The organism is Paenibacillus sinensis, assembly GCF_019904155.1.
GTDB lineage: Bacteria > Bacillota > Bacilli > Paenibacillales > Paenibacillaceae > Paenibacillus_AQ > Paenibacillus_AQ sinensis.
On sequence record NZ_JAHCMB010000061.1, the window covers coordinates 1 to 115,343 of the forward strand.

Annotated in this window: 101 protein-coding genes, 1 tRNA gene, 1 pseudogene and 2 riboswitches (1 of these 105 running past the window's edge); of the genes and pseudogenes, 27 read left to right on the top strand and 76 right to left on the bottom strand. The window is 55.5% G+C overall.

The window, feature by feature from the left end; translation table 11 throughout:
* The 3 genes from KIH86_RS07735 to KIH86_RS07745 all read right to left on the bottom strand — a co-directional run.
* Positions 1-927, bottom strand: a 927-nt coding sequence (locus KIH86_RS07735) for a peptidase U32 family protein (RefSeq protein WP_223110371.1), incomplete at its 3' end; no start/stop codon positions are given.
* Between the two features lie 187 nt (positions 928-1,114).
* A tRNA-Arg gene (locus tag KIH86_RS07740) sits at positions 1,115-1,188 on the bottom strand.
* A gap of 346 nt (positions 1,189-1,534) precedes the next feature.
* Positions 1,535-1,891 (bottom strand): hypothetical protein, encoded by a 357-nt coding sequence (locus KIH86_RS07745; RefSeq protein WP_223082999.1) that lies wholly within the window; start codon positions 1,889-1,891, stop codon positions 1,535-1,537.
* A gap of 146 nt (positions 1,892-2,037) precedes the next feature.
* Here KIH86_RS07745 and asnB point away from each other — a divergent pair, with 146 nt between their 5' ends.
* Positions 2,038-3,882 carry an asparagine synthase (glutamine-hydrolyzing) gene (asnB, locus tag KIH86_RS07750; protein WP_223083000.1) on the top strand — a complete coding sequence of 615 codons (1,845 nt, stop codon included), beginning with the start codon at positions 2,038-2,040 and terminating at the stop codon, positions 3,880-3,882.
* A gap of 54 nt (positions 3,883-3,936) precedes the next feature.
* Positions 3,937-4,500 carry a CPBP family intramembrane glutamic endopeptidase gene (locus KIH86_RS07755; RefSeq protein WP_223110372.1) on the top strand — a complete coding sequence of 188 codons (564 nt, stop codon included), beginning with the start codon at positions 3,937-3,939 and terminating at the stop codon, positions 4,498-4,500.
* A gap of 167 nt (positions 4,501-4,667) precedes the next feature.
* On the opposite strand, the gene KIH86_RS07760 is transcribed toward KIH86_RS07755, so the two are convergent.
* The 5 genes from KIH86_RS07760 to KIH86_RS07780 form a co-directional block, all read right to left on the bottom strand.
* Complete coding sequence (locus tag KIH86_RS07760) at positions 4,668-5,504, bottom strand: aldo/keto reductase (RefSeq protein ID WP_223083002.1); 837 nt, start codon at positions 5,502-5,504, stop codon at positions 4,668-4,670.
* A gap of 150 nt (positions 5,505-5,654) precedes the next feature.
* Complete coding sequence (locus KIH86_RS07765; protein WP_223083003.1) at positions 5,655-6,116, bottom strand: cupin domain-containing protein; 462 nt, start codon at positions 6,114-6,116, stop codon at positions 5,655-5,657.
* 49 nt (positions 6,117-6,165) lie between these two features.
* Positions 6,166-6,822 carry an XTP/dITP diphosphatase gene (locus KIH86_RS07770; protein ID WP_223083004.1) on the bottom strand — a complete coding sequence of 219 codons (657 nt, stop codon included), beginning with the start codon at positions 6,820-6,822 and terminating at the stop codon, positions 6,166-6,168.
* Between the two features lies 1 nt (position 6,823).
* Positions 6,824-7,582: a ribonuclease PH gene (gene rph / locus KIH86_RS07775; RefSeq protein ID WP_223083005.1), complete on the bottom strand. Its 759-nt coding sequence runs from the start codon at positions 7,580-7,582 to the stop codon at positions 6,824-6,826.
* A 340-nt stretch (positions 7,583-7,922) separates the two neighbouring features.
* On the bottom strand, positions 7,923-9,107 hold the full coding sequence (locus tag KIH86_RS07780; protein ID WP_223083006.1) for a GerMN domain-containing protein: 1,185 nt from the start codon (positions 9,105-9,107) through the stop codon (positions 7,923-7,925).
* Positions 9,108-9,362: 255 nt separating this feature from the next.
* Here KIH86_RS07780 and KIH86_RS07785 point away from each other — a divergent pair, with 255 nt between their 5' ends.
* Positions 9,363-9,962: a phosphatidylglycerophosphatase A family protein gene (locus KIH86_RS07785; protein WP_223083007.1), complete on the top strand. Its 600-nt coding sequence runs from the start codon at positions 9,363-9,365 to the stop codon at positions 9,960-9,962.
* Positions 9,963-9,967: 5 nt separating this feature from the next.
* Here the strand turns inward: KIH86_RS07785 and KIH86_RS07790 are convergent, their stop codons facing one another.
* The 5 genes from KIH86_RS07790 to KIH86_RS07810 all read right to left on the bottom strand — a co-directional run bounded on the left by KIH86_RS07790 (position 9,968) and on the right by KIH86_RS07810 (position 20,983).
* A complete protein-coding gene (locus KIH86_RS07790; RefSeq protein WP_223083008.1) occupies positions 9,968-10,165 on the bottom strand; it encodes a hypothetical protein in 198 nt (65 codons plus the stop codon).
* Positions 10,166-10,296: 131 nt separating this feature from the next.
* Positions 10,297-18,444 carry an Ig-like domain-containing protein gene (locus tag KIH86_RS07795; protein ID WP_223083009.1) on the bottom strand — a complete coding sequence of 2,716 codons (8,148 nt, stop codon included), beginning with the start codon at positions 18,442-18,444 and terminating at the stop codon, positions 10,297-10,299.
* Between the two features lie 385 nt (positions 18,445-18,829).
* Positions 18,830-19,204 carry an iron chaperone gene (locus tag KIH86_RS07800; RefSeq protein WP_223083010.1) on the bottom strand — a complete coding sequence of 125 codons (375 nt, stop codon included), beginning with the start codon at positions 19,202-19,204 and terminating at the stop codon, positions 18,830-18,832.
* Between the two features lie 18 nt (positions 19,205-19,222).
* Positions 19,223-20,248 carry an MBL fold metallo-hydrolase gene (locus KIH86_RS07805; RefSeq protein ID WP_223083011.1) on the bottom strand — a complete coding sequence of 342 codons (1,026 nt, stop codon included), beginning with the start codon at positions 20,246-20,248 and terminating at the stop codon, positions 19,223-19,225.
* Positions 20,249-20,983, bottom strand: a complete 735-nt coding sequence (locus tag KIH86_RS07810) for a class I SAM-dependent methyltransferase (protein ID WP_223083012.1) — start codon at positions 20,981-20,983, stop codon at positions 20,249-20,251. It abuts the gene before it with no gap.
* Between the two features lie 465 nt (positions 20,984-21,448).
* Here KIH86_RS07810 and KIH86_RS07815 point away from each other — a divergent pair, with 465 nt between their 5' ends.
* A complete protein-coding gene (locus KIH86_RS07815; protein WP_223083013.1) occupies positions 21,449-22,177 on the top strand; it encodes a hypothetical protein in 729 nt (242 codons plus the stop codon).
* A gap of 12 nt (positions 22,178-22,189) precedes the next feature.
* Here the strand turns inward: KIH86_RS07815 and KIH86_RS07820 are convergent, their stop codons facing one another.
* The 3 genes from KIH86_RS07820 to KIH86_RS07830 are packed head-to-tail and all read right to left on the bottom strand — an operon-like array spanning position 22,190 to position 24,669.
* Positions 22,190-23,908, bottom strand: coding sequence for a glycoside hydrolase family 13 protein (locus KIH86_RS07820; RefSeq protein WP_223083014.1), 1,719 nt, complete (start codon positions 23,906-23,908; stop codon positions 22,190-22,192).
* Positions 23,909-23,963: 55 nt separating this feature from the next.
* Positions 23,964-24,191 (bottom strand): hypothetical protein, encoded by a 228-nt coding sequence (locus KIH86_RS07825; protein ID WP_223083015.1) that lies wholly within the window; start codon positions 24,189-24,191, stop codon positions 23,964-23,966.
* Positions 24,192-24,228: 37 nt separating this feature from the next.
* Positions 24,229-24,669, bottom strand: a complete 441-nt coding sequence (locus KIH86_RS07830) for a MerR family transcriptional regulator (RefSeq protein ID WP_223083016.1) — start codon at positions 24,667-24,669, stop codon at positions 24,229-24,231.
* A gap of 213 nt (positions 24,670-24,882) precedes the next feature.
* Between KIH86_RS07830 and KIH86_RS07835 the strand changes: the two genes are divergently transcribed.
* A complete protein-coding gene (locus KIH86_RS07835; RefSeq protein WP_223083017.1) occupies positions 24,883-25,737 on the top strand; it encodes an SDR family NAD(P)-dependent oxidoreductase in 855 nt (284 codons plus the stop codon).
* A gap of 150 nt (positions 25,738-25,887) precedes the next feature.
* On the opposite strand, the gene KIH86_RS07840 is transcribed toward KIH86_RS07835, so the two are convergent.
* From KIH86_RS07840 to nifB, 10 genes are all read right to left on the bottom strand, one after another.
* Positions 25,888-27,033: a homocitrate synthase/isopropylmalate synthase family protein gene (locus KIH86_RS07840; protein WP_223083018.1), complete on the bottom strand. Its 1,146-nt coding sequence runs from the start codon at positions 27,031-27,033 to the stop codon at positions 25,888-25,890.
* On the bottom strand, positions 27,030-27,785 hold the full coding sequence (locus KIH86_RS07845) for a HesA/MoeB/ThiF family protein (RefSeq protein ID WP_223083019.1): 756 nt from the start codon (positions 27,783-27,785) through the stop codon (positions 27,030-27,032). The genes KIH86_RS07840 and KIH86_RS07845 overlap by 4 nt, the downstream gene beginning before the upstream one ends.
* An 80-nt stretch (positions 27,786-27,865) precedes the next feature.
* Complete coding sequence (locus tag KIH86_RS07850) at positions 27,866-28,426, bottom strand: DUF269 domain-containing protein (protein WP_223083020.1); 561 nt, start codon at positions 28,424-28,426, stop codon at positions 27,866-27,868.
* Positions 28,410-28,808 carry a nitrogen fixation protein NifX gene (gene nifX, locus KIH86_RS07855; protein ID WP_223083021.1) on the bottom strand — a complete coding sequence of 133 codons (399 nt, stop codon included), beginning with the start codon at positions 28,806-28,808 and terminating at the stop codon, positions 28,410-28,412. The genes KIH86_RS07850 and nifX overlap by 17 nt, the downstream gene beginning before the upstream one ends.
* Positions 28,783-30,111: a nitrogenase iron-molybdenum cofactor biosynthesis protein NifN gene (gene nifN / locus KIH86_RS07860; RefSeq protein WP_223083022.1), complete on the bottom strand. Its 1,329-nt coding sequence runs from the start codon at positions 30,109-30,111 to the stop codon at positions 28,783-28,785. Before nifN ends, nifX begins: the two co-directional genes overlap by 26 nt.
* The gene (gene nifE / locus KIH86_RS07865; RefSeq protein WP_235775311.1) at positions 30,101-31,501 is read right to left on the bottom strand and encodes a nitrogenase iron-molybdenum cofactor biosynthesis protein NifE; all 1,401 of its coding nucleotides are present in this window, start codon (positions 31,499-31,501) and stop codon (positions 30,101-30,103) included. Before nifE ends, nifN begins: the two co-directional genes overlap by 11 nt.
* 195 nt (positions 31,502-31,696) lie before the next feature.
* On the bottom strand, positions 31,697-33,256 hold the full coding sequence (gene nifK / locus KIH86_RS07870; protein WP_223083024.1) for a nitrogenase molybdenum-iron protein subunit beta: 1,560 nt from the start codon (positions 33,254-33,256) through the stop codon (positions 31,697-31,699).
* Complete coding sequence (gene nifD / locus KIH86_RS07875; RefSeq protein ID WP_223083025.1) at positions 33,253-34,710, bottom strand: nitrogenase molybdenum-iron protein alpha chain; 1,458 nt, start codon at positions 34,708-34,710, stop codon at positions 33,253-33,255. The genes nifK and nifD overlap by 4 nt, the downstream gene beginning before the upstream one ends.
* Before the next feature lie 170 nt (positions 34,711-34,880).
* Entirely contained in the window at positions 34,881-35,759 is an 879-nt protein-coding gene (gene nifH, locus KIH86_RS07880; protein WP_038698124.1) for a nitrogenase iron protein, read from the bottom strand.
* Positions 35,760-35,765: 6 nt separating this feature from the next.
* Positions 35,766-37,142, bottom strand: coding sequence for a nitrogenase cofactor biosynthesis protein NifB (gene nifB, locus KIH86_RS07885; RefSeq protein WP_038698126.1), 1,377 nt, complete (start codon positions 37,140-37,142; stop codon positions 35,766-35,768).
* 783 nt (positions 37,143-37,925) lie between these two features.
* On the opposite strand from nifB, the gene KIH86_RS07890 reads away from it, so the two are divergent.
* Positions 37,926-38,768, top strand: a complete 843-nt coding sequence (locus KIH86_RS07890; RefSeq protein ID WP_223083026.1) for a TerC family protein — start codon at positions 37,926-37,928, stop codon at positions 38,766-38,768.
* 349 nt (positions 38,769-39,117) lie between these two features.
* Here KIH86_RS07890 and rlmN read toward each other — a convergent pair whose 3' ends face one another.
* From rlmN to KIH86_RS07955, 13 genes are all read right to left on the bottom strand, one after another.
* Positions 39,118-40,203 (bottom strand): 23S rRNA (adenine(2503)-C(2))-methyltransferase RlmN, encoded by a 1,086-nt coding sequence (gene rlmN, locus KIH86_RS07895; protein ID WP_223083027.1) that lies wholly within the window; start codon positions 40,201-40,203, stop codon positions 39,118-39,120.
* Positions 40,204-40,431: 228 nt separating this feature from the next.
* Positions 40,432-42,813 carry an S-layer homology domain-containing protein gene (locus KIH86_RS07900; protein ID WP_223083028.1) on the bottom strand — a complete coding sequence of 794 codons (2,382 nt, stop codon included), beginning with the start codon at positions 42,811-42,813 and terminating at the stop codon, positions 40,432-40,434.
* 147 nt (positions 42,814-42,960) lie between these two features.
* Positions 42,961-43,440: a YhcH/YjgK/YiaL family protein gene (locus KIH86_RS07905; RefSeq protein ID WP_223083029.1), complete on the bottom strand. Its 480-nt coding sequence runs from the start codon at positions 43,438-43,440 to the stop codon at positions 42,961-42,963.
* 28 nt (positions 43,441-43,468) lie between these two features.
* The gene (locus KIH86_RS07910; RefSeq protein WP_223083030.1) at positions 43,469-44,323 is read right to left on the bottom strand and encodes a MurR/RpiR family transcriptional regulator; all 855 of its coding nucleotides are present in this window, start codon (positions 44,321-44,323) and stop codon (positions 43,469-43,471) included.
* Positions 44,324-44,350: 27 nt separating this feature from the next.
* Positions 44,351-45,229: an ROK family protein gene (locus tag KIH86_RS07915; protein ID WP_223083031.1), complete on the bottom strand. Its 879-nt coding sequence runs from the start codon at positions 45,227-45,229 to the stop codon at positions 44,351-44,353.
* Between the two features lie 16 nt (positions 45,230-45,245).
* The gene (locus KIH86_RS07920) at positions 45,246-45,935 is read right to left on the bottom strand and encodes an N-acetylmannosamine-6-phosphate 2-epimerase (protein ID WP_223083286.1); all 690 of its coding nucleotides are present in this window, start codon (positions 45,933-45,935) and stop codon (positions 45,246-45,248) included.
* Between the two features lie 26 nt (positions 45,936-45,961).
* Complete coding sequence (locus KIH86_RS07925) at positions 45,962-46,804, bottom strand: carbohydrate ABC transporter permease (protein ID WP_223083032.1); 843 nt, start codon at positions 46,802-46,804, stop codon at positions 45,962-45,964.
* A gap of 12 nt (positions 46,805-46,816) precedes the next feature.
* Positions 46,817-47,731, bottom strand: coding sequence for a carbohydrate ABC transporter permease (locus tag KIH86_RS07930; RefSeq protein WP_235775312.1), 915 nt, complete (start codon positions 47,729-47,731; stop codon positions 46,817-46,819).
* Between the two features lie 37 nt (positions 47,732-47,768).
* Entirely contained in the window at positions 47,769-49,181 is a 1,413-nt protein-coding gene (locus KIH86_RS07935; RefSeq protein WP_223083033.1) for an ABC transporter substrate-binding protein, read from the bottom strand.
* Between the two features lie 64 nt (positions 49,182-49,245).
* A complete protein-coding gene (locus KIH86_RS07940; RefSeq protein WP_235775313.1) occupies positions 49,246-50,160 on the bottom strand; it encodes a dihydrodipicolinate synthase family protein in 915 nt (304 codons plus the stop codon).
* A 264-nt stretch (positions 50,161-50,424) separates the two neighbouring features.
* On the bottom strand, positions 50,425-51,180 hold the full coding sequence (locus KIH86_RS07945; RefSeq protein WP_223083034.1) for an ABC transporter permease: 756 nt from the start codon (positions 51,178-51,180) through the stop codon (positions 50,425-50,427).
* The gene (locus KIH86_RS07950; protein WP_223083035.1) at positions 51,174-51,950 is read right to left on the bottom strand and encodes an ABC transporter ATP-binding protein; all 777 of its coding nucleotides are present in this window, start codon (positions 51,948-51,950) and stop codon (positions 51,174-51,176) included. The genes KIH86_RS07945 and KIH86_RS07950 overlap by 7 nt, the downstream gene beginning before the upstream one ends.
* Positions 51,931-52,959 carry an ABC transporter substrate-binding protein gene (locus tag KIH86_RS07955; RefSeq protein WP_223083036.1) on the bottom strand — a complete coding sequence of 343 codons (1,029 nt, stop codon included), beginning with the start codon at positions 52,957-52,959 and terminating at the stop codon, positions 51,931-51,933. The genes KIH86_RS07950 and KIH86_RS07955 overlap by 20 nt, the downstream gene beginning before the upstream one ends.
* A gap of 363 nt (positions 52,960-53,322) precedes the next feature.
* Between KIH86_RS07955 and KIH86_RS07960 the strand changes: the two genes are divergently transcribed.
* Complete coding sequence (locus tag KIH86_RS07960; RefSeq protein ID WP_223083037.1) at positions 53,323-53,508, top strand: hypothetical protein; 186 nt, start codon at positions 53,323-53,325, stop codon at positions 53,506-53,508.
* A gap of 205 nt (positions 53,509-53,713) precedes the next feature.
* On the opposite strand, the pseudogene KIH86_RS07965 reads toward KIH86_RS07960, so the two are convergent.
* From KIH86_RS07965 to KIH86_RS07980, 4 genes and pseudogenes are all read right to left on the bottom strand, one after another.
* Positions 53,714-53,806: pseudogene (locus KIH86_RS07965) on the bottom strand (LuxR C-terminal-related transcriptional regulator); the annotation flags it as partial.
* Positions 53,807-53,870: 64 nt separating this feature from the next.
* Complete coding sequence (locus KIH86_RS07970) at positions 53,871-54,185, bottom strand: retropepsin-like aspartic protease (protein ID WP_316503173.1); 315 nt, start codon at positions 54,183-54,185, stop codon at positions 53,871-53,873.
* Between the two features lie 68 nt (positions 54,186-54,253).
* A complete protein-coding gene (locus KIH86_RS07975) occupies positions 54,254-54,502 on the bottom strand; it encodes a hypothetical protein (RefSeq protein WP_223083039.1) in 249 nt (82 codons plus the stop codon).
* 190 nt (positions 54,503-54,692) lie between these two features.
* Positions 54,693-54,917: a helix-turn-helix domain-containing protein gene (locus KIH86_RS07980; protein ID WP_038698140.1), complete on the bottom strand. Its 225-nt coding sequence runs from the start codon at positions 54,915-54,917 to the stop codon at positions 54,693-54,695.
* A 482-nt stretch (positions 54,918-55,399) separates the two neighbouring features.
* Positions 55,400-55,568, top strand: a riboswitch (cyclic di-AMP (ydaO/yuaA leader).
* Positions 55,569-55,727: 159 nt separating this feature from the next.
* Here KIH86_RS07980 and KIH86_RS07985 point away from each other — a divergent pair.
* From KIH86_RS07985 to KIH86_RS08005, 5 genes are all read left to right on the top strand, one after another.
* Complete coding sequence (locus KIH86_RS07985; protein ID WP_223083040.1) at positions 55,728-56,240, top strand: hypothetical protein; 513 nt, start codon at positions 55,728-55,730, stop codon at positions 56,238-56,240.
* Between the two features lie 29 nt (positions 56,241-56,269).
* Positions 56,270-56,725, top strand: coding sequence for an RNA polymerase sigma factor (locus KIH86_RS07990; RefSeq protein ID WP_223083041.1), 456 nt, complete (start codon positions 56,270-56,272; stop codon positions 56,723-56,725).
* A gap of 509 nt (positions 56,726-57,234) precedes the next feature.
* The gene (efeO, locus tag KIH86_RS07995) at positions 57,235-58,122 is read left to right on the top strand and encodes an iron uptake system protein EfeO (protein WP_223083042.1); all 888 of its coding nucleotides are present in this window, start codon (positions 57,235-57,237) and stop codon (positions 58,120-58,122) included.
* A 5-nt stretch (positions 58,123-58,127) separates the two neighbouring features.
* Positions 58,128-59,450 (top strand): iron uptake transporter deferrochelatase/peroxidase subunit, encoded by a 1,323-nt coding sequence (gene efeB / locus KIH86_RS08000; protein WP_223083043.1) that lies wholly within the window; start codon positions 58,128-58,130, stop codon positions 59,448-59,450.
* 53 nt (positions 59,451-59,503) lie between these two features.
* The gene (locus tag KIH86_RS08005; RefSeq protein WP_235775314.1) at positions 59,504-61,330 is read left to right on the top strand and encodes an FTR1 family iron permease; all 1,827 of its coding nucleotides are present in this window, start codon (positions 59,504-59,506) and stop codon (positions 61,328-61,330) included.
* Between the two features lie 196 nt (positions 61,331-61,526).
* Here the strand turns inward: KIH86_RS08005 and KIH86_RS08010 are convergent, their stop codons facing one another.
* From KIH86_RS08010 to KIH86_RS08020, 3 genes are all read right to left on the bottom strand, one after another.
* Positions 61,527-62,237, bottom strand: coding sequence for a gamma-glutamyl-gamma-aminobutyrate hydrolase family protein (locus tag KIH86_RS08010; RefSeq protein WP_223083044.1), 711 nt, complete (start codon positions 62,235-62,237; stop codon positions 61,527-61,529).
* Positions 62,238-62,317: 80 nt separating this feature from the next.
* Entirely contained in the window at positions 62,318-63,178 is an 861-nt protein-coding gene (locus tag KIH86_RS08015; protein ID WP_223083045.1) for a pentapeptide repeat-containing protein, read from the bottom strand.
* A gap of 80 nt (positions 63,179-63,258) precedes the next feature.
* A complete protein-coding gene (locus KIH86_RS08020) occupies positions 63,259-66,150 on the bottom strand; it encodes a tetratricopeptide repeat protein (RefSeq protein WP_223083046.1) in 2,892 nt (963 codons plus the stop codon).
* Between the two features lie 263 nt (positions 66,151-66,413).
* Between KIH86_RS08020 and KIH86_RS08025 the strand changes: the two genes are divergently transcribed.
* From KIH86_RS08025 to nagA, 3 genes are read left to right on the top strand one after another with little or no spacing between them, the layout of a single operon-like run.
* Positions 66,414-67,295 (top strand): MurR/RpiR family transcriptional regulator, encoded by an 882-nt coding sequence (locus tag KIH86_RS08025; protein ID WP_223083047.1) that lies wholly within the window; start codon positions 66,414-66,416, stop codon positions 67,293-67,295.
* Positions 67,292-68,020: a glucosamine-6-phosphate deaminase gene (gene nagB, locus KIH86_RS08030; protein ID WP_223083048.1), complete on the top strand. Its 729-nt coding sequence runs from the start codon at positions 67,292-67,294 to the stop codon at positions 68,018-68,020. Before KIH86_RS08025 ends, nagB begins: the two co-directional genes overlap by 4 nt.
* Positions 68,008-69,192, top strand: a complete 1,185-nt coding sequence (gene nagA, locus KIH86_RS08035) for an N-acetylglucosamine-6-phosphate deacetylase (protein ID WP_223083049.1) — start codon at positions 68,008-68,010, stop codon at positions 69,190-69,192. The genes nagB and nagA overlap by 13 nt, the downstream gene beginning before the upstream one ends.
* A 92-nt stretch (positions 69,193-69,284) precedes the next feature.
* Here nagA and KIH86_RS08040 read toward each other — a convergent pair whose 3' ends face one another.
* From KIH86_RS08040 to KIH86_RS08080, 9 genes are all read right to left on the bottom strand, one after another.
* Positions 69,285-70,292, bottom strand: coding sequence for a YhcN/YlaJ family sporulation lipoprotein (locus tag KIH86_RS08040; RefSeq protein WP_223083050.1), 1,008 nt, complete (start codon positions 70,290-70,292; stop codon positions 69,285-69,287).
* 100 nt (positions 70,293-70,392) lie between these two features.
* Complete coding sequence (locus KIH86_RS08045) at positions 70,393-71,115, bottom strand: glycosyltransferase (RefSeq protein ID WP_223083051.1); 723 nt, start codon at positions 71,113-71,115, stop codon at positions 70,393-70,395.
* Positions 71,112-72,050 carry an NAD-dependent epimerase/dehydratase family protein gene (locus KIH86_RS08050; RefSeq protein WP_235775315.1) on the bottom strand — a complete coding sequence of 313 codons (939 nt, stop codon included), beginning with the start codon at positions 72,048-72,050 and terminating at the stop codon, positions 71,112-71,114. Before KIH86_RS08050 ends, KIH86_RS08045 begins: the two co-directional genes overlap by 4 nt.
* Positions 72,047-72,886 (bottom strand): dTDP-4-dehydrorhamnose reductase family protein, encoded by an 840-nt coding sequence (locus KIH86_RS08055; protein ID WP_223083052.1) that lies wholly within the window; start codon positions 72,884-72,886, stop codon positions 72,047-72,049. The genes KIH86_RS08050 and KIH86_RS08055 overlap by 4 nt, the downstream gene beginning before the upstream one ends.
* Positions 72,883-73,869 carry a polysaccharide biosynthesis protein gene (locus tag KIH86_RS08060; RefSeq protein WP_223083053.1) on the bottom strand — a complete coding sequence of 329 codons (987 nt, stop codon included), beginning with the start codon at positions 73,867-73,869 and terminating at the stop codon, positions 72,883-72,885. Before KIH86_RS08060 ends, KIH86_RS08055 begins: the two co-directional genes overlap by 4 nt.
* Complete coding sequence (wecB, locus tag KIH86_RS08065; protein WP_223083054.1) at positions 73,859-74,953, bottom strand: non-hydrolyzing UDP-N-acetylglucosamine 2-epimerase; 1,095 nt, start codon at positions 74,951-74,953, stop codon at positions 73,859-73,861. The genes KIH86_RS08060 and wecB overlap by 11 nt, the downstream gene beginning before the upstream one ends.
* A gap of 40 nt (positions 74,954-74,993) precedes the next feature.
* Positions 74,994-76,433: a glycosyltransferase family 4 protein gene (locus KIH86_RS08070; RefSeq protein WP_223083055.1), complete on the bottom strand. Its 1,440-nt coding sequence runs from the start codon at positions 76,431-76,433 to the stop codon at positions 74,994-74,996.
* An 81-nt stretch (positions 76,434-76,514) separates the two neighbouring features.
* Entirely contained in the window at positions 76,515-77,648 is a 1,134-nt protein-coding gene (locus tag KIH86_RS08075) for a CgeB family protein (protein WP_223083056.1), read from the bottom strand.
* A 14-nt stretch (positions 77,649-77,662) separates the two neighbouring features.
* Positions 77,663-78,760, bottom strand: coding sequence for a CgeB family protein (locus KIH86_RS08080; RefSeq protein ID WP_223083291.1), 1,098 nt, complete (start codon positions 78,758-78,760; stop codon positions 77,663-77,665).
* 309 nt (positions 78,761-79,069) lie between these two features.
* Between KIH86_RS08080 and KIH86_RS08085 the strand changes: the two genes are divergently transcribed.
* Genes KIH86_RS08085 through KIH86_RS08105 form a run of 5 tightly spaced genes read left to right on the top strand, consistent with a single transcriptional unit; the run spans position 79,070 to position 83,610 of the window.
* Entirely contained in the window at positions 79,070-80,059 is a 990-nt protein-coding gene (locus KIH86_RS08085) for a hypothetical protein (RefSeq protein ID WP_223083057.1), read from the top strand.
* A gap of 26 nt (positions 80,060-80,085) precedes the next feature.
* The gene (locus tag KIH86_RS08090) at positions 80,086-81,075 is read left to right on the top strand and encodes a hypothetical protein (protein ID WP_223083058.1); all 990 of its coding nucleotides are present in this window, start codon (positions 80,086-80,088) and stop codon (positions 81,073-81,075) included.
* Positions 81,072-82,112, top strand: a complete 1,041-nt coding sequence (locus tag KIH86_RS08095) for a sugar phosphate nucleotidyltransferase (RefSeq protein WP_223083059.1) — start codon at positions 81,072-81,074, stop codon at positions 82,110-82,112. The genes KIH86_RS08090 and KIH86_RS08095 overlap by 4 nt, the downstream gene beginning before the upstream one ends.
* Positions 82,109-82,672, top strand: coding sequence for a dTDP-4-dehydrorhamnose 3,5-epimerase (gene rfbC / locus KIH86_RS08100; protein WP_223083060.1), 564 nt, complete (start codon positions 82,109-82,111; stop codon positions 82,670-82,672). Before KIH86_RS08095 ends, rfbC begins: the two co-directional genes overlap by 4 nt.
* Positions 82,669-83,610: an NAD-dependent epimerase/dehydratase family protein gene (locus KIH86_RS08105; protein WP_223083061.1), complete on the top strand. Its 942-nt coding sequence runs from the start codon at positions 82,669-82,671 to the stop codon at positions 83,608-83,610. The genes rfbC and KIH86_RS08105 overlap by 4 nt, the downstream gene beginning before the upstream one ends.
* A 143-nt stretch (positions 83,611-83,753) precedes the next feature.
* On the opposite strand, the gene rfbG is transcribed toward KIH86_RS08105, so the two are convergent.
* The 3 genes from rfbG to KIH86_RS08120 are packed head-to-tail and all read right to left on the bottom strand — an operon-like array spanning position 83,754 to position 86,657.
* Complete coding sequence (gene rfbG / locus KIH86_RS08110) at positions 83,754-84,842, bottom strand: CDP-glucose 4,6-dehydratase (RefSeq protein ID WP_223083062.1); 1,089 nt, start codon at positions 84,840-84,842, stop codon at positions 83,754-83,756.
* A complete protein-coding gene (gene rfbF, locus KIH86_RS08115; protein WP_223083063.1) occupies positions 84,830-85,600 on the bottom strand; it encodes a glucose-1-phosphate cytidylyltransferase in 771 nt (256 codons plus the stop codon). Before rfbF ends, rfbG begins: the two co-directional genes overlap by 13 nt.
* A 31-nt stretch (positions 85,601-85,631) precedes the next feature.
* Entirely contained in the window at positions 85,632-86,657 is a 1,026-nt protein-coding gene (locus tag KIH86_RS08120; protein ID WP_223110374.1) for a glycosyltransferase family 2 protein, read from the bottom strand.
* Between the two features lie 33 nt (positions 86,658-86,690).
* On the opposite strand from KIH86_RS08120, the gene KIH86_RS08125 reads away from it, so the two are divergent.
* The 4 genes from KIH86_RS08125 to KIH86_RS08140 all read left to right on the top strand — a co-directional run bounded on the left by KIH86_RS08125 (position 86,691) and on the right by KIH86_RS08140 (position 92,309).
* Entirely contained in the window at positions 86,691-87,650 is a 960-nt protein-coding gene (locus KIH86_RS08125) for a glycosyltransferase (RefSeq protein WP_223083065.1), read from the top strand.
* Between the two features lie 14 nt (positions 87,651-87,664).
* Positions 87,665-89,470: a glycosyltransferase gene (locus KIH86_RS08130; protein WP_223083066.1), complete on the top strand. Its 1,806-nt coding sequence runs from the start codon at positions 87,665-87,667 to the stop codon at positions 89,468-89,470.
* A gap of 98 nt (positions 89,471-89,568) precedes the next feature.
* Entirely contained in the window at positions 89,569-90,348 is a 780-nt protein-coding gene (locus KIH86_RS08135; RefSeq protein ID WP_223083067.1) for an AAA family ATPase, read from the top strand.
* Positions 90,349-90,593: 245 nt separating this feature from the next.
* Positions 90,594-92,309 (top strand): ABC transporter ATP-binding protein, encoded by a 1,716-nt coding sequence (locus KIH86_RS08140; protein WP_223083068.1) that lies wholly within the window; start codon positions 90,594-90,596, stop codon positions 92,307-92,309.
* Between the two features lie 162 nt (positions 92,310-92,471).
* Here the strand turns inward: KIH86_RS08140 and wsfD are convergent, their stop codons facing one another.
* Genes wsfD through KIH86_RS08155 form a run of 3 tightly spaced genes read right to left on the bottom strand, consistent with a single transcriptional unit; the run spans position 92,472 to position 96,945 of the window.
* Entirely contained in the window at positions 92,472-93,893 is a 1,422-nt protein-coding gene (wsfD, locus tag KIH86_RS08145) for a glycan biosynthesis hexose transferase WsfD (protein WP_223083069.1), read from the bottom strand.
* 20 nt (positions 93,894-93,913) lie between these two features.
* The gene (locus KIH86_RS08150) at positions 93,914-95,878 is read right to left on the bottom strand and encodes an LTA synthase family protein (protein ID WP_223083070.1); all 1,965 of its coding nucleotides are present in this window, start codon (positions 95,876-95,878) and stop codon (positions 93,914-93,916) included.
* 50 nt (positions 95,879-95,928) lie between these two features.
* Positions 95,929-96,945: a LacI family DNA-binding transcriptional regulator gene (locus KIH86_RS08155; RefSeq protein ID WP_223083071.1), complete on the bottom strand. Its 1,017-nt coding sequence runs from the start codon at positions 96,943-96,945 to the stop codon at positions 95,929-95,931.
* A 217-nt stretch (positions 96,946-97,162) separates the two neighbouring features.
* Here KIH86_RS08155 and KIH86_RS08160 point away from each other — a divergent pair, with 217 nt between their 5' ends.
* Positions 97,163-98,215, top strand: coding sequence for a 2,3-butanediol dehydrogenase (locus KIH86_RS08160; RefSeq protein ID WP_223083072.1), 1,053 nt, complete (start codon positions 97,163-97,165; stop codon positions 98,213-98,215).
* Positions 98,216-98,418: 203 nt separating this feature from the next.
* Here KIH86_RS08160 and KIH86_RS08165 read toward each other — a convergent pair whose 3' ends face one another.
* The 4 genes from KIH86_RS08165 to fabF all read right to left on the bottom strand — a co-directional run bounded on the left by KIH86_RS08165 (position 98,419) and on the right by fabF (position 102,763).
* A complete protein-coding gene (locus KIH86_RS08165; protein WP_223083073.1) occupies positions 98,419-99,582 on the bottom strand; it encodes a hypothetical protein in 1,164 nt (387 codons plus the stop codon).
* Positions 99,582-100,148 carry an RNA polymerase sigma factor gene (locus tag KIH86_RS08170; RefSeq protein ID WP_262416396.1) on the bottom strand — a complete coding sequence of 189 codons (567 nt, stop codon included), beginning with the start codon at positions 100,146-100,148 and terminating at the stop codon, positions 99,582-99,584. The genes KIH86_RS08165 and KIH86_RS08170 overlap by 1 nt, the downstream gene beginning before the upstream one ends.
* Positions 100,149-100,526: 378 nt before the next feature.
* A complete protein-coding gene (locus KIH86_RS08175; protein WP_223083074.1) occupies positions 100,527-101,435 on the bottom strand; it encodes a helix-turn-helix domain-containing protein in 909 nt (302 codons plus the stop codon).
* Positions 101,436-101,455: 20 nt separating this feature from the next.
* Entirely contained in the window at positions 101,456-102,763 is a 1,308-nt protein-coding gene (fabF, locus tag KIH86_RS08180; RefSeq protein ID WP_223083075.1) for a beta-ketoacyl-ACP synthase II, read from the bottom strand.
* Between the two features lie 174 nt (positions 102,764-102,937).
* On the opposite strand from fabF, the gene KIH86_RS08185 reads away from it, so the two are divergent.
* Complete coding sequence (locus KIH86_RS08185) at positions 102,938-103,774, top strand: helix-turn-helix transcriptional regulator (RefSeq protein ID WP_223083076.1); 837 nt, start codon at positions 102,938-102,940, stop codon at positions 103,772-103,774.
* Here KIH86_RS08185 and KIH86_RS08190 read toward each other — a convergent pair.
* Positions 103,771-105,114 carry a 5'-deoxyadenosine deaminase gene (locus KIH86_RS08190; RefSeq protein ID WP_223083077.1) on the bottom strand — a complete coding sequence of 448 codons (1,344 nt, stop codon included), beginning with the start codon at positions 105,112-105,114 and terminating at the stop codon, positions 103,771-103,773. The two genes, KIH86_RS08185 and KIH86_RS08190, sit on opposite strands and share 4 nt — an antisense overlap.
* A 54-nt stretch (positions 105,115-105,168) precedes the next feature.
* Positions 105,169-105,267: riboswitch (purine riboswitch) on the bottom strand.
* 146 nt (positions 105,268-105,413) lie between these two features.
* Between KIH86_RS08190 and KIH86_RS08195 the strand changes: the two genes are divergently transcribed.
* Positions 105,414-106,289: an NAD(P)-dependent oxidoreductase gene (locus KIH86_RS08195; protein WP_223083078.1), complete on the top strand. Its 876-nt coding sequence runs from the start codon at positions 105,414-105,416 to the stop codon at positions 106,287-106,289.
* Between the two features lie 851 nt (positions 106,290-107,140).
* Here the strand turns inward: KIH86_RS08195 and KIH86_RS08200 are convergent.
* The 10 genes from KIH86_RS08200 to KIH86_RS08245 all read right to left on the bottom strand — a co-directional run.
* The gene (locus tag KIH86_RS08200; RefSeq protein WP_223083079.1) at positions 107,141-107,662 is read right to left on the bottom strand and encodes a GNAT family N-acetyltransferase; all 522 of its coding nucleotides are present in this window, start codon (positions 107,660-107,662) and stop codon (positions 107,141-107,143) included.
* A 139-nt stretch (positions 107,663-107,801) separates the two neighbouring features.
* Positions 107,802-108,224, bottom strand: a complete 423-nt coding sequence (locus KIH86_RS29475) for a hypothetical protein (RefSeq protein WP_235775317.1) — start codon at positions 108,222-108,224, stop codon at positions 107,802-107,804.
* Positions 108,225-108,229: 5 nt separating this feature from the next.
* A complete protein-coding gene (locus KIH86_RS08210; RefSeq protein WP_223083080.1) occupies positions 108,230-108,532 on the bottom strand; it encodes a hypothetical protein in 303 nt (100 codons plus the stop codon).
* The gene (locus KIH86_RS08215; protein WP_223083081.1) at positions 108,529-108,882 is read right to left on the bottom strand and encodes a restriction endonuclease subunit S; all 354 of its coding nucleotides are present in this window, start codon (positions 108,880-108,882) and stop codon (positions 108,529-108,531) included. The genes KIH86_RS08210 and KIH86_RS08215 overlap by 4 nt, the downstream gene beginning before the upstream one ends.
* A 13-nt stretch (positions 108,883-108,895) precedes the next feature.
* Positions 108,896-109,183, bottom strand: a complete 288-nt coding sequence (locus KIH86_RS08220; protein WP_223083082.1) for a protein kinase family protein — start codon at positions 109,181-109,183, stop codon at positions 108,896-108,898.
* A 244-nt stretch (positions 109,184-109,427) separates the two neighbouring features.
* Positions 109,428-110,696, bottom strand: coding sequence for a DUF438 domain-containing protein (locus KIH86_RS08225; RefSeq protein ID WP_223083083.1), 1,269 nt, complete (start codon positions 110,694-110,696; stop codon positions 109,428-109,430).
* Between the two features lie 25 nt (positions 110,697-110,721).
* Positions 110,722-110,949 (bottom strand): DUF1858 domain-containing protein, encoded by a 228-nt coding sequence (locus KIH86_RS08230; protein ID WP_223083084.1) that lies wholly within the window; start codon positions 110,947-110,949, stop codon positions 110,722-110,724.
* Positions 110,950-111,197: 248 nt separating this feature from the next.
* The gene (locus KIH86_RS08235; protein WP_223083085.1) at positions 111,198-112,472 is read right to left on the bottom strand and encodes an MFS transporter; all 1,275 of its coding nucleotides are present in this window, start codon (positions 112,470-112,472) and stop codon (positions 111,198-111,200) included.
* Between the two features lie 277 nt (positions 112,473-112,749).
* A complete protein-coding gene (locus KIH86_RS08240) occupies positions 112,750-113,784 on the bottom strand; it encodes a LacI family DNA-binding transcriptional regulator (protein WP_223083086.1) in 1,035 nt (344 codons plus the stop codon).
* A 171-nt stretch (positions 113,785-113,955) separates the two neighbouring features.
* Positions 113,956-115,343: the 3' portion of an alpha-amylase family glycosyl hydrolase gene (locus KIH86_RS08245; RefSeq protein ID WP_223083087.1), read on the bottom strand. It continues 754 nt past the right edge of the window; 1,388 of the gene's 2,142 nt are visible here — the last part of the coding sequence; its start codon lies off the right edge, out of view; its stop codon occupies positions 113,956-113,958.

The window sequence follows — 115,343 nt, forward strand, 5'->3', positions numbered from 1 at the left end:
CCTGCTGATGGTTCCAATTTCATAACCAAAGTTATTCGGTTTTACGATGTTTGTAATATTTCTCTTATCTTCGCGAAATAAATATCCTTTAGTAAAGGTTCTATTGAATGTTTTTTTCAGATTTTCTTTATCTTCTTCGGTTATTTTATGATCTAAGGCCAGGCGATAGTTGGATACAACATTAGCCACATACGTAGGATCTTTCATTCGACCTTCTATTTTTAAAGAATCGATTTCTTTTAAATCATCGATATAATCGATTGTGTTTAAGTCCTTCGTCGATAGAATATAGTTTTTCGCTAAAGATGTATCTGTTGTCTGATCCATTAGTTCATACTCCTTACGGCATGAACCCACACATCTTCCGCGATTTCCGCTTCGATAGCCGATTAATCCTGACATGAGACAGTTTCCCGAATAAGAGACACATAAAGCACCGTGAACGAAAATTTCCAAAGGGATTTCCGCTATTCGTTTGATCTCTTTTACTTTTTCAATCTCAACCTCGCGGGACAGAACAACTCTTTTAGCACCAAGTTCTTTAAATAATAAAGTTCCGTCTACATCGTCTATTCCCATTTGCGTTGAGCAATGTGCTTCCAGATCAAGAAAGTTTTCAACGATATAATCGAAAGCAGCCAGGTCCTGGACGATAATGCCATCCACACCGATTTCATTTAATTCGCGTATCTGCTCTTTCATCTCTTGAACTTCGTTTTCGAAAACGATGGTATTCATGGTAACATAGATTTTAACGTTCCTCAGGTGCGCATACGTAACAGCCTCTTGTAACGATTCGAAATCAAAATTAGATGAGTATGCACGTGCCCCAAATTTTTGCATGCCTAAGTATATGGCATCACAACCATTCGAAATTGCAGCTTTTAAAGCTTTCATATTTCCTGCCGGAGCTAATAATTCAGTCATTTTTTCCTCCTGATGACCCATAAATGATTAAAAACTTGCCCCTACTTATGATACGGCTCACCGTATCACAATTTAAGCATTTGGGCCTACTGATATGTAGCCTTACCGAAGCCTATGCTCCAACGAACCTTTCAGGGGGTTCTCATCTCTCGGACCCAAAAAAGCCTTCCCGAAGGAAGGCTTAAGACGTCCCAAGAGGGATTCGAACCCCCGACCGTGCGCTTAGAAGGCGCATGCTCTATCCAGCTGAGCTATTGGGACACAATAAATGAGTCAAACCAAAATCATGATAAGTAGACCAAAATCCATTGTCCCAATCGGGGTGCAGCCCTCCGGGCTGACTGCGATGTAGTCCTGCCGAAGCTTATGCTCCGACGAACCCCCGACCATGCAGAAGGCACACGTCCTAACCAGCTGAGCTACTGGGACATATCAGTTATGTATTCAACAACGTTAACTATTATATAACGGGTGGGCTTGGCAGATCAAGGTTGACGGTTACATTTCTTGAAAAAGATACCGGTGGCACAGATAAACAGCCAAAATCAAAGGAGCGCCGCCTGGGCCGGTAAGCCCTTGGATGCACGCTCCCCTGATCGATGCCATGTTAATCGTGATCGCGAAAGCGGATTGCGAGCTGCTTTTTCAAATCGCCGAAGATCAACAGCTCCCGCTGAAACTTGTTCTTCTCTTCCTCGGGGCTCATGATCGGGCTGCCCGTAAAAGCGGTGGCGGTCACGTCGACGAACGCGTCATGCAGACTATTGTCATACCAATCCGTTGCCGTATCGGCATCGTTGGTTATAATACGGATAATCTCAAAACCCTCTTCCCGCTTGTCTTCCACGATATAGACCAATAGTGCGGGGTCGTCCACGGCTCCCGGCAGCACCCCCACCTCGGCGCACGGCGCTCCGTCGTAGTCCAGCATCCGGCGTATTTTCGCGTCCTTGATGTAATACATCGGTCTTCCCTCCTTCTCTGGCCGTTTCCCTATCTATTGTTGGGATAAGGACATACATTTTATGCCTTACTTCGGCATATATCTGTACCAATTGGCAAAAAGACAGGGACACCCATCAGGCGCCCCGCAAGAGAGGATGAACCGTCATGTGCGGAATAACCGGATTTATAGAATGGCGCGGCGATTTGACACAGCATTCCCAGCTGCTGATACAAATGACCGAAACCCTGGCGAATCGGGGCCCAGACGCGTCGGGCACCTGGATTTCGGGACCGGTGGCGTTCGGACACCGCAGACTCAGCGTCATTGACCCCGAGAATGGCGCCCAACCGATGATCGCCCGCCATGAGGACCAGACTTATGCAATTGTGTACAATGGAGAATTATATAACGCCGACGAGCTGAAAAATGAACTCAAGCAGCGGGGGCATCATTTTCTCACCCACTGCGACACGGAGGTGCTCCTGCACGCCTACATCGAATGGGGCCCGGACTGCGCGGAGAAGCTGAACGGCATCTTCGCGTTTGCCGTCTGGGACGGCTTGCGGGAGCAGGTGTTTCTGGCCCGTGACCGTCTCGGCGTGAAGCCGCTGTTCTACAGCAAGGTGGACGATACGCTGGTGTTCGGTTCAGAGCCCAAAGCGCTGCTGCAGCATCCCAAAGTGCGCCCCACCGTCGGTCCGGAGGGTCTCGCTGAGGTATTCATCATCGGACCGGCGCGGACTCCGGGTCATGGCGTCTACAGGGATATGGCCGAACTCCGGCCGGGCCACGCGATGATCTACAGCCGCGAAGGACTGCGAAGCTATGCCTACTGGACGCTGGAAAGTGTTCCTCATCAGGACACCCCCGACGAGACGGCTGCCAAAGTGCGCGAGCTGCTGCAGGATACGCTGGAACGGCAGCTCGTGTCCGATGTGCCGGTCTGTTCGCTGCTCTCCGGCGGACTGGATTCAAGCGCGTTGTCCGCGCTGGCCGTCGACTATTACAAGCGTACCGGACAGGGGCAGATGGACACCTACTCCGTCGATTACGTAGACAACGACAAATACTTCAAGAGCCATTCCTTCCAGCCGGGAGCGGATGCTCCCTGGGTGAAACGGATGGCAGAGGAGCTGCAGACCCGGCATCACAACATTCAGTTCGATACCGATGAATTGGTCGAGGCGCTGGATAACGCCCTCTTCACCCGGGACCTGCCTGGAATGACAGATGTCGATTCCTCGCTGTACCTGTTCTGCCGGGAGATCAAAAAAGGCGCCACCGTCGCCATCTCCGGCGAAGCGGCGGATGAAATTTTCGGCGGCTACCCCTGGTTTCACCGGGAAGAAATGCTGTCTTCCGGCACCTTCCCGTGGGCGGTGGCTCCCAAAATGCGGGCCGGACTGCTGTCCCCCGAAATCCGCGAATGGATTCGCCCGCTTGAATATTTGAACGATCGCTACAGCGACGCCGTCGCCGAGACGCCGAAGCTGGACGGGGAGAGCGGCAAGCAGGCGCAGATGCGGGTCATGTCCTATCTGAACATTACGCGCTTCATGCCGACACTGCTGGACCGCAAAGACCGAATGAGCATGGGTGTGGGCCTGGAGGTTCGCGTGCCGTACTGCGACCACCGGCTGGTTCAATATGTCTATAATATTCCCTGGGAAATCAAAACGGTCGGAGGCCGGGAAAAGGGGATTCTGCGCAAAGCGCTTGAAGGCATCCTGCCGGATGATGTGCTGTATCGTAAAAAGAGTCCCTATCCCAAAACCCATAACCCGAGCTTCCTCCAGTCTGTCCGCCAGAAGGCGCTGGACGTTCTGGACGATCCAACCTCACCTGTCCTGCCGCTGATCGACGCCGCCAAAATCCGGGAAATCGCCGCTTCCCCCGAATCCTCCAGCAACTTGCCCTGGTTCGGACAGCTCATGTCCGGCCCGCAGCTGTTCGCCTACATCGCCCAGGTCAATCTGTGGCTGCGCACCTATAACATCTCGATCGGTTAGCCCGATGATGGGATCCATACCGGAATGAACCTGCTTCTGATAAATAATCCGGGCGTGATATTTGCATGGCTGTGGATCGCGGTGCTTCTGCCGCTGGCTTACGGCGCCATCTCGGTTCTGGTCCACCGGATAGTGACAGGCAGCTTCCCCGCATTGGATCGGTTCGGGCTGACCTCAGAACTGCCCGCTGGCTTCAATCTATGGCAGACATCGCTGGCCTGGGTACTGACCTTCGGCATCGGTGAAGAGAGCGGCTGGCGCGGCTTCCTCCTGCCGGAGCTAAGCAGGGGGCGATCTTTATTCGGTTCGGCCCTTATCGTCGCCGCAGTCTGGATGCTCTGGCATCTGCCTGCATTCGGGTTCAACGACAACTACCTGCATATGGGCTTCGGCGTTATCGGCTGGGCAATCAGCCTGACCTATGGCTCGGTGGTGCTCGCCTGGATCTGTGAAGGCAGCCGCTGGAGCATCATCCCCGTCATTTTGTGGCACGGCATCTTCGACACGCTGACGGCAAGCGATCAGGCGGCTGAAGTTATGGCCATGGTATGCAGCATGCTGGTCATCATCCAGGGCGTTCTCCTTATGCGAAGCATGGGCCGCCGCCCGAATGCGTGAATAGCAGGGACCGCCTGAAAGCTGGAAGAGGAAGAGGCTCCCATCCCCCACCCGGATATCGGGATATGGCCCGGAATACACAAAGAAGCCCATTCAACCGCGACCAGAACCGTCCCTGTTTATAAGACAGGGACCGGTTCCCGTAAGCGGTTGGGGGCTTCTTTTTCTCAGAAACTGAAGTTGTCCGGGTCGGGACCATAGCGCTGGTTCTTGTTCAGCCCTTCGATGGCCTCTACATCCTCGTCGCTTAGTGTGAAGTCGAAAATACCGGCATTCTCGACGATGCGTTTCTCGTGAATGGACTTTGGAATCGTGATCACGCCCTGCTGGATATCCCAGCGGAGAACGATCTGCGCGGGCGTCCGATTGTATTTCGTCGCAAGCTCCTGCAGCAGTGGGAGGTCCAGATTGCCCTGCATGAGCGGGCTCCAGGCTTCCAGCTGAATGCTCTGATCCCGGCAGTATTTCACCAGCTCGCGCTGCGTCAGCAGCGGGTGGAATTCCACCTGATTCACAGCGGGCTTGACTCCGGTTTCTTCGATGATGCTGTTCAGATGATGGGGCTGGAAATTGCTGACCCCAATCGATTGCACATAGCCCTCTTGCTGCAGATGAATGAGAGCTTTCCAGGTGTCGACGAATTTGCCTTTGACCGGCCAGTGAATCAGCAGCAGATCCAGGACATCAAGTCCGAGCTTCTTCAGGCTAGTGCCGCAGGCTTGGAGCGTCTGTTCATAGCCCTGATCGGCGTTCCAGACCTTGGTCGTGATGAACAGCTCCTCGCGGGAAACCCCGCCCTCCTTGATGCCTTGTCCGACGCCCTCTTCGTTCTTGTAAGCAGCGGCGGTATCGATACTGCGGTAGCCGGTTTCAATCGCCGTTCTGACCGCATGAATAACCTCATCCCCCGCTTTGGTCTGCCAGACGCCGAGTCCGAGCCAGGGCATCGTTCTGCCGTCACTCAGGGTGGGTCCCCCGGTAAACGGTGCGTTCAACTGAGTCATCGCTCTTTCCCTCCACATTCATATCGGAATTGACTGTACACACATGTATTACCGTCTGCGCCGCCATTTTAAGCACTAATTCCCCAAACCGTAAATCAAAATTCACGGATGCCGGTTCACTCAGCCTGGCAGACACCGGCTTGTCTCCGCTTATTTCTCCGATTTGTCGATCAGCCGGAAATCGTCGTAGTGAAAGCCGGGAGCGACCACGCAGGAGACGAGCACCGGCTCGTCGCCAAGCGGACGCGCCGCCTGCCAAACGCCGGCAGGGACAAGCGCCTGCGGCTGCTGCCCTGCCGCGATATCCAGGCCGAGCACAATCTCCTGCACATCCCCGGGCTGCTCGCCGCTTCCGCCCAGACTCAGGACAAGGGGGCTGCCGGCATGCCACAGCCAGTGCTCGTCCGACAGGACGGTATGCCACTCTGATATTTCTCCGGGGTGGAGAAGGAAATAGATAGTGGACGCCGCAGGGCGCGGGCCCGAATAATCTCCGCTCAGAAGTTCCTTCGGAATTTGTACGGAGGACTTCCAGATTTCCTTGAACCATCCGCCTTCGACATGGCGCTCCAGTCCAAGCAGTTCAACAAAGGGTGAAAGCTCTTTTGTCACGATTATTCCTCTCCTTAGTTCGTTTTAGCTTGATTAATTGCCAGCTCGTTTAATTGCCTCTTGACCGGGATGAGCCTTCCGTCGCCTCGGCCAGCCGCTCCGTCAGAAGACGGAGCGCTTGTCCACGGTGGCTGATCGCCTGCTTCTCGGACACGGCCAGCTCAGCCATTGTCTTGCCGTAATCGGGAAGATAGAACAGCGGATCATAACCGAATCCCCCGCCTCCCGCCGGCTCTGAAGTGATCCAGCCCTCCACGGCGCCCTCGGCTGTATATTCCGTATCGCTGGACGGATCATACAGTGACAGGGCGCAGACGAACCGGGCCGTACTGAGCAGCGGCTGGTCGGTATCCTCTCCCTGCCTCAGTTCTTCCAGCTCGGCCAGCAGCTTCAAATTATTGTCTTCATCGGTGGCGCCGGGACCGCCGTACCGGGCGGAATAGACACCCGGACGGCCGTCAAGCGCATCCACGCAGAGACCGGAATCGTCGGCAAGGACGGGCAGTCCGAGCGCTTTCGACACCTGCACTGATTTCTTCCGCGCGTTCTCAGCGAAGGTCACGCCATCCTCTACCACATCCGGAAGATCGGGATAATCGAACATGCTCTTCACCTGGAACCCCAGCGGAGCAAAAGCATGCTGAAACTCCTTGACCTTACCGGCATTCTTGGTAGCGACAATCAGAATTCCGTTCTCCGCCTGCATGTTATACCTCCTGCCCGGCCGGACCCAGCGGAATTTTGAGCGCGATCGGTCCAAGCGCCTCCTTCTGGGCGGCAATGAGCTCCAGAACGCCCTTCTCGCCGAGTCCCAGCAAATAATCGAGTTCCCTGCGCGAGAACGGGCGCTCTTCACCGGTCCCCTGCAGCTCGACGAACTCTCCGCTGCCCGTCATTACGACATTCATATCGACTGTGGCCTTGGAGTCCTCTTCATAATTCAGATCGAGCAGCGGCTTGTCATCCACAATGCCGACGCTGATGGCGGCCAGGTAATCGGTGATGGGAAAAACGCTCAGCTTGTGCTGTACCGCGATTTTGTTCACGGCAAAAGCGAGCGCCACGAAGGAGCCGGTAATCGAAGCCGTCCGCGTCCCCCCGTCGGCTTGAATCACATCGCAGTCCAGCGTGATGTTCCGTTCGCCCAGCGCATGCAAATTGACGACAGAGCGGAGCGCCCGCCCGATCAGCCGCTGGATTTCCATCGTCCGTCCCGTCAGCTTGCCGCGCGCGGCTTCACGCTGATTGCGCGATTGGGTGGCCCGCGGCAGCATGGAATACTCCGCTGTCACCCAGCCCTTTCCCTGCCCCTTCAGAAAAGGGGGAACCTTCTCTTCCACCGTCGCAGTGCAGATAACCTTCGTATCCCCCATCTCAATCAGGACGGAGCCTTCCGCATATTTATTAACCTGGGTCGTTATTTTGAGCGGCCGGAGCTGGTCGTCGTTTCGCCCGTTTGATCTCATTTAGTCTGCCTCCTACATGCGTATCGCGTTAGCTTCAAATTTGCATCCTTAATTTTACCAAAGTGAAGGCACAAAAGCACTCTCCCGGAGCAAAAGCGCCGGGCGGTCTTGCAATCCAAGACGCCATGCACCCACACGCCTCAGGATAATCACCTGCCGGCATCCTCACAGACGCCGGGCGTTTGCTGCGAAAAGAACCTATGGTTATGCGCGCAGCATAGGAACAAGAAGCCCCGGACGGGATACACCCGCCGGGGCCGCGCGCTTCGCGCTTCAAGGAGGACGCAGACCTGTGCGCAAGCTGCACATGACAGCCAGCCGCAGGTTAGCGGCCATTTCTTTACAGAGGAAGCTCATTGATAACCTGCGGCGCCGATACCGGCTTGCCGTAGTCGACATTGTCGGTGCCGGTGACCGTCTGTTTGCCGTTCATCCGCACCTGAACCATGGCATTATCCGAGTTGAGCGACGCGGTAAGCACGACGGATTCCAGCAGCTCGGCCGGAACCTGGCTGCCGTCGTCGAACATGTCGTCCTTCAGCGAGACGGTAACGACGCCGCTCTGATCTTCGGTTATCGAATCGAGCACCGTATCCGAAGTCATGACGGTCTCCAGCCCATCCTGGGATTCGGGACCCGCGATCAACTCATTCATTGCCGCCTTCAAGCGGTCCTGTCCGGGTGTCACGAACTTCGTTACCGGAACATAATACTGCACGCCGCTTGGGGAAGCGGCCGAGAAGAAGACCGTCACGGCGCTGGAGTTCATGACGGATGGCCCCTGGGCCGGAAGATTGATTCCGATGCTGCGGGTCAGCGGACGGTCGAGCGGCGTCCCTTTCAGCGGCATTTCACTGAGCTTTTTTCCGTCCATCGAGAGCTGTACGCTTTGAACTCCCTTTTGTCCGGTCAGCGTCCAGGTTACGGCCTCCAGCAGCTTGCGCTCATCCGCCGGTGCGTAGGAGCCGAAGCTGCCGCCGAAATCGACAGTAGCCACGCCGTTCTCCACCTTCACGCTGTTAATCTTCGTACCCTGTGGAAGCACTCCGCTGAAGCCTTCCGGCAGGCTCGAGGCGGAATCCCCGCCCTGCACGAGCGCTTCAAGCGACTGCTTCAGCGCGTCATCCTTATTCGCTTGAGCAAGATCCAGCGCCATCGGAGCCAGGAGACCGCTGTCGTTCTGCAGATAGACCGTTGTGCGCTCCGCCCCGGTCTTGGTGCTGGCCGCGCCTGCGCTTCCGGCTCCGGCGGCAGCCGAATTCGCCGCGTCTTCGCCGGCAGCCGCCTGATCGCTGCCGGAGCTACCGGTGTCGGCTGCAGCGATGTCGCTGTCCGACACCGGCGCCATGACGCCGGCATCCAGCGTCTTGTCGGTTGACTGCAGCATCTGGGCCTCCACGTCGCCGGGAGGCGGATCGATGGCCGCCGAGCTGTCCCCTCCGAACCAGCCGCAGCCGGACAGAGCCAGCGGCAGTGCCAGCAGACAAGCGGCCGAGACAGAAGCTAGTTTGTGCTTATTGTTCATTTGATTATGCCCCTTTCCAGGTTATCGATACGGTTTGTACTGCTATGTATACGAGCCCTCGGAGCAAAAAATAACAACAGCTTATCCAGCTTCTTTCCCTTTATGCTAAAGTCCTTTGACAGCAGAGCTCCGCATAAGACTGCCTTTCTGGACAAATACTTCCGGTACACGTACAATTTGACTACGGCGAAGACCGGCGGGCCTTGCGCCGTACCAGATAATCCAACCAACGATAACTGAACGGGGTGACCGAACATGGCCGACGCCAAAATTCCCTACAGCCTCAACAGCAAAGCCGTCGCTCAAGCGACGCAAGCCTGGCTGCATACGCGCGGGGTCAAAGTCGAGCAGATTGCCGAGCTTGTCTTACTGCTTCAGAAGAAATATTATCCAAATATTACCATGGAAGAATGCATTCACAATGTAGAAATGGTACTCAGCAAGCGGGAGGTGCAGAACGCCGTATTGACCGGTATTCAGCTCGATCTGCTGGCGGAGGAAGGGAAGCTGTTCTCCCCGCTTCAGGACATGATTGAAAATGACGAGGGCCTGTACGGGGTCGACGAGATTCTGGCCTTTTCCATCGTCAATGTATACGGAAGCATCGGCTTCACCAATTATGGCTATGTCGACAAGCTGAAGCCGGGCATTCTGGAGAGGCTGAACGACAGAAGCACCGGCGAGGTTCACACCTTCCTCGACGATATCGTCGGAGCCGTGGCCGCGGCTGCCAGCAGCCGGATCGCACACCGGAAACAGGCGGAGCGGGAGAATGACCTTGGGCTCCCTCACGCTCCCGAAGATACCGAGGATGCGGCCAAACATCTGGACGCTAACAGGGGACAGACGGACTAAAGTCATCATTTCCTACCAATACAACCCCAAAAAAACCGCTCCTGAACCAAATAATAAAAGAGAGTTAAGCGGCCTTGGTCCTGAATTCGAGGGGACTGAGGCCGTTTTGCTTTGCCTGTAACCGTTCGTATTGGCAATATAGGTTTTTTGCTTTCTTGAACAATCGTAAATTTCTCCAACGCCTTAAACTTTTTTTGCTTCATGAAAAATACTCCCCATACAGTGACAGGTTTTTATTATTTCGCCTGTCTACTATATGGGGAGCATATTACTAACCCTCGGCCAGCCTTCTTTGCTTAGCTGGAATATATCCTGCTCAGCCGCTTGAAGCGGCTTACAGGTTCAGCAGTTTATAAATGACAGCCGCAGCCTGCGCGCGGGTCGTCGCCGATTCAGGTCGGAAGGAGCCATCCTCGAAGCCGGTAATCAGACCGGCTTGCTGCACGCCTGCGACGCTTGATACGGCGTAGCCTGCGATGCCTGCCTGGTCGGTGAAGACTGCCGCCTGTGCTTCAGTTTTCACACCGAGCGTGATTCCGGCGGCTTGCACCGCCCGGGAGAGCATGACCGCCATATCTTCCCGCGTAATCGTTTCATTGGCTCCGAACGTGCCATCAGCTTTGCCCTTGACGATGCCGAGCGTCGTACCCGCTGCTACGGCGTCCTCGTACCAGGCGTCAGCCGGGATGTCGCGGAATGTCGTCGCCGTCTGCGCATCCTTTGCGCTCAGCCCGAGAGCGGTGACGAGCATCTGCAGGAATTCCGCGCGGGTCACGGAGCGGCCCGGCTCAAAGGAGCCGGCAGAGGTGCCCTGGATAATCTGTCTGGCCGCCAGTGACTGAATCATATCTTTGGCCCACAATGCGGTATCCAGGTCTCCGAGCTTGACATCCGCGTACGCCACGGCGTAGCGGCCGAAATGCTGCGGGCTGAACTGCATGCGGCCCGAAGCTGCGGCATAGACGCCGTTCTTGACCACTTCCTTCTGTCCGTTCTCGCCGATGTAGTAGATCACGAGCAGGCTGGCGAGTTCGCCGGCCTTCGGCGTGTAGTCGAACGCCACCTTCACCGAGCCCTTGCCTGGGAAGGCCGGAACCTTAGCGCCGTCTACCATGAGATCAAGATCGTACACCGGATGCTCGCCGATCAGCAGCTTGGCGTCTCCGGTCAAACCTTCGGACGTCACCGGAGTGACCGTGATGCTCAATGTCTGGGCATTTTGGCCGAAGATGGCGGCATCGTCCGTTGCGAGCGTGATGCCGACTCCGCCGCTACGGATAGTGATGGAACCAACTTGATCGGCTGCCTGAAGCAGCGGCTGCGCCGGCAGCGCCACCTCCAGCTTGCCTGCAGCCTGCTGGCCGACAATCTCAATCTGGAGTTGTCCATTCGCTGCGCCCTGCAGCGCAGCGCGAAGCTCGCTCTCCGTCAGGCTGACCGTTACATTGCCGTTGCTGTCCGGCTTGGCGGTGACAGTCGTCACCCCGCCGGTGGTGCTCACGACGCTGCCGGTGGAGCTTGCGGCGGAAGTCGTCGTACTTCCGGTGCTGCCGTTATTTCCATTATTTTCGTTGCTGCCGCTTCCGGCAGCAGTTACCGTCACGACCGTCTGGGCCGTGAAGCTGCCGTCTTCGGTCGTTGCGGTAATCGTCGCCGTGCCCGCCGATTTTGCGGTAACGACACCGACTGCGTCCACACTCGCAACCTCGCTGTTGCTGCTGCTCCAGACGACATTTTGATTCGTCGCATTCGCCGGTGCGACTGTTGCCGTAAGTGCGCCGCTGCCGCCCGTTGTCAGGCTCAGCTCAGTCGGGTTCACGCTTACGCCCGTTGTCGGCACAATCTCCGGTGCAGGGTCGGTCACCGTCACGATCGTCTCGGCTGTGAAGCCGCCGTCCTCTGTCGTCACGGTGATCGTCGCCGTGCCTGCAGCCTTCGCAGTAACGATGCCGCTGTTGTCCACGGCGGCAATCCCGCTGTCGCTGCTGCTCCAGACGACATTTTGATTCGTTGCATTCGCCGGAGCGATCGTTGCCGTCAGACGTCCGCTGCCGCCCGTCGCCAGGCTCAGCTCGATCCGGTTCACGCTTACACCAGTTACCGCCACTGTTTCCGGTTCGGTATCGGTTACCGTCACGATCGTCTCGGCTGTGAAGCCGCCGTCCTCCGTCGTCACGGTGATCGTCGCCGTGCCCGCCGCCTTCGCGGTGACGACGCCGTCTTCGTCCACAGTGACAATCTCATCGTCGCTGCTGCTCCAGGTTACCTTTTGGTTCGCTGCATCCAGCGGTTCGATGATCGCTGTCAGGCTGCTGCTGCCGCCTGTCGCCAGGCTCAGCTCCGTCCGGTCCAGGCTCACGCCCGTTACCGCCACGGCATCCGCCTTAACCGTTACCGGAACGGTGAATGTCTTGCCGTTTACCGTCGATGCGGTAATGTTGGCCTGTCCTGCGCCGACCGCCGTAACGACGCCCGACTCATCCACCTTGGCTATCGCTTCGTCGCTCGATGTCCAGGACACGCGAGGGTCCGCGACCACAGGCAGCACGAGCGGCTGCAGCTGCACGGTCGAGCCGATCGCCAGGGCAGCCGTGGCCGGATCGACGGAGATGCCGTCGGGGTCCGCAACGAAGGCTCCGTTTGCCTGGAATACGGTGACGCCTACCCAGTCCTTCGTGGTCGACACGCCGTAGATGTTCAATCGGATGTATCTGCCGTATGCCGACTCCGGCAGCTGCAGATCGAATATCGTCGAGGCGCTGCCTGCATAGCTGGCGCCGCTGTCATAAACCGTCTGCCAGTCGGACCCGTTGTCCGAGACGAGCAGGCTGTATTTCATCGTCTGCCAGAAGCTCATCTTGAAGCTGTCGATCCGCGCCGTCCGGCCGAGATCGATCTGCCAGTATTCCGGGGTTGCCGTCGTCTGGAGGTTGGCCCCCGTCGACCAGGCGGTGCCGGTCGCGTTCATCGTCGCCGCGTTGTCAATCGGACTCGACAGCGGATACTTGCTGATAAGTTTGCTGGCCGAGACGCTGCCGCCGTTGGCCACGTAGCCGCCGGACAAATCGGTGCTCACGGTGACTGCAGCCGATCCGACTGCGCCTCCGTTCACCGCCGTCGCCCGGATGTTGGCCGTACCCGCGGCAATTGCGGTCACGCGGCCGCTGTCATCCACCATGGCCACCGCCTCATTGTCCGAGGACCAGTTGATCACTTTGTCGTTCACATAGACCGGAAGCACTTCGGCCGTCAGGTTAGCCGATAAGCCCGCCGTCAGTTTCAGCGTGCTTGGGCTGACCTGGACACTCTCGGCTACTTGGCTGCTGTCATACGCCAGAGCCGTTACCGCTGCGCGGAGCGCCTGCTCCCGCTCATCGGCTTCGCTCTGCCGGGATGCGTTCCAATGCTCCGCCTGCGCCTGCGCCAGAACCGTCTGCGCCGCGCTCAGCGCCGTCTTGTAAACGCTCAGGCTGTCCGCCGTGTAAGCCGTGTCGGCTGCCGTCTTCGCTGCAATCGCATCATCGATGGCGGATTGCAGTCCGGACAGGTCGATAACGGCCTCGCCGGTTACATGAAGATTGAACGAGGTCGCTCCCGTGTAGCCGCCGTGGTCCGGGTAAGCATCCACGGTCAACGTGATGACCGCATCTCCCGCGGTCAGCGCCGTAAGGAGACCCGTGCCGGAATCGATCGAGGCGACGGCCGGATCGGAGGAGCTCCAGATCAGGCTCCGGACATCCGCCGTGGAAGGATTCAGAATCGCCTTCAGCTGCATGGACGATCCGGTATCCAGCTCCACAGCGGTCTGGTCGATCGCTTGGCCATGGTCATCGTTAATGCCGATGGCTTCGACCGGAATGATCGGATGGACGCTGACGCTGGCAGAAGCCGACAGCGACGGGTCGGAGACTGATGTTGCCGTAACGGTTACGATGCCGTCGCTCACCGCGGTCACGAGACCCGACGAGCTCACCGTTGCCACGGAAGCGTCGCTGGTCGTCCAGACGACCGACTGATCAACGGCGGTCACGTTCGGATTAACCGTTGCCTTCAGCTGCGCCGTATTTCCCGGCGTCCCCGGGATGTCGAGCAGGCTGACCGAGGAATGGTCCAGAGTCACGGACGACGCCACCGGCGCGGCGGCGTAGACGTTGAAGTTGTCGAACTGCGACGTCCAGCTCATGCTGCCGCCGGAGACGCGCGTCGCGTAGATCTCCAGATAGCCGAGCGATCCACTGAAGCTCGTGCCGGACGCGAACGGCAGGTCGCTGACCGTAACGGTCTGGGACGTCGCCTTGTTCGTCAGCGTGAAGGCTGACTTCTTCGCCGTCATATCCAGCGTAACTGTAACATGATACGTCGTATTCGCCGTGGCGAAGCCGCTGGAGGCAACAGCCGTGCCCGTAAGCGCCGTATTGGCCGTCAGCGTGGCGCTCGTGCTGTACAGCAGGGAGCTGGAGGCTCCCGTCGGAACGCCGAAGGTCAGATAATTGTTGTGGGCGCTGTCCTGAATGCGCAGCTGCCCTGTGCCGGACGACGGCGAGCCGACGTTCCAGTCAAAATCCAGCACAATCTTGTTGTTGGTCAGATTGAAGCTCTTATAAGCGGCTCTTGCGCCGCTGCCGCCCGCCGTCAGCTGCAGCAGCTGGCTGGACGCGCCGGCCGGAGAAGCCACGGCCGCTCCGATGGCGGACGCCGAGCCCGCCGTCACCGACCAGTTGTCGCCGATGTTCCGGTTATCAAAGCTCTCGCTCACTGCCGGCACATAGACGGTCGTGGAAGCGTTAAAGCCTCCGTCGCCGGTCGTTGCCGTAATGACCGCGGTTCCCGCCTTGCGCGCCGTCACGACGCCGAAGGCGTCGACGGAGGCGATGGACGGGTTGTTGCTGGACCATGCGATGTCCAGATTGGTCGCATCCTCCGGCAGCACGGTTGCCTTCAATTGAACGGTCGGAGCCGTCGAGGCCGGATTCGTCGAAGAGAAGAAATCGGATGCAAAGTAGTAAGCCTCCTGGTCCAGAGCGACGCCGGTCACTGCAACCGGCGTCGATTGCACGTTGACCGCCACGGTCCGTGTATAGCCGCCGTCCTGGGTCACTGCCGTCACGGTGGCGGTTCCTTCCTTATGGCCGGTGATCCGTCCCGCCGAATCGACCATGGCGACCGATTCGTCGGAGCTGCTCCAGAGAATGGTCTTGTTGTAGGCATCGTCCGGCGAAACAACGGCCGTAATCGGCCGTGTCGTGCCGATCATCAGATTCAGCGCCGATTTGTCCAGCATCAGCCCGGTTACCATGACCGGAACGACGTTGATGACGGCGGAAGCATGGATCGCCGGATCGTCAACGGAGGTCGCCGTGATCGTCGTAGTGCCCGTCGTCAGAGTTGTGACAAGTCCGTTTGCGTCAACCGAAGCCACGTCCGGAGCCGAGGACGACCAGGTGACGTCGGCGAAGCTGGCGTTCGCGGGAGCCACGGTCGCCGTCAGCTGCTCGGTCCGGCCCAGGCTGACCGTCGCGCTCGTCTTGTTCAGCGTTACGGAGGTGACCGGAATCTTCGTTGCGTTCAGCGTGAACGAGGCAAGCGCCGTACCGTCCACGGATTCCGCGGTGACCGTGGTCGTTCCGTCATGCTTGACGTTCAGCTTCACATTCTGCGTGACATTGGATTGCTGGTAGAACGTTCCGGGATTCGAGGACTGCCAGAATTCGCCCAGGAACGAAGCGACGGACGGATCGCTGGAGCGGAAAATAATTCGCTGATCCGTTGTCCCCGCCGGCAGCGTGCCCTTGAGCACGAGCTTATCCCATACGACGGCGTTCACGGTGCTTCCGGCCGCCGTGCCTCCCACCGTCAGGGTCAGGTTGCCGCTGCCGGCGGTTGACGCCGGTGCAACCGTCACTGTGGACGAAGCCGTCAGCCCGCCCGCCAGAGTCTTGGCCGTAATGACGGCGGTGCCCGTTTGATGTGCGATGACATAGCCGGAGGCATTGACCTCCGCAACCGCCGGATCGCTGGATGACCATACCAGCGTGCTGTCAAAGACCTTTTTGTCGGAGGATGCGTTGGAATCCGGCGCGATGGTCGGCAGCAGACGATCCGTCGTGCCGGCTGTCAGCGACAGAGAAGTCCGGTCCAGCGTAATTGATGTCGGCTCCGTCTTCGTGACCGAGTACGTGCCGAAGCCCTGCAGCGGCGACAGCATCGTCGCCGGCTTGTTCTTGGCGTGGCCTCTCCACAGATAGGCGTACATGCTGTCCATCATATCGCCCATTTTGCCGCCCGCCGTGCTGCCCATCTCCTTGATGGAGGTATCGCCGTTGTTGAACATCGTGCGGCGATCGACGGTGTTCGGCGCGCCTGTGCTGGCACCGGCGCCTTCGACGACGATCCAGTCGGTCTCCCAATAGAAGAAGCCGCGCATCCGGTCGTTCGGATTGGCCACGTCTCGCATCGCCTGCATGTAATCGAGCAGCCAGTTGTACTGCCCGTTCGGGTTCGAGGCTGCATAATAGCTGGTCTGCCCCATCGAGCCGCTCTCGTCGGCCCAGTCGGGGTTGTATTTGGTGAAGGAATACCCCGTCTCCACATCCAGATAATCCTTGTTCGGGAACTGTGCGATGTTGTTCGTAAGCATCGACAGGATCGCATCTGAAGTATGTCCGCTGTAGAGCGAGTAGGCCTGCCCGTCGAATTTGACGCCGTTCGTCTTGAATGTGCCGTACTGCGTGTTCGAGTTGGACGGCGTATAGCCGTTGTTCGAATGAATGAATGCGCTTACTCCCGGAGCCGCATCATGCACCGCGTCGTAGGCGGCGTTGATCAGCGCCTTGTAGCCGGCGGAGGAATAGCCTTTGCCGGTCGGCCAGGCGATGCCGCCGTCCTGCTCGTTCCCGATTTTGACGCCCATTGGAACGGTGCCCTGATCGGCCAGCCCTTTGATGAAATCGTAGACGTAGTTGTACATCGTCGTCGTCATTTCGTCCAGCGACTGGTCGACCAGCTTGCCGGACGAATCCTTGTACATCCAGTCGTAAGGCGTGAACGCCTTGCCCGCACTCATCCAGGTGTCGCTGAAATGAAAGCCGGGCATATAGCCGATATCCAGCGCCTGCGCCCGCTTGGCGAGAGTGTAAGCGTGGGTCTTGTCGAAGTATCCGGCCTGCATGGTCAGCGGGTAGGGATTGCCGTCCTCGTCCGTATAATAATCGACATACTGCATTTGCTTGACCGTGCTCTGATCGTAGACCGGGTTGCCCGCGTGCACGAACAGCATGCCCGTAATCGCGTTCACGCCGTGGTTGGCCAGAATGGTCAGGCAGTCCTGCTGGACGCCGTTCGCAAAATATTTGCCGCCATTGTCCTCAATGATCGGCAGAAAAGAGACGTCCGCCCCCTTCACGGTCGTGTTGTCGATCGCGAACAGGTCGAAGTTGTCCACGTATGCCTTGTCTGCGCCGTTGCCCTGCCACTCGTCGTGGCTGCCGTTCGCGCCGCTTGATGTATATGTAGCCACGCTCTTGTCGTACTCGGCGTCCTTGATCGTATTGGCGTAGACGGTCACCTGATGGTCATTCGGGCCCGTCTTGAAGCGAAGGGTCACCAGCGAGTAGCCTGCGGTGCCGGAAGGCGCCTGCCGCAGCACTTTGCCGTCCGCCGTCTTGACCCCGAGATTGACCCGGTCGCCGTATGAGGTGACATTGACGAGCTGCCCCGTATTGCCGAGGTAATTCTTCTGGTAGATCGTCTCCCAGGTGTCCTGCCGGTCAACCTTGGCCCGGACGGTGGCGATATAAGTCGTGTTCGGCTCGACGGCGACGGTCTGGCTGAGCTGGGAGTCTGCGCCCAGAACGGCAGAGACCGTTCCTGTGTCCGCGCCTGCGCCGGCCGTTGCGCTGCCTTGATCGATGGTCCAGCCGCCGAGATCGCCGGTCTCGAAGCTCCAGTTGACCAGCGGGTTGGCGTCGCTGCTGTCGAGCGTCAGCTCGATGTCGTCCACCGCCAGGTTGTTGCCCGTACCGGAGGCGATTGTAATTTTGACCTGTCCATTGTAGATCAGCACGTTGCGCATGGAGATCTGCTTCCACTCCGTGTTGCTGATATACGTGTCGATCATCGTCCGTGTATCCGGTCCCCCGGTCTCGGTGGCCGTGATATAGGCGCTGTTGCTGCTCGTGCCGCCCTTGACCCACGCAGAGAGCGTATAACTGCCCTGCTCGATGCCGGTGATCGTCCGGGTGAGCGTGCTGCTCGCCGCGGACAGCTTGGCAGAGTAGCTTCCGCCGTGGGCTTCCGCCGTCTGAACGGCGGCTGTGCCAGCGGCCGTCCAATCCGTCAGCGATCCGGCTTCAAAATCCAGATTCGCGCCCGGCGCATCCGCCGCGAAGACGGAGAGCGCCCCCAGCGGACCTGTGCTTCCCAGTGTTAACGTGAACAATAACGCAGCGACAAGCACACAAGCCCAGTTCCTAGTCCATTTCATTGTTGCTATCCCCCATTCGTTAATGTATGATAAGCGCCGCTCTCCTTCATCGATCCGATCGTGTATAGCGCTTTCATCGCTCAAGATAGCATGATCGGGCAAGCGGGAATACCTGACAAACCTATGATTTGCTCTAATTTTCTGAGCTGTCGGTTCACTCCTTTCCGCAAATCCGGTTCACTCCCGCGCCAAGGAAAGAAAGCGCTTTCGATATTCTTAATAATATTAATGCAACCGACGACGTTCCCGACACTGAGTTGTGCAACAAAAATGCATACATATTCCACGTTTCGTTGTTTTTCGACCCGTAAAAATTCACGTGTACGCAAAGAGACCGTCCAAGAGAGACTTCAAGGACGGTCTTTTTTATCATGTTCAACTCTATTCAGCTTCGCTCCGCCTTCTCCCGGTTCTCTCTAACCCGAAAAGCCGTGATTTTGCGGATCAGCTCATAAGGAATCGGCTGGTCAAGCGGGAACTGTACTGCGCCTTTTGAGCTCTTGTAAGCCGACAGCTCCTGTTCAAAGGCTTCGATACCGCTTGGCGCCGGATAAAACCCGATATGGCGGTTGAAGGCTGCGAAATGCACCAGATTACCGTGGAGAAAGAATGTGGGCATCCGATAGCTGATCTTCTCTTTGGCCTCGGGAGCCGCCTCCCGGATCGCCTGCCTCACCGATTGAAGCAAATTCTGAATTTCGGGCGGATAACCGGCGATATACTCATCAATCGACTTCGGGACACCATTAACGGGTTCCATAACATCTCCCTTTCTTCTTTAAGAGTCAATTCCTGCCGGCTTGTAAAACAACACCTGCCCGTCCTTCTCCAGCGACCGGATTCTTCCCCTCCGCTCCAGCTCGGCCAAATGGGCCAGCGCTTCGCCCAGCGCAAAGCGAAGCTGGTGAATGCCCGAAATGCGGCCGCGGAACAGGTCGCCGCACACGTCATAGCCGCTTCGCGGCGACTCCGCCAGCAGCGCCTCCGCATCATCCAGCCGCTCTTCATGATGCTGAAGAAGCGTATCGATCCGCGCCGTAAAGTACGTGAACGGCTCGCGATGGCCCGGATAGGCGATGCGGACCGGCAGCTCCCGCAGGGCGGTCAAGCCCTGCAGATAGGTGTGCAGCGGCTGCGGATCGCTGCCGGGCAGCAGCGCGACATTTGGCGAAATTTGCGGAAGCACGGCGTCTCCGCACAGAATCGCCTGTTCAGCCGCGTCGTAGAAAGACAGATGACCGGGCGCATGTCCGCCTGTCTCCACCAGCCGCCATATTCGGCCGCCCATGCTCCAGGATGCGCGGTCTTCCAGGGGGCTTACGGCAGGCTGCGGTGTAATCTGCATCCTGATGCCGGCCTGGTGTTCGCGCAGCTCGGCGGCCAGGGATTCCGGCAGCCCATGCCTTCTCATAAAATCCGGCAGCGCCGTCTCCATATCCGACTCCGGTCCCCACATGTGAAGCACTTCGGCGTAAGCCCGCCGCGACATCCATACCTTGCAGCCGCTTCGCTCCTGCATCCAGCCCGCCAGCCCGTAATGATCCGGGTGATGGTGGGTGAGAACAACCGCCCGGACCCGGCTCCAAGGCATGCCCAGCCATTCCAGCGTCCGGTTCCACGTCTCCTCCGCCTCCCGGCTCCTAGGCCCGGGGTCAACCACAGTCCATCCGCCATCAGGCTCGGCCAGCAGGTAACTGTTGACCACGCGCAGCGGCGGATACATGGGCACGGGCACCCGGATCAGCCCGTCCTCAAGAACAGCGGGAGGTCCTGCTTCCTCCAGCCTTCCCCGGTCCGCGCCCATCTACGGACGCTTCCCGACAAAGATCATGCGCGGCGAAGTCTCCGCCTCATACACGTCTTCCTCGTAGCTGCCGTGCACCGCTTCGAGAGCCAGTCCCGCTTCCGCGATCAATGCGCGGAACTTCTCCAGCGAATACAGCTTCACACGCTCATGATACTGACGCGGCGTTCCGTCCGACTTGGACGTCAGTATGATGTCTTTTTTCACATAGCCGTCCTCAATCCGCCGCTTCTCGTCAATCAAATTGTCTCCGTCCTCCCGGGTGGAGTGGGGAACAAGATGAGCCGTGACATAGGATGGATTCAGAAAATCGATGATGAACTTGCCGCCCGGCTTCAGCATCCGCCAAATTTCGCGCAGCACCTTCACATGCTCTTCATCCTCCTCGAAATACCCGAATGAAGTGAAGAGGTTGACCACGGCGTCAAAGCCGCCCTCAAGCGGCAGATTCCGCATATCGGACCGAATCCACGCAACCCGCCCGGCTCCCTCCTGGGCCCGTGCCTCCCGCAGCAGCGCCTCTGACAGATCGACGCCCGTCACCTCGTACCCCGCTTCCGCAAGTGCCAGCGAATGCCGCCCCATGCCGCAGCACAGGTCCAGCACCTCCGACTTCTCCGGCAGGTCCAGCCAGGCGATCATCTTCTCGACCTCCCGCCGGGCGCCGCCGAAATCCCGATGTCTGTATACAATTAAGTAATCCTCGCCGAAGCTCTCTTCATACCATTCACTCATATGCCGTCTCCTCCCGCAAATCCGCGCTCGTTCTATTATTTGATCTATGTATCTGCAAATTGTACCGCTTATTTTACCGTCTTTTAGCCGCAAACTCAAAGCAAACTGTCACTTTTCAAGTCCCTGGGCAAGAAACGTTCGGGAGAAGGGGAATACAAGATTCTTCATCTTTTTCCCAGAAAAAAGGTATGGGACTGTGACAGGGCGAATACGTTATCCCGTTCCCATTATGCGCCCTGGAGGCTTAACATGTTCGTGAATCGCAAAACGCTACTCTGCTCATGCATCGTCTTGGAACTAGGCCTGATGTCAACAGGCTGCGCCTCCACACCCGTCAGTTCGGTCCCATCTCCTTCAGCTTCCGCTATGCAGACCTCTTCACATTCTGCTATACCTTCAGCTTCTGCCGCGCTCCCACAGGAATCCCAGTCGCCGCCTGCCAGTATCGAATCGGGCTCCGTTCATATGGACTCATTTATCCTTGGCGGACTGACTTACCAAATTGGGTATTGGAACGACGGCGACTTTGATTATACCCGGTTCGCTATTCTGGGCCCTGATCATACAATCCAATTTGACAGCCGGAAAGCCGGAATTGTCATCGAAGGAGGAAACAAGGCAAGCGATGAACATTGGGCTGAAGCCGTGTATCAGCACGGAAGACCTGCATTCAAATTTTCGCTGGCGGATAACCGGCCCGGCCCGGCTTCGATTGTTGTGGAAGAGGTTTACGGCAAGATGCAGGTGACAGTTATGGACAATGCCGAAGTTCATTTTGAACGTCTGGACGGTGAAGAGGATTACAGCCTGGTCTCCTATCCCGAATACGGTGAGCTTCCGCTGGCCCCCTCGCTAGAAGCCGTCTATACGTGGGAGAACAATGAGTATACCGCAAATCGGGAGCTGACCCGGAGGTTCTGGGAGGATGAGCTGCAGCGCCAATCTGAAGCCTGGGCAGCCAAGAAAGATATTACCACATTAGACAGCCTGCTCTCCGCCAATCTGATGTTGGGACGAATAGACGACGCAAGGAAGCAGCTTTCCTCGGTTTCGCCGAGTATCTTTACCGGTTCCGATTTGGAAGTGTTTAAAGCGTATAAACCCCTCTTAAGCGGAGGAAGCACCATCCAAGGAACGGATTTCGCCCATTGGATGGACCATCTGCCCCCGATCCGGAAGTCGTTCAAACGCTAGTCCCTGCCAGCATTACTGCTGCCCCTGTTCCCGCTTCGCCGCCGCAACCGACGTCATGTACACTCTCGCCTCGTATGGGCGAAGGATGAGCTGGCGCAGATCCTCGCCCTTCCCCGGAGGATAGTTGGAGATCAGCAGCTCCATATCGTCCGGGGATATTTCCTGCGGCAGTTCAAAGACCGGATTTCGGTCAAAAAAGTTCAGGATGATCAGCAGCTGCTCATCCTCCAGTGTTCGTGTGAACGCATAAATTTCCGTATGCAGGGGAAGCAGCAGCTTGTATTCGCCGTAGACGATAACCTGATGCTTCTTGCGCAGTGCAATCAGCTTTTTGTAATAATGATAAATGGAATCCGTGTCCTTCACCGCGCTGGCTGCGTTCACTTCCGCGTAGTTTGAATTGACCCGTATCCAGGGGGTGCCGGTTGTGAAGCCCGCGTTCTCCCCGCCATCCCACTGCATCGGGGTACGCGCGTTGTCGCGGCTTTTTTTATGGATAGCTTTCATGATTTCCTCTTCGGGAACGCCGTTATTGCGCTGCTCTTCATAATAATTGAGCGTCTCGACATCGCGGTAATCCTCGATCGACTGAAAGGCGGCGTTCGTCATGCCGATCTCCTCGCCCTGATACATATACGGCGTGCCCTCCAGCATGTGCAGGAAGGTCGCCAGCATTTTGGCCGAAACGACCCGGTACCGGATATCGTCGCCAAAACGCGAAACCGCGCGGGGCTGATCATGATTGCATAAATAATTGGCATTCCAGCCCCGGTCATGCAGAACCGTCTGCCAGCCGCTCATAATTTCCTTCAGCTCCGGCAGGTTCCAGGACACGATATCCCACTTCCCGCTGCCTGCCGATGCCGCATCCAGATACATATGCTCGAACTGGAACGTCATGTTCAGCTCCCGGCGCCCGTCACCGACATACTCCAGCGCCTGCTCCGGCCCGAGTCCGGAAGTCTCGCCGACCGTCATGATGTCATAGAAATACAGGACCTGATCGTTGAGATTTTGCAGCAGGGTATGCACATGCTCCAGATTGGAGAACATGTCGTAGGCCCGCACCGTTTTGGTTCCGTTCGGATTTTGGGCGTCCGGCAGCCCTTCGGCTTTGACGATGTGAGCAATCGCGTCGAACCGGAAGCCGTCGACTCCTTTTTTCAGCCACCAGGCAACCATCTCGTGCAGCTTGTCGATAACGGCCGGGTTCTCCCAGTTCAGATCGGGCTGAAACCGGGAATACAGATGAAGGTAATACTCGTCCGTCCGCTCATCGTACTCCCAGACCGAGCCGCTGAAATACGATTCCCAGTTGTTCGGCGGGCCGCCGTTCCTGCCTTTTCTCCATATATAAAAATCACGCTTCGGATTGTCTTTCGACTGCCGTGACTCAATGAACCACGGATGCTGATGGGATGTATGGTTGAGCACCAGGTCCATCATCAGCTTCATTCCCCGGGAATGGATCTCGCGCAGCATGTGATCGAAGTCGTCCATCGTGCCGAACTCCTTGCTGATATCGCAGTAATCGCTAATATCGTAGCCGTTGTCGTGGCCGGGCGATTTATAGATCGGGCAGATCCAGATCACATCCACGCCAAGATCCTTTAAATAATCCAGCCTGGAGATAATGCCCCTTAAATCTCCCCGGCCGTCACCGTTCGAGTCCATGAAGCTGATGGGATAGATCTGGTAGACGACGCATTCCTTCCACCATTTCGGATTCATTACTCCGCCTCCTTCTGCGTTCCGTAACCCCTCTGGCAGTAACGTTCAATATATCTTAACCGTTCGGGCGAAGCGGCATAACAAACCGTAGTCCATTAATTGAAAAATCGATGCCATGCGGAAGAAGCCGGATCATGAACTGACAACCTGTTCGAAACCGGCGATAGTGGATAAGGTTGATTCCTACGGGATCATCAAGGCCGTCATGGACGATGAACGCAGCAGACGCGGCCCAAAGCTCTCTCACGAGTCTTTTGGCCGCGCCTGCTGCATGATATGGCATAAAATAGCGTTGTTCCTTCGGGCCTCAGCCCTTCTTCTCATTTCCTGACCGCATGCTCCGCATCCTTCTTAACCGGCATACGCTTCCGGTCGCCCTTCAAAGTGCATTCCTCCTCAGCCGCAGTCTTGTGGATCAATGCTTGATCGATAAAATCCACAATCTGTTGGAGCGAGGCCATTTGGTTCAGTATGTTCTCCCGATGTCTTTGCAGCGCATCGAATAATTCGGGGGTATCCGCCAGCTCCTCACGGGGCCGGTCCAAAAAAGGCCTCATTTCGTCCAGCGACATCCCCGTCTTCTTCAGGCATGTAATGAGATTCATGCGCTCGATATCGCCTTGATCGTATACGCGGTGCCGATTCTCTCTCCGCAGTGCATGGGGCAGCAGCCCAATCTTCTCATAATAGCGGATGGTATCCTCGCTAAGTCCTGTCATTTCGGCCGCCGTACGGATCGGATATGTCTCGTTCCCGCTCATCTCACCGCCTCCTTTGTTTGTTCGGAGCTATCTGCCAGTTGAAGTTATCATAACTCCTGGAGCCCGCTTCAAGTCAAGTCCGGAGGGTCATCTGAAGATTCCATATTCATGTTTGCATTCGGAACGAAAAATCAGTTGCTTGACTTGGAGTCGACTCCAGGTTATAGAATGGCCTCAATCCGAAAGACAGAACACACAAGGAGGTTCATTCAGATGAATACACAAGCTAAATACACCGCTCTGATCACAGGCGCGAACAGTGGAATCGGTCTGGTGCTAACCCGGATGCTGCTCGAACGGGGATGGGATGTGATCGCCCTGATCCGTTCCTCTTTTCAAAGAGATGATTCCAGAGTCAGGGAATTTCAGCAGCAGGGGAGGCTGCGCGTCTATCAGGGGGATTTGTCGGATTTCACCAGCCTGCGCCAAGCCCTTGATGTGATCAAAAGATCCGAGGTCCGGATCGACGTACTGTTCAACAATGCCGGAGGCAGCTTCCCGGAGCTGCTCTTCTCCAAGCAGGGACGCGAGCTTCATTTCGAGACTCAGGCTGTGGCGCCTTACGTGATTTATTCAGAACTCCGCGAGCTGCTGCTTGCCGGTGATCTGAAGACCGTAATCGGTACCTCCTCGGCGGCTATAAATTATGTGAAACGGTTGAACCCGGAGAAGCTGGAGCATCCCGACACGTTCAAAAAGCTGCTCGGTCCTTATGCGGATTCCAAGCTGGCTCACTCCCTCTGGATCAAGGAAGCCGCGCCGTCCGCCTTCGCGCAAGGGATCCGGCTGCAGAGCGTTGATCCCGGTCCCAACAATACCATGAGACCCGGCAATCGCTCCGGGCTGCCTATCTACGTGAAGCCGCTGATGAAGCTGTTCTTCCCAGGTCCCGAGCATGGAGCATCCCTGCTGTACGAAGCTGCCGTTTCGGGCAGCCAGTACCCGCCTGGCTCCTACCTCCATAAAGGCAAACCCGCCAAGCTGCCGTTCGAAAGCCTTAGCCCTGCTGTACTAAAGCTGGTCAAGTCGGTGTATGAACGGGAGTTCGCAGGTGTGGAAGCGAAGTGATTTCAAGACTAAAAGGCCGATCATCGGGGAGTTTGTTCTCTCCCTCTGATCGGCCTTCTTAATGGTTAGGCACCGTATATTCGATTTCAACAATTAGAGTAATGAGGATTAGGATGGAAAGCAATATCCTATGAGGCAGACTCCTTCGAATCAAACCACGTTATGCGTGTGAGTATGATCCTCACGCAGCCATTCCAGCAACAGGGGCTCCGGAACATTGTTCTTGCTTGATTCGGCATATTCCCGAACCCGTATCAGAAGACGGGACACGGTCTCCGGGTCCGCTTCCAGTCCCAGCTTGCTCAGCACATGCGCAATGCCGCCTGTTCCCGAGTGCTTGCCGAGCACAAATTGATGCTCACGCCCGACTTCTCCCGGGTTAAACGTCTGGTACGTCTCCCGATCCTTCATCAGACCGTCAACATGAATCCCCGATTCATGTGTGAACGCGAGTCTGCCGACAATCGGCTTCGCGTCCCCGACGCTGCGTCCGGACGCCGAAATGACGATATCGGCAGCCAGCTTGAGCAGTTCAGCCTTGATGGCGCTGTGCCCGCCATACAAATAACGCCACGCCAGAGCCACTTCTTCCATCGGAGCATTGCCGGTACGTTCACCGATGCCGGCGATCGTTGTGCTTGCCCATACAGCCCCTGCAGCGATACCGCTCAGTGTATTCGCCACAGCGAGGCCAAAATCATTATGGCAGTGCACCTCAAGCTCCACATCATTCGGCACCGCTCCAAGGAGACTGCTGATCCGCTGCGACATCTGGCCCGGATGATGGGCCGATACCGTATCCGCATACCGGAACCATCTTATGCCACAGGATTCGTACAGGGCATTGACCAGTTCCACAAGAAAGCTCATATCTGCGCGTGAAGCATCTTCCATCCCGACCGATACCGTCATTCCAAACTCCCGGGCATAGTCCGCAGCCTTCAGAAGCTTCGTCAGCCCTTCGTCAGGCGCCAATCCCAGCTTGCCACGCAGCTGTATATCGGAGACCGGGAGGGATATATGGCACCAGTTCACTCCTGTCGCCCGCGCGTTGTCGACATCGCTCTTCAGCGCACGGTTCCAGGTCATCAGCTTCATGGGAAGACCAAGCGCGGCAATAGCCGCGATATCCTCCTGTTCCCTTATTCCCATGGCAGGAATACCAATCTCCGCCTGTTCTACACCGCATTCCGACAGCACCTTAGCGATCTCCAGCTTTTCTGTCCTCGTGAATGAAACTCCAGCCGCCTGTTCACCGTCCCTCAGCGTTGTATCACATAGCTTGAGACTTTTCACGGTTTACCTCCTTCTCCGCAGCAAGCGCAATTCGGATTACGGGTAAGTCGGACACTGTATGTGGTAAAGTCGAGTGAGTTAAAACGATGCATAATGCCGGTATAGGTCGTCCCTACCCTTGTAATCCATTTTACGGCTTCCAGCGCAGCCAGGCAACCTGCAATACCGGATGTTGCACCCAGTACTGGAAATCCAAAAGGTTCCCACTGCGGCTGATTGCCCGGATACAGGCATTCCAGACAAGGCGTTTCGCCGGGAACCATAGTCGTCAATGAAATTTCATAACCATACATGGCAGCTTCAACCATCGGCTTGCCGGCCTCCACGCATACGCGGTTCAGCTCATACCGTTCTGGGAAATCATAGCGGGCATCGATCACAATATCCGCTTTCTCGACCCAGGGCTTCGCGTTGCCTCCCTCGATCTTGGCATTGTAGCCTTCGATTTCAACTTCAGGATTAAGACGCTGCAGATGCTGGATGGCTGTGCTCATCCGCTCTTCCCCCAAATGCTCGGAGTCCATGAGGATCTGCCGGTTCAGGTCCGGAAGGAGAATCTTGCCTTCATGGGCGAGAATGAGTCTGCCGATGCCGGCGGCCGCCAAATAAATGGCAGCCGTACCTCCAAGTCCGCCGATACCCGCGATCATGACCGTCGCTTCCTTCAGCGCCCTCTGGCCGTCTTCACCGAGCAGCTTAAGCTGCCGTGCGTAACGTTCCATCTCCACTGTCTGCGTATATCCATGCTCCATGTCTCTACCCCTCCGTTATTGCTCATGGCTTCATTGTTTCCGTCCAGTATAGAATCGGAGGCGTTCCATGACAGTGAAGTTTATCCCTCCAGATTGAGAAGACTCTGCACCTCTGCCAAATCTTTATATTTATCCAGGAAGGTGAGGCCTTCCTCAACACAAGCCACTCCGTAAGCAACCGTCTTCGCAAGTGAGGTGAACGGGAACGGAAAGCCCGCTCGAAGACTCTTGATCACGAGGATGATCCGGCCGCTGTACAGCAGCCCTCGGCCAAATCCTTCCACATTGATCTCCGCGGAGCTCTGGATCATCAGCCCGCTCTTCTCCTCCAGCACCCCGGCGATCGCTTGAAACAGAACCGGCACCTGGGAACGCACATCGTCGGATACGGTGCAGTTGATATCGGACTTGGCCTTATCTTCCGCAGAAGCTAGGAACAGCTTCGAAATCTTCTCCTCCGGCGTCAGGGAGGCGTAGCGCCCGAAGTAATCGCTCGCGCTGAGCAGATCGTTCAGCCGGCGGACTAACCGTTCCGCCTTCTCCGGATCGGGCAGCGGCTTCTGCCGACGCTTCGGCGGAACGGGAGATTGCTGCGCGTTCTGCGCATTCATACCAGCGAAATCATCAGCTATTCGTTCCATTGACTTCCGCTCCTTCCTCTTCGGCCCGAAGCACCTTCGCAAGCCACATCGGAGGCTTGCCCTGCAGCATTTCTCCGAGCCGCTTGACCTGCTCATCAATCGGGCTGCCAAAAGGCACCTTGACCGGCATGATCTTGCGGCGTGTAACCTTGGCAGCGGCCGATGCACCGATCTGCATGATGAATATCAGCGTGCAATCTTCGATGGCCTGAATCCGGGAATCAATCTTGCCCATCTCATCCTGGGCTGCGATATCGGGGATTCTGCGAAGCTCGAGGAGCTCGCTTCCGGCTCTCGTTACATTGTAAACGGCGAACATGGAGCTTTGTCCGAAGTGGGCGTTAACCCGAATCCCATCATCTGTGGCGAATGCTACTTTCACGGTGCTCCGCCTCCCTTCTCATTAATTGATTTCCCGCTTTATTCGTCCATTCCATGGCTCCGCGATAGCCAACGGATACATTCATATAAGAGCCCAGTTCGTTCCAAACCGGGAACCCTGCGGGCACATGCGCCGCACCGATGCGATCCGCGCCCGCCAAGCTATGCGAGCTGCCGATCCACAGGTCGGCTCCGCTGCCCAGCACCTCCGCGTCGTCCAGATCGCCGACCCAGACATCGCGCTCCAGTTCGGCAATCGCAGACGTCTCATAAGAGGTAACCAGCGCCTTCTGTTCCACACCCAGTTCTTCCAGCCAGGAAGACACCGAACAGATATGATCGGGCTCCAGCGCAACCACAGCGGACATCCCGGCGAATTGGAAATGGGCGTCCAGCATGCAGTCAAGCAGATTTTCCCGCTGCCAGCAATACCGGATCGGAACCGGAACACCGCTGATCTGATGCAGGAAATGAAAGAGCTCGTCGGAAGCCTTAAGTCCCATCGTGCTCTGGAATACCTTATACGGCGTGCCAAGAGCGTTATGCAATCTTCTTGCAGGACGCTCCATGCTTGAGCCGAAGGCGATGGTCAGTCCGGATTGCAAGCTCTGCAGCATGGAATCAAGCGGCACACCGCCTCTGGTCAGCGGCGAAAAACCGGTCAGCAGATGCCCGGACAGCGAAGTCGAAATATCCGGCAGTGCGATTACTTCAAACCCGAATGAGGACACGATTTCCTTAAGCTCCATCACGTCTCCCGGCGTCAAATACGAACCGGGAAGCAGCGTAATCTGGCGGGAATTCACATTGCGCTGTCCCCGCAGACCCGCCTGCTGGATAAGCTCGTCGATCATCGCCTCGACCGTAACGCTAAAACCCGATTCCAGAGAGCCGCGAAAATCGGGCAGTGTTACGGAGAAGGCAAGCCCGCCCCGCATGTTCCGCTCCCGTTTATACGACTTCAGCATGATCTGATAATCCACACCCGCCACATCTGTCAATTCCGTACCGATGATGCCGATAATGTCGGGACGATGCTTGGACAGGACGGCGTTCATCGCTTCCTCCAGATTGCGGTTGGCGTCAAAGATCACATCCATTTCTTGAATAGCAGAAGTCTGAACCGCGATCGGTTCGCGAAAATGGCGGGTCAGCAGAGCCTTGGGAAAGGCAGAGCAGCCCTGAGCGCCATGTACGATCGGCATCGCCCGGTAGCAGCCCTGCATGGCAAGGATACCTCCAAGCGACTGCCCGATTTTGAGAGGATTCACCGATACCGGCTTGCTGCGTCTCTTAACGGTCATAGGAATCCTCCTTATCCCAAGGTGCTGGAGAAGATGCGAGTTTCCAGATCGGATTGTCGAGCGATTCAACCAATTCCTTGGCGAGCCGCAGCAATCCTTCGTAGCCTGCATAAGCTTTATGGCGTTCCTGGTTAATATCCACAAACGGAATCTGCTCTTTCATTGCGACGTACATATTCCGTCCGCCGGCGATCATGATATCCGCTTTGCGTTCCCGAACCGTCTTGATAATCCGGGAGGCTCCGCCTTCCGGGATATACTCCGTATCATCGCCGACCCGGTCGGCAATGCGCTGAACATCCTCGTCGGAGCTCTTGTTCGTCCCTACTCCGACCACCTGAATGCCAAGCTCTTTCAGAGCGGAGATGACCGACCAGCTCTTGACACCACCGGTGTAGAGCACAGCCTTCTTGCCTTTCAGAATTTTGCGGTATGGCCGAAGATCATGCGACAGCCGGTTCTCTTCGCGCTCGGTCAGACGATCGACCCGGCGTTCCATTTCCCTGTCGTTCAGCAGAAATGCCATCTGGCGCAGCGAATAGGTCGTCTCCTTCGCTCCGTAGAACGATCCTTCGAAATAAGGAATACCGTATTTCGATTCCATCTGCTTCGCCAGTCCCAACAGCGCGCGGCTGCATACCACCATGTTGGCCTTGGCCCGATGAGCCCAGGTAATCTCTTTATAACGTGCATCCCCCGTAATTCGCGATAACAAGGTAATTCCCGCCTGATTCATCAGCTTCTCGATGTCCCACATCTCGCCGGCGATGTTATACTCGCCAATCAGGTTGACGCCGAGCGGCGTCTCCTGTTCGGGTTCGCCCGTGCCGATGACGTATTGGAGCAGCGCATCGCCCGCGAGCCGATTGCCGAGGTTCTTGCTTCCGACAAAACCGGGACTGTTCACGGGGATAACGGGAATTCCGAGGCGGCCGGACGCTTCCTTGCAGACGGCGTCCATATCTTCGCCGATCAGGGCGGTGACACAGGTCGCATATACAAATATAGCCGGAGGCGCAAAACGCCCGGCAATATAATCGATGCTGTCTTTCAGCTTTTTTTCCCCGCCAAAAATGATGTCGTTGTTGCCAAGATCCGTTGCAAATCCATATTGGGAGAGGTTGGGCCCGCTCGAAAGGCTGCCCCGGCTTTCCCAGCTGTTGCCGGCGCAAGCGACCGGTCCATGTACGAGATGCGCAGCGTCCATAATGGGAAGCAGTGTAATTTGCGCTCCGTCGAAGGAGCATCCTCCGGCTGCCTCGCCCGGCTTCGGCCGTGGACAAGGCTTGGATTTGGGAGCCTGGCTCCCGCAGGCCTGATCATCGAATTCCTCTTTTCGAATAGGCTCCATCGGATCATCATCTCCTTCGCTAAGGATCAGTGCTTTCATTGTGACATACCAAACCGGCAGAAAATATGACAAATACCATGAAAACGGGATGAAAGGAATCTTTCTACCGAAAATTTTACATCATTATGGACACTTTTCATACTACCTATGGAATCATTTATAACATGAATTGAACAGAAAATAGGATGAGGGAGCAGATTTATCCAAGATAAATCTGCTCCCTGTATTCTTTGATTAGCGGACCAAGTCGTAATTGAAGCCTGAATTGTTGATGTCCAACTGCTCCAAAACTGTGTTAACGATCAAAGTCAGCAGATTCAGCGCGCCTTGGTATCCGATAGTCGGACTGCGGTGCATATGATGACGGTCAAAGATCGGGAAGCCTACGCGGATGAGCGGCGTGTTCGAATCCTTGGCAGCAAACTTCACATGCGAGCTGCCGACAACCAGATCAACCGGATCGTTGATCAGCAGTGAACGCAGATGCCACAGATCTTTGCCGACATAGACGGTAGCTTCGGAACCGAACGGGCTTGAGGCCAGCAGGGCTTCGGCTTCCACTTTGAATTTCACGTCATTGTATTCCACATCACCGTTCGAGCAGAGAATGTGAACCGGCTCCATGCCGACTTCCAGACAGAATCCGATCAGGCCGATCAGGAGGTCAGGGTCGCCTACGAGCGCTACCCGCTTACCATGCAGATAAGGATGGCTGTCGGTGTAAGCGTCAATGACGCGGCCGCGTTCTTCGATCAGGGATGCCGGAACCGGAAGTCCCGTCAGCTCGCTGATTGCTTCAAGCAGCTTGTCGGTTGCTTTGACGCCCAGAGGAGTCGACATTGCGGAAATTTGCTGCTTCCAGGTGCCGCTGATATAATCCTGAGTCTTCTTGAGCGTGTATTTCTGAAGCACGAGCGAACCCAGAGCGTTGGCAGCCTTTGGAACATCGTCCAGCTTGGTGCCGCCATAGTAGTACTCGTATTCACCGGTAGCCGGGGAATCGAAGTTGCCGCTGTGGTCGCCGAGAAGCGTGTATTTCGTATCGAATGCGTTCAGGATTTTGCGGATTTCGGCAAAGTTGCCGGTGTATCCTTCGAATCCGAGCATAACATTCAGCTTCTCGCCGCTTTCTTCGCCGGTTCCCGGAGCGGCTTGAAGGCCGGAACGGTCATACAGCTGGCTCAGAATGTTCTTGAGCATTGCGTCGTAACCCGTAGTATGCGAGCCGATGAAGCTCGGCGTATTCGCAAATGTTACTGGCATATCCTGAGCGATGGCTCCTTTTTGACGAGCCGTTCCAATAAAGGCCGACAGGTCGTCACCGATAACTTCCGCCATGCAAGTCGTACAGACAGCAACCATATCCGGTTTGTACAGAGCGACTGCATTCTCCAGACCGTCAACCATGTTGCTCAGACCGCCGAATACGGCTGCGTCTTCGGTCATCGAGGAGGAAACAGCCGGCGTCGGCTCTTTAAAGTGGCGGCTCAGATGACTGCGGAAATAGGAGTTACAGCCCTGGGAACCGTGAACGAACGGCAGGGTCTTCTCAAAACCGAGAGCGGCCATCATGGCGCCGAGCGGCTGGCAAGCCTTGTGCGGGTTGATAACAACCGCTTTGCGGTCAAAGTTCTTCTCCATGTACTCCGCGGATTTGGAGTAAGCGAGAGCTTCAGCCGTTTCCTGAGCGCTGCAAGGAGCTTCGAATTGCTTCTTGTTCTCGCGCTGCTGAACAAAGCGTTCTTCCGTGAACAGTGTGTTATAATCCGGAATGTTCAATTTTTCCTTGCTCATATGCTCGCCCCCTCTGGTTGAATCTTTTCTTTCTTATTCATCAGACCCCAAATCGGGCTGTTTACGGTCATATCCATGTCCTTGGCAAAAATCTTGAAGCCGTCGAAGCCATGGTACGGACCGCTATAATCCCAAGAGTGCATTTGACGGAACGGAATGCCCATCTTGTGATATACGTATTTCTCCTTAACGCCGGAGCCTACGAGGTCAACACCCATCTTCTGAGCCAGTTCTTCCAATTCGTATGCAGTCGGATCATCCATGATGATCGATCCTTCTTGCATCATCGGGAACGTTCTTTCATAGTCGTCCTTGTGAGCGAATTCGTAACCGGAAGCTACGATATCCATGCCCAGATCTTCGTATGCGCCTACCGTATGGCGGGAACGCAGACCGCCGATCATCAGCAGCACTTTCTTGCCTTCCAGACGAGGTCTGTACTTGGCGATGATTTTGTCCATTTCCACCTTGTGCTTGGCGATCATCTTCTCGCAGTTCTCTTGAATCTTCTCGTCGAACATAGCGGCGATGGCGCGCAGGCTTTCATAGGTCTTGGACGGACCGAAGAAGTTATATTCAAACCACGGAATACCGTAAGCTTTCTCCATATGGTCAACCATGTAGTTCATGGAACGGTGACAGTGGATCAGGTTCAGCTTCGCTTTGTGGGCAATTTCCAGCTCGTTCAGTGTGCCGTCTCCGGACCATTGGGCAATTACGCGAAGACCCATTTCTTCGAGCAGGATACGGGAAGCCCAAGCATCGCCGCCGATGTTGTAGTCACCGATGATATTGACATCGTAAGGACCGGTTTCCTTCAGATCGGCTTTGCCGAGAACGAAGTCGCGGATGGCGTCGTTCGCAATATGGTGACCGAGCGATTGGCTGACGCCGCGGAAGCCTTCGCAGCGAACCGGAACGATCGGCATGTCAAGCTCCTTGCTCATCTTCTTGGATACTGCTTCGATGTCGTCGCCGATCAGACCAACCGGACACTCGGATTGAACGGAAATCCCTTTTGCCAGCGGGAACATTTCCTTAATTTCACGGCAGATGATTTCCAGCTTCTTGTCGCCGCCGAAGACGATGTCTGTCTCGGAGTAGTCACTGGTAACCTGCATAGCGGTGAAGTTGTCAATGCCCAGCGTGCCATTCGCATAGTTGCGGCGTGTGCCCCAGCTGTACTGTCCGCAGCCGATCGGGCCGTGGGAGATGTGAACCATGTCCTTGATCGGTCCCCATACTACGCCTTTCGAACCGGCATAAGAGCAGCCGCGCGGCGTCATAACGCCCGGACGGGATTTAATGTTCGATTTCAGGGAGCAACTGCAGCTTTCCTTTGATTCCTCAGTGTTAACCTGAAAGTGCTTTTTGCGGTCCTTCCTTGCTTTATCGGGATAGGCTTCCAGAATCTCTTCAACTAGTTTTTTATTAGCCTCAATATCCAGTCCCATTCGTTGAACCTCCTTTTTTCATTTAGCAGATGACTGCATCCTTGGCGGCATTTTCTACGTTCGCCTAGCCTTCGGCGGATGATCGTCTCTCCACTCCATCCGCCGGTTAACTTTTCTTGTTATGAGAAGTAGTCCCGCAATATATCTGATCTCAAGTTCTATTCTTTATATTAGTGACCAGCAGCTTCAAGCTTCTTGATGGCTGTTTCTTCGTCTTCTACCACACCGAATTCGATCAGCAGCTGCTCGAGTTCGTCCATTTCGATAGGAGTCGGGATCGTCAGCATTTCGTTGTGCAGGATCTTGTCAGCCAGTTGCTTGTACTCGTTGGCTTGATTGTGTTCCGGGTTGTACTGGGTAACCGTCATTCTTCTCAGCTCGGCATGCTGTACGACATTGTCGCGAGGCACGAAGTGAATCATCTGCGTGTTCAGACGACGGGCCAGTTCCATGATCAGCTCATCTTCACGGTCGGTGTTACGGGAGTTACAAATCAGGCCGCCCAGACGAACGCCGCCGCTGTGCGCGTATTTCAAGATACCACGGGCGATGTTGTTGGCTGCGTACATAGCCATCATTTCACCGGAGCATACAATGTAGATTTCTTGCGCTTTGTTCTCGCGGATCGGCATTGCGAAACCGCCGCACACAACGTCACCCAGTACGTCGTAGGAGATGAAGTCCATGCCGTCGTAAGCGCCTTGCTCTTCCAGGAAGTTGATCGAAGTGATGATACCGCGTCCTGCGCAGCCTACGCCAGGTTCCGGACCGCCGGATTCTACGCAGAGGATGCCGCCGAAGCCGGTAGCAACTACGTCTTCGAGCTCGAGATCTTCAACCGAACCCATTTCAGCGGCCAGGTGAAGCACCGTTTGCTGAGCTTTCGTGTTCAGAATCAGACGAGTGGAGTCAGCTTTCGGGTCACAGCCAACGATCATGATCTTCTGGCCGAAAGTGGTGGCCAGCTGAGCCAGTGTATTTTGGGAAGTGGTGGATTTACCGATACCGCCTTTGCCGTAGAATGCGATTTGTCTCAGTTTCTTAGTCATGTTACATCATCCCTTCGAAATATTTATGTGTTCAAAATAAGAACCGTATTTTACACTTTCAAGAATTGCTTCTTGAATTCCGCCTTTGCGGACCAGCGGCAGGATGCCAGCCTTGTTCAACGCCATGCGAGGCGCATCGCCGATTCCGGAGCTTAAGAGAATCCGGCAGTCGCTCAGAATCGATGTAATCTCCTGAAGCGTTTCGCCTTTCTCCCCGTTGCAATCCGCCGTGCCGTGGCAGTAAGCCTGTATCTTACGCATACCGATGAACTTCACTTCGGTTCCGTCTGTATCGTAGATCATGAATTCCGTCGCGTGGCCAAAATGCTGATTAACCTTGTCTCCGCCGCGGGAAGCAACGGCGACCCGGGTTCTCTTGTTCTCGTCCAGTATGGAGCGCTGGTTCGACTTCGCAATCATGCGCTGCCGGATCTTGGCGTCCAGTTCCTGCTGGAACTGCTCTCTGGCATCGAGGTCGATCACCAGATCATCATCCATCTTATCGAGCTGGAAATCCTGATTGCGGTCCTGACCGAGCAACCCTACCGCGTCCGCGCGGCACTGCCGGCAGTGGCGCATCAGCTTGGTTCCGCCCTCGCTCAGCTTCTCTTGCAGCTGAATCAATTCTTTGGGGCGCGGCGCCTTGCGTCCATCTTTCTCGTACTGGCTGCCCGGAGCGATAATCAGCGGCGTCACATTATGAATCGTCGCGCCAAGCTCCTTGACTTTCTTCGATACTTCGAGCAGATGCTCGTCGTTGACTCCCGGAATCATGATCGAGTTAACTTTGACGAGAATGCCTCTCTTGGCCAGTTCCTCCACGCCCTGAAGCTGGCGGCTGATCAGGAGAGCGGCGGCTTCTCTTCCTTCGTAACGAACCCCTTCGTCAAATACCCAGGGATAAATCTCCTTGCCTACGTCCGGGTCGATGGCATTGATCGTAATCGTTACATGTCCGATCCCCAATTCCACGATTCGATCAATGTGCCGATACAGCGTCAGGCCGTTCGTACTGAGGCAGGTCATGACATCGGGCACATGCTTCTTGACTCTGGCGAACGTGTCGAACGTCTTGTCCGCGTTGGCCAGCGGATCGCCAGGCCCTGCAATGCCGACTACCGACAGTTGCATAAGCTGCGCTGCCACACCCTTAACCTTCCGCTCCGCTTGCTCCGGAGAGAGCACCTCACTGACAACCCCCGGTCTGCTTTCGTTCACGCAGTCGAATTTGCGGTTGCAGTAATTGCACTGAATGTTGCAGGCGGGAGCGACCGGAATATGCATCCGGGCAAAGAACCGATGGGCTTCTTCGTTGTAGCAAGGGTGGCGACTGATATCATCCACTGCTGCGTTTGATGAACACGATGTCGGCTCCGGCTTCATTGTTCCCACCTCCTTAATATAATGAGGAGACTCTAGCTCCCTACGCACGCTTCGCTTCGTTCCCGTGTCGGAAGCGTGCGCCCAAGTTCCTTTCGAAACACCGTCACAAACATTGATGTTTCAGAAGCGTATCCTTGGGGTTAATTCCCGATTAGCGACATGTGAGTTAACCTTCAATCTCTTGTTAGGTTTCCTCACTCTAACCTTGCTTGACTGCCTTTGCTGTACCCCAATCATATTTTCAAACCCGTATATCGTCAATTAGCCTCTCCACGAAAAAACCTGTCATATCCGTGTGTTTACATTTTCGTCAAATCATATGTCATAAAAGGTGACATTCAAATACCATGTTTCCGTTTTCATAACTTGTTTTCATTGAAAATCAATGTCAATGCCGCTTCTGAATTTGATACAGATTTAACGCTGTCTTTAACGCCCGTTAACGTTCTTTCGACATGGCCCGGGAAATTTTGCGGAACTCTCAGCCGGACATTCGTTCATTAATAGAAAGGGATTTCTTTCTTTGGTTGACAATCTGTCTCTCCTCCTTTATGATCGTAATAGATTAAAGCCAACCGAATATCCCGTAAAGGGGAGTAGCTGTTAAGCAAAGTCGTCAATACGAGAAAGAGCGTCATGTTCTCCGGCTTTGTTGGCAATTATCCAATTGTTAGCGAGACCTTTACCATTCAGATTGAATCTCTTTTTTGGAGAATCACGCTGTTTGGTAAAGGTCTTTTTTATATAATTTTAGGCCATTTTAAATTCAGGAGGTTGTAAGAAATGGATGTAGGTTTGTTATTGGAATACGGCTGGGTGCTCCTCGTGCTGGTTGCGCTGGAAGGACTGCTTGCAGCCGACAACGCGCTGGTGCTCGCCATTATGGTGAAGCATCTGCCCGAGGAGACGAGGAAAAAAGCTCTCTTCTATGGACTGTTCGGCGCCTTTATTTTCCGCTTCGGATCGCTGTTCGTGATTTCCTACCTTGTCGATATTTGGCAGGTCCAGGCGATTGGAGCCCTCTATCTGCTGTTCATAGCGGGAAATCATATCATCCGCAAAATCATTGCAGCCCGCAGGCCTGAGGCACAATCGATTACGGATGAAGCGGCCAACAAAGACGGCAAGGAAGCTTCCGGCGGTAAGAAGTCCAGCTTCTGGCTGACCGTGCTTAAAGTCGAAATCGCAGATATCGCATTTGCCGTCGATTCGATCCTGGCTGCAGTCGCATTAGCCGTGGCGCTTCCGCCCAGCGGTCTTCCGCAGATCGGCGGTCTGGACGGCGGCGTATTCCTTGTTATTTTTGCCGGCGGGTTTATCGGGCTTGTCATTATGCGGTTCGCCGCTTCCGTCTTCGTCAAATTGCTTCACTCGCGCCCGGGTCTTGAAGTCGCCGCGTTTGTTATCGTAGGCTGGGTTGGCGTCAAGCTGGCCGTCATTACGCTCGCGCATCCGTCTCTCGGCGTTCTGTCGGAGCATTTCGCGCACAGCACCGCTTGGAAAGCGACATTCTATATCGTGCTGGTACTCATTGCCGCCATCGGCTGGTTCATGAGCAAGCAGGTGACAGTAGAACATAAAGACGAGAATCCGGTGCAAGAGGCAGACACACAGTTAGGCAAGTAACCTCCGCAAACCTCCAAAGAGAGAGAACCGTATCGCTGTCTGATCACCCCTCTCGATGTGGATCATAGCAAAAAGGCCGTTCCGACTTCCGGAATGGAAGAAGGTTCGGCCTGCGGTGATCCGCTCAACTTTGATACTGTTTTATTAAATTATTCCAACTTTCTTGATAGGATTATAATGTATTATTTTCATACACGTCAATGTTCTTCTTGCCAAAAAAGAGGAGTTTATCATCAAATGTTACAATCGTGTGAGGAATCGACCTACGTAGTTGCAAAAACCCGCTTACGCCGGATGGCACAAGCGGGTTTTTGCTGTAAGCAATGGAGTTGCTCCTAGGTTCAATGAATTATCCAAGAGCCGATTGTTTAATCTGCTTGATCTCTTTGATCTGCTTGCTCCGCAGCTGGCCGCAGGCGGCGTCGATGTCCGATCCCTGCTCCAGACGCGTGCTGACGCTGATGCCCTGCTTCTTCAGGATATCAAAGAATGTCCGGACCGTCTCCCGGTCGCTCCGCTGATACTGGCTGTGTTCATCAACCGGGTTGTATGGGATGAGGTTGACATTCACAAGCGGGCCGTAGCCGCGGATCAGTTCCGCCAGCTCAAGCGCATGCTCCTGCTGGTCGTTGACGTCCCGGAGAAGGATATATTCAAGCGTCGTTCTGCGCTTCGTCTTCTGAAGATAATACTCAAGCGCCGACATCAGCTTCTCGATCGGAACGGCGCGGTTGATCTTCATTATACGAGTGCGCAGCTCATTGTTCGGCGCATGCAGGGAGATCGCCAGATTTACCTGCAAATTGCGGTCCGTAAATTCAATGATTTTGTCTGCAAGTCCGCTGGTGGAGACCGTAATACGGCGTCCGGCGATGTCGAGACCCTTCTGATTCTTGATAATCTGGATGAAAGCTGTCAAATTCTCAAAGTTGTCGAAGGGCTCTCCGATCCCCATGACCACGATATGACTGACCGATTCGCCATTGCCCTGCGCGTCCAGATACATCTGAACCTGCATGATCTGCTCCACAATCTCGCCTGCGGACAGATCCCGGTCCTTCTTCAGCAGTCCGCTCGCGCAGAAGCTGCAGCCGATGTTGCAGCCCACCTGGGTCGTTACGCAGACGGCAAGGCCGTATTTCTGGCGCATCAGCACCGTCTCGATCAGGTTGCCGTCCAACAGTCTGAACAGAAATTTGACGGTTCCGTCCACGGATTCCTGCTTCACATGCTCGGTCAACGTGCTTATGGTAAAATGCCCGGCCAACAGCTCGAGCGCCTCCGGATTCACTTCCTCCATTTGCCCGAAATCCGTAACCCGCTTCATATAGAGATAATCCCATACCTGAAGCGCCCGGAATTTGCGGTGTCCGCGTTCCAACAGCCAGGCGGCGAGCCCGTCAAAGGTCAAACCGTAAATGGATGTTTTGCTCATGATTTATCCTCTCTCCAAGACTTGCAGCGCAAGCCTGTCAATTCTAGCCCTTGGCTTCCCGTAAGGAAGACAATCATATCTTATTGTCCCAAATTTTTTATATTAAAACAAGAGGAAAAGACAGCCGCTACGCCATTTGGAACGAAAAAAACCGGCTGAAGCATAATCAATGCCTCAGCCGGGTACACCTCTTGTTATGCTATTAAGACGTGCATCAACCGTGAATTACTAGTAACGGGTCTGCCCGATGGTTTGATCCGTCTTGCCCTGAAGCTCTACGAGCTTCATTATCACCTTCGCGGCATCGGCGCGGGTTACGGCGCCGGCGGGATTGAATTTCCCGATCTGGCCTTCCAGCAGGCCCAGTCTTACCGCTACGGCTACCTCTCCTTTGCGGGAGATCTGCGCGGCATCGGAAAATCCGGTGACCGAAGGATCATTCTCCAGGTAAGCCGAGAATTTATCGTATCCCACTAGGGAGGTCAACAGAACGGCAAATTGCTCCCGGGTCAGCGGAGTATCCGGGTTGAACGCGCTGCCCGAAGCGATCCACTTGTTCTGAGCGGCATAAGCGACCGCCGGGTAGTAGGAACTGTCCGGGGCAATACCCGCGATAGCTTTGCGGTCCTGAATGCCCACATAAGCGCTCAGATTGCCTGCTGTGAGGGCATTGCCCATCCAGGTCAGCCATTCACCAGTTGTGAGCTGGGCGTCAGGCTTCACCTTGCCGCTCTCATCGGGAACTAGGATGTTGTATTTCACCAGCGTGGACAGCGCCTCTTCGGCCGGATTGCCCTTGATATCGGTGACGGAAGCATCGTTCTGCAACTGGTTCTGTAACTGGAACTGAGGCGTCAATACGCCGGTTACAGCGTCGAGTATCCGCTGAGGGCTGACGGCGGCTTCGGCATCGACCGGAGCATACACCAGCTTGACGACAGGGTCCGTATAACCTGTAGCCCCATAGCCTCCAAAGGACTGGTACTGCAGCTTCGTTGTATACAGGCCGATAAGTTGAGCCAGTGCGTCATCCTTGGAAATCTTGACATCAGACCGCTTCAGCTTCGAGCCATCGAGCTCGGTGAGCTGAGAAGTATAATAATTCACCAGATTTCCGTCGCCATCCAGTGTAACTACAATACCGCCGTCATCGACCCGGATGCCATTGACAAACCGGATGAACTGGAAGCCGTAGCCTCCGTCTGCATTCGGCACGTTCTTCTCGGGAACCGCCAGCTTCAAGCTGCTGGATGCGTTCGGATACAGCTTGTTGATCATGGCAATGGCCTTGTCCTTGGATTGCTTGTAGGTGAGCTTGCCGGTCTTAGGTTTGGCGGAGTCAGCGGCCGAGCCGCCCGTCAAATCCTGGCTTTTGTTGTAGCTGATAATCTGTCCCGTCAGGGCGTCGACAGACGCACTAGTCTGGGACATCATGCCCCCGAGTGCGCCGGATTGAATCCAGAACAGGTTCCAGACCTTGCGTTCGTTGCCCGTATAGCCACCGAAGAGTGTGCTGGAATTCAGCCGCAGGCTCGTTGGGATCGTGACGATCTTCTTCACGGCTTGGACCGCCTCATCGTTCGTTATCTCTTCGCTCGAGCTTCTCGGGGTGAAGCGGGCTTGCAGCTGCGGCACATCGGCATACACGGTCTGTGAGACCGTGCTGACAGTTCCGTCAATGATGCTCAGACGGCTTCCGGAAGAGGCATCAATCGGGTACAGCGCTGTATCGACAGGCTTCCAGCCCAGTACCCAGCGGTTAAGCCCGCTTGTGCCGTAGACCGGGATATATACAAGCTCCACATCAAACTTGCTCTTGAAAGTCTGCTCCGCCTGCTGTGCGGATACGGCAGCCTTTGTCGTAGGATAATTCCATCGCTCGGCCGATTTGTTGAACATCTTCACGAGGCCGTTCCCGTCAATTCCGATGGTTACGTTCTCAAACGCGGAAGAAATGCCCCCATGCTTGACGGTAAAATAGAAACCATACTGGGCGGGGCCGAACAGGGAAGGATTCGATGCATAATAATAATTGCTGTTAGAAACCTCCAGATCATCGGCGGAAATAGACGTCGCGGCCTTTGTGATAAAGGCTTTCGCCTTCTCCAATGCCTGATCACGGGTAAGAGCAGGCGGATAATAGCTCTCATTGTCCTGATCGCCCAAATTTATATATGTACTGATCAGGTCGCCGTTAATGGCATCCACCTGGCTGCTGAAGCCGAAGGAGCCGGTACCGGTACGGAAACTCCATTGAATATCCCAGACCATCTGGTTGGAAGGGGCCGGAGATACGTTCGTAATCCCGAGTTGAACATTGGAGACTTCCGCGTCCTTTAGTTCGGGGAACAGCTCCCTGACCTTGGCGATCGCCTGCTCTTTCGTAAATTTCGCCTTCGCCGGATCTGCCGTACTGCTCTGCTCTAAGCCTGATGGAGAGCTTGCATTCACCACGACAGTATTTGAGACTGACGCGCTGGCAGCCGCCGTTGACGAGTCTGCGGACACCCATCCGCCCGGAATCGCCAAGGCGAGAACCATAAGCCCGCTTGCAGCCGACTTGGCCGCTATGCCGGTGATTCCTTTTGCCACTCTGTCTGTTTTACTCAAATCCTCATCCTCCTTTTAGTTTTTCTTCTAAAATTATATAGTCTATTGTATTTATTTTCCATGAAAAAATAACCTCCCTCCGGCATCGGCCGGCGGAAGGTCCAAATATTGCTGCCTATTCCCATTTCTTTTTTTCAGCTTACAGTGTCATTCCGTCTTGAATAAATCCATATGAACCTTCATAACCGCCTTCTTGATTTTCCGTCCTGACTGGGGTCCCAGGCAAGGTCTGTGAATGTCTTCCGGAAAAAAAATGGCGAACATGCCGGGGCGCATGGACAGCAGCACTTCATCTTCCTCGGGAGAATACAGCGCGTAATCCTCATCCTCATGGTAGGGATCAAGAGGCTGAAGGCCCTCTCGCAGCGGCGACCAGCCGATGACCTCCTCCCCTTCGAACAGGTAATGGATGTCGGCATAGGCTTCGTGCTTCTCTGCAGGTTGAATGTCTGCCGGCTTGATCTCCGGCTCCATGATGTTCACATACATCCTGTCTTCCTGCACCTCAATCCGCCCTGCTGAGACGGGAGCGCTCACAATGGCTTGCAGGGCCTTCAATGCCTCCGAAACCATGCTGTTTCCATAGATGCCTGAATCTTTCAAAGCTGACAGCGAACCCAGAATCATCGTACATTCTCCTTGATTTATGGACTTGTCACAGCAGCTTTTCGCTGACCGCCGCGGCTGTGCTTTCCTTGTTGGCGACGGATTCTTGATGCGTTCTCTTGAAATATTCCACGTAGAGCACGTCCAGCAGATAGAGCTGAGAAATTTTTGCGGACAGAGAGCCCCCTTGCAGCGGTCCTTCATTAGCGCCGCAGAGCAGCGTTAGATCGGAATGGGAAGTCAACGGAGACTTGACGAACCTTGTAATGGAAATCACCTTAGCCCCGCGGCTTTTAGCTTTCTTGGCAACCTCGATCGTATCCTTCGTTGACCCCGAATAGGAGATAATGACGGCAACATCGCGATCGCTCATCAGCGCGGCCGACATCATCTGAAGATGAGAGTCCATCGAGCATTCCGTCTTGTTCGTGATGCGCATAAATTTGTTCTTGGCCTCCATTGCTGTAATCAGAGAAGAGCCTACGCCAAAGAACAATATGCGGTCCGCTGTCGTCAACAAGTCTATGGCCTGATCAATCTTTCCGGTATCAATCAGGGTGAACGTTTCGTTAAGCGCGCTGATGTTGGTGGATAGCACTTTGGACGCCACCTGCTCGATAGTATCATTCATCATGATCTGATCGGTCAGCTGCGGAATTTCGTTCTCGACTGTAATCGTATGCGCCAGCGCGATCTTGAACTCCTGGTAGCCCGTATAGCTCAAAGACTTGCAGAATCTGAAAATACTTGATTCTCCGACGCCGCATTCATCCGCAAGATCGGTTATCGACATGTAGACAACCTGCCTGGAATGCTCCAGGACGTAGTCCGCCACTTTTTTCTCCGATTTCGTCAGGCTGTTATACAAGGAGTGAATGGATGAGAAGATGCTGATTGTCCGCAAAAAAATCGCCTCCTTTTCAAACTGGAATCATTTAAGAAATAATGAGGCTGCTCCGAGCAGACCGGCTTTATTCCCCAGCGATGCTTTGATCAGCTTAACTCCGGAGAAGCTATCCATAATTAAGGACCGGGTTCGTTCCTCCACCAGTTGGACCAAGTCTGCCCGCTCCATAATACCTCCCCCCAGCACGATAGCCGCAGGATTGAAGATGTGGATCAGCGAGGCCAATCCGGCAGCTGCCTCATCGGCCCAGGACAGCAGAGCCCGGCGAAGCCGCTCGTCTCCTCCGTCTATTTTGCTGAACAGGATCTTGCCGTCGATACATTCTGGGTCGATCATTGCAGCGAGTCTTACCAGCGCCGTGGCGGAGGCGTAGTGTTCATAATAGGGAAGTCCATTCTCTCGCCGCTTCCCGGTCACCGGACGGGTCAGCATATGACCGAACTCCGCCGCTACCCCGCCAGCGCCTTTATAGATACGGCGGTCTGCGACAATCGCACCCCCGATGCCCGTACCGAATGTCAGGCACAGATAATGATCAAGTGACTCAGCCGCACCATAACGCCCTTCCCCGAGGGCTGCCGCGTTGACGTCGTTCTCCACCTTGACCGGTATGTGAAAACGCCGCTCCGCGATCTCCTTGATCCGAAGTCCGGTATATCCTGGTATATTTTCGTTGGCATACACGATGAATCCTTCTTCGGCGTTCACTTGGCCCGCTGTACTTATGGCAATAGCGTCAAAATCTCGGTATTCGGCGAGCTTGTCAAGCACGTTTGCGAATATTACGGGGCCTCCCCTGCGGCTCTCCGTGGGAAATTCCCGGAACTCGCTTACCGTTCCATTCTCGTCGCAGATGGCCGTCTTGATGTTAGTTCCGCCGATATCCGCCGCCGCAATTCTCATGTTTCCTCCGCCTTCCTTACTGAATAGCTTGCACAAATCTCTTGGTGATCTCCAGCGGTCTCGTTATCGCAGACCCGACAACCGCTGAGAACACGCCCAGCTCGAACATGGTCTTCAGCTCTTCAGGCGTTGAGATCCCGCCCTCGGCAATCACCGGTACGGAAATCGAAGCTGTGATTTGTTTGATGAGGTCAAAATCCGGCAGATGGCGTCCCTTCGTCTCGTCGGTATATCCGCTTAACGTCGTTCCGATGAGATCGAACCCGAGCTTCTCAGCCTGAACGGCTTCCTCGTAGGTGGAGCAGTCCGCCATAAACAGCTGATCCTTATATGTCTCTCTAATTGCGGGGAACAGCTCGGCAATCGTTCCGCCCCCGGGTCTGATCCGGCTCGTCGCATCCATCGCAATGATATCCACACCCTCACGGCAGAGTGCTTCCACTTCCTTGAGCGTCGGGGTAATGAACACACCGGACCCGTCGTATACCTGTTTGATAATCCCGATGATGGGAAGATCGACTTGCTGTTTAATTTCTCTGATGTCCTCCACGCTGTTCGCACGGATTCCGGACGCGCCGCCAAGATAGGCGGCATATGCCATCCGCCCCATAATAAACGGACTGTGAAGCGGTTCTTCCGGCAGCGCCTGGCTGGAGACAATCAGTTTATGCTCTATCTTTTTAAGAACGGGATTTTCGATATTCATTGTAGTGGACAACTCCATGTTAGTATTCACTCCTTCACCGCTCCTGCCGTTATGCCGTTGGTGAAAAAGCGCTGGAACAGCAGGAACACGAGCAGCATCGGAATCGCAGCAATCGTAGCTCCAGCCATCTTGTAGGCGAAATTGGGGTTCAGGTCCTGCATCAAGGTGGCGGTTCCCACCATCAGCGTCTTCATGTTCTTCTCCTGCCCGATGACAAGCTGCCACAGATAATCATTCCAAACCTGAACAAAATTCAGAATGAACAATGCTCCGATGCCGGGCTTGACGATCGGCAGCATGATCTGCGTGAAGATTCTCCACTCGCTGGCGCCGTCGATCCTCCCCGCTTCTCTCAGCGCATTGGGAGCCGTATCGAAAAAGCCTTTCAGCATGAACACGCCAAAAGCGGCGGCCACATTCGGCCAGATCATTCCGCCATAGCTGTTGACCAGACCGAACTGCTGCGTTATGCGGAACAGCGGGACAATCATAATTTCTTTGGGGATCATCAGACTGGAAATAAAAATTAGATAAATGATGTTTCTGCCTTTGAAATTAATCTTGGAGAACGCGTAGGCCGCCATGGACCCGATCACAATAACCACGATCGTAGACAGTCCCGACACATACACGCTGTTAAACGTCCATCTCAGCGCAGGCTGATTCTTGAATACATCCGCATAGTTGGAAAATGTAATGGAAGAAGGCCACCAGTCGGGAGGCATCTTCACGACATCCGAGCTGTTTTTAAGCGAGCTGGTGAACAGCCAATATAAAGGAAACAGGTTGAGAACAGCGAAGACAATGATCACTATATTCGAAATGAGATCGAACTTCTCCATTCTCTTCTTCTTGTCAGGTTTCGTCATGCGGTTCTCCCCTTACTTCGCTTTGATCATGGTCTTGAGCTGGGGTACCGACAACAGCAGCGTGATGACGAACATGATGACCCCCACCGCCGAAGCGACGCCGAGCTGGTTGTACTTGAACGCGTTGTTGTACAGATAGTACATCAGCGTAACGGAGGAATTGTTCGGTCCGCCGCCGGTCAGCAGCTGGATGACCACAAATATTTTCAGTACGGCAATGATATTGATGATGGTGATATAGGTCGTGGTCGGCTGGACGGAAGGAATCAGAATCTTCGTGATGACATGCCATCTGCTCGCTCCATCTACCTCCGCGGCTTCAAACAGCTCCTTGGAGACACCGATCATGGATGCAATATACAGAATAATCGCCTGGCCCACATTCGTCGCAAAAGTAACGAAGATAATCACCGGCATAACCGTTGTTTTGTTGCCCAGGAGGTTGATATTTCCGAAGCCCGCTTCCCGGTAAAAGTATGAAATCAACCCATTCGCCGGATTGAGCAAAAAGCTCCAGACCATGCTCATCACGACCATGGACACCATTACCGGAACATAATAGCTTCCCCTGATAAAAGAGACATAGCGGGCGTTTTTGTCGAATACCGCCGAAGCGACGAACATCGCGAAGACCACGGTAAGCAGAACGATAAAGACCACGAACACCACCGTATTGAAGACGGCTTTAAAAAATACCGGATCGTCAAACAGCGTCACATAATTGCTCAGCCCAACAAACTTCTCGTTCTGGTAATTGATCTGGTACAGACTGAGCCTCATGCCTTCCAGGATCGGATAGACCAGGAAGATCAGAAAGACAATCATCTGCGGCAAAATGAACAGATAGCCGGTTACCGATTCTTTAAAAAAATTGCTGCGCAGCTTCATAGTGATTACCTTTCCGGTTAACGGCTCCAGCCGGTCCATAGAACTGAAGCCGCCAACCTTGGTGATGTCTACCGTTTTATTTTTGATAGATTACAGAACTGGCCTTGTTCGTCTCGATAATCTTGTTGCCTTCAGTTTGATAGTCCTGAACGAATTGTTCCGGCGTCTTGGCTCCCATATAGAGCGCCTGAAGTCCAGGGTACAAAATTTCTCTCAGCTGGCTGTAACCCGGAACGTTGCCTGTAAAGTTGAACAAATACTTGGAGTTGGCATCATAGGCGGCAAAGAGCGGGTTCTCGCTCTTGAGCGCTTCCGCAACGGAAGTTCTGACCGGAATGCCATTCTTGGAGGACTTAACCAGCTCCTCATCGGTGGAGAAGAATTTAACGAAGTCCTTGGCAACTTCCACTTTCTTCGCGTCGCCCGACTGGAACACGCTCGCGCCGACTACATAAGTGAAGGACAGCGGATCGCCGCTCTCGGACGGAACATTGGCCAGACGCACGTCGAATTTCGGCGCTGTGCCGTCCGCCATATTGGCCTTCATGTTATTGAACAACACTGGGTTGGTGAAGCTGATCGCCAGCTGCTGATTCTGGAACATGCCGTTGGCATCATTGGAGGATACGGATTCCGCACCAGGGTTCGTATATCCGCCGTCGTACAGTTTCTTCAGCCACTGCGCGGCCTTAACCCCATTCGCATCGTTCAGAACAATATTGCCATTGTCATCGAAGAACTTGTTGCCGAACATTCTCAGGTAAGCCAGATTCCAGGTGTCGCCCTGGTTGTTAACGGCATACAGAGCCATCGGGTACGCATTGGAATAAGTCGTCTTGGGCAGATTATTCTTCAGACCGTCCAGAATTTTCTGGTAATCATCCATCGTCCACGTCTTGATCTCCGATTCGCCGCCGATATACGATTCCAGGCCAGCCGCCTTGAACATATCCGCGTTATAGACGAGCGTCCCCGGATTATGCTGGAACGGGTAGAAATAGATGTCTTTGCCGAATGTCACGGCATCCCAATAGCTTTGGGCGATGTCGCTCTTCGCTTTGTCATCCACGATATCGGTGAGCGGCACCAGCGCTCCGCGGTGAACATAATCGCCCATCGGGAACACACTTTCGAAGAAAACGTCCGGCGGCGTGTTGCTGCTCAGATTCACGTTCAGCAGCTGGTCGCGCTGATCTGCGGCGATGACTTCAACTTTGATGTCCGCATCATACTTGTCGTACTGGGCTTTAAATTTCTCGGCCGCGTATTTAAAGAAGCTGTCGTAATCCGCTCCTTCCTCCGAAGCATCCAGTACGCCCTTCCACTGGGGAGTCAGCCATACCTTGATCGACACTTTTTCCTTGCCCGAACCGGCGTTATTTCCGCTGTTCGCCGTCTTGCTTCCTTCCGTTCCTCCGGAGCATCCGGAAATCAAGGCAACGATCACCATCAGCACAAGCATTACCGACACCAAACGTTTTTTGTTCAATTTACAATCCTCCTTATAATCAAAAAACCAAAGTATAGTTTCATGGTTGTTACATGAATTTATCTCAATGACAGTACCGTGCTATCGCCTTATCAATCAACTGCATAATGTCACGGATCGGAGCCGCATCCTCTGCGGTCACTTGCTGGAAAGGAGCCCGGACGCCGCCGATATTTACGCCTCTCAGTTTCAGAATATCCTTGATTCCCGCATACATCGCTCCGTTCAGGGAGCAGAGGGCAATAATAATGTCGTTGATATCGCTCTGGAGCTGTCCCGCTTCCTCCAGTCTACCCGCTTCCACGAAGAAGCCTGCTTGAAGGAACAGTTCAGGCATAACCGCATAGGTTCCGCCGATTCCGGCGTCGGCTCCCATCAATCTTCCCGCCACATATTGCTCATCCGGGCCATTGAAGACGACAACATTCCGTCCGCCGATTCTCTTGAATCTTTCAATATCCATTGTCGGCATGGAAGAATTCTTGACACCGATCACTTTCGGATTGGCAAGCAGCTTCTCGAACATGGAAGGAGTCAACGTATAACCCGTAGTCTGCGGAATGTTATAGATAATGAAGCTTAAGTCTGTGGCCTCCATAATGTCCGTCCAGTATTGATAGACGGCGCTGTCGGGAAGCTTGTAGTAAATGGGCGGAATCGCAGATAACGCGTCATATCCTAGCTCTGCCGCGTGTTTCGCGAGCTCGATGCTGTCCCGGGTAGAGGGCGCGCCCACATGCGCGATCAGCGTCATTTTCCCTTTAAGATACCGGGCAGCGTAAGTCAGCACCTCTTTGCGTTCATCCAGACTGTGATAGATACACTCTCCCGAGCTGCCTCCTACATAGACCCCTTGAACCCGCTTCTCAACCAAATAATCGCATAAAGCCTTGGTCCGGGTTTCGGAAATGCTTCCTTCGTCATCATAGCAGGCATAAAAAGCCGGGATGATTCCGCGAAATTTGTCGAGCGTCATCATGTTGAATCCCCCTTTGTTAATTATTCTTACATAACCAAAATATCATCTGCAGGATCTTTTGTAAATTATTTTTTTTATTTTTTTTAAAATAAAATATTTTTCCACCATTCTTTCTTTTATTTTGGAAATCCCCTTTCAAAAAGGTTGTGCGGATTCAGCGCAAATATACGATCCGATGCCTATTTCATAAAAATAAAAAAAGCCTTCCTCCCGCAGGAAAAAGGCTTGGCCGAAATATAAGTTCTGTCGGAGCCAGTCCACAAATCAGCCGGTCCGCCATTTCATAAAGACACGGTCCAGCACATCGACGATGAGAAACAGAATAAAACCAACCAGGCTGAAGAGCAGAATGCCCGCATACATCTGCGGATAATCGAGCCGCTGCCAGGCATCCATGATGAAATAGCCCATCCCGTGCTCCGTCCCGTAAATTTCGGTGAAGAACAGCACCGAGATTGCGGTGCCGAGCGAAACCCGGATCGTGCTCAGTATTACGGAGAGGGCGCCCGGAAGCGTTACGTTCCGGAATTTATGCAGGGGCGAAGCCCCGATGCTGGTCAGCACCTCGTAGGTTCCGGACGGTATCGCCTTGACCCCGTCGCGTACGGATATGATGATCTGGAAGATCAGAATCAGCATGATCATCAGGATTTTGGACCACTCGCCCAGACCGAAGAGGAGCATGACAACCGGCAGCAGCGCGATCTTCGGGATCGGATAGGTCAAGTACACCACCGGGTCCAGAACCCGGTTCCAGAAGAGGGAGCGGCCCATGAGCAGGCCAATCAACAGGCCGAGGACTAGCGCAAGCACCAGGCCCGCGAATACCCGGTACAGGCTGTAGCCGATGTTCAGCCAGACAGCTCCCGGACTGAGCGAGAACATGGCGGCATAGACGGGGGCGGGACCGGGAAGAATCGGCATATCGACCAGTACGGATAGCACGTACCAGACCAGATGAAGGCCGATCAGCACAGACAGGAGTCTGAGCGCAGATGCCATTCGGTTCTTCTTCACCATTTCGTCCGCATCACCTTCCGGATATACCTTGTCTGCTCGAAGAAAGCGTCGCTGTCCCGCTTGTCCTCATCGTTCAGCATAAACACGGGATTGTCCACAATCTCCGGCTCCCCGCTCGCGCCCGGAATCATGACGACAATCTTCTGTCCCAGGAGAACCGCCTCCTCCACGTCATGCGTGACGAAGAGCGCAGTGATCCTGCGGGTCCGCCAGTTCTCGAGGAACACCTGCTGCAGCGCTTCGCGCGTCATGGCGTCCAGCGCCGAGAACGGCTCGTCCAGCAGCATGATCTCCGGCTGCAGGGCGAAGGCCCGGGCGACGGCGGCCCGCTGCTGCTGGCCGCCGCTCAGCGAGAGCGGATAGCGCCCCGACAGCCCGGCGATGCCCATCGTCTGGAGCTCGCGGGCAATCCGCTCCTCCCGCTCCTGCTTCCGGCCCCGCCCCGGAAGCGTCACAGCAAGCGCCGCGCGAAGATTCGCGGCGACGGTCTTCCAGGGCAGCAGGCCGTAATTCTGGGGAACCAGCCCGATGAGCGGTTCCCTTCCGGCAGCGCGCTGCCCATTGTAGGTGATCTCCCCCTCATAGCGGGGGAGAAGCCCGGCGACGGCGCGGAGCAGCGTCGTCTTGCCGCATCCCGACGGCCCGACCAGGGTGTACAGGCCGTGCTCCGGGATGCGGAGATCGACGGGCCCGAGCGCAGCAGGGCCGTCATGGTAGCGGACGGTCAGCCCCGCAAGGCGCAGACCGTCCTCAGTTCTTGAACTGGACATCGGAGATCACATCCTCCGGGGTCAGATCCTTCGTCAGCAGGCCTTTCTCCTTGGCCCAGGCGAAGGCTTCCTCGACCTGCTTCGGATCGACCTGCGCGGCGGAGGTATACGCCGGAACCTTGATTTTGTCCTTCAGGTCTTCAGGGTAGCCGACCGTCTTGATGATCGTGTCGATGTAGTCGCTCTGATCATGCGATTTCATATAATCAACGGCTTCGTCATAGGCTGCATACATCGCCCGGATCGCCTCCGGCTTCGCGTCGATCGCCTTCTGCGGGATCGCCAGTACGAACGGATTGATGCCCGCGGTCACCGTAGAGCCGAGGTTGCGGAGTCCAGCGGTCTCGCCCATCGTGACATAAGGCTCCGGCAGAATGGCCGCATCCGACTTCTTGTTCTTCAGCAGCTCCAGCCGGGTCGGAATCTGCGGCACCTCGGTGACCTTGATATCGTCTTCGGTGAGCCCAGCCTGGTTCAGCATGGTAGCCACCGTGTATTCGGTGGACGTATTTTTGGACAGGATCAGGCTCTTGCCCTTCAGGTCCTTGACCTCCTTGACATCATCGCTGCCCGTCAGCAGATCGAACTCGCCGAAGGTGCTGCTGGCGATTTTGACATCAAGTCCCGCATTATTGTAGATAGCCACCGCAATCAGATCGGCGCTTAGCGCATCGAGCTTCCCTGCTTGAAAGGCCGCGTCGCGGTCCTTGGCGCTCTTGAAGGTCTGGATATCCAGATTGACGCCGTGCTCGGTGTCAAAGCCCTGCTCATGCGCGATGATAAAAGGAATCTCATCAATGGACGGCAGCATTCCCATCGACAAAACCGTGGCTTCGGCAGGCTTCGCAGAGCTCCCAGGAGCAGCCGTAGCGCTGCCTGCATTCTCGCCGCCGCCGTTTCCCGAGCCACAGGCGGAGAGCAGCGATCCCGTCAGCGCAAGCGCAGCCAGGGTCAGTATGTATTTTCGGCCAGCAGATGATGCGTTGTTTCTTGTCTTGAAGTTGTTCATATGTTCAGCAATCCTCCGTCATCCAAGTATGGTTCAAATGCCCGTTCAGGCTCAAATAATGCCATTTTACACCCGGTCTCTCATTTTGTATATTTTTAAATTTGATTGACATAGAGACAGCCCGGCATTTTCGGCCTCCATTTCACTGTTTGATGAGCTTCCTAAGAAGCTAATTCACACTGTCCTCTCAAAAAAGACATAATTCTCTCCAATACGCACAAACCTTGATGAATTCACATTTTCTCCTCAATTTTTGTCTCTTCCCCGCGGACACACCCCTTTAAAAGCTCACGTAATATGTTATAATGAAAACGTAGCCAAAGGGAATAAAATTCGATCCATCGTCCAAGGAGGATGAAGGAAATGCTGACAGGACTCAAAGAACTGAAGAACCGACTCACCGGAACACGGCAGCCGTGGATACCCACGGAAGGGGAAGATTACTGGAAGATCGAATACGGCGCAGAGCGTCTGCTGCACAATCCGCAGCCCCGGAGCCCGCTGACTTATGAGCAGGAGGCCCGGATCAAGACGGTCAAATACCATTGACAGACTGCGGTCCTTGAACCACCTATTCATGAACCGCTTTCCATAAACCGACTGCACAACAACAAACCACAGCACAAGCCGCAGAGCACCGAACCTGTTTCGGTGTCCTGCGGTTTTTTACTATATAGCATCATCCCACTGGGCAAACAAAAAACCTCCTCTCGGCCATCGGCCAAAAGAAGGCTTTACGCGCAACGCGGGCTCGCTAAATCTTGAGTTCGCCGAGCTTGATCAGCTCTACAACTGCTTGAGAACGGCCTTTTACATTGAGCTTCTGCATAACATTGGAAATGTGGTTTGAAGTACACCCAAATGCAGGGAGGGAGGAACTAATAAATATCGCTAGTGCCTTGATGTTGGGGCTACTTTACAGGACGAGTTGAGTATAATTCCATTTCCTTCATATCCACGATGAATCCGTATGTTTTCAAAATATCCAGACCGAGCAAGCCTTTATGAGTCTTGGGGAGAATGCCGACATCAACTTCCACATGTTCAATTTTTAATGTATCAATGACAATTTGATCCATGACTTTGGTGTAAAAAGGCACCGTACCGCCTATGCCATACGCTTCGTATACAGGGTCGCCGTTTTCATACGTGACCCCGATTTCTTCCAACATGTCAGGACTGAAAATCGTATGAGACGAACCCGTATCTATAATGATATCTGTCATCGTCAAGCTTCTCCCGCGATAGCAGAGCGTTATTGAAGCAGTCAGGAGTTGCCCATCATAAGTTAACTTCACGAGTTCCGTCTCACTCTCATTAGAGGATCTCTGCGTAGATGAACGATGCATTCCTCATTGGAGGTATGATAGACAAGACATCCAGCTTCCGCATTGAAAAACTCCCTATTGGCATCCTTCTCAGCAACTGCTCGAATCGGCGCCACATCCGTAATGACTTTCTTATCGTCTTCCTCGTGGAAGTCAATTATGGAAAGCAAAACAAATTGGTCGGGAAACAACTCTCTGACTTGCTGCCACTGCATCGTTTATCCCTCCAGTTTAAATCAAGATTTTATTATCATAAGTTTATTTTATCACTCTTCAGCCGTTGCTGCATTTGACTTGAAAATTTGATTCAGCCCCTCATTTGCTTTTTTTAATAAATCTCCACACAACAAAAAACCTCCTCTCGGCCACTGGCCAAAAGAAGGCTTTACGCGCAACGCGGGCTCGCTAAATCTTGAGTTCGCCGAGCTTGATCAGCTCTACAACTGCTTGAGAACGGCCTTTTACATTGAGCTTCTGCATAACATTGGAAATGTGGTTGCGCACTGTTTTTTCGCTGATGAACAGCATGCCTGCGATGTCCCGCGTCGTTTTGTCTTGAACAAGAAGCTCGAACACTTCACGTTCTCGATGAGTCAGCAAAAATTTGCTGGGATGTTCGTTCCCCTTCATGGTGGTGTCACCCCTCCTTGCCCGGGATTGTTTGGTCTAACAAGGTAAAGGGATACAGTCAAACCATACTATGAACGGGAGGATTCAATGGTGCGGTAGCGCCCGCAAAATGGGCGCGGAGATGACCGCGTTTCCGAAATCCGGTTATGTGGGCTGCCGGGGATTCCAACTTCCTTCATCTTTATTAGATGAGGGCTTTGCCATTTGGATCGATCAATGGACTCCAATACACTATTTGGGGAAATTCATCCGAAAAAGGCTGCTGGAAGATGGCATAAGCGCGGTTCCCGTTTTCCCAAAAAATGAAAAACAGCGTACGAGCGAGATAATGGGCCGATAAACGTCAACATATATGCGTTTAGCCACTCTATCTCATTTACTCCACCCAAATTAACCGAAACTTGCCATTGCACCTCCCTTTTCCTTTTTTACAAAAACAGCCCCGAAAGAGTATGATTCGTTTTGAAAGTTATTCATGAAAAATTACATGAACGCTGAATTCCCGGCGCACGGGAAACGGGGGAACCACCAGGCGAAAGCCTACTTGGGGTGAATCCTTGGGAGACTATAGAAGTGCGGTCTCACAGGGTAGGGCGACTCTCACCGTCCGAATCCGACAGCTAACCTCGCAAGCGTATAGAGAGAGCCCGATCCGCCACGCTTTTGCGCCAGGTTTGTTCAAGCCTGTACCGGAGCCGCAGCAGAGGTCTTCCTCTGCTGCGGCTTTTTGTTGTACCCGCACAAGCTCATTTCGGGGGAGTAAATGATTCGAGACTGATGGAATTGGAATTCTGAGGAGGAAAAGCTGAAATGGATCAGCGCAGTCTGTCACGTATTGAGGTGTTTGTATTCAAAGCTCCTTGGCCCGCCTTTTGCGGCCCGGAATCGTCCGGTAACTCCTGCTGCGGCATTCTCAAGCTGACCTGCAAGGCAGGATACAGCTGGGCCCAGGGTGTATTGTGCGCAGATCATAAGGAAATTGACTTGATGAAATGGAGCGGCTTCCTGCACACCATCCGTCATTGCCGACTGGATGAAGCCATCGAGATCGTCCGGCGCCTGAGCCCGGAATGGGAACAGACACAGCGGGAGATGGTACAGATGGCTCTGCTGGATTTAAAAGCGAAGCTGCAGGGAAAAGTGCTGTCCACGCATATCCAGACAGACTTGCGTCTTCGTGCAGCTGCCGCAGGCAACGGCTTATTAAGTCCGGGGCAGATGTATTATAAGCCCTCGCGAAGCCTGAAGCACCAGCAGAGCTGGACGGAGCTGGACATGGCAGAGCTCATCGACAAATCCATCGCTTATTACTCGATATTATAGATTTCATATTCAGAGAGGACCGTGAGATCATGCCTGACCCCTTACCCCATCGGCCGCCTTCTTCAGCCGGGTACGCGAAGTATGTTCAGAAATACAGCGGAAGCGTCTATGCACTCAGCAAACTGCTGCTCGGGCAGGGAACCGAGGCGGAGGAAGCAACGGTGAAGACCTTCGCAGCGCTCCATGAGTCTTACCTGCAGCATCGCCTAGACCCGCTTGCCTTCCCCCTTGATGCTTACCGTGAGTGCATCCAGCAATGCGTCCGGCTAATACAAGCCCACAAGCCCGGTTGTGCAAATATGCCGACCTGGGAAAACCGGCTTGTTCTAGCACTTCGCTACGGGTTGCAGCTTCCCCTGCCCGAAATCAGCGCCATTCTCCAGCAAAGTGTACCCACCCTTAAGGCGCAGCTCAGACAGATACGCGAACAAATGGCTGCACAGGAGAGCTTCTTGCTGCCGAAATCCGGCTTAACCGCCGGGTGAAGACCGTGGTCTAACAAGAGAGCCTATGACTGCGGCCTCTATAAAATCATTATTTTGCAGACAACCGTGCTGTGGCATCCTGCCGCAGCTCTTTTTAGTTTGGCATTCTTATTACAGGCGTCAATCACACTTGCGCTGAGCCTTACGATATTTCCGGCTTGGAAAGACAGCCGTAAGTTCAATACGCAGTTGGCAGCTCCGAGCTTCTACAATCGCGTAATGGGTAGTTATGCCACCTCTGGAACGTTCGATAGTCTGAAATTGCTGCCCCTTTTGCCACGCGCCATATTGGTGAACACAGATGATGGCGGTATCAATCATTCACCATATTTCCGGATGCTTCTATAGTTTGAAGACACGTCCTAGTATTTTTTTTAGATTTTAAAATAGAGTTAATTCAAATTTGATATTGACATCGATTTACTAGCCCGCTATGATAAGTGCAGTTTAGGTGATAATGATTATCATTTACATTATACATTATACATTATACATAAGGGGTGTTTGACGTGAAATACCGTTATACCGTTCCCGCAGGTCTTCTTGCGGCCACGATTCTGCTATCGGGATGCTCGGAAGGGGGCGGAGATGCCGTTAAGACGGCAGAGGCTTCAACAGTTCCTTCAGCAGTTCCTTCTTCTTCCCCATCGACTTCGCCAGCCGCCTCCCAGGCGGATTTCACTTCCGCAATCACACAATACCGCGAGTACGTGATCGCCGAATGCGATGAATTCGTCAAGCAGACGGAAGCCTTCGTTCAGGCTGTTAAAGCCGGCAAGCTGGATGAAGCGAAGAAGCTGTACGCGCCCGCGCGGATGCACTATGAACGAATCGAACCGATCGCCGAAGCGCTCGGTGATCTCGATCCGAATATCGACGCCCGGGAAGGGGATGTGGAGGACAACGAATGGCGGGGATTCCACCGGATTGAGAAGTTGCTGTGGCAGGACGGCAAAACCGCCGGAGCGGAGGAATACGCCGACCGTCTACTGAGCGATGCCCAGCTTCTCCGGGCCAAGGTCGAAATGGCAAGCATCGACGCCTCGCTCCTCGTTACGGGCGCAGTCGAGCTGCTTAATGAGGTATCCACCTCCAAGGTGACCGGCGAAGAGGAGCGGTATTCCCATACCGACCTGTACGATTTCGCAGCGAACGTGGAGGGTGCGGAGAAAATCTACGAGCTGCTGAAGCCCCAGCTGGAGCAGCAGGACCCGGAACTGAGCAAGACGATCGGCGAACGCTTCAAGGCGCTGTACAACGAGCTTGCTCCCTTCAAGCAGGGCGATGGCTACGCCTCTTACACGCTGCTGAAGCAGGACGAGGTCCGCAAGCTGAGCCAGAACCTCGATGCGCTGGCTGAGCCGCTGTCCAATATGGGCACGATTCTTGGAGTGTGAGACCGATGAAATCGAATCGTCACGAACCGGCACATCAAGACTCCGGCAGACAAGAACAAGATATCGAACAGCCTTCTTCGGGCTCAAAAATCAGCCGCCGCGACATGCTGCGGCTGACCGGCGCTTCCGGACTCGGCCTGCTGCTGGGCGGCGGAGCCGTGGGCGGACTGCTCGCAGGTCATTCGGCAAAAGGAACATCATCCGCCGATACCGCTGCCGGCGGCAATGAATTTCCGTTCTACGGCGAGCACCAGGCGGGTATCGTAACTCCGGCCCAGAACTTTATCTGCTTCGCTTCCTTCGATGTGACTTCGGATAAAATCGCCAGCCTCAGGAGCCTGCTGAAGTCATGGACGGAAGCGGCGGATGCCCTGATCTCGGGAACGCTGATCGGCAGTGCTAATGATCGTCCGAATCTTCCCCCGTCCGATACCGGGGAAGCCGACGGACTGGCACCCTCACGGCTGACGCTGACCTTCGGCGCCGGCCCTTCCCTGTTTGACGGCCGCTTCGGCCTGTCAGGCAGCAAGCCCGCCGGATTTCAGGATCTGCCGGTCTTCCGGGGCGATCAGCTCGACCCGAAGTGGTGCGGCGGGGACTTATGCGTGCAGGCATGCGCCGACGATCTGCAGGTCGCCTTCCATGCGATCCGCAACCTGGCCCGGATTGCCCGGGGCACAGCTGTCCTCCGCTGGACCCAGGAAGGCTTCCAGCGCACAGGAGCGGCCGACCCGAAAGGCGGAACCCCGCGCAATCTGCTCGGCTTCAAGGACGGCACGGGCAACCCGGATACACAGGACGCTTCTATCATGAACGAGGTGGTCTGGGCTGGCAGTGAAGCGCCCGCCTGGCTGAACGGCGGAACCTATATGGCGGTCCGCCGCGCTCGGATGCGGATCGAGGTCTGGGACCGCTCCTCGCTCAGCGACCAGGAGGCGACCTTCGGCCGTCACCGGGCCAGCGGCGCTCCGATTGGATCGAAGAACGAGTTCGATACGCTTGATCCGTCCGCAACAGACAGCGGAGGCCGGCCGTTGATTCCGGCCGATTCGCATGCCGCGATCGCCCACGGCGACGGCTCCGTGAAGATGCTGCGCCGCTCCTATTCCTACTCGAGCGGCCTTGACAACATAACCGGCCAGCTTGATGCCGGGCTGCTCTTCATCAGCTTCCAGCGGGATCTTCAGAAGCAGTTCGTCGAGACCCAGAAGAAGCTGGCCGCCAATGACCGCCTGAACGAATACATCACCAATATGGGAAGCGCCGTATTCGCCTGCTTCCCCGGAACCCGGCAGGGAGGCTACATCGGCCAGAACCTGCTGGGCTGACCTTGACCGGGATGACTAATTATAGAAGTAATTCATTGAAGGGGGCTTACCGGATGACAACCGAACAGCTAAGCGGGATGAGTCCCAAGCGCAAGCGCTGGCTCCCGCTTCTCGCTGCGGGAGCGCTGCTGCTCGCGCTCTGCGTGCAGCAGCCTTCCTCCGCTGCGGCAGCGGCAGCGGACAAGACCGACGCGCTGCTGCCGCCTGTCGGCAGCGCGCTCGTAGAGGCGGGAAGCGGCCGCTGGAGCGAAGCCGCAGCCGATACCGAAGCCTTCGCCGCGCTATGGCGCGAGGCGAAGGCAGCGGAGGCGGACCCGGACCTTGCGGGTCCGGCCGCCCAGGTCGACGCCGCGCTCGCGGAGGCGTCAAAGGCGCTGCAGGCGGGCGGCGGAGCGCCCGCCAAGGCTGCACTGTCCACGCTCGCAGGAGCCGTGGACGCGTATGTGACCGCCGCCTCCGCAGACGGCGGTCAGGGCATCGCTGCCGGACCGGAGGCGGCGGCGAAGCTGCTCCCCGCGGCGGAGCGCGCGCGGGAAGCGGTGGGCCGGGCCGATTGGGAGGCGGCCCGGGCGGCGTACGGCGACATCGCCAAGAGCTGGACGGCCGCAGAGCAGGCCGTCAGGCAGGGCAATGCCGCCCTGTATGGACAGCTTGAGACGAAGATGAGTCTCTTGCGGATTGCGCTGCAAGCGGAGCCCGTCCGGGCTGACGCGGCGAAGACCCAGGCCGAGGCGCTGTACGCTCTGCTGAATGATTACAGCGCCGGACGGACAACTGCGGCAAATGCTGACAGCGGCAGCACGAAGGCTCCGACCATCGACAGCCTGATCGCCAGTCTCGAGAAGGCGAAGAAAGCTGTTCAAGGTAACGACGCAGCAGCGGCAGCAGCTGTTATGGAGTCCTTTATCACAGACTGGCCTTCGGCCGAGGGCAAAGTCCAGGTCGCGTCTCCATCCGCTTATACCTATATCGAGAATGAGAGCGCGGCAGCAGCTGGCTATCTGGAATCCTCTCCGCCGAAGCTGGAGAAGGCCGCCCAGTCCATCGACGGCATGCTGTCGAAGCTGACGCCGCTGGCGGGTGAAAGCTCCTATACCGCCTGGGATGCGGCGCTTGTGCTGCTGCGCGAGGGCATGGAGGCCGTGCTCGTACTGGCAGCGCTGCTCGCTTATCTGAAGCGGAGCGAGAGCCCGCAAGCCCGCAAATGGGTATGGAGCGGCGCAGTCAGCGGACTGATCCTCAGCCTTGCGCTTGCTGCGGGGCTGACCTATGCCGTGTCGCTGGCATCGGCCGGCGGAACGCGGGAAACCATCGAGGGCATCACAGGGCTCGCCGCCGTCGTCATGATGCTGTTCGTCAGCCGCTGGCTGCACGCGAAATCAAACACGCAGGCGTGGAACCGGTATGTCGGCCGTCAGGTTGAAGGCGCGCTGGCCAAGGGCAATCTCTGGTCGCTCTTTCTGATCTCTGCTCTGGCCATTCTGCGCGAAGGTGCGGAGACAACGATCTTCTATGCCGGCATGGCGCCTTCCATGCAGCCCTCACAGCTGCTGACCGGCATCGCGGGCGCACTCGCGGTTCTGGTGCTGGCCGCTTACGCCGTTATCACGCTAAGCGCGAAGCTGCCGCTCGGCCTGTTCTTCAGAACCGCCTCGCTGCTGATCTATTTCCTGATCTTCCGCTTCCTCGGTGAGAGCATTCATGCCCTTCAGGTCGCCGGGAGCCTGCCGGCGCACTCATCGGAATCGCTGCCGTCCATAAGCGGCCTTGGTCTGTATCCCACCTGGGAGAGTCAGCTGCCGCAAGCAGTCCTGCTGCTTGCGCTGCTCTTCGGCTTCCTGCGCAGCCGGCTGTCCTCCGCTCCGCGCGCGGCGGAGTAGCCGGTCGTGCTTTGACGCGATCAGGAATTGAATTGGTCAGACATTGCATCAACCAGATTTGTGCCGGATGCCGGGAGCATCATTGGCCTGGCATTCCCGCATTTCCTTTTCTCAAGCAAAACAGCTGCAGACCAAGGTTCTTTTGGAACCTGGCTGCAGCTGTATTTTTAACTGTAGAATATTGTTGGGTAGGTCTTCAGCAGGCTTGAACAAACGCCCGGAACAGCTCCAGACTGCAGTCATCCGAGCGGTAGCTGAATTCGGGATGCCACTGGACGGCAAGCACGAATTTCCGGTCCGGAAGCACAACGGCTTCGACGAGCCCATCCTCCGCCAGCCCGACGGCAAGCAGCTCGGTGGACAGCTTCTTGATTCCCTGATGATGATAGCTGTTGACGTCCAGCGTTTCTTTGCGAACAATTTCATGCAGCGGATTTCCCTGTTCAACGTAGATTTTATGCACAGGCTGGTCATACGGAGGCTTCTGCACATGCCGGATCTCCGTCTCCGTTCTCCGCTGGGAGGGAAGGTCCTGATATAGCGTCCCGCCGAGCAGAACATTGAACAGCTGAAGCCCGCGGCAAATGCCGAAAGCAGGCTTGTCCAGCTCCAGAATGTCCGCGAACAGCTGCCGCTCCATCTCATCCCTCTCATTTGATACTTCGCCGCATACCTCCAGCTTATCCTCGCCGTACAGAGATGGCTGCACATCCTGTCCGCCGGTAAACAGAAAGCCATCGAACGTCTCGGCCAATCTCCGAATAGAGTCCCTGTCCGCTGTCAGCGGCAGCATAACCGGGAGCCCGCCCGCTTCTTCTATGCCCTTCATATAATCCGGAAGCATCCAGTAGCTGTTTCTCCCCGCGTCCATCAAAGGCAGGACGCCGATCATCGGTTGTTGTGCCATGGTGTTCTCCTCTCTGTCTCCTCTTGCCTGACATTAAAATCACTGCCGCCCGCACAACTCCGACGAACCAGTCTTCCCGGTTAGGCCCGGGTATGAGGTTCCAGCCAATGCGCGGGCATGTCCAGCCGGGACGGCAGCTTCGTGCTGCGGCTGCCCTGCGCCGCATTAAGCTGCGCCTGCGTCAAATAAATGCCGCCGGTCAGGTCGGCGCCGCTTAAATCCGCGTCCCGCAAATCGGCGCCGATCCATTCGGCGTACCGGAGATCGGCATTCCGAAGGTCCGCCGCAATCAGCAGCCTTCCGCGCAAATTGACCCCCGGCAGGTCGGCTCCCCTTAAATGCGCGCCGATCCAATCCATCCCTTTGGGCGTCCGGTGTCCGGCATTTCTTCCGCCTCTCTTGGCAGGGGCCTGGGCGCGCACAAGAGCGCCCGCCTTCAGCAGCCACTCATTCACTTCCGAACGATGGCTCTGAACATCCAGACCCTGCACCTCCTCCGCACTCTTCCCGGTAAGCCTCACGGTCTTCTCCAGCATCTCCCGGAGACCCTGATGAACCGGGCCTGCGGCGTCCGCTTGCAGAGCATCATCGAGATAATAGAGCATTTCATGAAGCTGCTGCATCACGGGAAATACCCGGAACATCCTCTCTCTCAGCTCCGGCTGCGCTCTCCAGTCCTCTCCGGCGAAGGTATGCTGCGATACCTGCTGCCCGGCTCCGAAGCAGTCGTATACCGTGCAGCCCTTCATCCCCTTGGCTCGCAGTCCGGCATGAACGCCGCACCGGAAATCGTTATTGAGATTCAGACAGGGATCGCCACCCGCCTTGTCAAAGGCAAAATCGGCCGAACGGGCAAAGGGCAGCGCGACGCAGCACAGGCCGAAGCAGCTGGCGCAGTCGGCAGTCCATTCACTTTTGACTGCCGCATTAAGTTCAGTCATTGTTGCACTTCCTTCTATAACTATGGACTCTGTCGATCTTTCAATAGAATACCATAGACGATCGTGCAGGGGACGATGGTTTATCTGAACTTGACCTTTGACTTCTCTACTTTCATTTCCGGGTCCACGTATTTCAAATAAGGAACGATTTTGCCGGGCTGTTCCACTTTCGGCCCCAGGATGATTTTTGAAGCGCGAAACGGCTTGTCGTCGTCTTTCTCCAGATACAATTCGGGAACGGGCGAAGCTTCCATGTTCAATTTAATGTCGGGAGAATCCGCAGGAGCATACCGGATCAGCCGAAGCTCTTGTTCATAGGCATAATCTTCGGTCTTGAACAGGAATCTGATCTGGTCGATCGCCTCCGTCAAATGAAGGAGAATGATATCTTTCAGCGCTCCGCATGCAGCGTCATGCTCGCATTCCCTGGAGAAAAAGCTGAATTCATTGACGATTTCCTTAAGCTCCCTGGCTACAATCTGTTCATTCTTCTCCAATTCTTCCAATTCTTCTTCCGACTGCTTGTCTTCATCTTTGCCGAATTTCAGTCTGATTTCGTCCCTGCAATCATTATGGATATAAGCTACCCGATAGGGGATATATTTCTTCGATGAACGATCCGCCGACTCCCACTCGCTCTTGAAATCATGCTCCAGCATATCGTAGTCGCTGTCGAAGAAATCGCTTCGCATCACAAGACAGTAACCCTTCCCCTGATCACCGTATTGCGCCCACATGGGCAGCTGGTCAATCTGCATCGTGAGACTGTGCAAATATACATTGCTGGACTGCATATCCGCATCGGCTGAATTGTGGAAATTATCCCGCACCTCATTCAGCAGGGGACTCTCGTGTTCATGGCATTGAATCAACGCATCGATCAGCATGAGTCCTTCGGATGGATCATTCATATATGCGGCGTTGTTAAGCCGCAGTTTCACGGCTTTGGCGTTATCCTCCCCCGGCTTCTTCATCACCTTTGACAATACGCTCATCCGGGAATAGTGGGCCAGATGCTGTCCCTTGGTGACATCGTAGGCACATGCGTTCATCATGTTCCTCAGCCGGATTTGCATCGTAATCAGCCTTAACTGGATATCGTCCTGGTCTTTAAAATCCCTTATGATTTTGCTTATAAAATAAAACTGGGTATCCTCCAACAATTCGGCATGCACAGCCGCGAAATGATGGATAATCCGATAGTCTTCAGGATTGCTGCTCCGCTTTCTTCTGATGATCATTTTTAAAAAGGAGGTGACATTATTATCCTCCCGCCCAGCGAATTCTCTACCTTCCATGAATAATGACTTCGCCTGCTCGATATCACCAGTCTTCAAATAGGTCAGCCAGCCCAAAAAATAATAATGGCTCGGGTTTACACTTCCTCCCCGATTGCCCCGGTCTATCTTGACCACCTGTTCCGAGTATTTTAACGCTTGATTCAATTGGCCATCATAATAATAGGCGACTGAAAGATTATAATAGAGATAGGATTTATCCGGCAATAATTGGATAGCTGCATGAAAAGCCTCATATGCCTTAGAGAATTTCTTCTGTCTGATATATGCCAGGCCCAGCCGATTATGGTGGCCAACTTCTTTGGGGTTTAATTCGATCGCCTTCAATCTGGCCTTGATCTCTTCGTTGGTGTCTCCCATATTGCGATAGGAATTTCCGATACTATTCCAGTAGTCGTCATTGTCCTCATTCAGTTTTATTGCCGTCTTCTTCGCCGCGATCGCCGCTTTATAATCTCCTCTGACATCATGGCTAACTCCCAAACTTCTCCAGAATTCCGGATTGTCGGGCATCAGTTCGGTTGCTTTGGTCTTGGCTTCTACAGCCGCTTCATAATCCCCTTTTTCATGCTGACTGATTCCAAGACTATTCCAGAAGCCCGCATTCCGCGGCTCCAGTTCCGTTGCTTTCTTGCCCGCTGAAACAGCCGCTGCATACTCTCCGTTCTTATAATAGCTTGTACCTAGGCTGTCCCAATACATTGCGTTTTGCGGCTCCAGCTCCGTCGCTTTCCTTTTCGCTGCTATCGCTTCTTCATAACCTCCGCTGTTGTGCTGGCTGCTCCCCAGGTTATACCAGTAAACTGCATTATCAGGCGCTAATTCTGTCGCTTCTATTCCAGAGGCAATCGCCTGCTCAAAATCGCGCTTTCCCCGGTAACACAGCCCCATCAGGTTCCTGTACCTTCCGTTTCCAGGCTCCATTCCCATGGATTTTTGCAGCGCTGCCATAGCATCATCGATATTCTTCGCCCCTAAGTAGGCTGCCCCCAAATTCCCCCAAATTACTGCATCCTCCGGTTTTAAACCCGTGGCTTCCGAATATTCTTTGATCGATTCATCATACAAGAAATGCTTGTAATAAAAGTTACCCAAGTTATTGATAGCTCTCGCTATCGACTCGTTGTTCCCGCCTGTCCGCTTATTCTCCACATCCGTCATTAACGCAGCCAGTTCGGTAATCCAGTCATATGTATCCGATTCTTTGCACACAATCGTTATGTTCCGTATCTCACCATCCGCTTTGAGAAAACGCAATATTTCCTTCAGCAGAATGGCTTCAGCCTTTCCGGCCGGATAATCGATCGCCTTGATGCTCTCGCAGGAAACCGCGACCGTCTCCGCCTGATGCGATACCGCAAGCTCGAGTGAACGACGGAAGCATGCCTCCAGCCGCTCTGCCGCATCCGCTTCCCCTGCCTCCGCCCATCCGGGCGCAGACGCATGAATAATCCATTTGATCCTGCCGGACAGCTCATAGGCTCCTGTTATAAAAGCATCGCCGGAAGCGCAATTGCCTTGCCGTCTGCATTCTTCCAGCAATTCCTCTCCCGCTTCCCTAAAGATGGCGTCTCCGGCTCTCTCGCCGAAAGGGGTTCCCTCAACGTAAAGGTTGATTAACGCATCAACCTGCCGATCCAATAGTTCTCCTTCTTGTATGTCTACTTTATCCATCAATATCTTCTCTCCTGATTTCAAGATTCAATTCTCACCCGTCAATCCCCACCCCTTCCATATTTCAACATTCTTCGAGACAATTCCTGTCCGGAGTTAGTATTGTCCTGGATTTCTGCTGTCTTTGTCTCTATTTGTCGGGCTTGCATTTTAACGAAAGGCAGTTTATTCTATACTCAGAAAATAATTTTTAATATTATTGCTGATTATCAGAAAATAATTTTCAATACAGTGGATTGAACTGAATGTAAAGGAGATTGTCCATGTCCCCCATCCTGCATACCCTGGAGTCCGAGCTTCCGCGTCTCTCCCAGACCGAGCGCAAGCTGGCCGAGCGGATTCTCCAAGCTCCCGGGGATATCGTTCACCTCGGCATTACCGGGCTTGCGGAGCAGTGCGGCATCAGTCCTGCGGCGGTGACGCGCTTCTGCAAGGAATTTCATTTCAAGGGCTTTCCCGATTTCAAGGTCAAGCTGGCTGCCGAGCTCGCGCACACCGAAGTCGGCCAGCAGGGCGGCCCGGCATCCTATCAGGATATTGTAGCGGGCAATCCGCTGGCGACGATCGTCGAAGCGATGCAGGCCAATCACCTCGCCTCCATCCGCGATACGACTTCACTTCTGGACCTGGACAATCTGGAACAGGCGGTGAAGCTGCTCTGCGGCGCGCGCCGGATCGATCTCTACGGTATGGCTACCTCCTCGGTCGTCGCCCAGGATTTCTACCAGAAGCTGATCCGGATCGGCGTGAACTGTACCGCCTTCGCCGATCCGCATATGCAAATCACCTCGGCGTCCACGCTGTCGGAGGGTGACGTCGCTTTTGCCATCTCGTATTCGGGGGAAACGCCCGAGACGATCGAATCGCTGTCCTGCGCGAAGGAGAACGGTGCAGCCACCATCTCGCTCACTTCCTATGGCACCAGCAAATTGGCTTCGCTGAGCGAAATCGCGCTCTTCGCCTCTTCGCTGGAGAAAGGCATGCGCCGGGGCGATATGGCTTCAAGGATCGCCCAGCTTCATATTATCGATATTTTATTTACCGGAATGGTCAGCGCGGGGTTTGCCGATTACATCCCCAGACTGGAGCAATCCTACCGCAACGTCCGCCGGTTCAGACATAAAAGAGGAGGCAGCGATACATGAATCTGTACAAAATCAGCAAGAACGAAGACTTCGCGCAGACGGGAGCCAATCTGGTTGCCGGACTGCTCCAGACCAATCCCAGAGCCGTGCTCGGCCTTGCCACCGGCAGCTCGCCCATCAGCGTCTACGAAGAGCTTGCAGCCATGCACCGCAGAGGACTTGTCAGCTTCTCCAAGGCTTCCTCCTTCAATCTGGATGAGTATGTCGGACTCCCGGCAGATCATCCGGAGAGCTACCGGAGCTTCATGAACCGGAACCTGTTCGATCATATTGATATCGACCTCACCCGCACGCATATTCCGGACGGCAACGCTCCGGATCTCGCAGCCGAGTGCCGGGCCTACGATGCAATGCTGGAGGAGCAAGGCCCTGTCGATCTTCAGATTCTCGGCATCGGCGGCAACGGCCATATCGGCTTCAACGAGCCGGGCACCGGCCTCGAAGGCGGAACTCATGTCGTTGACTTGCTGCCGGAGACGCGCCAGGCCAACTCCCGGTTCTTCCCTTCCATCGACGAGGTTCCGCGTCAGGCAATCACGATGGGCATCGGTACGATTCTCAAAGCGCGGCAGATTCTCCTGCTGGCGCGAGGGGCCGAGAAGGCGGAGGCGATCCGCAAGGCAGTTCGGGGGCCGATCACAACGGAATGCCCTGCTTCCCTGCTTCAGACTCATCCGAATGTTGTTGTACTACTCGATGAGGGGGCAGGACAATGGGTGAACTAACCCATACCCGGCTGCTGTTGTTTGGTCGGGTGCTGACACCTGAGGGAGTGCTGGATGACGGCGTTGTCGCCGTCGAAGATGGGGTCATCTTCTACGCAGGCGAAGCTAAGGAGCTGCCTGCCGCCTGCACGGGGTGGCCGGAGAACGGACGGGGCGGGGATGCGCTCCTGATCCCCGGCTTCGTCGACGTGCATGTCCACGGAGGAGCGGGACATGACTTTATGTATGCGGATCTTCCGGATATATCGGAGACAGCCGCCTTTCACGCTGCGAACGGGACAACAACGATGCTGGCCACAACAATGACCGCGTCGAAGAAGGATCTCGATCTGGCGCTGTCCCGGATTCATGCTTACCGAAGCGGGGATATGCCTTACGCCCAAATCGCGGGCGTGCATCTGGAGGGCCCTTTCATCAGCCCGGATTGGCCGGGAGCCCAGAACCCGGAGCACATCGTCCTGCCGTCCACGGAATGGCTGGAGGAATGGGAGGCGGCCTATCCGGGAATGATCCGGCAGGTCACCTTCGCCCCCGAACGCGACGGCGCGGAGAAGCTCATTCCCTGGCTCAGGGAAAGAGGCATTACCGCAGCGCTCGGGCATACCGGCGCCACCTACGAGCAGGTGATCGCCGCCGCCGGACTCGGCTTGAATCAGGCGGTCCATGCCTTCAATCAGATGACCCCGCTTCATCACCGGAAGCCGGGGGCAGCCGGAGCCGTACTCGCGGATGACCGGATACGGGCCGAGGTAATTGCGGACGGGATTCACGTTCACCCCGCCGCCATCTCGATTCTGGCCCGCCTCAAAGGGCCGTCGGGCCTCATTCTGATCACCGACGCTATGGCGGCCGCGGGTCTGCCTGACGGCAGCTATGCCATCGGCGATCTACCCGTCACTGTGAAAGACGGCGTTGCCCGGCTGCGTGACAACCCGGACGCTCTGGCTGGAAGCACGCTGACGATGATTCGGGGCTTCCGCTTCCTTGTGCAGGAAGTCGGTCTTTCCCTGGAGGACGCCTCCAGAGCCGCCAGCCTAATACCGGCGCTCTCGCTCGGTCTGGATCATGTAATAGGCTCGCTGGAGGCCGGCAAGCAAGCCGACATCCTGAAGCTGGATGCAGAGCTTGAGCTTGACGGTGTCTGGATCAAGGGACGGGCATTGTCCTCGTAATAGTTATTCATTATGTACAATACAAGCAGCCGTTCTTCCTCCGTTCCGGGACGAATGGCTGCTTGCTCGTTTTGGCACTATAAACTTAATCCCTAGCGGGTTGTTGTCGTGCCGCTGTGTGTCGGGAAGATACGTTCCACAAGCTTACTGAACTCGTTGGCAAAGCCCGCGATCGGATGGCCGGCGCGAACCTGATCGGCGAAGCCGCCGGCACGGTCTACAAAATCCGGGTTGGCCGACACATAGACATTGTCGATATGAGGCACGCTTCGTTTGACCTCAACTGCAATTTTGTCCTTCATCGCCGGAGTCACGGCATCGGTAGTGGTGGAAGTGCCGGTGGAATACATACCGTAGGTATGGCCTCCGCGAGCAGCCGGATGCGTAGCGGTACCCGTCATCGTTCTGCCGTCTTCCGTAAGAGTGCCGATCCGGTTCGTGCCTGTCATCCCTGTACCACGGTTATGATACAAAGTTCCTCCCCCGGTTCCGTACCCGGTTCCGTTGCCTGTACCGTATCCGGTGCTGCCTGGAGCCATGTTCATTCCTTTGGATGTGATTCCATCGGGAGCAACAGCCTTCGGCGTGATATGTCCGGGAGTAGCAGCCTTCGGTGTGATGTGTCCCGGTGCAACAGCTTTCGGCGTGATGTGTCCGGGAGTAGCAGCCTTCGGTGTGATGTGTCCCGGTGCAACAGCTTTCGGTGTTACGACTCCCGGTGCAACAGCTTTAGGTGTTACGGTTCTCGGTGCAACCGTTTTGGGCGTAACGCCTTTGGTCGTGGTGCCTTTGACGGCTGCGGGGGCCTGATTATCCAGAGAGACCGCCACATATGCGCTTCTGCCAACAACGAAGACGTTGGCGTTCTTTACACCCTTCATGGCGGCAATCCGGTGAGACAACGCATCGTTCATGCTGAGGCTCGACATATCCTCTCCCCGGACGGACCGGATACCGAGACGTCCGTCACGAACACTCTGAGTCTTAACGGTATTAGTGCCAACTGCCCCCTGATTGTTGGTGGTACCGCAGCCCGTCAAGCCGATCATGCTGACCAGCAAAGCGGCCGAAACGGTCATGCCAATTTTTGCACGTAACATGCAGTCATCCTCCTCTGGTTTATAAGGTCAACCAATGGTTAGGATGACTCCGCAGGCCCGGAACTATGCTGAAAGGATTTGACATCAGCCGCCTTTCCATTTACCCCCCGAGCGAAGCGACGAGCCCGCGAAGCGGCTCGTAATAGCGGGCTTTTGTAGCTTCCGCTTCCGCCATGATCGCCTCGCGATGCCGGACGGTTCCCATGCCATCATGCATCCGGTAGCCGGTCAGGGTCTGGTTCAGCATGACCGGGATATATCCGTTCAATATGGACCGGTACCATAAGTCGAAATCATGCGTGTACGGAAGCGATTCGTTGAACAGCCCAATCGCGCCGAACAGCTCTTTTTTGATCATAACCGTACAGCCGTTGATGGGGTTGCCCTGCAGGAAGCAGCGAAGCAGCTCGATCGGGCTGCCGAAGACGAGTCCGGCGTTTAGCTGGGTAGCCTGGGAAGCCGCATTGATATAATTGAAGTTAGTGAACGAAATCAGCAGCCGGTTCTGTTCCATGAACAGTGCCTGATTGTTGATTTTGTCGTGGTAAAAAATGTCATCCGAGCTCAGCCAGGCCACATAATCACCTGATGCACTGCGGATACCGTGATTCAGGGCGGAGGCGGTGCCGCCGTTGGCTTTACCTAAATAATGGACGTTCGGGTGCACGAGAAACGGCGTGATCTGGGCGGCATGGTACACGGAGCCGTCATCGACCACGATAATCTCATGAGGAGGCAGGGATTGAGCTAAGGCACTTCCGATCGCATGCTCGATATATGGACAGTTATAGAATGGAATCACGACGGATACTTTCGGCCTCATAGGCTATCTCCTTTCCCGCTGCTGCGGCAGTATTCCAGAATATCTCTCAGTGAACGGTCAAGGTTGATGTCCGGACACCATCCCAGCCCAGAGGCATGTGCATGATCGGCATCCCCCTGGCCCGCTGGCGGAGCTGGGGCAGCTGTAGCTCCCCAATCTATGGGAACCTGTGCGGAGGTCATGGCGAGCAGCCGCGACGCCACCTCCCCGAGCGTCCGAAAGCGTCCGGTATCCACCCGGTAGACCCGCCCCGGCTCCCCCTGACGGAGAATAGAGTCATAGGCTCGCACCGCGTCCCGGACATCCAGAAAATCGCGACGGTCCTGCGACGAGGACAGCCGGAACGGCGAAGGCGTATCTCCCCGCTCGCAGGCGGCGATATGTCCGGCAAGCAGCGAGCAGAAGCCGGTCGATGGGCCGGGCCCGATCAGATTGCATGGTTCCGCGACGAGAACCCGCTGCCGGAACAGCCGGCTCCAGGCCAAGGCTACCCATTCCTCCAGCGTCTTGCTGAGACTGTACGGATGCTGAGGCTGTTCTCCGTTCTCCGGCCGGAATTTTAGCAGAGAACCGGCGACCAGGACGGGCACGGACGGGCGCTTGCAGAGCGCCTCAAGCACATTCGCCGTCGCCATGACATTGGCCTCCAGAACCTGCGTCGGCCGTTCCCAGGATTCCGGCACCGAGTTCCGGCCGGCCAGATGCAGCACCTCATCGGGTGCCGCGTCTGACATAAGCTTAAGGACAGCCTCGCGGTTCCGAAGGTCGCAGAACATGACGCGGACCCCCGGAGGGAACGGCGAAACCCTCCCGCCCTGCGGTTCGGGTCCCCGCAGCACGGCCGTCACCTCCGCGCCTTCCGCCGCGAAGAAAGACGCGGCATGCCGGCCCGTAAAGCCGGCGGCGCCGGTGATCAGAAGCTTTCGGGCGCTCACGAATATCTCCCGCTTCCTGCCATCCAATCGGCCAGCTCTGCGAGCATATCCGGATAGGATGGCAGCTCGAAGGCCGTGTCGGTCCGCGTCACGGCAAGCGTCCGGTCTTGCACGGGAACGTCGACCGGCACAATCTCGGCATCCGGCTTGCCGAATGCCGAAGCCATCAGGCCGAGGAGCTCAAGCTTGCTGACCGGCGAGGGATGGGCCAAATGAATAAGGCCGGACACCGGCGAGTCCAGCAGGCGATCGACCGCCTTGGCCAGCTCCAGTGTGGTAACGCCGTTCCACATGACCCGGCTGTAACCCGGCACTAGGCCCGATTGCGCCAGGAACCAGCCCATCAGTCCGATGCCGCCGGGCCGGATTTCCGGACCGATTATCGAGGTGCGGATCGTGACATGCCCGGACTCCCGGACCTCGCCGAGCGCCTTCGTCACGGCATAGATGGAGGTCCCGTCCGGAGGGTCCGCCTCCGTATAGCTCCCGCGCGTGCCTTCGAACACACAGTCGGTGCTGATATGGATCAGGCGCGCGGACACCTGATCGGCCGCCCGCCGGAGCCGGTGAGGGAGGAAGCCGTTGATATGGTAAGCGGCGATTGTATCGGCTTCCGCGAAGCGGTTAAGCACGCCGACCGCGTTGATGATGATGTCCGGCGAGACGATGCTTACTGTCTGCTCCACCGCCGCGATATTATCCACATCGACAATAAGCCCGTGAGGGTCGCTGCGGTCCCGGGTGGTGTAGAAGACCTGGTGCCGGCCCTCCAGGCGGAAATAATCCGCCAGCATATGCCCAGCCATCCCGTTCCCCCCGAAGATGAGCAGCTTCATTGCAGGAAGCCTCCCCGTAACAGAATGTCGCGGATCTGGCTCTTGGACATCAAGTTATTCCCGGAGCTGAAGCTGCTGAAGGTGACCGGCTCACAGCCGGCATACCGGTCCTTCAATTCCGGAATGTTGAGCGTCGGCAGAATGACGAGATACTGGCTGTCGTATACTACGGTTGAGAGGCTCTCGAAATCGCTCATCAGGATTTCGTCGATCTTCTCTCCGGGCCGCGTTCCGGTCTCCACTATTTTTACACCGGTCTTGCCCGATGCCTCGATCAGCACCTCGGCCAGATCGACGATCCGGCAGGTAGGCATGGTCATGACGAAGATTTCGCCGCCTATGGCGGCTTCGGATGCCTTGAACAGAAGCGTGATGGCGTCCCGCAGCGTGAGGAAGAAACGAGTCATTTTGAGATCGGTGATCCTGACTTCTCCTTTATCCCGGATTTGCTTCATGAACAAGTGGACAACACTGCCGTTCGTTCCCAGCACATTTCCGCCTCTCACGGTCACGAACTGCGTGCTTGCGCCAAGGAGATTTGCATAGACCATCAGCTTCTCGCCGATGGCTTTGGTCATGCCGTAGAAGTTGGACGGGTTGGCCGCTTTGTCGGTGGAAATGTAGATCACTTTCTTCACATGGCTTGCGGCTGCGGATTCAATGACGTTCTGCGTCCCGATCACATTGGTCTTGAGCGCTTCGTACGGCTGATCCTCGCAGACGGGCACATGCTTCAGAGCGGCGAGATGAAACACATAATCCACTCCCCGGCAGGCCGCGGACAGCGCCTCCCTGTCCCGGATATCCCCGATCACAAAGGTCAAGCGGGCGTTCTCAAATTCACGGCTCATGGCGACCTGGGCCGACTCGCCGCGCGAGAAGACGATGATTTCCTTCGGGTTCTGCTGCAGCAGCTGCCGGATTAGTTCATGCCCCCAGGAACCGGTGCCGCCTGTTACCAGAATCCGTTGATTATTGAACATACAGGTTCCCTCCAAGCAAAAATTTAACGACCTTGCGCGATACGTCCGGCGCCAGATAGCCCTCCGGAATTTCCCACTTGCGCTCCAGTCCCGTCATCAGCTTCGCGCTGCGCACGATGGCTTCGGCGTCTACGCCCGATACGATGTTGCTGCCGCAGTCTACGGTCTCCGGCCGTTCGGTCGTCCGCCGAACGGTGACCGTCGGCACACCCATCAGGCAGCATTCCTCCTGGACCGTGCCGCTGTCGGTGACGGCGCAGAAGGCATTCTTCTCAAGCGAGATAAAATCAAAAAAACCGAACGGCTCATAAAATTCCACAAGACTGTGCATCTGCAGCGGGAAGTCATTGCCGAGTCTCGATCTAGTACGGGGATGGATGCTGCAGATGAGCCGTATGCCGAAATGCTCCGCAATCCGGTTCAGTCCGGTCATGATCTCAAGCAGCGGCCCTGGACTGTCGACATTCTCGGCCCGGTGGGCCGTCACGAGAAAATACTCTCCCTCTTCAAGTCCAAGCCGCGCCAGAATATCGCTTGATTCGATACGGCTGCGGTAATGATTCATGACCTCATGGATCGGATTGCCGGTCAGCACAATCCGGCCGGAAGGTATGCCCTCCGCCAGCAGGTTTCGCTTGCTCTGAGGGGTGTAGGGCATATTCACGGTCGACACGGCGTCGATGACCCGCCGGTTCTTCTCTTCAGGCACCGCGAGGTCGTAGCAGCGGTTGCCCGCCTCCATATGCACAACCGGTATGCCCATCCGCTCGGCCAGAATGGCGCAGAGAGCGCTGTTGGTATCCCCGAGCAGCAGAACCCGGTCGGGCCGCTCCTTCATGAGAATCGGCTCCAGCCCGCCGAACATAGCCGCCAGCTGGCCCCCGATTCCCGCCTGTTTCTCCTGCAGATAATAGTCCGGCGCCCGAAGACCCAGCTCCTTGAAGAAGATACCGCTGAGGCTTTCGGTGAAATTCTGGCCGGTATGGACCAGCACATGCCGGTCCGCGCACCGGTCGAGCAGAGGCACAATCACGCTCAGTCGAATGATCTCCGGCCGTGTGCCGAGAATGGTCATGATCTTCATGTTTTCACTCCCTGTAAGCTCTTGTTAGGCTATAGCCGCCTCAGCGCCGTTTCCGTGCGCGTGAGCGGGTTCTGCCGCCACGCCGCCGCGACCGGCGCCGGACCGCCGTCTTCGCAGACTTCGGCTTCCGCAGCTTCCGGCGCAGGCGCGGAGCCTTGTGCCGGGAGAGCCGCCGGCGCTTCCCGCCCCGCGGCTTCCCGGAGCGGCGGGCCTTAAGCCCCTTGGCCCGCTTTTCAGAGCTCCCGCCTTCGGCAGCGGCGGGAGGCTCCGGTGCCGGCGGAAGTACAGCCGCCGGAGGCACAGGCCAGCGGAGAAGCCAATTCTCCGCCAGAATTCTCAGGCGCTCGCGGTAAGCGGCAGGTCCGTACAGGGCGGTCGCCCGAAGCCGGACGTTGTAGCCGATGTCCCCCGCGAGCGCCGGGTTCAGGAAGCTGAGGACGCGATGCGCCAGTATTTCATGATTCTGCGGCGGCGCCAGGCCGTCCTCGAAGCCGACAGCGCGGAGAATCTCTCCAAGGCCGCCGGAATCATAGGCGACGACCGGCTTGCCGAAGACGAGACCCTCCAGCGCGGTCATGCCGAATCCTTCGCGGACGAGGCTTGGAACAACGACTACGTCCATGGCGCAATAAGCCTGGGGCGGACATGCTTCATAGCCGGTGAAGCGGAATCGGGACAGCAGACCCTCGAGCTTCACCTTCTTGAGACAGCGGGCATAGTACGCCTTGTCGCCCGGCTCGCCGATTACGAGAAAGCGGCAGTCCGGCCGCTCCGCCGCTACCGCAACGGCCATATGAATGAAATGCTCAAGCCCCTTCGGCTCATTGATATATGAGGAGATATACCCGACCAGCGGATGCCCGGGCTTGATGTTCAGCTCCCGTCTCCGTTCGGAGCGAAGCTTGCTCCAGGCCGGCTCCATCAGCTCTCCGTCATTCCATGTAGGCGGCAGCAGCGCGATATGCTCCCGCGCTTCCGGTCCGAACGGCTCTGCCGCCGTCTCGGATATGCAGAGAATCTGGTCGCTGAGTCTGTGGATAATTCCGGTAGTGATCGCCGTATACTCATTGATCGCGATCGTTTCGCTGATTTTCCACACAACCGGGATTCCCAGGCTTTTGGCCGCCGCAGCAGGCAGCACGTTCACGCAGGTGCTTGTCACGATGAACGCAGGCCGCCGCACATCGAGCCATGCTGTCAGCTCCCGGAAATCCCGGCTGCCCTGAAGCTCGGCCAGATCCTGCTCCAGTCCCGCGTAAGGGGTATACAATCCATACAGCAGCGGTATGGACAGCAGTTCAACCGGTATTCCGGACTGCCGGGCCTGACGGGTCAGCTTGCCTTCCTTCGGTGCCGCCAGGAGGCAGTCGAAATAGGGAGCCAGTTCCCTGGCAAAGGTAAGCAGCAGTTTCTCGGCGCCCGTAATGCTGCTGCCGTTGGATACATGGGAAAACAGAACAACCGCAGGTTTGTCGGCCATTGGCATATGGCCGCTCCCGGCTCCGGCCCTCTCGGCGGCGGGAGCGGCTCTTCACCTCCCTGTTCGATATTCGGGAGCCGTCTATCCGAAGATAATGGTAAGCAGCTCGTTGACCCGCTTCGGATACGTATGATCCCGCAGCGTCCGCTCCAGCCCCTTCAATGCGATCCGCTGCCGCTCTTCTTCGTTCGCCAGATAGAAGCGGATTTTATCCATCAGTTCCTGCTGCGTGCTGAACGTATCGATCTCTTCGCCCGGCGTATAGAAGGTCGCCAGGTCATCCCGGGCGTCGCAGAGCTGGAGGGTGCCGCTTGCCATAATTTCAAAGGTCCGGGGATTCGGCGATGCCGCGGGAACCGCCAACGTGTTATTGTTGACGACATCGTCGACATGGGAACGGTGAAGATTGATGACGATTTTGGAACTGCTGTACGCCGCCGCCGTCTCTTGCGGAGACATCCACTTGCCCACCTCGATCCGTTCTCCGTAGAGCGCAGCCTCGGGCAGGCGATCCCACCAGATGCCGTTGAACACCGTGTTGTACTCCATCAGCTGCGGCATGATCTCCCGGAAGAAGTTAACCCGGTTCCAGTAGGCCGAGCCAATAAAGCTGATATCTCTTGGCGATCCCGGACGGGTAATCATCGGACGGTAATGCGGCCGGTATGCCGCGAACGGCAAATAATGCACCTGCGCGCAGCCCAGTTGGCGATAATATTCGATGCAGTTGCGCTCCAGCGTGAATACATAATCATAGTGCGGCGCGAGAACAAGCGTAAAATCGGTGTAATAAGGATCGTCGGTCAGCCAGACCGCCGTCCGGATGCCCATGCCCCGCAGCTCGTCGATCTGCTCCGTCGGCAAATCCATGCCGTCGAGCACGAGCACAAGGTCGGGCCGGTTCGCACGGGCCAATTCGACGAGATTCTGGCGGACGTCGGTTACGGTCACCGCCGCCGTCAGGGACTGAACCGAAGCCAGCAGCGCTTCGTCCAGCGGCGAATAGGGGTAGCCTTTGCCGGAAGCGACATACATGACGTGAACGTCGCGAACGGGCAGCGGCTCCTCGGGACGTCCATCCAGCACGGCGAATCGTCCCCGCAGATACCCTTGTTCAAATCCGCCCCGGAATCCTTGGAGCCTCCCCTGCAGCTTCGCTTCCTGCGCCGGGGTCAGGGGAATCGGCGGAACCGGAAGAATAAAGTCTTTAATCATACGCGTCCTCTCCTTTATGTGAGTGTTTCTTCGCTCGCCCGGGCCTCATGAATCGTGTCCAGCAGTTCGGGCATTCTTGCCATAAACGTATGACGGGTCAATGTGGTCTGCAGGCTCCTCACTGCGAACTTCTGCCGCTCCATCGGATGCTTCAGGTAATACTCGATTTTGGACTCCAGCTCGGCCGCGGATTCGAAGGTCTCCAGATCATAACCGGGCCGGTAATGGTCTGTCAGATCGTCCCGGATATCCGTCAGCTGCATCGTGCCGCATGCGCTGATTTCATAGGTCCGGGGATTGATCGATCTGGCGGGGATGCCGAATGCGTTACGGTTATCGGATCCCGGGTCCCAGGGCCGGTGAATGTTGATAACAAGCTTGGCTCCGCAGTAATAATTGGCCGTCTCCTCCGGCGGAATGTAGCCGCTGTGAATGAGCGGGGACAGTCTGTCGTAGGTTTGCAGCCGCTCCCAGAAGCCGCCCGCAATAAAGGTCCGGTGACGGCACAGCACGGGCGCGAGCTCGTCGAACAACTCGGTCCGGTTAAAGAACGCGTTGCCGATGAACACGATATCGTACCGGTACTCCGGTCCGATCTTGCGGGGATGGAACATAGCCGGATTGACGCTCAGGGGCAAATAATGCACCGACTGCGCGCCCAGTGAGCGGTAGAATTCCACACACCCCATTTCATGCGTAAACACATGGTCGTAGTGGTGGCACAACTCGGCGGTATCCGCCGTGAAATAAGGATCGTCCACGAACCAGACGGCAACCGGAATGCCTAAGCTGCGTATGCCCGCAATCTGCTCCAGATGATTATCCGGAAAAATATGCAGCCCGTTCATCACCAGCACCGCCTGCGGGGATTCGCGCACGGCGGTCTCCAGCATATCGTGCGCCGGGGTTACAATCAGTTCCGTTACAAGTCCGGCCAGCGCTTCGGAGACGCCGGCGTCGATAGCGTCAAAGCCCTGGGGAACGTACATCAGCTTCAAGGGCCGCCGGGTTCCCTGAGCCGGCGGATTAAGCGCCCTTACCGCTTCACACAGGCCATAGCGGTAACCCTGCCGGTAACCGTCGCGGTAGCCCATCTTGCGCTTCTTCCTCATAATCGCTTCCACAGCCTCACCCTGCCCTGTCTTAATCTGCCTAACAGTATAGCTATATGCGAGGGAGATAATTGACTCATGGACACCTGTCCGTCACTTTCATAAATTGGCAGATGCCCTGTGATAGAAGTACAAGCTGAAGCCATGAATCTGGACTCCCGGGACATTCCCGCAACGAATACGGGACGGCATGGGGGAAGGATTTTAGCCCTCTGCCTAACATGAAGCAGGGAGACATGCGCCGTGCCGGTCTATGCTTTCATCCTATATACTTTAGTATTCGAACTTTAAGGAGGAGGTTGTGTCACTGTGATTATCGGCACCGCCGTTAACGCTAGCGGCTTGGCTCAGGCCCTGCTCATGGCGCGCTCGGTAAAGCGACAAATGCCTTGGGCCAGAGTTGCGTTATGTCTGGTTGAAGAGTTCCCGGCTCAGCCGTTACCCGACATTGACTGGATATTCACGGCCAGAGAAATTTCCGATCGGCTGGGACTTCCGGACTTTGAGAGCCATATGTTCAAATTCAACTCTCTCCAGTGCGGGGTAGCGATGAAGGGGCGGATGCTCGCGTACCTGCTCGACACGTTCCCATCCGAGCAGCACGTGGTTTATTTGGACCCGGAGATGTACGTGTTACAGCCATTTCACGAAATCGGGCACATGCTGGAGAATTACGACGTTGTGCTGACCCCCCATCACCTCGAACCCTCCTCTGCTAGGGAAAGCTCCCGTGAGATCGGGACTTTGACAGATGGCACCTTCCACAGCGGTCTTGTGGCTGTTAAGAACAGCCCGGAAGGACATCATTTTGCGAAGTGGTGGATGAAGATCGCCGCCGGCGAATATGAGGGTCAGCCATCCGGTCTATTCAAGGATCAGCCCTATCTGAATTTCGCGCCTGCTTATTTCAATGCCGGTGTGCTGCGCCATCCGGGTTACAATCTGGCTTTCTGGAATTTGCATGAGAACGGCAGGAAGGTCTTCAGAGAAGAGAGAGGGTTTGTACTGACCGATCAAGCGCCTCTATGTTGTGTGAACTTCAGCAACTTTCTGGGGCTGCTCGAGAGCGGTATGAACCAGCATGTCCACCGGGACGGAGCATTACGGCAATTGTGGAGCGAATATCAGGGTGAACTCTCACGGAATCGCTCGGAGTACCCTTCCCTTCAATGGTCATACAACTTCTTCTACAGCGGCGAGACGATTTCCGATGAAACCCGGCTCCGCTTCAAGGCCGCATCCTCCATCGGGAAGCCAAGCGGCAATCCCTTCTCCCTTTCCAATCATAGCGGGTTCTAAACCTCTCCAGATGAAGGAGGTCAAACATGATCATTTGTTCAGTAACCTGTGCGGACAATCTGCATGAGGCGAAATTAATGGCAAGGGCCGTGAAGTATCATATGCCGTATGCCCGGGTTGCCATCTGCCTGATGGAGCGGGAGATTCACCCGGCGGCACTGGACGTTCCCTGGTTTGACGAGGTCATTCTCGCCAAGGATCTCGGAATCCCCCGTTTTGAAGCAAGCATCTTCAAGTACAGTCTGCTTGAAGGGGTCACTTCCATTAAACCGGCGTTTCTCCGCTGCTTGTTTGACCGGCATCCGGAAGAAATGAATGTGGTGTTCATGGATACCGATATTGTCTGCTACGCCCCTTTCGACGACTTGCTGTACGCACTGGAACACCACGATATTCTGCTGGTGCCGCACCGGATTCAGCCAAGCGACTATCCGCTGGGTTACCTGCATCACGGTATTTTTAACACCGGCTTTCTGGCTCTCCGCCGGTCGGAGGAAACCTTCCGGTTCCTGAACTGGTGGGGAGAGCGGCTGTACAGCTATTGTTTTTATGACGCGCCCTTTTTTGTCGATCAGAAATGGGCTGATCTGGCGCCGGCTTTATTCAACGTAACGGTGTGGAAGCATCCCGGATATAACGTAGCCGCGTGGAATTTGCACGAAAGCTGCCGGATCATTGTCAGCGATGAGAACGGCCGGTACTGGCTGGCAGACCACAAACCGTTCGTATGCTTTCACTACTCGGGAACGCACGGCATGCTGCAGTACTGCATGAGCGAATGGATTCCCGACTTGAACAACCCGCTGTACCGGCTGTTTCAGCTGTACCAGGAGGAACTTGAGGTTATGGGTCAATCCGAACTATCGCAAATTCCGTGGAGCTATGATTATTATCTGGATGGCAGCCCGGTGACGGTGGAGGACAAGAAAGCCTACGACGCCGATCTAGAGGCTTGGAATTCCGGCCGCGATCCTTTTCAATCCAAGGCCGGGGCGAGCGGGGATGGAGGGGTATGAAGGGACTGATTGTGTGCGCGGGGAAGGGACAACGGCTGAGACCGTTCACGCTGACCCAGCCGAAGACGCTGCTGCCTGTTGCCAATACCCCCATTCTGTTCTATGCCATTGAGAAGCTTGCGGGCGAAGGGATACAGGATATCGGAATCGTGATTCATCCTTCACAGGAAATGATGATTCGTAAGGCTGCGGGCGACGGGGAAAAGTTTGGCGTATCCCTGACCTATCTGTATCAGCAGGAACCGCGGGGGATTGCCGATGCCGTGGCCGCCGCCGAAGCTTTTATCGGACTGGACGACTTCATTCTGCTTCTCGGAGACAACCTCGTCAAAGAACCCCTTCGTACCCTGATAGACCGGTTTGAGCAATCGGATGCCTCCATTCTGCTGACCAGCGTCGACAATCCCGAACAGTTCGGCGTAGCGGAAATTAAGGATAACCGTATCGTCTCCCTGGAAGAGAAGCCGCCCGTTCCCAGAAGCAACCTGGCTGTCGTCGGCATCTATGCATTCAGCGCCGGCATCTTTGACCACATCCGGAACCTTAAGCCTTCCGGGCGGGGAGAATATGAAATAACGGACGCCATTCAGAGCTTGATTCTAAGCGGGCGACAAGTAGCTTTCGCCCTTACCCATCAGCCGTGCTCCGACGTCGGGACCTCACAGCGGTGGCTTGCGGCCAGCCGCTGGATGATGGATGAATTGTGCGGAGACGCAAATAGCATTTCTTCCGGGGCTTCTCTGGTGGGCTGTACGGTCCGCGCTCCGGTGGTCATCGGTTCCGGAAGCACGCTGCGAAACTGCATCATTGGCCCCTATGTAGCGGTCATGCCCGGAGCCCGTCTGGAGGATTGCCATATAGAACACAGCATTCTGCTAAGCGATGTCGTAATCAGCGGAACAGGCGCAGAGCCAATGACCGGAATTTTTGGCGAAAACGCAAGTATCATCCGTTCCTCCGTCCAGGGCAGCTATCTCCCGGCACCGAAGCCTGCTCTGGATTTGCGGATCAATTCACATGGGAGGGATCTAGGATGAAGATCATTCCACGAAGACTTCAGGGCGTGTTCGAGATCAGGCTGTCTCCGCTGTATGATCACCGGGGTCATTTCATGAGAATCTACGATGAGAACATATTCTCCGAGAGCGGTCTCCACCGCCGCTGGCTTCAGGAGAATCAGTCCGTAACTCTTCGCAAAGACACGATCCGGGGCCTTCATTTCCAATATGCGCCCTCTACGGAGACCAAGCTTGTCAGAGCTGCCAAAGGTGCCGTGTATGATGTGTTTGTCGATCTGAGAACGGATTCTCCCACTTTCGGTGAGTGGGACAGCATCGAGTTATCCGAAGACACTCAGGCCATGATCTATCTTCCCCGCGGCTTCGCACACGGGTTCTGCACACGAACCGATTACTGTGTCGTTCAATACAAAGTGGACCAGGAATTCTCCCCCATTGCGGATGGCGGCATCCGCTGGAACGATCCTTCCATCGGTGTCCAGTGGCCGACCGAAGCCCCCATTCTCTCGGAGAAAGACAAGAATCTGCCTACGCTGGAAGCGTTCCTTGCGCAGCATAAAGGGCTTGATGTGAAATGAGAGTTATCGTTACCGGTGCCGGAGGATTTATCGGCAGCTTTCTGTGCGAGCAGCTCTGCCGGGATGGTCATGAAGTGATACGAATCTTCCGCCGTCTGCCGGACGCAGCGGAGAGAACAGATAAGTCCGGGGAGAACGTTGAAGCCGATGTACGGTCGGGCAGCTTCCCCTCTCTCCGGCTCCCCGGCGACGCTGTAATTCACCTGGCTGCGGCCAATGATATTATTTCCAAAAATGGCCATGAGGGATTGAGTCTCTCAATACTGGGAACCAAAAATGTACTCGATTTCGCTGTCAACAATCGCATTCCCCGAATGATCTTCTTCTCCACCATTCAGGTTCTCGGATCGGAGCTTGCGGGCGAATACAGTGATGAATCGGCCATGCGGCCCGAGAACGATTATGCGGCCAATCACGCGATGGCAGAAATCTATACAGAGATGTACGCCAGAAAAGGGCTGCTCCAGGCTGTCAGCATCAGGCCGACCAATGTATACGGACATTTTGCCTATCCGACCATCAACCGCTGGAGCCTGGTTCCCGCATGCCTGTGCAAGGAGGCCTTCTTCGAGAAGGCTATCACCATACGGTCCTCGGGAAGACAGAGACGAAATTTCATCAGCGTGCACAGCGTCGCCAGAGCGACAAGCGCCATTCTGAACAGGTTCCCCGCCACCTACGATACGGTTAATCTCGGCTCTCCCTTGTATATGACCATCCAGGAAGCCGCCCGCTGCGTGAAGCAGGTGCATGACGAACTGTACGGTGAACCGGCGCGGCTCATCCTTCAGGGAGATGAACCGCAGCAGGAGAACCGGTTTTACCTGTCGCTGGGCAGATTGGAGGACCGGTACGGTTTCAGGGAACACCTCGGCGCAGAGGATTTCCGCAGCCAGATCTCCCTGCTGTTCCATCAGCTCGAGCGATCACACCGATAAGGCGGAGGATTATGGATTGACGGTAGCACTCCGGCTCCAAGCAGAGGCATCATATATAAAAATAAAGGCCCGTTAAGCAGACGCTCTGAAGGAGCTCTTGCTTAACGGGCCTTGACTTGCCGGCCGTCTGTTAGGCGCTTCGATTAATCGCGGGACTGTTCGAACAGCCCGATCTGCGAGCGGCAAATCTGAAGCATGTCTTTTCCATCCAGAAATGCTTTATACCAGCCGGCTGTCTGTACTAAAGCCGTATCCAGATCCCAAGTGGGCTTCCAGCCGAGCCGGGCCTTCGCCTTGGAGATGTCGAGCTTCAACGCAGCGGCCTCATGCAGCTTGCTGCCGGGAACGACCTCATATGCGGCTCCTTCCCCCCATATCTCGCTAAAACGGCTGACCACTTGCTCCACAGTCTGCGAATCCCGTTCATCAGGCCCGAAGTTCCAGGCTTCCGCATACGGGATTCCTTCCTCATAGAGCCGCTGTGCCAGAAGCAGATAGCCTCCAAGAGGCTCCAGCACATGCTGCCAGGGGCGAACCGAATACGGACTGCGCAGGATGGAAGGAGCCGGCTGGCTGAACGCTCTGACGCAGTCCGGGATCAGCCTTTCGGAGGCCCAGTCGCCGCCCCCGATCACATTGCCCGCTCTTGCCGACGCAATGGCAACCCCATGCTGATCATATTGGGCAGGATTAAAGAAGGAGTCGCGGTAGGACGCTGTAACGAGCTCGGAGCAGGCTTTGCTGTTCGAATACGGATCAAATCCGCCAAGCGAATCCTCCTCCCGGTATCCCCAGTACCACTCCTTGTTGCTGTAGCATTTATCCGTGGTTACGTTGACGAACGCCTTCACCTTGCCTCCCCGAAGGTTATGCAGGCGGATCGCTTCAAGCACATGAACGGTTCCCAGCACATTGACCGCATAGGTGTCCACCGGCCGCTGATAGGAAGCCCTGACAAGCGGCTGTGCGGCAAGATGGAGCACAATATCCGGGTCTGCCGCTTTCACCGCGGATTGCAGCCTCGCTTCATCGCGAATATCTCCGGTAACCGAAGTCACGAGCCGGTCAACCCCGCAGCTGTAATACAGGTTCGGATCGGTTGGGGGAGCGTCGGAATATCCGGTAACCAGTGCGCCGAGCCGGTCCAGCCAAATCGACAGCCAGGAGCCTTTGAACCCCATATGACCGGTCATGAATACCTTTTTATTCTGCCAAAAATTTATTTTCTCCACGGCGCATTCCCCGATTTCCACAGCTGGTCGAGATGATTTTTATCCCGGAGAGTGTCCATTGGATGCCAGAAGCCCTCGAAGCGGTAACCCATCAGCTGCCCCTCACGCGCCAGAGTTTCAAGCGGTTCCTGTTCAAATACGGTATGATCGCCTTCAATGTACTCGAATACTTTCGGTTCCAGCACGAAGAAACCGGCATTGATCCAGGAGTTATCGCCTTTGGGCTTCTCTTGAAATACCTTAACCTTGTGCCGGGAATCCAACTGCATGGCGCCAAATCGGCCCGGAGGCTGTGTAACGGTTACGGTGGCAAGCTTCCCGTGACTTTGGTGGAACTTGAGCAGCGCGCCAAGATCAATTGAAGACAGGCCGTCACCGTAAGTCATCATGCAAGCCTCGTCCCCGATAAAATCGGCAATCCTCTTCAATCTCCCGCCCGTCAGCGTCTCCAGTCCCGTATCCACCAGAGTTACCCTCCAAGGCTCCGCCTTGCGCTGATGAATAACGACCTCATTGCCGCCGGCATAATCGAAAGTTACGTCCGAATTATAGAGATAATAGTTGGAAAAATACTCCTTGATCACATTGCCTTTATAGCCGAGGCAGATTACAAAGTCGTTAAACCCGTAGTGCGAATACAACTTCATGATATGCCAGAGAATCGGCTTCTCCCCAATCTCAATCATAGGCTTTGGCCGCAAATGCGATTCTTCGCTGATACGAGTGCCGTAGCCTCCTGCCAAAATCACGGCTTTCATTAACAGACATCCCCTTCCTTGATTCACCCGGCTATCTCTCCAGCACCCGGTTCAGCACATCCATCAAGGCCGCTTGATCATATCTTCTGACCGTAAGGTTCCGGGCAAGAATCTTCATGATCCAATCCCGCTCGGGCTGGCAGCGGGTCGTACCGAAGCATAAATGGCGATGAAGCTCCCATTCCGTTGGAGAAGGGGTGAGCCCCATGTTTTTTAACAAGTCCATCCGTACCCGGTCCGCCTGCTTCTGCTGTTCCATGCTCTGGGTCCGGCTAAGCTGCTGATCGTGGAGCCGATAATACAAGCCGTACTGCCGCAGATTGGCTATGCGCGTAATGGAGGACAGCCGCGCCCAAAGATTATAGTCTTCCGCATACTGGTAGGCAGGGTCGTAAGGAGGGCCCGTAAGCTGGTCCAGAACCCGTCTGCGCATCATAACGGCAGGGTGTACCAGACAGCAGTGAAAGAGCAGCGAGCATTCCAGAATATCCGGTTCGCAAGGAAGAGCGGTAAATGCTTCGTTGGAAAGGGCGTTCATGATCCGGTATTGCGTGCCGAGTACCCCGATATCGGGATTCAGATCCATGTAGGCAATCTGCATCTTGAACCGGTCCGGCAGACTGCAGTCATCCGCATCCATTCTGGCAATGTATCTTCCCGAAGCAAGATTCAAGCCCTGGTTCAGGCTGTACACAATTCCTCTATTCGTCCCGTTATCCATCAGCCTGATCCGGGAATCCGGATATTGCTCCAGAATCTTCAAGCTGTCATCCGTTGATCCGTCATTGATGATAATCAATTCAAAGTCGGAATAACTCTGCTGAAGTACACTTTCCACCGCGAGTCCCAGAAACCGGGAGGCATTGTAGACGGGCATCAGTACGGAAAGGTTCGGCATCCAAATCTCCTCCTTACACAGTAAATTCCCGCCGCCGGTTCGCAGATTGGACAATTCCACCGGGTAATCCGCACATTTCTGGTCGTACATCTCCGTTATTTGGAGGAGCTGGGCGTACTGCACATGCATTGGCGGCAGCGGAATCATAGGATACAACATCTCGTATGCAACAGCTGATCAGGAGGGTTCTCCATGAGAATTTTGCAAGTCGCACCAAATCATGAAGCGGTCCCCCCCAGCAGGGATGGCGGAACTGAACGAATCATCTATCAACTGTCCGAAGGATTGGCGCGCAGAAATCATGATGTGATTCTGTTCGCTCCACAGGGAAGCCATTTCTCGGGAACCGTGATCCCTTACCCGTTCTATGGGGACGCCTCTATCGGTCCCTATGTCATGGAGCATCTGCCTCCGGGCATCGACATTATCCATGACCACAGCTTCGATTCGGCTCTGAGCCGTACCGAAGTTTCCTTTCCGCTGGTTCATACCATTCATCTGCCTGTCAACAATACGGTGAAATTCCCCATCTATGTAAGCCAATCCGCCAAGGAATCGATAGGAGGCGGATACGGATATTATGTGCATAACGGAGTGGATACCGAGAGCTACGAATTCAGCGCCGAGAAAGAGGATTACCTGCTCTTCATGGGGAGAATCGTCCGTGAGAAGGGAGTCCTTGAAGCTATGGCGCTCGCGGAAATGACGGGCCAACGGCTCGTAATCGCTGGACCTCTGCATGATGAGGGGCTGTTTCTGAATGAAATCGTCCCCCGGCTGAACCGTAATCCGCTCCTGCAATACGTCGGTCCGGTGGGCGGCAGAGTACGCCAGGATTTATTAAAGCATGCCCGGTGTCTGTTGTTCCCCATTCAGTGGGAGGAGCCCTTTGGACTCGTACTGCTGGAGGCAATGGCCTGTGGAACTTCCGTTCTCGCCCTATCAAGAGGTGCGGTGCCGGAAATCCTGGGCTCCTCCTCCGAAATGTGCTGTGAATCCTTAGATCAAATGGCAGCTAAGCTCCTATACTACACCCCTCCTTATCGTCCCGAGCTGTTGAGGCTCCATGTCCAGGAACATTTCTCTGAATCCAAGATGATAGACAGCTACCTGTCCCTGTACCAGCTGGCCATCTTAGGGATAAAGAAGTAAAGGAGGGATTAAAGATGTATGAAAGGAACGCCCTGCGTTTTAACGGAGAAGAATGGATCAAGTTCGAGAGAAGCTGCAAGATCAGCAATACCTTCACCTATGAATTCTGGGTCAAAGCGGATGAAGATCAGATTATGGATGAAGAGCGGAACACCGGAGCGGACGGGATAGGCGGGAGAAGCTATTTGATAGGCCCGGACTTCTACCCGGAGGGCGCCGCCGGCTGCGGAGTTTCGGTTGGCACCAACGGAATTTCGGTCTATGAGCACTCCGTCAATCATCTTCCCGCCAGAATGGTCTTCGCTTACGACTTCTCGGATTGGCAGCATGTTGCCATTGTATGCGAGGAGAAGAAACTGCGGCTCTACATTAACGGACTGGGGGTAAAAGGAGAAAGCCTGGCGACCAATGCCGAACGCCTCGTTCCCTCCCTCTGCCTCGGCGGTCATGAGCACTACGGCACATTCAAAGGCCAGGTCCGGGAATTCCGCCTGTGGTCCACCGCCCGCAGCGAGCTGGATATCTGCGGCAGCATGTTCATAGGCCTCAGCGGAGACGAAGCCGGTCTCTACTTCTACCGCGACCCGGAAAGAGGGGTATCGGTTACCGGGGGGGTCAAACGGTACTTGGATGTGAGCGTAATCCTGCCTTCATTCAATAAATGCCCTCTGAATTATTTTTCCTTGCTGAGTCTGGAACGGCAGCACTTCCCGATGGAGCGGATGGAGGTTGTTTTTCTGGATGACGCCTCCACGGACCATACGCCTACTGTGTACTTCTCACTGCTCCCGGAATATTCTTTCATCTATGTTCGGCAGCTCCGGAACAGAGGCAGATCCGTGATCCGGAACATAGGCGCAAGCATAGCCGCAGGCTACACCTTGCTGTTCGCGGACGCCGAGATGATCGGCGGGCCGGACTGGGTCATGAATCATGTTCGTCATCATCAGCAGGGAGAACGAAAAATCGTCTCGGGGGCCATGCTTGCCAGACATGTGTACACGATGACCGATCCGAATTATTCCCCCGAGCAGATAGCGGATATGGCCGAGATCTATGCGGGGCATCCCACGGCTGCGCCAATTATTGATGAATTTTTGCAGGGGAACCAAACCCCGGTTCAACTGCTTCCCTTAGAGTGGATGTTCGACCCGGGTCATCTGAATCAATGGAGCAGCCAGAACGATTACTTTCAACCGATACTCGACACCTATGGCTACCGCTTCAAGCTTTTTCACTATGCCTGGCTGAATTTGATCACGAGCAATGTGTCTATCAGGAAAACCTTCTTTGACGAGCTCGGTGGCTTTGAGGAAGACTTCATGGGTTTTGGCTGGGAAGACTGGGAGCTCGGATATCGCGCCGCCAAAAGTGGAGCTCTGTTCATTCACGACGACTCGTTAACCAACTATCATCAGGATCACCCCATTTCGAACTTGAATATGCTGGACTCAAGGTCCAACTATTTATTATTTTGTCAAAAGTATCCCCGGGATATGGAAATCCGGCTCCTTGCTCTAACCATGATGCCCGACTGGATCACCTTGTCCGAGCTTAACGAATATTTAACGGAATACAACAATATCCGGGCGATCTACAAGAACAGATTCCCCACTCTCGACCAGTATCTGAACGGTGCTTTCAATCTTCTTCTGGACCGTCTGGGGCAGCAGGAAACCGTCAAGCTGCCGATTGCTCCATCGGTATTGGGAGAAGGCGCGGAGGCGGCTCTTCATGAGGAAATCGCCGTAATCGAAAGGCTTGAAGCTTTTCCGAATCTGTTGAAGCTGGTTGAACGAATACACCGATATTTCCATTGAGGCAGCAGCCGAGTGAGAGCCGGGAGGGCATGAAAGCAGATCCCGGCTTCCCGTTCGGACTTGGAAGGAAAGATTACTAATGATAAAGTGAAAGGAAAATGGTATGGGGAGGAAGATGTGCATTGAAGAACGACCGGCTGTATTTGAGGCATGCGGAGCTGCTGCGGGACAAGGTTCCGGCCTTTGGGGAATATCCGTTTCACCTGCCAGCTGTGAAGACGATGAGCCGGCTTGAATTCAGCCATCCCGTGACCTTCCTGGTGGGAGAGAACGGCAGCGGCAAGTCCACGCTGCTGGAGGGAATCGCGGCAGCATGGGGCTTTAACCCGGAAGGAGGGACGTTGAATTTCTCGTTCTCCACCCGGTCCTCCCATTCGGCGCTGCATGAGTATCTGCGGATCGCCAGAGGCGTGAGACGGCCGAAGGACGGCTTCTTTCTGCGCGCGGAGAGCTATTACAATGTGGCTTCCTATATCGATGAATTGGACGAGCAGCCACTCGGCGGCCCTCCGCTCCGGGATTCCTACGGAGGCAAATCGCTGCATGAGCAGTCGCACGGCGAGTCTTTCCTTGCCGCTTTTATTCACCGGTTCGGCGGACGCGGACTTTACATACTGGACGAACCGGAAGCCGCGCTCTCGCCCCTGCGCCAAATGACGCTGCTGGTCCGGATTCATGAGCTGGTGCAGGAGAACTCCCAATTTATCATCGCCACCCATTCGCCCATTCTGATGTCTTACCCGGGAGCGTCCATCCGTCTGCTGGAGGAAGAAGGCATACGGGAAGTCCAGCTTGAGGATACCGAGCATTACGCGGTGACCAAGGCGTTCATGAATGACCGGGAAGGCATGCTGCGCGATTTGCTGGGAGACGAATAAGTCCGTAGCGCCTCTTCAGTAGAGCACACGATATCTGCCGACCAGCTAATGCGCGGTTATGCTATTTTGCTGCGCAGCTGCCTTGTGTTTATCCGCCTCGCCTTTGCACGGCCTTGCGTTCCTTAGGCAGCCTTCGCTGCAAGAAAGGTTTGACAAATTCCGCATGTTTCCATTAGTATCCTTGATATAACCGCTATTTGAGAATCAATCTCAATTGAAATCCTACATAAGAAAGAGTGAGCCGGATGCTTCGCCGTTTTTTCTCCTATTACAGGCCCTACCGCAAGCTGTTTCTGCTGGATTTTCTGTGCGCCATCGGCGCCGGACTGCTCGAGCTGGCATTTCCGGTTGCCGTAAACCGCTTTATCGACGATCTTCTGCCGGGACAGAACTGGTCCTTGATCGTGGCCGCCTGTCTTCTGCTGCTGGCCGTCTATGTGCTGAACACCGCCATGCAGTACATCGTCACCTATTGGGGGCATATGCTGGGCATCAACATCGAGACGGATATGCGCAAAAAAATGTTCGACCATATCCAGAAGCTCAGCTTCCGCTACTTCGACAACAACAAGACCGGACATCTGATCGGCAGGATGACCAATGACCTGAACGATATCGGCGAAGTCGCCCACCACGGTCCGGAGGACGTATTCATCGCCGTCATGACGCTGATCGGCGCTTTCTTCCTGATGGCGGACATCAATCTCCGTCTTGCCGTGATCACCTTCATCATTGTCCCTGTCATTGCCTGGATGCTCATCCATTTCGGCAAAAATATGACCTCCACCTACCACCGCCTCTTCGGCAATGTCGGCAGCTTCAACGCGCGGATTGAGGACAATGTCGGCGGCATCCGCGTTGTCCAGTCTTTTGCCAACGAAGAGTACGAGAAGAAGCTGTTTGAAGTCGACAACCGGAATTACCGGGAGACGAAGCTTAATGCCTACAAGCTGATGGCGCGCAGCATGTCCGTCAACTATATGATGACCCGGCTGATCACGATCTTCGTCATGATCTGCGGCTCCTGGTTCTTCATCCGCGGAAGCCTCGAGATCGGCGAATTCGTAGCGTTCCTGCTGCTCGCCAACATCTTCTTCCGGCCGATCGAGAAGATTAACGCCATCATCGAGAGCTATCCGAAGGGAATCGCCGGCTTCAAGCGCTATCTGGAGGTTATCGATACAGAGCCGGATATCGCGGACAGCCCGGATGCGGTGGAGGCCGGTCCTCTTCGCGGCGACATTGTGTTTGATGAGGTGTCCTTCGGCTATGAAGAACACCGGCCGGTTCTGCAGAACTTCTCCCTGAACATCCGCGCCGGGGAAACCGTCGCTTTCGTCGGTCCTTCCGGGGCGGGCAAGACGACGGTCTGCAGCCTGCTCCCCCGTTTCTATGAAGTAACCGGGGGCGGGGTTGCAGTCGACGGCACGGATATCCGGCACTTCAAGCTCGAATCGCTGCGTCGGCAGATCGGGATTGTGCAGCAGGATGTCTTTCTGTTCTCCGGAACGATCCGGGAGAATATCGCCTATGGCAAGCTGGACGCCGGAATCGACGAAATCTGGGAGGCGGCCCGCAGAGCCCATCTGGAGGAGCTGATCCAGAGCCTGCCGGAAGGTATGGATACGGTGATCGGCGAGCGGGGAGTCAAGCTGTCGGGAGGACAGAAGCAGCGGATGGCGATCGCCCGCATGTTCCTGAAGAATCCGCCGATTCTGATCCTCGACGAAGCGACCTCCGCGCTAGACACCGAGACGGAAGCGGCGATCCAGCAGTCTCTGGCGGAGCTGTCCGTCGGCCGTACGACGCTGGTCATCGCGCACCGGCTCAGCACGATCCGCAGCGCCGACCGGATCGTCGTTGTCGCCGAGGACGGCGTCGCCGAAGAAGGCCGGCACGAGGAGCTGGTCGAAGCCGGCGGCATTTACAGCCGTCTGCACCAGGCGCAGCTCAGCTTCTAGTTCGTCCCCGACAGCCGGCCCGGCAGGACGGACGGGACTGCGGAGCAACTACAGGAATGCATAAAGCCGCCGCACAAGAGGCTGCTAAGGTCGCCCATGCGTACAGCAAACAGCCGTGATGCCCAGAGCATCACGGCTGTTTGAATTGAAGCAAGCCAGGATCTAATAGGAATCCCGCCGCGAGGAAGTCAGCTTCCGCACGACCCAGGCGAACATCGCCACGGCCATCATATCGAAGCTGACATTGAACAGGAACAGATGCTTGCCAATGTCGGCGCGTCCATCGCCCAGAATCGGAACGAGGAACGAGAAGATGCCGATCAATCCCAGCAGCATCAGAAGCTCGCATGCGAGGCGGCCCCTCCGTTCACGGCTGCGCACATATTCGAAAACCGTTATGGCGTAATACACAAGATAGAAGACGGCGATGAACCACAGCTTATGCGGGAGCAGCTTGTTCTTGAACTCGCTCCAGGCGCTGTACGTATAAGCCAATGCACCCGCCTGTTTCCCTTCGCTCTTCTCATAGCTTCCGAGATAGTAGGGTCGGATCGACATGCCGTTTGAAGCCGCATACTCCATATTGTCCAGCAGCCGGCCGGGATTCTTCAGATAGAAGACCAGCACATCCTTATGGGAAACCCGGTTGTAGAAATCCGGGACAAGAGAAGGATCGTCCTGCTTGATCGCCGTGTCCTGTTGAAAATAATTCGTTCCCGCCAGCACCTCCAGCCGCTCCGGCAAGCCCAGCTGGCGAAGATCGCCCCGAACATCATCCGAGCCGTTCAGCACGCCGTAGAAGACCGTCTGATACAGGTTAATATGCTTCAGCTCCTTGGGCGCTGCGACATAGAGGACGACGGATACGACGAAAATGGCCGCCGCGAACGAGATCGCCGCCTTCCGGAACCGCGGTCCCGCATCAAGCGACGACAGACGCAGGAAGATCAGCGCGAAGGCGATGCCGATCGGCGCGTTCTGAATCTTCGAGCAGGCCAGGAACAGAACGGCGATGAAGAAGAACGTTAAATCCTTGACCGTCGGCGCCTCCTTCGCCAGCAGCCGAAGCCCGAGCGCGAACGCAAGCAGCATCGACACGAGGGAGACCGGCTCTCCAAACAGCGAGTTGAAGTACGCGGTATACCCGATATCATAGAACACGAACAGCAGAACGCCACCCAGCAGCAGCCCCGCTATGTAAGAACGTCCGGCATTATATTTTACAAGCAGCCAGGTAGCGGCCAGCAGCAGAATCGCATGCACAGCCGCCAGAATGCGGATATCGAACCAGCTGCCGTGAAACAGGCCGCCGAGCAGCCTGGCCGGCAGAACGAGAAAAATCTGCGAAGACGGATAGAACCCGCGGAACAGCGATTCGTAGGCGAATCTGGAATGGCTGTAGCTGAAGAAGCGGTCAGCGTACGTCTCTGCGGCGTCATAATAATTCAAGCCTATCGTGTTCATCATGCGCAGAAAATCTCCGTTGTCGGCAACGCCGACGAACGGCCCGAGAAAGAGAATGCCAAGCAGCAGGCCGAAGCCCGCAGTAACAGCCAGAATATGCGGTTTAACCCATGATTTCATTTCCTGTTCGATCCTTCCTCTTAACGCTTCGGCAGCAGCTTGACATACTCGTCGGACACAGCCAGAAGCTTCAGCATATACTCGTAATCCCTTTCGTATTTGGCGAAATCGGAGACGGGCTTAAGCGTCTTGAGCGAGACGGCCTCGCCGCCTTGAAAGCTTTTGCCGGGAACGAACATAATGTCGTCATTGAAAAAGGAGCCCGAAGGCAGGTAATACCTCATCCCCACCACGTTATGCTTGATGTTCAGCAGATCATGCCCGAACGGGACAACCCCTTCTTCCTTCAGCGAAATGCCCAGCAGATTGGCGAGGGTCGGCATAATATCCATCTGTCCGCCCGTCCGTTCAATCTCCTTGCCCTGCGTGGAGCCGGGAATGCGAATAATGAGCGGGATATTGAACCGGCTGACACGGGAATCGTAGGGAATGCCCAAGGCCTGCTCCACCTGCTCCGGCGGTACATCCTGAGGCTGAAGGCCGAAGTGATCCCCGTAAAATACCAGCACGGTATTGTCCCATAGCCCGCTGCTCTTCAGGCCGTCAATCAGGGTGCCGATGGCATAGTCCGTATAATTGACCGCGGTCAGGTAATCCCCGAGCATCGTATCCTTAAGGTTGTCAGGCACCGTTATTTTGCGGAAGGCTTCCGGCACTTTGAACGGATGATGGCTGGAGGCGGTAACGAATTGGGCATAGAACGGCGTACCCTTTTGGCTCAGCTTGGATAGCTTCTCGATCCCGGTCTTATACAGCTGCTCGTCCGAGGCGCCGAATGAATTGAAATGGTCGTTCTCGAAGTAAGGCTTGTCGTAATAGCCGGTGAAGCCGATGGCGGCGTACAAATCCTTGCGGTTCCAGAAGCCTACATTGTTGATGTGAAACGTATAGCTCTCGTATCCCTTGCTCTCAAGCACCCGGGGCAGGCTCGGCAGCTTCCGGTCCCCAAACCCTGTTGACATCGCGAGCGTGCCGATCGGATAGATCGACGTATTGCTCATGAATTCGGCATCTGAGGTATTGCCCGGCCCGATCTGCTGATAAACCTGCGGGAAATACAGCCCCTCGTCCGCCAGCCTGTTCAGGTTCGGCGTCAGCTCCTGCCCGTTCAGCGATTTGTGCAGCGGGAAGTTCTGAAAGGCCTCCATCTGCACGACAATGACATTCTTGCCCTTCATCGCTCCGTAATAATCGGCCGCCGGCGTGCCGGTGGGCTGTCCGCCGTAATTATAGGAAGCTTCCAGCGTTTCAAGATTGCCGATCGTGTCCTGAATATTCCCGGTTCCGACCAGACTGCTGTTCTGATGCTGGCGGATTGCCGCCACCACTTCATAATTCAGGAAGCCTGCGCTTTCCGCCTGAACCAGCTCATTCGTAATTCCGGCCGAGGCGCGGATCGTATATGCCGACCAGGAAGCGCCTGCCAGAATGCAGAGAAGCGGAATGACGAACCCCGCTCTAACCCGGAACCGCCCGGATTCGGCGGAATAGGAATAGGCAGAATAGGAGCCGACAGCAGAACCGCCGCGCGGACCGTAATAGGACCAGGACGAATAGTCGCTGCGGCCGCCGCGGCGAAGCTTGCGCACGATCATCCATAGCCCGTACAGGAGAAAATCCGCGAAGAACAGGTAATCGACCATCTGCACGGTCGATCCCACACTGTCCCTGACCTGGAACACTTGATCAAGCTCATGCAGGGCCAGATAGGTAGGGACCGATCCGAAATGGTTGAAGTAGACGCTTGAGGCGAACAGAATCAGCGACAGAATCAGGTTGAAGCACCAGAATGCCGCCGTCTTTGCCCTGGAAGGCATCACTACCGCCAGAATTCCCATAATCAGCAGTACCGGCGCGACATCCGCCGCTATCCACTCCCAAGCGATCCGGTCGAAGAACAAGAGCCGCAGAAACAGCAGCTTCAATAGAAGCAGAGCCGATACGGCGATGAATGGTTTGATAACTCTGGTTGTTTTTCCGTACATACATATCCCTCTTAATTGTCTTAATATGAATTCACTGCGGCGGCGTTGAATTACGTCCGCATAACAGCAAGGCTCGATTCCCGTACGATGAGCCGGGGCTCAAGCTGCACCTTCTCGTATTCGCGCTCCGGACTCTCCAGAATCCGCCTTAGCAGCATTTGAGTAGCCAGACCCGCAGCCTCGCTCCCCATAATGGAGACCGAAGTGATCTGCGGCTCCGTGAGGACCGTCAGGGGATTATTGTCTATCCCGACTACGGCGATATCCCCGGGCACGCGGATTCCCAATCTCTTGAAGCGGTTGACGATGCCGATCGCAACCATGTCATTGACTGCATATACGGCGTCCGGCCTATGTTCCAGATGATAGAAATAGTCGGCGGCTCGCTCCCCCATCTGAGTGGACAGCTCATCCCCCAGATAGACCAGACTTTCATCGTAATCGGTAACGGATTCCTCATAAGCGATATAGCGGTCTTCGATCAGTTTCTTGGAAGTGCCGGCATAAGCGATTCTCGTTCTCCCGATTCCCTGCAGATGCTCCATAACAAGCTTGCCCTCCAGCCGCGACAGGCTGACGATATCCGCTCTAATCTCACTCTCCAGCCTTTTTCCGTAATTCAATATGGAGATGGGCACCGCACATTTATTGATCAGCGCGCTTAGCGTCTTGGGATAGGCCAGCGGCATAATGATCATCCCGTCCACATGCAGTTGCTTGATATCCCGGACCGTGTCGAGTTCAGTCCTTGGATTTCCGGATGTATTGATCTGAATGACCCGGTAGTCATATTGTTTGGCTGTCTGCTCGACAGACCAGGCAATGTCCGGAATGATGGCGTTGCGGATGTCGGGAACAACCAGCGCAATCTGTTTGGTCTGCCGGACTTTCAGACTTTGAGCCGCCCTGTTGGGGGAGAATCCCATTTCCTCAATAATCCGCAGAATTCTGGCCCGCGTCCCGGCGCTGATTTCCCCGGAGTTGTTGATGGCCCGGGATACAGTGGCGATGCTCACCGAAGCTCTTTTGGCTACATCCTCTATCGTGATCTTGCTTCTGTTGGTCATCGAATAATTCCCTTCCAACCTTAAGTCTAGCGAATTTCGATTCTTCGTATTCTAAGATATCATACCTTATTCCCCAGGAATAACAACTTTAGTAACTTCCGAAGCCGTTCCAGAACAGCTTTTGGGTTTGACATCTGCTTGTGGATATGTAATTATTAATTCCGGAAACGTTTACGGTTCTTGTTGAAAATTTTCGGGATATAGGAGATGAAATTTGATGCAAGCGTTGAGATGGCATAATGTGAAGGACTTGAGGGTGGAGACAATCGATGAGCCGGAGGTCCTTCCCGGCAAGGTCAAAATCCGTGTGGAATGGTGCGGAATTTGCGGCAGCGATCTTCACGAATATGTGGCGGGTCCGATCTTTATCCCGAAGGATAAAGCCCATCCGTTGACCGGGGAAGCCGCTCCAATCGTTATGGGCCATGAATTCTCGGGGGAAATCGTCGAAGTCGGCGAAGACGTGAACCAGTTCAAGGTCGGCGACCGGGTTGTTGTTGAGCCGATCTTTGCATGCGGTACTTGCGAGGCGTGCAGACAGGGCAAATATAATCTCTGTGACAAAATGGGCTTCCTCGGACTGGCCGGAGGCGGCGGCGGTTTTTCCGAATACGTTTCCGTAAATGCTAATATGGTTTTCAAAATTCCGGATTCCTTGTCCTTCGAGCAGGGCGCTCTGGTCGAGCCGTCCGCTGTCGCGCTTCATGCCGTCCGTCAAAGCCAGTTGAAGGTCGGTGACAAAGCCGCCGTGTTCGGTGCAGGACCGATCGGGCTGCTGGTCATCGAGGCATTGAGAGCCTCCGGCGCCGCCGAGGTCTATGTTATCGAGCTGTCCGAGGAACGCAAGCAGAAGGCGATAGAACTTGGCGCCGTCGTCTTGGACCCGAGAGAATGCGATGTTGTGAAGGAGCTGCATGACCGTACTTACGGCGGTGTCGATGTCGCGTACGAGGTAACGGGCGTTCCGTCCGTGCTGTCGCAATCGATCAATTCTACCAAACTGGGCGGCCAGGTGATGATCGTCAGTATTTTTGAAAAAGACGCTCCGATCACCCCGAACAATATCGTGCTGAAGGAGCGCAATATGACAGGCATTATCGGCTACCGCCACGTATTCCCCGCTGTCCTTAGTCTGATGGAACAGGGCTATTTCCCGGCGGACAAGCTTGTGACGAAGAAGATCAAGCTGAACGAAGTGATCGAGCAGGGCTTCGAGGCTCTGCTGAAAGAGAGAAACCAGGTCAAAATTCTCGTCTCGCCAAGACCTTAACGGGCTGGCTGTATTGAACTGTTGAACTAATCCCCTAGCATACACTTGCATTTGGCATCCGGGCCGTCCCCAATGGCTTGACTGGGGACGGCCCTTCGTTCGTCCGGTGCTGAACCGGCCGCTCTGTAGTTGCTCTCTCATAGTCACTCTCTCATAGTTACACTTTCATCCATCACTCTTACCTACGCCACTATTCCCAATGCCTAATTTTCCGCCACCGCAGGGCTTATCTCAAATCTCCATAACTTTCCCGAGAGATTGTAGGAGACCTCGATATCCGGCCAACCGGAATGTGTGAATGTGGCGACTCCGGGAGCCTTTGGATTTTTCTTAAGCTGATAATCCTTTAGCTTCGAGCTGTAGGTAGAAGGCAGAATCCCTTCCGTCGCCGAGCGTATCTGCTGTTCACTGACCGCCAGCAGCTTCTTGTCCCGTTCGGCCTGCACCTTGGCGGAATCGGATTTCCCGTCGAACAGAGACGTATCGGTAATCCCGCATACAACCCGGGTAAAAGCATCCATCGTAACATAAGCCTCGCCTCCGAAGCGCAGTGTCAGCAAATCTATTGTCCCATTAACGGAGCGGTAGGCTCCCGTCACAGTCAGATTTGTCCGGTTCTTGTTCATGAACTTCAGTGCCTTGATCCCCTCTTCCGTTATTGGAGAATCCAGGGTTCCGACATCCGGCTCGAAGCTCATCAATTTAGTGTCCCCGTTAATGATTTCAACCCGTGCATCGGCTGCTCTGAATACAGTCCTCACCTCAATCTTCTCATCCCTGGCAGCATCGTAATCGACATTGCGCGAAGCGGAGTAAGCAAAGTCTCCTTTATAGCCTAAACTCGCCATCACCGCTCTTGCTCCATCGCTTAATTTGCGGATACTCTGATCAGGTTTAAGCGAGCTTGTCACTTTCGCCTTCATCATCGCCCCCGTCTCCGTGCTGATCCAGAAATACGCGATGTTGTCACCCTCGCGGTATGTATACCGCATCAGCTTCTCATTCTTCACGCGCTCGGCGCCTTCAAACGGAAGAGAAATTCCCAGCAGATTTTGCAGCGCCTTATCCGCCGCCCTCTTCATATCCGCTTCCTTAACCGCCCCAGTGGCTGTAGAGAGAACATTGCCAGTTCCTCGGTAGCTTAAGAGCGAGCCATCCGCCGCCGCCCAGCCCAGTCCGGCAACCGTCAGTGCAATGCATGCGGCGACGGCCGTTTTCATATATGGATTTCCAACGGACTCCCGTGCTCTTCGGGGCTCGCCTTCGCGGATCGTCCGCAGCACATTCTCCGCATGCTCCGCCGTAAATCCGCCCTTTTCAAAGGGGCCTTTCGCGGCCCGTTCGTACCATTCCGGTCTGCTGTCCATTATCTCATCTCCTTCAGCATGTGTTGGACTTTGCGGCGGGCGCGGTGAAGCCTGGACTTGACCGTCCCGGGCGACCAGCCCGTAAGCTCGGCGATTTCCCGGGTAGACATGCCATATTTCAAATCGAGAACAAGCACTTCCCGGAACCCGGCGGGCAGACCCATGATCATATCCCAGATTTCATTGATATGCATGCTGCTGAAATACTGCATTTCCGCCGAGGCCGCAACGACCGCCCCGCCGCCGGCACTTATTGTGATCTTCCCGTCCGGCAGCGCAGCAGTGTCTCCCCACAGGCTTTTTTTGAAGAAACGGGATTTCCGGTGGGAAGATACGGCATTCCGCGCGATGGAGAACAGCCAAGTCTGAAAAGAGGACCTTCCCCGGTACGTCTCAATGCGGTAATAGCACTTCACAAATACCTCCTGTGCCAGCTCATCCGCCAGCTCGCGGCTTGAAGTCAAATAGTAAATGTAATTCCAGACATCGCCGCCGTAGCGGTCCATCACGGCCCGAAGCATATCCTCGTCCATCTGAACGGCATCCTTCAAATATTCGAAATTCAATACATTCACCTCACCAGATTAGACGACATACAGACCGGAACGGTTCCCGCTTCCGTAATTTACATAAGATTATTATTGACTTTGGCCATAAAAAAAGCATCCCTTGAGTTAGGGATGCTTTATACTCCAGGCCCAACGCCTGCTGCTTGTTGATCGCTGCTAGCTGCCCGCTGCTGAGTATTCGCGGCTTGCAACTTGCTGCCCGCTGCTTCAGCGTTCGCCGCTTGCCGCTCGTCACCCTGCAGTTCGCTATTCGCCGTCCGCAGTTCAGCATTTGCCGTTTGGCGTTCACCGCCTCGTAGTTCAGCGTCACCGCTCACTGTTCGCTGCGGCTTAACGCTACTGCTTACAGCGCAGCCTTTTTCGAACAGAACACGCCTATTCCGCCCGCTTCACCGGCCGCAGCACAGCATAACCGTAACCTTCCGGAAAGTGCCGCTGGTAGTCCTGCTTGTCCCCGGCTTCATCCCAGACATAGTCCAGCTCACCGGGATCGAAGCTCCAGGCTTTGTCCTCGACACCGCTCATGACCGAAGCATTATCCTTCATATAATCAAACGGGGGATAATAGAACACCAGGTACTCGGATTCCGGAATAAGCCGGCATTCCATCCCGTCCGGAATATCACCGGCATAATTCGTGGATACCGGAATTCCGTACAGATAGCCTTTTCTACCCTCCCGGTAAAACCAGCCGGCGGTCTGTCCCAGCTGTCCGGGCAGCGTGTGATGGGACATGCTCTCCAGCAGCCCGCTCACCTCGTCGCAGTCATGACCGTTCGCCCAAAAATCCCCGTAGTTGTCCGACTCCGCATCCCAGATCCCGATAAATTGATGGGCCGGTATTCGCTCAACTTTAACCTCTACCTCCTGAAGCTTAACCTCCGACATGAAGACACGCTCCTTCACCGCATAGTGATAAGGAGAGAAGACTTCGGCCCGGATCGACAACGGAATCGGCTGCCTGGATTCCCGGTACGCAGCGGGCGTCATGCTGAAGGCTTTGACAAAAGACCGGGTAAACGCTTCCTGCGAGGAATAGCCGTACTTCACGGCGATGTCGAGAAGGCGCAGCTCCGTATCCCTGACCTCCAGCGCGGCATGTGTAATGCGCCGGAGCCGCACATAATCGCGCAGAGTCATCCCCGTGAGCAGGTGAAACTGCCTTGTGCAGTAGTAAGGCGAATACCCCAGCCGTTCGGACATTTCCTGCAGCGTTGCCTTCGAATCCAGATGCTTCTCCACCCAATCTACCATCATTTGGACCATTTCGTTCCATTCGTACAAACCGAAGTCCCTCCTTTCCCCTACATTTTAAAGGCTTGAGTCTTCCTAACGCTTGATACGAGTTGCGGTCCGTAACGCTCAGGAGATACGCCGTCCCGGTATTTGCGAAAAATGACGACGGCGTTATGTCCGCCGAAGCCGAAGGAATTGGACATGCCGATGTTCAGCTCCGCCGCCCGCGCGACATTCGGCACATAATCCAGATCGCATTCCGGATCAGGATGCTCAAGATTGATCGTCGGCGGAATAAGGCCCGCTTCCAGGCTCTTGACGAGAGCGATGGCTTCAGCCCCGCCGGCGGCCCCGAGCATATGCCCGGTCATCGACTTGTTGGCCGTCACCGGGATGCGGTAGGCATCCTCGCCGAACAGCGCCTTGATCGCCTTCGTCTCGGAGCGGTCGCCCAGCTCCGTACTCGTGGCGTGAGCGCTGATGACGTCAATCTCTCCAGGTTCGAGCCCGGCGGTACGCAGCGCCTGCTTCATAGCCCGGTACGCGCCCTCCCCTTCCGGGTGGGTAGCGACCATATGGTAAGCGTCGGAGCCTGCCCCGTAGCCGATCACCTCGGCGTAGATTCTCGCATCCCGCCGCTTCGCGTGCGACAGCGACTCCAGCACCAAAATGCCCGCGCCTTCACCGAGGACGAATCCGTCCCGCTTCGCGTCGAACGGCCTGCTGGCTCCCTGAATGTCATCATTCCGCACGGACAAGGCATGTGCGTTGCCGAAGCCAGCGAGAGAAATCTCGTTGACCGCCGCCTCCGCCCCGCCGGCCAGAATGACATCCGCTTCGCCGGAGCGGATAACCCGGAAGGCCTCGCCAATGGCCGTATTCCCGATGGAACAGGCGGTAACGGGCGACAGCGTCGGGCCCAGTGTTCCGAGGCGGATGCTGATCGTCGCAGCGGCCATGTTGGAGATCATCATCGGAACCAGCGTCGGACTGACCCGTTCCGGCCCGCGCTCCAGCAGCACCCGGTGCTGATCGAGCAGCGTGCCGATGCCCCCGATGCCCGAGCCGACATAGACGCCGACCTGTTCCATGTCCAGCGCCTCCTGCCTCAGTCCGGAGTCGGCCCATGCCTGATCGGCCGCAGCGGCCGCAAATTGGGTGAAGCGGTCCATGCGCCGCGCTTCCTTTCTCCCGAACAGGGCCTCGGCGTCGAAGCCCCGGACCTTCCCGGCGAACCTGGTCTTGTAAGCCTTCGTATCGAAGGCGTCGATTTCGCTGATGCCTGACCGCCCTTCCTTCAGTCCATCCCAGAATTCCTCAACGCCGCTGCCGAGCGGCGACACGATTCCCATGCCAGTTATTACGACTCTTTCCACGATTCAGCCCTCCAGCTCAAGTTATACCGCTATCATGCCATGCGTGTTATCCTATTACAAGTTGCTGTTTAAACTAGTATAATGAGTGCTAGGATAACAGGTGAACGGAATCGCACTAACGATATCGCACTAAGGGAATCAAAAGAATGGAATCGAGCATAGGGAGGAAGAATCATGAACGATCAAGCCAGACTGGAGGCGCTGTCCGCCTTCCTGAAGGCCCAGCGCGCCAAAATCACACCCGCTTCGGCCGGTCTGCCCGCCGGGGGCAGACGCAGAACGCCGGGCCTTCGGCGGGAAGAGGTCGCCCAGCTCGCGGGCGTCAGCACAACCTGGTACACCTGGCTGGAGCAGGGACGCGACATCAAGGCGTCATCTTCGGTGCTGGAGAATATCGCCAAGGCGCTCCGGCTGACCGCCGATGAGAGGCGGTATCTCCAGTCGCTCGCGCTGGAATCCCATGTCAGCCCCCCGGCTCCGCCCGAGGAGCAGCCCGAAATCCGGCCGGCGCTGCTCAAGATTATCCGGGAACTTAAATACTCCCCGGCCATCGTGATCGACCGCCGCTCCCGGATTGTCGGCTGGAACGACGCGGCCAGGCATGTCTTTCTCGATTTCGTGCAGGTCCCGGCGGAAGGCCGGAATCTGATCGAGCTTCTGTTCGCCCGCAAGGAGCTTCAGCGGCTGGCGGTGAACTGGGAGGATTTCGTAACCGGCTTCCTCGCGATCTTCCGGACGTATTACGGACAGTATGTGGAGGATGAATGGTATCGCGACTTCCTGCGGCATATGAGCGGACAGTATCCGGATTTCGACCGGCTGTGGCAGAGAAGCACTGTGAACAGCGCCCCTGACGTGCTGATCGAATTCCGGCACGCGAAGGCGGGCAAAATGCTGTTCGAGCTGACCTCCATGCAGGTGCACGGCAGCGCCGATCTGCGCTGCCTCATCTACACGCCGTCATCCGAGCGGACGGAGCTGAAGCTGATGAAGATCATCCGGGAGGCTTAGGCTTGCTCCAGCGGCGAGCGGACCAGCAGCCGCTTGATCGAAGCGTCCGCCTCGCGCAGCACTGTGTCCTTGTCGATCGTCTTCATCACGCCGCGCTCCATGACAAGCTTGCCGTTAATGATCGTGCTCTCCACGTCGGAGCGGGTTGCGGAATACACAATCCGCGAGACCGGATCGACGTCATAGGAAGGGAACGTATGAAAGTTGTTCAGATTGAGGATCGCCAGATCCGCTTTTTTCCCAACCTCCAGACTGCCGATTTCGTCCTCCAGGCCGACCGCCTTCGCTCCGCCGATTGTCGCCATCCGGAATACGGTCCGGGCATCCATCGCCGTCGGTCCGTGCTTCGGCTTCTGAATCAGAGCGGCCATCCGCATTTCTCCGAACATATCGAGGTTATTATTGCACGGGGCGCCATCTGCGCCAAGGCTCACCGACACATGCTCGTGAATCAGCCCCGGCGTGTCGGCGAAGCCGGACGCGAGCTTCATATTGGAGCCTGGACAATGGCTGACATGAACGCCCCGGTCACGCAGAATCCGCAGCTCCTCTTCGTCGAGCCAGACGCAGTGAGCCAGAATAAGCCGCTCGTTCGCCAGCCCGATATGATCAAGGTACACGATATTTCGCATGCCGGTCATCGCCTGCACAATCTCAATCTCGCCTAGATTCTCGGATGCGTGGGTATGCACATTGACCCCATAGCGTGCCGACAAATCACGGACCTCCTTCAGCAGCGGCTCGGTGCAGGAGACGACGAATCTCGGGGAAAAAGCGTACCGGATGCGGCCCCCGTCATAGCCGTTCCATTTCTCCAGCAAATCCACGCTCTCCTGCAGCGAAGCTGCCGTGTCCTCCTGAAGCGCGGCGGGAATGTCATCTCCCTTCTGGTCCATCATCACCTTGCCGGAGAGGGCGCGGATGCCGCTCTTCGCGATAGCCTGAAACGCGTAATCGGTGTAGCGCACCGTCTCCATATCGACGATCGTCGTCGTCCCGCTGGATATCAATTCGCCGAGTCCGAGCATGGCCGAGTAATAGAGCGATTCGCCGTCATGCGCCGCTTCCAGCGGCCAGATACGCTTGCGCAGCCAGTCCATCAGCTCCAGATCGTCCGCCTTCCCCCGGAAGAGCGTCTGGCACAGATGGATATGCGTCTGAACGAAGCCGGGAATCACCGTGCGGCCCGCGGCGTCCAGCACCTGCTCGCCTTGCAGCGGCGTCAGCCCGGCTCCGATTTCGGTGATCCGGTCATCCTTGATCCGAATATCCCCGTGTAAGATTTCCTCCCGTTCATTCATTGTGACAATCTGTGCATTCTTGATCAGAATACCGCTCATGACGATCTCCCCTCTCTGATTTATGCCCATATCCAAGCAAAAAGGCTACGAAAACATGCCTAGGCATATTCTCGTAGCCAGAAATTTACGGTTCCCGGTAGAAACCCTTAATCCAATCATTAAGGATATACGAAAAATTTAAAATATGATTAGCCCCATCTTAATTCAGGGACAGGTTATTTGTCAATAAGAGTTATGTTAAATAACATCTACTTTGAGAGAAGAGCCGGGCCAGGTTGTCCCTGTCCGGTTTAGGGTTTAGAATGGACAGAGAAAGCTTGAAGAAGGAGTGAATTCCATTGAAAAAGATCGCATGGATCGGAACAGGACATATGGGCGTGCCGATGGCCCGAAATTTGATTCAAGCCGGATATGGCCTGCATGTGTATAACCGGACGGCGGAAAGAGCGCAGCCGCTTGGAAGAGAAGGCGCGGTTCTCCGCAAGACTCCCGCCGAGGCAGCGGACGAGGCCGATGTTATCTTTCTGATGCTGACGAAGGGAGAAGCGGTCCGGGAGGTGCTGGAAGGCGAGAACGGCGTTCTCTCCCATCTGCGGGAAGGCGCGTATATCGTCAATATGAGTACGATTCTGACTGAGGAAGCGAAGGCTTTCGCGCGGCTTACGGAACAAGCGGGCGGCATATATGTGGATGCCCCTGTATCCGGCTCCGTGGGGCCGGCGACCAAAGGCCAGCTTGTCATTCTTGCCGGCTGCTCACCCGAGGCGCTTGAATACTGCACCCCGTTCTTTGACCGGCTGGGCAAATCGACGATTCACTTCGGCGATGTCGGCGCGGGCACCTCGGCGAAGCTTGCGATCAATCTGCTTCTCGGCGTCGTCGCCCAGGGTATCGGGGAAGCGCTGCTCTTCGGCGAAAGCTCTGGCCTGAAGCGGGAGCAGGTACTGCAGATGATCGACGAATCGGCCGTCTCGACGAAGCTGTTCGAGGCCAAGAAGATGATGTATGTAAAAGAGGAATTCCCGGCCGCATTCATGATCAGCCTTGTGGCCAAGGATCTGGGGCTTGTCCAGGATGAAGCGAAGCTGGCCGGTCTTACGCTGCCGCTTGCGGAAGCTGCCGGCAAGACGTATGCAGCAGCTGACCGGGAAGGCAGAGGAGAGCTGGATATGGCCGCCATCTTGCAGCAGCTCAAGGATATGCGCCAGAGCTGATTTAAGGGCGATCCGCCCATACAGCTCCTTACAGCTCCTAAAACACTTAAAACCCCGACTGCCTCACTATGGCAACGGGGTTTTAAGTCTCCTTATTGCTATTCAATTTTATTCATTTCCTCCTGCAACAATCCATACCCTTGACATGGTACACACTCCGATGATTCCATGTTGCTCAGATTGTTCCCAAATTTTCACTTGCCTGATACCCCGATTTCGGAGTATGTTCACCGAAATCTCCATGCCCTACAGGGTTGCTTGTTCTCCCCGCGTACACGATATTCGCGAAAAACGTTGTCACATCCGTCTTCCTTATATGCGATTATCGTACATTGTACGCTTCGCTAACCTTTTCCAATGGAATCCTGCTCCTTTCTCACAGGGACTTTTGTCCTACTTTGAAATAGCCTTCTTCCTTGCTCAGGTTACCTTTGGGTCCGATCCATACCTACCGGTCTTCTTAAAGGCCGTTGATCCTCAGCGCTTTAATCCCTTGGATCAGGTATGCACCGCATGTCTAGCCCATCGGAACTCTCTCCCTTCCTTTTTGTTAAGGAGTTTGGAGTATCACCTTCCGCGCTTGACTGAAAGACGATTGGCCGCTGAATTTGATTGAAACCTTCGCTTCAGAGCGTTATCCATCCGGCTTCTTCTTTTCGGGCCAGCTCATCTGGTGATGTCTTTATTATAGTCCGTGCATTTGAATATGGAAAACGCGCGGAAATGGGCTAAATCGCGCTATTTTCCTGTTTACGAATAATAGCAGAAACTAGCCCATTCGTTCTTACGTTTTTACGCAAATTTAACAATTTGCTCACGATTTCATTGCAACTGCTTACATTGGGAGAACATTAGTCCTCCACAGGCTTCAGCAGCTTCTCCATTACCGGAAAATTTGCAACCCGGCCCGGGAACCGGACCTCGCCCCGAGTCTCGTACCCCAGGCGGAGATACAGTCCGAGCGCTCTGTCGTTCTTGGCGTATGTATCCATGCGGATGCTGGAATAACCTTCGCGGACCGCCTGATCCTCGGCAAATGCGAGCAGGCGGCGGGCAATGCCTTTGCCCTGAATTCGCGGGTGAACCGCCAGCCGGTGCATAACCAGGTACCGGCCTTCCTTATGTACCCAGTCGATCGATTTGTATTCCTCAGCTTCGTTCTCGTCCAGAACGATAATGCCGGCAGGCGCGCCGTCGTCCTCGAGCACATAGATCGTTCCCTGCTCGATATCTTCGGCTATGACCTCCCGGTTCGGATAGCTTTCATTCCACTGGTCGCTGCCGCCCTCCCGCATCACGCGCACGCATTCGGCGATCAAAGCCATGATCTGCTCCAAATCGTCCATTCTTCCTTGTCTGATGACGTTCTCCATATTGGTCTTTAACCGCCCTTCTGCCAGTTGCCTAGTCTATGACTCTGCTTCTGATAGTCTATCATATAAGGCGGTGCAAGATGAAGCATCCGGCGGGGGAACGCGGCGGCAAAGAAGAGTTCTTTGCCGCCTGTCGATTTTATCCGAACTCCAGCTTATGACCATCCTCGAAGCCTTTTGCAAAGCCGGTGTCAAAGCCGATATCATAGGCTTCATTGAAGCCCTGCTGGTAGGCGTCTGCCGGCGCCGTCTCCGGAGGGACACCGGGATCGGCGGGAAGCGGCACCAATACCGTTTCAGGCTGAGCCGGCTCGGGCGGGGCCGGCGGATTGGGCGGCGTCGCGACAGCCGCGATCCGGCGGCGATGCTTGCCGCGGCGCAGCTTCAGCCCCTTCTTCCGCAGCCGGATGGCCGAACGCTTCCTGCCCACTCCTTTGCGCACCTTATGCGCAGCCCCTTTGCGGGCCTTGCGCAGTCTGGCCTTGCGCGTCAGCAGAACCCGGCGTGAGCCGGTTCTCTTCCCCTTCAGCGACTTCTTCCGGCCTGTTCTCTTCGTCTTCATCCCTGTCACCCCTTCTGTACGTCAAGCTGCCGCGCAGGACCTATGCGGGTGGCCTGAGCCAGCCACGGGGAAGAAGGCTCTCCTTCCCTGGGTCTCGGCAGCGAAATACCGGACATCATCCGGCACATGGCACTCTGGTATTCACTGAGCACCCTGACATTCTCGCACAACCTGCGGGCCGCAAGCTCCGAATGGCCGGTCACCTCCGCCACGGATTCCAGAATGGCGGCGAGCGCTGCCTGGCTCCTGGCGATCGAGCGGATCATTTCCAGCTTCACAGCCTGTTCCGAGAGCTGCGGCGCGCTCATTTGTCGTTGTCTCCTAAGCTGAAGCCGTCAGACAATCCACCAAAGCCTTCACCGTCGTCGCCGCTTCCGCCGTCTTCCTCGCCCGTGTCAAGCACGGCCTTCAAATTGCTGCAGAGGCCGTTCTCCAGCTTGGTCAGTCCTTCAACCAGCTCCACAATGACATCATGCATCGCGAGAGATTCCTTCAGCTGATCCTCATGCGTTTCGAAGGCCCGGGGATGCATGTGATGATGCGCCCATTGCTTGACCTTCTCCGCCTCCACGGCCTTGGCTTCCAGGATGATTGCGATGTTCCACTGGATCGCGGCGGTCGACTCCAGCATCTTCAGATACGATTCTTCTCTGCTCATCATCCGCCTCCCGCTATTCTTCTTCCTGACCCTGCATTTCCTTGATTACTCTCCCTATCTGTTCGGCCATCGCCTCCTGCAAATCCGCGAAAGCATTAAGATAGGAGATAATGTTCTTGTTCACACGGCCCGCGCTTTCAATGACGCCTTCAGTCCCTCCGAAGTCGGGCTCCGCATCCGGAAGGTCATGAACGATTTGAGCCATGCGGACGGCCACATGGCGCTCGGCGTCAAGAATGCGCGCCATCTGTTCGTGGGAATGGGCCATGTGCTCCAGTATTTTGGTGATATGGTTCTGCATGGTCATGTCTCCTTTGCTTTAGGCGCCCTGCATCAGCATATGCGCCGAAAGCCCGGCCGGTTACAGATAAGCTCCGAATCTTAAGGCCGTGATGAAACGGGCGTTCACCTGTTGGCGGGGTTGGCCGGGATGCAAGTAGCGCCAAAAAACCGCAGCACAGAATTCCCGGACCATGCAAAAAGGCCGCCCGTGAGCGATTCCCATCGCTCGCGCAGGCAGCCGGTTGGTTCTTCATTTGAGGGGGTTATTCCGACATAATGCGCTTCTGGCCTTCCAGGGCCCGGATTGGCGCGATATTTTGCGTAAACTCCAGCGTTCCCGTGTAGCGCCCTTCTTCATCCCGGACGGCAAAATACCGGATGTAGACGAATTTATCCTTGATCTGAATCCAGAAATCCTCGGCATCCTTGCGTCCGGATTTGAAGTCTTCCAGCAGCTTCTCCACCACATGCACACTTTGCGGCGGATGGCAGTTCTGCACGGTGCGGCCGATAACCGCCTTCGTACGGGCGAAGATCCGTTCCTTGCCATGCGAGAAATACCGGACCACATCGTTCTCGTCGATGAAGGTAATATCGACCGGGAGATGGTTCAGAATCAGCTCAAGCTGCTGTACGGACACGATTCCTGTCTCAAAACGGATAAAGCCCTGAGGCGCTTCGGCCCCGGCTCCGGTGCCAGCTGACGAATCCGTGGAGACTGCGGGCTCCGGCGCCCGCTCCGGAATCCATTCCTTCTCCGGCGCAGTCAGGCAGAAGCCGATGCTCTCGCTCTCCCCGGCGATTTTGACCCATTCGTCCTCGGTCAGCTTCTCCAGCGCCATCGGCAGCAAAATATTTTCTTCCTTAAAAATCATTTCGTTAACTTCCTTGATGATCAGCTCCAGCGCGGCTATAACTTCCTCACGTCCGCCTTCATAAGTGGTCAGCATCGCCTTGGCATCCTTGATCGCGCTGCGGATATTGTCATCGACGCCCCACATGACCTTCGTCGGGCCGTACACGCCGTATTTTTCAAGATAAGGAAAGAGGAGGTTCTCCTTGCGGCTGTAATGCTTGTCGATATCCATCAGAAGATTCAAGTCCTCCAGCAGCTTGTAAATGACAGCCGGACTGTCGTCATGTCCGAACTTATCCTTATGCAGTTCCAGACGAAATCCCGTCAGCTTCTCCAGCTCCCGGTTCTCCAGCTTGAAGGTATGCACGGGATGTCCGGGCTGTTCTTCGGGGTTTGACGAACGGTGAATCTCCTCGATCGAGCCCTTGAACACGGCCGTATGGACCGAGCACAGACGCTGAACTTCGGATACCGGAATGCCTTCCTCGGTCATCAGCGCATGCTCCAGCTCCGAAATTTCCGACACCGATACATTAAGGGTCGCTTCCTGGAAGCGCGCTTTGACCTCCTCTACATCCTTGCCAGCGTGCAGCTCCTTGATGATGTCCATCAGCATCTGCTGGCGTTCGCTGCGCTCCGGCGCCTGCGCCTCGCGGTTGTTAATGAGTTCGCTCATGATTACACACTCCTTCTCTAGTTCTCTATGCTAAAATGCTGAACCCGCGGCGCCGGAACGCCTCCTTGACGGTGTCCGCATCCATCCGCTTCAGCTTGATTCCCTTCTCCAACGTCATGAACCGTCCGGCTGTCTGCAGCATGCCCGGCTTGGCGATATCCTTGAAGCCCAGCTCAACCATGATATCCACCGTTTCCGGCCAGCGGGTGGCCAGGTCATACACCGTTTCATCCATGCGCATCGTTTTGTCCATGATTCCTACGCTCCCTTGCCGTCTCTGATTCTTGATCCTAATCAACTGATAACTATTCTCAACAACAGAGTAACACGGGCATTCAGCCCGGATTGTGATTGCAATCACAAAGTTTAAATTTTAATTAATCATCACGCAAAAAAAGCCTCCAAGAGCGCCGCCCAGTCATCTAGGCAAGGCCATTCTCTCTTGGAGGCTTCTGAATTTAAGCTCGCGTTGCAATCCTCTTACAGCTCACTGCCCCGGGATCAGCCCGCCTTCCGGTTCAAGGCGTCGGCTCCGGCGTCCTTGATCCCCCGGCTGAATACGCCAAGCACGGGGAGCAGCAGCACACCCGCCGCCAGCAGTGAAGCCCGAATGGAGAACCGGCTGCCGATCCAGCCGACCGCCGGGCCGCCTGCGCTCTGCCCGAAGGCATCGGCCTGGCTGACCATCGACAGGACGGTCGCCCGGGTGCGGCTCTCCAGATTCCGGTTCAGCCAGGTGGCGTACAGCGGCTCGGCCACCGCTGAAGCGATGCTGACCGTCAGCACCGCCGCAGCCGCACCGCCGAACGATGGCGACAGCGCCAGTCCCGTTATGCCCAGCGCGCGGATCGCTGTCAGCAGCAATAAGGAGATGGACAGCGTACGCCCGCTGTTCGTGTCGATTCTGCGCTCGGCAGCATGTACGGCTGCCATGCCGAACAGCGTGGCTGCTGCGCTGAAGATGCCGAACCAGAGCGCCGGCGTTATCGGCCCCGCCGGAAAGCCGATGCCGTTCATCATATAGGCTTCCCACAGCCGGTCATACCCTTCCGAGGCGGCGCCCGTGAAGACGGTTATTACCACCATGGCGATCAGCAGCGGGCTGCGGCGCACCACGGCAGCGCCGTCCAGCCAGGCCTTTCGCATCTCGCGCAGAGGCGATTCTCCCCGGCCTTCGGTTCGCGGAACAAACCCCGTTTCTTTCATTCTGGCGATAAGATAGACGCCAAGAATCAAATACAGCATACCGCCAGCCAGATAAGGCAGATTGGGCATCAGTGTCGACAGACCGACGCTGATGCCGATGCCGGCGAGGGAGGCGGCCAGATTTATTTTTTGAGCGCGCATAAAAAGCCCGCCAGCCTCCTGCTCGCCGACTTCGTCCACGATCCAGGCCGTATCCGCTCCGCTGATGAACGTCCAGCCTATCCCGAACAGCAGCTGGGCTGCCAGAATGATGCCAAATGCCGGAAGCATGGCAGACCCTCCGGACAGCCAGACGGCGCTTCCTTCAAGGGTGAAGCCTCCGCCAAGAATGAACATGCCGATAATCACCGAGCGTCTGCGTCCATAGGTATCGGCAACAACTCCAGTAATACCTTCAAAAATCAGCACCGTAAGCTCCAGCGCCGTCCCGATCAGCATCAGCTGAAGGGGAGTAAACCCGAGCTCTTTGACATAATAAATCGTATAGGTTGTAAACATCGTGCTTCCCGCCAGGGAAGTCAAAAACTTCATTCGGGTGTAAACCCGGGCCGCTTCATGCGAATGCCGCATTCCTATTCCGCCTCTCCATCTTGGCAGGCGGACCTCTGACAATTGTGTTGATTGATTATTCGAATCTCACTAATCAGTCAAGCTGTCCGGACCGCACTGCCGCTTTTTCATACCCTTCTTCGTTACCAAGCTGTGAATACGATAAAATACAAGCCATGCTGCGCTGTTGGATTTTTAACATAATCAAGCACCTCCGTTGTCAATTATTTCTATTGTATACGGGCTGTTCCGAAATGAATAGACTCGATTAACTTCTGTACCTTAGCCGCGATCCTGATTAAGACTCTCCGATTGTCCATTCTGATCCTTGCAATGCAGTGGACCGGCGGACAACCAGCTTCGGCTCCACCCAGCGGTGCCCCTCCGCCTGAACGGCATTCGGCTCGTTAATCCGTGCCATCAGCATGTCTCCTGCTGCGACTCCAAGCGCGAACGTATCCATGTCGAGACAGGTCAGTGGAGGCGTCGTATACGGAGCAAGCGGCCTGTTGTCAAAGGTGGCGATCCCGATGTCGCCGGGAACCGAGATCCCCCGCTCGCCAAGCTCCTGAAGTGCGCCAAATGCCACGAGGTTGCTCACGCAGACAATCGAGTCCGGAGCTTGGCTAAGGGAGAGCAGCTTACGCGTGAGCTTGCGCCCGTTGGCCTCATTGGCGTAGCCGGGGAACACAACCGGGGTTGTTATATGCGGCAGCGCATCCCGAAAGCCCGCTACTCTCGCGCCGAACAGCGGGTCGCACTCTTCACCGCCGATAAATGCGGGGCTCCGGTAACCTCGGGCGAGCAAATGCTTCGTCAGAGTCGCGGCTCCACTGCGATTGTCGATATCGACCCATCTCAAGGGACGGACTCCCGGCAGTTCTCCAATAACGATATAAGGAAAGTTCCGTTCGTTAAGCGCTTGCGCCAGCTTTGGGGTCAGGATTGAGTTGTCCAAAATTATTCCGTCCACTTTGCGGCCAAGCACGAAGCGGCTTAAGAACCGGTCCCGTCCGATATGTTCAATATTGCAGATCGTCAGCTCATAATCGAGCGGTCCGATGACGCTCTCAACACCGCCGATAATATCGTAGAAGGAGTAATTCAAGAAATCGCTTTTGCGTGAAAGGTCGATGATGAGTCCGATGTTATAGCATTTCTGCTTGGCCAGCCGGGTAGCGAAGCTGCTCGGCTCGTAATTCATTTCCAGCATGATGGCCCGGACTTTGTCCTTGGTAGCCTCCGATATAGTCGGTGAATCGTTCAGAACTTTGGATACAGTTGATTTGGCTACGTTCGCCGCTCTGGCGATATCGTTAATCGTTACTTTCATCGGCTTGGGTCCTCCAGCATTCCAGGTTTGTCCAATTATACTTGATCGGAAGGGAGAGCGAAAAGCCGGAATTCCGCTCCAAACGCCAAAAGCACGGAATCTCGGCTCTCCCCCGGGGGACGGGCAGCGCCAGATTCCGTGCTCTGAATCAATACCTACGAGTTAACGTTGTTAATTTTGCCAGTCAACCGATATCGTTCCAACGCCGCTGGTCGGCGAGGTATACGTATGATTGCTGCCGCCTTCCCATGTTACCGTAGTGCCGTTGGATTTGATGAATTTGAACTGCAGTGCCGTACCCGCCGGAACGCTGACATCGAAATACCAGGTCGGGTAAGATGCTTCAACCACATTGTACATCGGACCGATCGCTTTGGCTGTGCTCCAGGCGCCAAGCTCGGCGGCACTGCCGACCAGATAAACACTGGTTCCAAGGGAGGTGGTGGCATTGTTGACTTTAAAGCGAACGGTAACCTGATCCGCGGTCAGCACGTTGAAGTTGTTGAACGCGGCGCTGGTCGTGCCGGAAGAATTGGCTACTTTAACAGTCGTAATGCCTGCGGCCACGCTTGGTATCTTCACTTTGATTTCGCTATCTTCCCAGCTTACGATGTTCGAGCCGGTAACAGCCGTTGTGCCAAAGTAGACAGTGCCGGCTGTGCTGCCGAATCCGCGTCCGTCAATGGTGATGGTGTTGCCTGGCTTGCCCATAGTCGGACCGACATTGGCGATAGTCGGCGTCGTCTCGGATGTGGAGTACTGCCATACCGCTGTTCCGCCGGCCGCAAGTGTGAAGTTGCTGACGGCGCCGCCGCTGACGCTAATGGAGTTGCCGTTCAGCAGTCCGCCGAGGACATCCGTGTAGGTGCCCGCAGGGAGCGAGCTGAGCAGACCCGAGACCGGATAAGACGTCGTCGTGTTGCGGTTAATGGCAACCAGAGCGACGCTGTTGCCGAACTTCCGCTCATAAATGTATACGTCATTGTTCATCCAGCGCTGGGTGGTTGTTCCGTAAGCGATAGCCGGATTGGTCTTCCGCAGCGGCGCAAGCGCCTTGATTACCTTGTAAGCCGTTGTTGTGTTGTCAAACGACGTCATCATCGCCCGGTTGTTCGGATCGCCGACACCGGTCATATACTGCTCCGTGCCGTAGTAAATCGCCGGAACTCCGCGCGAGGTCAAGGTCAGCGCAAGCGCCTGCTCGGTTGGCCGGGTGCTGGCGCCCGCAACCTGGAAGCGGTCCATATCATGATTGTCGATAAAGGTGACCATGTTATTGATGTAGTTATAGCTGGATGCGGTACTGTTAATAACGTTGTTCAGGTCAGTCATCGTTTCCGATTTATCCTTGAATACTTCCCGTACCTCCTGGGCGTAAGCGAAGTCAAGCAGATTCATACCGCTGTTGTTGGCAAAATTGATATTGTCCGAGCTTGTCTCGTTAGAGCCCAGGAACCATTCGCCAAAGGTAAAGACCGGATGGCTGCTGCTGTAGATCGAGGAGACGAAGCTCTTTTGCCAGCCGAACGGCATATGCTTCACTGCGTCGAACCGGATAC

Coding starts and splice junctions, on each gene's coding strand:
- KIH86_RS07745 (WP_223082999.1), bottom strand. CDS start 1,891: ATGTATTACATCAAGGACGCGAAAATACGCCGGATGCTGGACTACGAC.
- asnB (WP_223083000.1), top strand. CDS start 2,038: ATGTGCGGAATAACCGGATTTATAGAATGGCGCGGCGATTTGACACAG.
- KIH86_RS07760 (WP_223083002.1), bottom strand. CDS start 5,504: ATGACTCAGTTGAACGCACCGTTTACCGGGGGACCCACCCTGAGTGAC.
- KIH86_RS07770 (WP_223083004.1), bottom strand. CDS start 6,822: ATGCAGGCGGAGAACGGAATTCTGATTGTCGCTACCAAGAATGCCGGT.
- rph (WP_223083005.1), bottom strand. CDS start 7,582: ATGAGATCAAACGGGCGAAACGACGACCAGCTCCGGCCGCTCAAAATA.
- KIH86_RS07780 (WP_223083006.1), bottom strand. CDS start 9,107: ATGAACAATAAGCACAAACTAGCTTCTGTCTCGGCCGCTTGTCTGCTG.
- KIH86_RS07785 (WP_223083007.1), top strand. CDS start 9,363: ATGGCCGACGCCAAAATTCCCTACAGCCTCAACAGCAAAGCCGTCGCT.
- KIH86_RS07790 (WP_223083008.1), bottom strand. CDS start 10,165: ATGAAGCAAAAAAAGTTTAAGGCGTTGGAGAAATTTACGATTGTTCAA.
- KIH86_RS07795 (WP_223083009.1), bottom strand. CDS start 18,444: ATGAAATGGACTAGGAACTGGGCTTGTGTGCTTGTCGCTGCGTTATTG.
- KIH86_RS07800 (WP_223083010.1), bottom strand. CDS start 19,204: ATGGAACCCGTTAATGGTGTCCCGAAGTCGATTGATGAGTATATCGCC.
- KIH86_RS07805 (WP_223083011.1), bottom strand. CDS start 20,248: ATGGGCGCGGACCGGGGAAGGCTGGAGGAAGCAGGACCTCCCGCTGTT.
- KIH86_RS07810 (WP_223083012.1), bottom strand. CDS start 20,983: ATGAGTGAATGGTATGAAGAGAGCTTCGGCGAGGATTACTTAATTGTA.
- KIH86_RS07815 (WP_223083013.1), top strand. CDS start 21,449: ATGGACTCATTTATCCTTGGCGGACTGACTTACCAAATTGGGTATTGG.
- KIH86_RS07820 (WP_223083014.1), bottom strand. CDS start 23,908: ATGAATCCGAAATGGTGGAAGGAATGCGTCGTCTACCAGATCTATCCC.
- KIH86_RS07825 (WP_223083015.1), bottom strand. CDS start 24,191: ATGCCATATCATGCAGCAGGCGCGGCCAAAAGACTCGTGAGAGAGCTT.
- KIH86_RS07830 (WP_223083016.1), bottom strand. CDS start 24,669: ATGAGCGGGAACGAGACATATCCGATCCGTACGGCGGCCGAAATGACA.
- KIH86_RS07835 (WP_223083017.1), top strand. CDS start 24,883: ATGAATACACAAGCTAAATACACCGCTCTGATCACAGGCGCGAACAGT.
- KIH86_RS07845 (WP_223083019.1), bottom strand. CDS start 27,785: ATGGAGCATGGATATACGCAGACAGTGGAGATGGAACGTTACGCACGG.
- KIH86_RS07850 (WP_223083020.1), bottom strand. CDS start 28,426: ATGGAACGAATAGCTGATGATTTCGCTGGTATGAATGCGCAGAACGCG.
- nifN (WP_223083022.1), bottom strand. CDS start 30,111: ATGACCGTTAAGAGACGCAGCAAGCCGGTATCGGTGAATCCTCTCAAA.
- nifE (WP_235775311.1), bottom strand. CDS start 31,501: ATGAAAGCACTGATCCTTAGCGAAGGAGATGATGATCCGATGGAGCCT.
- nifK (WP_223083024.1), bottom strand. CDS start 33,256: ATGAGCAAGGAAAAATTGAACATTCCGGATTATAACACACTGTTCACG.
- nifD (WP_223083025.1), bottom strand. CDS start 34,710: ATGGGACTGGATATTGAGGCTAATAAAAAACTAGTTGAAGAGATTCTG.
- nifH (WP_038698124.1), bottom strand. CDS start 35,759: ATGACTAAGAAACTGAGACAAATCGCATTCTACGGCAAAGGCGGTATC.
- nifB (WP_038698126.1), bottom strand. CDS start 37,142: ATGAAGCCGGAGCCGACATCGTGTTCATCAAACGCAGCAGTGGATGAT.
- KIH86_RS07890 (WP_223083026.1), top strand. CDS start 37,926: ATGGATGTAGGTTTGTTATTGGAATACGGCTGGGTGCTCCTCGTGCTG.
- rlmN (WP_223083027.1), bottom strand. CDS start 40,203: ATGAGCAAAACATCCATTTACGGTTTGACCTTTGACGGGCTCGCCGCC.
- KIH86_RS07905 (WP_223083029.1), bottom strand. CDS start 43,440: ATGATTCTGGGTTCGCTGTCAGCTTTGAAAGATTCAGGCATCTATGGA.
- KIH86_RS07915 (WP_223083031.1), bottom strand. CDS start 45,229: ATGAGAATTGCGGCGGCGGATATCGGCGGAACTAACATCAAGACGGCC.
- KIH86_RS07920 (WP_223083286.1), bottom strand. CDS start 45,935: ATGAATATCGAAAATCCCGTTCTTAAAAAGATAGAGCATAAACTGATT.
- KIH86_RS07925 (WP_223083032.1), bottom strand. CDS start 46,804: ATGACGAAACCTGACAAGAAGAAGAGAATGGAGAAGTTCGATCTCATT.
- KIH86_RS07930 (WP_235775312.1), bottom strand. CDS start 47,731: ATGGACCGGCTGGAGCCGTTAACCGGAAAGGTAATCACTATGAAGCTG.
- KIH86_RS07940 (WP_235775313.1), bottom strand. CDS start 50,160: ATGATGACGCTCGACAAATTTCGCGGAATCATCCCGGCTTTTTATGCC.
- KIH86_RS07945 (WP_223083034.1), bottom strand. CDS start 51,180: ATGGTGAAGAAGAACCGAATGGCATCTGCGCTCAGACTCCTGTCTGTG.
- KIH86_RS07950 (WP_223083035.1), bottom strand. CDS start 51,950: ATGTCCAGTTCAAGAACTGAGGACGGTCTGCGCCTTGCGGGGCTGACC.
- KIH86_RS07955 (WP_223083036.1), bottom strand. CDS start 52,959: ATGAACAACTTCAAGACAAGAAACAACGCATCATCTGCTGGCCGAAAA.
- KIH86_RS07960 (WP_223083037.1), top strand. CDS start 53,323: ATGCTGACAGGACTCAAAGAACTGAAGAACCGACTCACCGGAACACGG.
- KIH86_RS07970 (WP_316503173.1), bottom strand. CDS start 54,185: ATGACAGATATCATTATAGATACGGGTTCGTCTCATACGATTTTCAGT.
- KIH86_RS07975 (WP_223083039.1), bottom strand. CDS start 54,502: ATGCAGTGGCAGCAAGTCAGAGAGTTGTTTCCCGACCAATTTGTTTTG.
- KIH86_RS07980 (WP_038698140.1), bottom strand. CDS start 54,917: ATGAAGGGGAACGAACATCCCAGCAAATTTTTGCTGACTCATCGAGAA.
- KIH86_RS07985 (WP_223083040.1), top strand. CDS start 55,728: ATGGATCAGCGCAGTCTGTCACGTATTGAGGTGTTTGTATTCAAAGCT.
- KIH86_RS07990 (WP_223083041.1), top strand. CDS start 56,270: ATGCCTGACCCCTTACCCCATCGGCCGCCTTCTTCAGCCGGGTACGCG.
- efeB (WP_223083043.1), top strand. CDS start 58,128: ATGAAATCGAATCGTCACGAACCGGCACATCAAGACTCCGGCAGACAA.
- KIH86_RS08005 (WP_235775314.1), top strand. CDS start 59,504: ATGACAACCGAACAGCTAAGCGGGATGAGTCCCAAGCGCAAGCGCTGG.
- KIH86_RS08010 (WP_223083044.1), bottom strand. CDS start 62,237: ATGGCACAACAACCGATGATCGGCGTCCTGCCTTTGATGGACGCGGGG.
- KIH86_RS08015 (WP_223083045.1), bottom strand. CDS start 63,178: ATGACTGAACTTAATGCGGCAGTCAAAAGTGAATGGACTGCCGACTGC.
- KIH86_RS08020 (WP_223083046.1), bottom strand. CDS start 66,150: ATGGATAAAGTAGACATACAAGAAGGAGAACTATTGGATCGGCAGGTT.
- KIH86_RS08025 (WP_223083047.1), top strand. CDS start 66,414: ATGTCCCCCATCCTGCATACCCTGGAGTCCGAGCTTCCGCGTCTCTCC.
- nagB (WP_223083048.1), top strand. CDS start 67,292: ATGAATCTGTACAAAATCAGCAAGAACGAAGACTTCGCGCAGACGGGA.
- nagA (WP_223083049.1), top strand. CDS start 68,008: ATGGGTGAACTAACCCATACCCGGCTGCTGTTGTTTGGTCGGGTGCTG.
- KIH86_RS08040 (WP_223083050.1), bottom strand. CDS start 70,292: ATGTTACGTGCAAAAATTGGCATGACCGTTTCGGCCGCTTTGCTGGTC.
- KIH86_RS08045 (WP_223083051.1), bottom strand. CDS start 71,115: ATGAGGCCGAAAGTATCCGTCGTGATTCCATTCTATAACTGTCCATAT.
- KIH86_RS08055 (WP_223083052.1), bottom strand. CDS start 72,886: ATGAAGCTGCTCATCTTCGGGGGGAACGGGATGGCTGGGCATATGCTG.
- KIH86_RS08060 (WP_223083053.1), bottom strand. CDS start 73,869: ATGTTCAATAATCAACGGATTCTGGTAACAGGCGGCACCGGTTCCTGG.
- wecB (WP_223083054.1), bottom strand. CDS start 74,953: ATGAAGATCATGACCATTCTCGGCACACGGCCGGAGATCATTCGACTG.
- KIH86_RS08070 (WP_223083055.1), bottom strand. CDS start 76,433: ATGGCCGACAAACCTGCGGTTGTTCTGTTTTCCCATGTATCCAACGGC.
- KIH86_RS08075 (WP_223083056.1), bottom strand. CDS start 77,648: ATGATTAAAGACTTTATTCTTCCGGTTCCGCCGATTCCCCTGACCCCG.
- KIH86_RS08080 (WP_223083291.1), bottom strand. CDS start 78,760: ATGAGGAAGAAGCGCAAGATGGGCTACCGCGACGGTTACCGGCAGGGT.
- KIH86_RS08090 (WP_223083058.1), top strand. CDS start 80,086: ATGATCATTTGTTCAGTAACCTGTGCGGACAATCTGCATGAGGCGAAA.
- KIH86_RS08095 (WP_223083059.1), top strand. CDS start 81,072: ATGAAGGGACTGATTGTGTGCGCGGGGAAGGGACAACGGCTGAGACCG.
- rfbC (WP_223083060.1), top strand. CDS start 82,109: ATGAAGATCATTCCACGAAGACTTCAGGGCGTGTTCGAGATCAGGCTG.
- KIH86_RS08105 (WP_223083061.1), top strand. CDS start 82,669: ATGAGAGTTATCGTTACCGGTGCCGGAGGATTTATCGGCAGCTTTCTG.
- rfbF (WP_223083063.1), bottom strand. CDS start 85,600: ATGAAAGCCGTGATTTTGGCAGGAGGCTACGGCACTCGTATCAGCGAA.
- KIH86_RS08120 (WP_223110374.1), bottom strand. CDS start 86,657: ATGTTGTATCCTATGATTCCGCTGCCGCCAATGCATGTGCAGTACGCC.
- KIH86_RS08125 (WP_223083065.1), top strand. CDS start 86,691: ATGAGAATTTTGCAAGTCGCACCAAATCATGAAGCGGTCCCCCCCAGC.
- KIH86_RS08130 (WP_223083066.1), top strand. CDS start 87,665: ATGTATGAAAGGAACGCCCTGCGTTTTAACGGAGAAGAATGGATCAAG.
- KIH86_RS08135 (WP_223083067.1), top strand. CDS start 89,569: ATGGTATGGGGAGGAAGATGTGCATTGAAGAACGACCGGCTGTATTTG.
- KIH86_RS08140 (WP_223083068.1), top strand. CDS start 90,594: ATGCTTCGCCGTTTTTTCTCCTATTACAGGCCCTACCGCAAGCTGTTT.
- wsfD (WP_223083069.1), bottom strand. CDS start 93,893: ATGAAATCATGGGTTAAACCGCATATTCTGGCTGTTACTGCGGGCTTC.
- KIH86_RS08150 (WP_223083070.1), bottom strand. CDS start 95,878: ATGTACGGAAAAACAACCAGAGTTATCAAACCATTCATCGCCGTATCG.
- KIH86_RS08155 (WP_223083071.1), bottom strand. CDS start 96,945: ATGACCAACAGAAGCAAGATCACGATAGAGGATGTAGCCAAAAGAGCT.
- KIH86_RS08160 (WP_223083072.1), top strand. CDS start 97,163: ATGCAAGCGTTGAGATGGCATAATGTGAAGGACTTGAGGGTGGAGACA.
- KIH86_RS08165 (WP_223083073.1), bottom strand. CDS start 99,582: ATGGACAGCAGACCGGAATGGTACGAACGGGCCGCGAAAGGCCCCTTT.
- KIH86_RS08185 (WP_223083076.1), top strand. CDS start 102,938: ATGAACGATCAAGCCAGACTGGAGGCGCTGTCCGCCTTCCTGAAGGCC.
- KIH86_RS08190 (WP_223083077.1), bottom strand. CDS start 105,114: ATGAGCGGTATTCTGATCAAGAATGCACAGATTGTCACAATGAATGAA.
- KIH86_RS08200 (WP_223083079.1), bottom strand. CDS start 107,662: ATGGAGAACGTCATCAGACAAGGAAGAATGGACGATTTGGAGCAGATC.
- KIH86_RS29475 (WP_235775317.1), bottom strand. CDS start 108,224: ATGAAGACGAAGAGAACAGGCCGGAAGAAGTCGCTGAAGGGGAAGAGA.
- KIH86_RS08210 (WP_223083080.1), bottom strand. CDS start 108,532: ATGAGCGCGCCGCAGCTCTCGGAACAGGCTGTGAAGCTGGAAATGATC.
- KIH86_RS08215 (WP_223083081.1), bottom strand. CDS start 108,882: ATGAGCAGAGAAGAATCGTATCTGAAGATGCTGGAGTCGACCGCCGCG.
- KIH86_RS08220 (WP_223083082.1), bottom strand. CDS start 109,183: ATGCAGAACCATATCACCAAAATACTGGAGCACATGGCCCATTCCCAC.
- KIH86_RS08225 (WP_223083083.1), bottom strand. CDS start 110,696: ATGAGCGAACTCATTAACAACCGCGAGGCGCAGGCGCCGGAGCGCAGC.
- KIH86_RS08230 (WP_223083084.1), bottom strand. CDS start 110,949: ATGGACAAAACGATGCGCATGGATGAAACGGTGTATGACCTGGCCACC.
- KIH86_RS08235 (WP_223083085.1), bottom strand. CDS start 112,472: ATGCGGCATTCGCATGAAGCGGCCCGGGTTTACACCCGAATGAAGTTT.
- KIH86_RS08240 (WP_223083086.1), bottom strand. CDS start 113,784: ATGAAAGTAACGATTAACGATATCGCCAGAGCGGCGAACGTAGCCAAA.